We start from the raw sequence: 111,807 nt of genomic DNA, 5'->3' as shown, positions 1-111,807 counted from the left end.
CTCGACCATCAGCGGCATGCCGTAGATCTCGCATTCGCGTTTCAGGCTGTTCACATTGCGCACGCAGGCGCGGTAGACTTCCGGCTGGTCCGGCAGCATCAAGAGATTGACGACGACACAGGCGGCATCCAACGCAACGCCCTGTTCCACCGCCCTGTCGATCATTTCGGAAAACAGCTGAGACGGCAGGGGATTGCCATAGATGTTGGCGATGTCGGTGCGCAGCACCAGCGCCGGACGCTGCTTGCCGGGGATCGCCTGCAGCATGGGTGCGGTTCCCGGCGGCAGCTGAATTGCATCCGGCGCCGCTTGCGCGATCACCTCGATCGCAGTCTTCATGTTCTCGATGCCGGCGAGGAAAGTCCGTTCATTGAACATGCCGTGATCGATAGCAACGTCAAAACAATTTCCAGACACGCCGAAAAGTCGGTTCAATCGCGCGGATTTCATCAAGCTTCCTCCCGATATGGTAACGTTTCCACATTTGGATAAACGCAGCAGGAATGCGAGTCAAGATAATGTGGTAACGTTTCCATGCTGGTTTTTCCGATGCGGACGAGGCGCGCTCGCGCCTCGTCCGGGAAGAACTACCAGCAGGTGAATCCCGCATCGACGTTGACGATCGCCCCGGTCATCAGGCTGGCCGCGCCCGAGGCGAGGAAGAGGACCGCGCTGGCAACCTCTTCCGGCGTTCCCATCCTGCCCATCGGCGTGTCGGCGAGCCAGAGCGGAATACGCTCGCGATTGGCTTCGACGGCCACCACCATCGGTGTCTCGATATAGGTGGGCGCAACGGCATTTACCCTGATACCGTGGTGTGCCCACTCGGCGGCCAACGAGCGCGTGAGGTGATGGACTGCCGCCTTGGAGACGTTATAGGCCGTCTGAGGCTGGGGCCGGTTGCAGATCGTCCCCGACATCGAGCCGAGGTTGACGATGGCGCCGCGTTTCATCGAAATCATCGGACGACCAAAGGCGCGCGAGCACCAGAAGACGCCGTTGAGATTGACGTCCATCATGCGCAGCCAATCGGCGTCGGTGAGATCCTGCGCCGGGATGCCGCTCTGGCCAATTCCGGCATTGTTCACCAGGATGGTCGCCGGCCGCCCGCCGTCGGCGAGTTCAGCCGCGATCGCGTCCATTCGGGCCGCGTCTGTGACGTCGCCGACCCGGACTTCGACGTCGTAGCCTCTGTCGCGCAACGCAAGTGCTTGCACAGCGTCGGCCTCGCTGCGTTCGATGACGACGACGGCGGCGCCCGCCTCCGCCAGCGCCTCGGTGCAGCAGAGACCGATCGCACGCCCTCCGCCTGTGACCACCGCCCGTTCGCCGTCGAGGCGAAATTTCTGCTGGTAGCTCATTTCGCGTCTCCTCAAATGTCAAAGGCGCTTGGAAGCACGACGATATCGCGGATAGTGACGTTGCGCGGACGGGTCAGCATGAAGATGATCGCGTCGGCGACTTCCTTGGGCTCGATCAAGGCTCCGGCCTCCTTGGCCTTGCGAAGGTTTTCCTCCGGCCAGTCCGCAAGCAAAGCGCTGATCACCGGCCCTGGAGAAACCGACCCCACACGAATGCCACTTTTCAGAAGCTGGCGTCGCATCGTCTGGACGAAGCACGTCATCGCCCACTTCGATGACGAATAAACAGGTTCCCATGGAATCGCCGAGTGTCCAGCGACGGAGCTGGTGACGACAATGTCGCCGGTGCCGCGTTCGATCATGTGCGGAATGACGCTTCGAACGTTCTTGATGACGACGTTTACATTGAGATTGAGCATCCGATCGATGGTATCGAGGTCGGTTTCCATCAGGTCGCCGCCGATATAGGTGCCTGCATTGGCATGCAGGATATCGAGCTTGCCGGTCTTCGACAGGATGCCATCGAGCAGTCCCGCACACTCGCCCGGATCCAGCAAGTTGATCTTGAGCGGAATAGCGCGCTCGCCAAGCCGGGCACAAACCGTCTCAAGGGCCTTCTCATCGCGGTCCACCAGCACGACCGTCGCGCCAGCGGCGAGCATTGCCTCCGTCGAAGCGAGTCCAATTCCGGACGCAGCACCCGTGACCGCCGCGATCTTCCCATTCAATTCCGTCATCGATTTTTCCTCCTGTCTTGATCCTGATTGTCAATTCTTCCCGACGCCGCAGGCGGCGTGATAGTCCGAGAGACTCTTCGTCACCCTCCAGATCAAAACCTGTTCCGGATCGAGCGGCGCATCTGCGAATTCCTGTGCGGCCGGCATATGCTGCCAAAACAAGGGCAGCGGTACAATTTGCCCTCGAAGCGCCTCGCACAGGCGCCCGACGGCCTCTTGGGCTTCAGCCGACGCCCAATAATAGCGAATGCGGTCAGACAGCGAGTAATGCCGCAGCCAGCGCATCTCGGCGTTTGTCCCGTGGTAGTGGCGGCTCCAGTTGCCGGGCTGATCGAGCATCAGCGCTTCCATCGCCGCATAGAGCGGACGCTGGCCGTAATCGGGCAAAAGGTGCGACGCGATCGCATCCAGCGCGTAGAGCGCCTCGCGCAGGACGAAGGTCAGTTCGGGACCGACCTTCAGAATGGGAAAGCCATCCTCCACCAGCGCGGCCAAGGGCCGGGTTCCCTGATAATCCGTCGAATGCGCCTCGAAGACAAACTGCGGCTCCTCGGTGAGCACCGATTTCAGCGCGTCTATCTTGCTGCGGTCGTAAAGGATGACATTCTGATTGCCGAACTCGACGCCCGGCTGAACGACCAGCCCGATGGCCCGTTCAAACGCTTGGCCGAGTCCTGCCTCTGCAAAGATCCGGCGGTGGACTTCGATCGTCTTCAGCGCCGCTGCGGCCGCCGTCGGATCGATGGTTGTCAGGGCATGATCGGCCCCGCCTGGCGGCGGCACTTCGGTGCCGATGACATAAACCGGCATTGCGCCGCCTCTCTTCTTCGCCGAGGCCTCGGCGACCGCCGCAAGCCGGGCGGCGCGATGGGCGGTGGTTTCGTCGTCGAGCGCCACCGGCTCGCCCTTGCAGCCCATTGAGGCATCGAGGTGAATCTTGCGAAACCCGGCATCGACATAGGCGGCAACCATCTTCTCCGCCTCGGCCATGGCCTCTTCGGCCGGCCGGTCACGCCAAGGATTGGGGCCGAGATGATCGCCGCCGAGAACGATCAGATTTTCCGGGCACCCTTCCTCGACTGCTATTTTGCGGACGAGGGACGCGAAGTCGCTTGGCGTCATTCCGGTATAGCCGCCGAGGTGATTGACCTGGTTGCAGGTCGCTTCGATCAGGACGGTGCTTGCCTGTTGCCGCCCGTGTCGGAGTGCGGCGCGAAGCACGATGGGATGGGCCGAGCATACGGAGGTCACGCCTCTGGGGTGGCCTTCGATCCTCATCTTGGCCAGTTCGTTGAGATGCACCTGCATCACGGGCGCCTTTCGGTTGAAGCGATGAATGCATCGAGTTCTTGCTGAGTGCCGGCACCTTCCATCGGACCGAGGACCGTCACGTTGCGGGCGCCGGCGGCCGAGGCATAGGTCAGAGCTTGCTGCGGAGACATTCCGAGCCGCCGGCAGGTTAGATAGGCGCCACCAAAGCAGTCGCCGGCGCCGGTGGGGTCGACCTCTTGAACGACAAATGCCGATGCGTCGATGCGGTCTCCTTGCCTGCCGAAATAGGTTGCGCCTTCGGCGCCGCGCTTCAGCACGATCTCCTTGACGCCGATCTCGAACAAGCGGCGGATCGCCTCTGCCTCGCCTTCGACGCCGGCGGCACGCTCAAGCTCCTCTCCGGACGGCAGAAGCAGATCGGCGGCAGCGACAAGCTTGGAAAAGCGGCGCTCGGTATCCTCATTCAGCTTCAATTCCTTGCGAATGTTCGGATCCACTGAGAGGGTTCCGCCCCGCGCCTTGACGATGTCGACCGCCTTGTCGATCACCGCGCGCGCGCTGGGGACCGACAGAGCGGAACCCATCACGTGAAGATGTCCGCTCCGATGGATGAGATCGCCGACCGCTTGAGACCAGCCGAAGCGCGCAGCTGCTGATGTGGCGATGTTATAGACGAAATCCCTGGAGCCATCCTTGCGGTAGCGGACAAAGGCGCTGCCTGTGGGGTAATCCGAATCGATCGAGATCGTCGAAACGTCGACGCCGTCGCGTTTGAGGCGATCGGTATTGACACGACCGAAATCGTCATCGCCGACGGCGCCGACCATTGCGGCCTTGCCGCCCAGGCGCCCGCATTGCGAGATGAAGATCGCCGGCGCTCCGCTCGCGAACGGACCGACGAGCGGCTGGGCTTTGAGAAAACCGTCTCCGACCGTCGTGGCGACGATCTCGACGAGGATCTCCCCTACGCAAACGGTGGGACCAAGCGGGTCCGGAGCCAGTACTGAAGTCATTTGCAATCCTGCTTTCGATCGTTCTTGTCGTCAACTCGTCGCCGACTGGATCGGCGCACCGTCCTCGCCGCCGAACTCCTCGCTCTCCAATGACAGAAAGCGCTGGTGCAACATGCACGCCGCCCCGAAGGCGGAGCCGAACTCCGCATCATCGTCCACGACGATCTCCGGCGTGGGGAAAGGTATACTCTGGCCCTCCGACATGTGGACCGCCACCCGGGCGGCCACCATCGGGTAGAGGGATGCCACAGAGCCACCCAGCACGATCCTGTCGGGGTCGAGCAGCCGACAGGCCTGCAGCAATGCATATGCGAGATGGCGCGACCAGGTTTCGGCGATATTGACCGCGGCCGGGACACGGTCATGAACGTCGCCAAGGAATTCCTGCAGATCGACGTGCTTACGTCCAATAGCCTCGCGATACTGCCTGATCAGCACTTCGCGACCGATCAGTTGCTCAAACTTCTGACCGCCGCTTCCCGGCACCAGGGTGTGACCGATTTCTCCCGCCAGGCCGTGGCCGCCCCGGAACAGCTTGCCATCGATCATGATACCGCCGCCAACGCCGGTTTCCATCAGCAGGAACAGGGTCACGCCTGAGACGCCGTGACGATAGCTGTCGCCGATCGCAAAGGCGTTGGCGTCGTTTTCAACGGCGATCGGGACGGCGGCCGGGAAGGCGGATCGGCCAATCTCCTTCAACGACACCTCCCGCCAGCCGATGATGGGTGCGAGGGTGACAATTCCGTCCGGCCGGATGTGGGCCGGCGCCGATATGCCGAGACCCTTGCAGCGTCCGATCATCCTCTTTTCCATCGCACTGACAATCAGCTCGACGCCCTCGGCCACGGCCTTCTCCACGGTCGAAGACATGGTGTCGAACGCCATTTTCCGACATGCCCGGACGTCGGCGGAGAGATCGATAACTGCGGCCGAAATATGCTCGACACCAATCTCGATCCCGACGAAGAATGCGGCATCGGGGACCAGTTCGAGCATGATACCAGGACGCCCGGCACGGGAATGCTCCAGGCGCTGCTTGCCGCTCTCGTCCGACTCCTGAACGAACCCGCCTTCCGTCAGCTCGGCGACGATCTCTCCCGAGGACGAGCGATTCATCCCGAGCTTCCGGGCGAGATCCGCCCGGCTGAGGCTTCGGTGGGCATAGATCGTCTGCAAGGCGGCGACGATATTGTTCTGTCGGATCCTGCGCGGCGAACTTCCGATGGAGACGGTGTCGTTCATGTTTCAATTCCCTTCAGTCGGCCCAACCCTTACACGACTGGAACAGGCTGTCAGAGGGATAATCAGGGCCGCGCGTTTGTGGCGCGGCGGCGCTTGGCCTCGTCATATTTCAGCTCGATGTAGCGCTTCGCGTGCGCCGCAAGCGGATCATTATCCTCCCAGGTGTCGCGCCAGATCGCACAGGCGAGCGACAGGCCTTCGTCCACGACCGTCGTCGAGAAGCTTTCGAACACGATGTCGCGCTTGTAGTCGATGTCGAGCAGAGCGTCGAAGATCAGATCGAAGTTGATGACACCGTCACCGAGGTAACCGCGATTGCTCTCGCCGATGTGGAAGTAGCCGACCTTGTCGCCGGCCAAGCGGATCGCCGCGGCCGGATTGGCTTCCTCGATGTTCATATGGAATGTGTCGAGGTGGAGACGGACATGCTCCGATCCCGTCTCGGCGACGAACTTCAGCCCCTGCGCTGCCGTATTCAGCAGGTTGGTCTCGAACCGGTTGACAACCTCCAGGACGAGGTCGACGTTCGCTTGTCTGGCGACTTCGGCGGTTGCGGCGATCGCGGCGACGCTATTGTCCCAGCCCTTCTTCGTCGGTTGGCGATTGTACTTGGTGTGCGCGGAATAGAGAATTCCGCCCAGCTTGTTGCCGCCGATGTCACGGACCGCCCGAACGGCGTCGGCCAGCGTCTGCTTGCCGGCGGACACAGCTGAGGTATCCTCGCTCGATACGTCCCTGTCGAGCGGCAGGCCCATCGTCACGCCAATCTCCACGTCAAGCGACTGCGCAAGCTTTGCCAGTCGATCGAGATTGAATTTCTCGGGGCGCAGATAGGCAAATTCGATGGTGCGATATCCGTGTTCGGCCGTCTTGTTGAGGGCCATCTCCAGCCCTTCCTGCGTTTGGCCGCCTGTCCATACAAATGAATGGATACCCAATCGACGCATAGCCTTTTCCTCCAAAAAATGCCTTTGGCTGCGGACAGTGCTATGCCATTTAGTTTGGCAAGACAACAAATAATTTTGGCTTAAAATCTTTTGCTGCTTTGCAAAAATACCTTGCAATGCAACATTTTAAGCTTGCGCCCATTGCATTCAACCCTCCGTCGGAAATTAGTTTCTGCGAAAATCAATAGGATAGATCCTCTATTTGCATGTTTAGACAACAAATGTTGCGCCGGTGGTTTTTTTGGCCTACACAAAGGACCGGCGAAATGATCTCGCTGCACTTTGGGAGGATTGAAAATGAACTATGCTTTGAAGGCTAGCGCGCTTGCGCTGACGCTCAGCCTCGCCGCCACTGCTTCGCCTGCCTGGGCTGATTTCTGGTCCGACGCCGGCGCCAAATTCAAGGGCGTGACACTGCACGGCGTCACCGAAAGCACCCCGCCATCGAACTACATCAGGAATGTGCTTGCTCCGGAATTCGAAAAGAAGACCGGCATCAAGGTCGACATCGAGACGACGTCCTGGGATCAGATGTACGACAAGGCCATCAAGGACATGGAAGCCAAGACTGGTATCTATGACATGGTCTACATCGAGCAGGACATCATCTACTCCTATCTCGCCAGGAATTTCCTCGTCGACATCACCAAGACGCTTAAAGACCAGCCGGATCTGAAGGCGCCGACCTACGACGATGCGAACTTCACCAGCTTTGCCGACTATTTCAAGGACGCGAGCGGCGATCTCTTCGGCGTTCCGATGGAAGCCTTCCTGAAGGCGTATCTCTATCGTAAGGACCTGTTCGAAGATCCGAAGATCAAGGAAGCTTTCAAGAAGGAAACCGGCAAGGACCTGAAGCCGGCGACCACACACGCGGAATACACCGAGATCGCCGAATTCTTCACGAAGTACGGCAAGGACAACGGTATGGAGCTCTGGGGCACCACCGCTCAGGCACATACCGGCCATCCGGCGTCCTGGTATGAATTCTTCGAGTCCATCGCGCCGACCTTCGGCGTCTACAATTGGGGCATCGACGCCAAGAACAATTATGCGGCGACGGTCGAACATGGCGGCGCAATGAACGGCGACAAGGCCAAGGCCGCGTTGAAGTACTGGCTGCACCTGCGCGACATCGCTCCTCCGGAATCGACGCAGTCAACCTGGACGGAAACCGCAACGACCTTCGCCGCGGGCCGCGTCGCCCAGGGCCTGATCTACGGTGAGAACGCCGCGTGGATCGCAAGCGATCCGGCGCAGTCGAAGGTGGTCGGCCAGGTCGGTTTCGCTCTGCCGCCGCTCGAGCCGGGCGTATTGGACGACGCGAAAGCTGGAAAGGGCTATATCGGCTACTACGATGGCGGCGCCTTCGGCGTTCCGGTCACGTCCAAGAACAAGGAAGCATCACTGCTGTTCCTCGAATTCATCGGCCAGAACGAAGTGCAGCCCGATTGGGCGATCGCCGCACCGCGCATCACCAACAAGGCGACGTTCGACGATCCGAAGGTGAAGGAGATGGACGTCAAGCTCGGCGGCTTCTACACGATGCTGAAGGACGACGGCAAGCTCTTCGCCGGCGCTCCCCCCTACCCCTTCCATGCGCAGGTGCGTGAAGCGACCGCTCCTATCTTCTACGACATCCTGACCGGCAAGATCGGGCCCGATGAAGGCCTCGACCAGATGGCGGCCAAGGCCGAAGAAGAGCTCACCTCGCTCGGCTATCGCAAATAAAACATCCTCCCCAACTTGACGGGTCGTTCCGACGACCCGTCATCTTCCGTTCCCAGATGGAGCGGACGTCCACATAACGTTCAATGGGGGATAGGCGATGCATTCGCAGAAGCTCGGGTGGCTGTTGCTGTCACCGACCATAGTGATCCTCGGACTGTTCGGGATCTTTCCTTTCATCTACGTCCTCTGGGTCTCTTTCCATTCATGGAACCCGTTCGCGGCCAATCCGGGCATGATTTTCAACTGGGCTGAGAACTATCGGCGGCTCGTCTTCGACCCGCAGTTCCTGGCATCACTCGGCATCACCCTGACATTCGTCTTCTTCGCGGTCGTGTCGGAGCTGGTCCTTGGCTACATCCTCGCCCAGGCGCTGCTCAAGGACTTTCCCGGAAAAGCGGTGTTTCGCACGATCCATACGCTGCCGCTGATCATGGCGCCGATCATCGTCGGCTCAGTCTGGAAGCTGATGACCACCCCCTCCATCGGCATCATTCCCTATCTTCTGAGGAGCTGGTTCGGCTACGATCTGAATATCGGCCAGAGCGCCGTCGCGGCCTTCACCGTCACTGTCATCATGGACATCTGGCACTGGACGCCGCTCGTCACCCTGTCGCTGATCGCCGCACTCGTCTCACTTCCTTCAGACCCGTTCGAGCAGGCGCAGATCGACGGCGCGGGCAAAAGCCAGATCTTCTGGCACATCACGCTGCCCCTGATCCGTCCGGCCATGCTCGCCACCGTGTTCATCAGGCTGATGGATGCGCTGCGCACCGTTGACGAAGTCCTGATGCTGACCGGCGGCGGTCCGGGTTCATCGACGCGCTACATCGGCGTCCATATCTTCAAGGAAGTCTTTCCCAAGACGAATTACGGCTACGGTTCGGCGATCTCCGTCATCGTCCTCTATCTCACCATCGTCGTCTGCTGGCTGCTCTACGTCGGTTTGATTGCGCCCCGCGTGAAGAGAGGTTGAAGCGATGAAGAAGACCCGTTTTCCCTGGCTTCCGGTCGTCCTGTGGACCTTGATAAGCCTCGCGACCCTTTTCCCGATCTACTGGCTCTTCGTCATATCGGTGAAACAGCCCTTCGACCTGTTCTCGACGCCCGATGTCATTCTCCGGAGCTTCTTCTGGAAGAACTACCAGGACGTGCTGACCAATCCGACCTTGCGCGGATACATGCTCAACTCGATGATCATTTCGTCAGGCAACGCGCTGCTCGTCACCACGCTCGGCTTCCTTGCCTGCTACGCCCTGACGCGCTTCGACCTCGCCGGCAAGGAAAGCATCTTCTTCTGGACGATCACCAACCGCATGGCGCCGCCGGCGGTCTTCCTGCTGCCGCTTTTCCTGCTGCTGACGCAGGTCTACAGGATCGGCGACTTCTCGCTCGCCGATTCCAAGCTGGGCATGATCCTGGTCTATTGCTCCTTCAACCTTCCCTTCGCCATCTGGACGCTGCGTCCGACCGTGGAAGGCATTCCGAAGGAATTGGACGAGGCGGCCTACATGGACGGCGCGAGCCCATGGACCGTCCTCTATGATATCATCTTTCCTTTGGCACGGCCCGGACTTGCGGTGACGCTAATCCTGACCTGGGTGTTTGCGTGGAACGAATACCTGCTGGCAGCGACGCTCACCAATTTCCACGCGCGGACTCTGACCACCGGCTTGTCTGAATATGTGACGACGACGGGAACGGCCTGGGGCATCATGGCCGCGATCTCAATGCTGACATTGGTTCCGGCGCTCATCGTCTTTTCGGTGGTCCAGCGTCACATCGTCGCCGGCCTGACCTTCGGCGCCGTGAAAGGATGAAACTATGACGTCTCAATCAAGAAATAACGAACGCAAGCCGGGATTTCTGCCGATCGAAACGAACTGGTTCGACCGGCTCTTCATCTCGATCGTGATCTGGGTCGCCCTCTCGCTGTTCTGGATGCGGTTCATCGAGCCGTTCGGGCCTTCGGTATGGTTCGCGGCGGCAATCTCGGCGGTCCTTGGCGCCTATGTCGTCTGGAAGGGATGAACCGATGAATTCCGTCAATGACATCAAAACACAAACTGGGCTGCTTTAGGGGGAACGACATTGGCAAACGTACAGGTTAGCGACGTCACCAAGAAGTATGGCTCTCTTCAGGTCATGCATGGCGTGAGCGTCGACATCGAGGACGGGGAATTCGTCGTTCTGGTCGGTCCCTCCGGATGCGGCAAGTCCACCCTGCTCCGGATGATCGCCGGGCTGGAGACGGTCAGCAGCGGAGACATCCGGATCGGCGGCCGTGTCGTCACCGACGCTCCTCCAAAGGAGCGTGACATCGCGATGGTCTTCCAGAGCTACGCGCTCTATCCCCACAAGACGGTCGCCGAGAATATGGGCTTTCCGCTGAAGATGGCCAAACGTCCGAAGGCGGAGATCGACGAGAAGGTCGGCAGGGCGGCCGAGATCCTCGATCTGACGCGTTATCTCGACCGCTATCCGAAGCAACTGTCGGGCGGACAGCGTCAACGCGTGGCGATGGGTCGTGCCATCGTCCGAGACCCGAAGGTCTTCCTATTCGACGAGCCATTGTCGAACCTCGACGCTAAACTCCGCGTCACCATGCGCGTCGAGATCAAGGAGCTTCACCAGCGGCTGAAGACCACCACCGTCTACGTCACGCACGATCAGATCGAGGCGATGACGATGGCCAACAAGATCGTGGTGATGCGTGACGGGAGGGTCGAGCAGATCGGCAAGCCTCTCGATCTCTACGACTTCCCCGTCAACCTCTTCGTCGCCGGCTTCATCGGCAGCCCATCGATGAACTTCCTTGAGGGCCGCATAGCCACCCGCGACGGCAGGAAGATCGTCGTCACCGAACAGGGCATCACCTTGCCCATGGCAGATACAAATGCGGAGGAAGGACGAGCCGTTACCTACGGCATCCGACCGGAGCACATCACGATCGGCGAAGAAGGCGTTCCGGTCGAAGTCTCGGTGTTCGAGCCGACGGGTTCCGAGACGTTGATCTTCGGCCGCACGGGAGGCGTGCCGATCGACGCGCTGATCCGTGAGCGTATCGAGGTCGACCCCGGACGGACGATGTACTTCCACATCGATCCCCGACGTGCGCATATCTTCGATCGGGAAACAGGCCAGAGACTTTAGGAGATCGACCCATGGAGTTCAGAGGAAAGACGGTGATCGTGACCGGCGCCGGCAAAGGTATCGGACGCGAAATTGTAAGGATGCTCGTCGAACGGAGTGCGCAGGTCGTCGCGCTGACGCGTAGTGCTGCCGACGTCGAAGCGTTGCGAGGGGAATTCGGCTGCCGGGCAATCCAGGTCGATCTCGCGGACGCCGATGCAACCAGAGAGGCGGCGATCGCTGCCCTTCCCGCAGATTTCCTTATCAACTGCGCCGGCACGACCGAGCTCCAGCCGTTCCTGGAGACGACCGTCGAAGCGTTCGATCGTCTTGTCGCGGTCAATACGCGCGCTCCGATGATCGTCGCCCAGGAATATGCCCGTTCGCTGATCAAGGAGGGCCGCAAGGGCGCCATCGTCAATGTCTCGTCGGTCGCCTCCTTCGTCGGCATCCCCGACCACGCGGCCTATTGTGCATCGAAGGGTGGATTGGATGGCTTGACGCGGGTCATGGCCAAGGAACTTGCGCCGCACGGCATCCGCGCCAACGGCGTCCATCCAACGGTGACGTTGACGCCAATGGCGGTGAAGGCATGGAGCGATCCCGAGAAAGCCGCGGGGATGATGAAGCGAATTCCCGTCGGTCGCTTCGCCGAGCCGGCAGATATCGCCGAGGTTGTTCTTTTCCTGCTGTCCGATCAGGCTGCCATGGTGAACGGGATATCGATGCCGGTGGACGGTGGTTATATGATTGCTTGAAGTTCAGGACGAACGCGTCGTACGAGGCTGCGATTGCAATCGGGAAAGCGGCGGCGTTGACCGCCGCACCAATCGGCGCAGCTCATCTTGATCGACAAAATGGTCCGTCACTCCGGCCTCTTTATCCGGATGACTGAAGACAAGACCGTCGGAATCCTCAAGCTTGAGAGCTTGCTCGGTATTCATGATCCCCAGTGCCTGGCGCTCGTACTCGGACTCGAGCGCCGCCTCGACGATGGCTTTTCTCTTGCGCATGTCCATATCCTCCGTTCCTCAAAGGGTAACGGACGGCCGGACTCGCGGTTCCGATCGAGGCATCACGATATGAGACCCGTTGAAACGAACGCCCCGCCGATACTCCCCGGTACTGGCGACGCCGCCTAACTCGGCGAGACGTCAGGCCCACCGGCGGCTCTTTGAATTAAGCGGGCAACCACTTCTGTGCGGTTCTGCGCCTGCAACTTGCGCATTATGTGCTGCAAATGCATCTTCACCGTATGCCCCGACAAATTAAGTTTTCCTGCAATGACCTTATTTGAACAGCCGCATTGCAGCTCTGCGAGGACATCCGCTTCCCGGGGAGTGAAATCAGCAATCGCCAAATACTGCGTCCTCTCATCCAAACTCTTTTCGGCCTCATTTCTGACCGGCGTATGATCGTTTGGGACTGCTGTAACAGCTCCCAATAGCTGCGGGAAAAACGTTCCTCCAGCCAGAACGAGACGAAGACCGGCAAGGGCAATGTCAATGGGAAGTGAAGTCGAGAATAAGCCGCGGAGGCCCATCTTGAGTGCCTGACGGGCTATGATGGCGTCATCCGTACCTGAGAGCAACGTGACAGGAGCCTCAGGAAAACGTGCAGCAATCGCCGCGAGATCGTCACGCAGGCTGGTGCTCTCAACACTTCTGCCAGCCAGACCCAATACAATCAAACGCACCTCAGCTCCGAGAGCACTCTCGAGACTCTCGGTCGAGATCAAATCTATAACGTTCCATCCGGCGAGTTCACGCTCAAGAAGCTTCACCACGGTGGTGCGCGCCAATGTAGAATGCTCGATGATGATCACAGTTGGTGCATTGCGCCCGATACGGCGCCTAGTTCCAGTAATGTCGGACACTTGCGTGCTCCCCAAGAATATTTGCAACGCAACAGCTGTTCATATTATTCCTGTTCTCACTACATGTCATGAGAAAAAGTGAGTGTATTTCTGATATTAATAGTCTTACCTCTCATGATGATTCTTATAGTTTATAAAATATCAATGATAGATAACTGGGATTGCAGAGCACATTGAAGAGATTTTTCATGAATGCCTGCTGGTTCGACTTGTCGCTGCAGACTTTCCAGCCTTCGCCGAATTCACGTACGGCAAGCGGGTCAACAAAGCTTTCAAAGGCACTGAAAAGGCAACTGATCTGCTACCGATCCATTTCGGAAAGCGCCATTGGATATAACGAGTTGCCGATCGGCTCGGCTTTGTTTTCATATCTCAATTCAAAGCAGTCGCAGACCCGACAACAAAATGACAAACGCGAAAAGCAACAAAAGCTTGAGATCGCTGACTACCCCTTATGATTAGTGAAACTGTGCTCTAATGACGCATTAATACCAGTTAGCATTGTTCTCCCGCAAACAGCACTGCGCCGGCACCGACCGATAGTGGCCGGAGGTCACGGCCCCAGTCGGCCGAAATCGGCGACAATGCGGATGAGGTCATTGTGGAATGTTCGGGATCTCACTGAGCCCGCCGTTCAGTGCCATATCGGCCCAAGGAGCCGAATGCCGGGTGGAGGAAACAATTCAACACATGGCTTGAAAGATCGCACAAAGAACGGTTTCGTGCAGTTGAGCCTCCGCAATGCAAGTGGGGAGGCTATGCGCTAGCGCAATACCAGCAAAAATGCGTAGAGGTTTTGCGTCCGGAATTGCGTGGAAACAAAGAGATAGAGCATTTCCGTGCTTCGAAGAAAAATGGAAAGGCTCTAGCCATGCATGAAGCTCAGAATGTCGTCTACGAGAGCCGAATGGGCGTCTGTGAGGTTACCGTCTCCGCCGTGGCCCGCGATGCCGGCCAACTGGAGCGCATGTTGATCATAGAGAACATGATCGACCTGTTGGGCGTCCGCCGTCCCACCGGCGGGAACGGCAATGTTGATGGGATGGAAATAGCCGAAATTGACATCGACCATGCTGCCGGTTGACGATCCGACCCCGTCACCGCCACCGCCGAGCGCATGGTTGCCGGTGAAAATCGTGTCTGACGACAGGTTGAAGCCACCGCCATTGCCGCCGATGCCTGCGATCTGCACAGCGCCCTGATCGAAAATCACATTGTTTGTCTGATGGGCCTCCGCCGAGCCGCCCGCGGCGCCAATGGCGATATTGATCGGCGAGAAGATGGCGATACTCACGTCGACCATAGTGCCGACGAAATATCCATCGCCGCCATGACCTGCATAAAAGTCGCCGGTCAATGTGAGCGCAGTTCCCGGGCTCATCGACGAGCCGTGGCTCGCGACGTTATGGTCTCCGCCCGAGCCGCCCATGCCGCCGATCTGGGTTGCGCCCTGCAGGAACAGGGCGTTGTTCGATTGCTCGGCGTGAGCCGTCGCGCCGGGGCCTGCAGCCACGGCAGTATTGACGGGGGCAAACAGTGCGACTTCGGTGCTCACGAGTCCGCCGTAGAAAAGCCCATTGCCCCCCGTGCCGGCATGATTGGCGCCATCGCCGCTGCCGATGGCAACATTGCCGCTGCCGCCATTCCCGCCTATCCCGGCCATTTCGGTGGGATGCTGATTGATGAGCGCATCATTGCCCTGGAAAGCGTCGGCACCCGAATGAGGTCCCGCAATAGCGGCATTGGACGGCATGAAAACGGCCAACGCGTTGCTGCTGATCACGCCTTCGCTTATCCCGTCACCACCGCTGCCGGCTGAATTAGAGCTTGGACCGGAAGCGACATCCAATGGAAGCCAAGTCGGCACCAGCGCCAGATGTCCCGCGGCCAGATTGGAGGCGAGGTGTTGATCGGTGCCCGCCTTGGGCAAGTCTTCCACTAAGGAACGAGTTTCCGCCATTGCCGTCTCCATCCGCGGTCAACCGCACGTCCACCGAGCGTGCGGCGCCATGCAGCCTGAATTGTTCAGGCATTGTGCCTCTGAACGGAAGAAAAGCGGAGCCTGCAATTCGTCTACATCCCGTCGGCTAGGACTGTAGCCATTTGGCTGTCATGACCGCAGCGCCCGTTGTGCGAGTTTGCGAGCACCAATCCGCCCTTGGATCAGAGGTCCTGCATCTTTCTCGCGGCGGAACATAAACGTTTTCAGCCCCGAACAGGATCGTCTTTGCCAAGCGCAAACCTGATGAGAACCCCGGATACAGGCGGTTTTCTTCGGGGGGCGCTGCTTCAAAAAGCGGCGCCGCTTCGACGAGGTCGCAGACATGATCGTGGCCATGCCATCCGACGCCAAAGCACAAAGTACCAATTCAAATAACGCTTCGCCGCCTCGAAGTATACATCCGAATGAATGTCACCGAATATCTAGATGGTTCACAGATTAAATCGCAGGCATTATTTGCCTGCGGTTGTATTGGCTGACGGTGACATGCTTGATACTCACGCCGTAAAAGCAACACTGATGAAACGAAGTAGAAGGAGTGACATCAATGCCTATTCCACAGATATCCGACACGATTCATCTCAACAACCCGGATGCGGGTGACGCGAATGCCGGCAACGGCGGCGATGGCCACAACGATGGGAACATCAACTACAACCCGGTTGCATATGTAGACCCAGTGCAAACGGTCTACGGGGCCGATACCCATCTGCACAACGGCGATCACGTTTGGCAGAAGGCAGGTTGGGACGCCGGCAGTGGCGGAGACGGTGGCTTTGCTCAGGCCAAGAACGGCTTCCTGGCGGCGGTCACGAACAGCGGCGACGGCGGCGCGGGGGGAGATTCCCACTCCAACGGCAGCCAAGGAAACTCGAGCGGCGGCGACACGGCTACCGTGAATGCGGCGACGACCGCGACACAATATACGCAGCTTGTGGCCGATCAGCATGCGACCATCCTCGCAGGCGTCGGCGGCAACGGCGGCAACGGAAACAACGCTCTGGGCGGCGATATCTCGTCAGCTCTGGTTCACACGGATCCCGAAACGACGACGGTGAACAATTCTCTCGATCACTTCATAAACGCCTTCGGCCATATCGACGTCGACCATCTCGGCTCCTGAACTCAGACCTCAAGGGCCGCTGGTTTCGGCCGGCGGCCCTCAAGGTAAGCAGCCTCTTCTTGTCAGTATCAAGTGCAGCGAGATCTGATAATGACAACAATTTCCATAAAGCCACCGCGCCCGCCGACACAGCTTGTTGTTGCGCTCCGGGCTTGTGCCGGAGCCTTCGGGCTGGTCTTCCTCTATAGCTGCGGCTACAATCTGTTTCTTCTCGCGCCTTCGATCTATCTCCTGCAGATCTATGACAGGGTCCTGTCGAGCCGAAGCGCTGACACGCTGCTGATGCTGACGATGATCATCGCCATCGGCGTGATGGTCGGATCCACGCTGGATATCGTGCGCAGAGCAGCTCTTTCGCGCATCGGCAGTTGGCTGGACCACCGGCTGCGGCCCATGGTGCTGACGGCATCGTTCGAATATGCCGCTCGCGCCGATACGGGAGCCGCCACGGAATGCTACAGGGACCTGGCCGCACTACGCCAGTTCCTCGATTCACCGGCTAGCTCGCTCTTTTTTGATGTTCCCTGGGCACCGGTATTCCTGTTCCTGCTCTTTCTTGTTCATCCGTTGCTTGGGACCATCGGTCTTCTGAGCGCGCTTGCACTTCTGCTGTTTGCGTTCCTGACGGAACTGGCGACGAGAGAGCCGCTTGCCTACGCCAATCTTGCCCTTTCGAGGAGCTATATCCGGTTTGCGACCGCCCTCAAAAACATCGAGGTGATCCGGGCAATGGGCATGCAGGATGGCGCAGCGCTGATCGTCTATCGCGATGCGGAAATGGCAAGAAGGGCGCAGGACATCGCGATGCATCGGACGGAGATCATTCTTGGTTTCTCCAAATCGATCCGCACCCTCGCGCAGATCCTGATGATGGGATCCGCCACCTGGCTGGTGCTCGCAAACAATGGCAGTGCCGGGATCATCTTCGTTGCGAGCCTGCTGCTCGGACGCGGGCTTGCACCAATCGAGGGCGCAATAGGTGCATGGCGCTCCTTTACGTTTGCGCGCAATGCCTTCAATCGCTTGAACAGAATGCTGATATCAGTTGCATCTGAACACGATGCTCGAATGGTGCCGTTACCGGAACCCAATGGCCTCGTTCTCGATAATGTCAGCTATATCAAGCCATTCGCCGATCGGCCGATATTGACAGGCATCACCTTGCGCCTCGCGCCCGGCGATTGCATAGCGCTCATCGGTCCTTCGGGATCGGGAAAATCGACACTCGGTCGCGTCATAGCAGGCGTTGTGCAAGCAACGAGCGGATGTGCTCTTCTCGGCGGGGTCGATATCTCAGCTCTGCGCCTTTGCGGGGGGACCCGCCACGTCGGATACCTGCCGCAGGACATCGAACTTTTCGGCGGGGCGATCAAGGATGTGATCGGCCGGCTGGACGGAGGAGATCCCGGCAAGGCGATCGACGCCGCAAAGCTGGTTGGCTTGCACGACGCGATCATGCGGCTGCCCCAGGGCTACGAGACCGATATCGGTGAAGGTGGAAACCTGCTCCTTCGAGCGCAACGCCAACAGTTGGGACTGGCACGGGCGGCCTATGGAAATCCGTCCCTGATCGTTCTCGACGATCCGAATTCGAGCCTGGATTATGACGGCGAACGCATGCTGTTCACGGCAATCGAGCGTATGAAATCCAGGGGGATGACCGTCGTTATCATGACTCACCGGATGGGGATCCTGCCGGTCACCAACAAGATTGCCATCATGCGTAACGGGACGGTGGCAGCCTTCGGCGACAGCGAGCGGATTTATGAAACTTATCTTCAGCCACCGTCTCGAACAGGAACATAGGGAGAAACGCTGCCATGGCCCTTGTTCAACTGGACGCAACGCCGGCGAAATTTTCAAATTCGTCAAGGACGAGTCAGCAGTTGGTTCCACGATCGACAGCGACGGCCAGGCAACAGACGGCCTATTTGCCGGTGATCGAGTCGAAACAGCGCGGACCCGCCCCCCCTTCGCCCATGCCCGGGCTCAGAGGTGTTGTCTGGACGGGGAACCTGTTGATCCTGGTCTTCATCGTCGGATTGGGAATCTGGTCGGTCCTGGCGCCGCTGAAAAGCGCTGCGATCGCATCCGGCGTTGTCGAACCGGAGTCCAGCCGCAAGACCATTCAGCATCTGGAAGGCGGGATTGTCCGACGGATACTCGTTAAAAACGGCGATGCGGTCATGGGCGGGCAAATCGTGATAGAGCTCGACGATACGAAGTCCCGCTCGGAGCGCGACAGCATTCAAGGGCAACTTTGGGACGCCGAAGGAAGCCGCGCCCGCCTGCTTGCGGAGCAGACGGGCGGCGACCATATCGCCTATCCTGAGGATCTCAGGGCAGCAATGGACAAATATCCTTCGGTCAGCACAATTCTGATTGGGCAACAGAAAATCTTCGAAGCCCGTCGCCGGGTCATGCAGGCCGAAATTCAGATCGCCAATGAAAAGATCGCGCAGGTGCGGCAGGAAATCGTCGGACTTGGCGCGCAGAAGGCAGCACTGGCCGACAGAGCGACAATCTCGAGCCAAGAACTGGATCAGGTTACGATCCTCAGCGCCAAAGGTCTGGAAAGAAGAAGCAGACTTCTCAACCTCCAGCGGGAAAAAGCAGACCTTGATGGCCAGCAGGGTCAAGTCGAGGCACAGATCTCTCGCGCCTACCAGGTGATCAGCGGGTCACAGGCCGATCTCGCAAAGCTTGAGAGCGACCGGTTGAGCGAAGTCGCCCAGGGCATGCGCGATACGGAGAGCCGGATCATGCAACTGCGCGAGCGTTTGCGGGCGATCGACGACCAACTCTCAAGGACCGATATCCGTGCTCCCGAAGATGGAACAATCATGAACCTGCGCATCCACACATCAGGTGGGGTGATCGGCGCGGGTGAACCGCTCGTCGATCTTCTGCCGCGCTCAGATCGCCTTGTCGTGTCTGCCCACGTCAGACCGGAAGACATCAATCTCGTCCATGCCGGGCTCGAGGCACAGGTCCACCTCCTTCCATATAATCAGCGGCGCGTTCCACTCCTGAAAGGTCGAGTGGAGTATGTATCAGCGGACCGCCTCACCGATCCGCAGAGCGGCCAGCCCTACTTTGCCGCGACGATCCGTGTAACGGACGAGCGGTTGGCGAAAATGAAAGATGTCGAGCTGGTCGCGGGCATGCCCGCACAGATACTGATCGAAACGGGCAAAAGCAGCGTGGCGCTCTATGCCGTCAGACCACTCCTCGACAGTTTCAACAGAGCATTTCGCGAGGACTGAGGCGGTGATGGGCAAGCGAAAATTCGACGACGACCAGATTACGGGTATTCTGAAGGAGCACCAAGCCGGAGTGACAGTGGCAGATGTTTGCCACAAGCACGGTATCAGCGAGCCGACCTTCTATCGGTGGCAATCCCTGCAGTTCGGGAATGTCGGTCTCCATGCCAAAAGGTTGAGAGCACTGGAGGAAGAGAACCAGAAGCTCAAGAAGCTTTTGGCCGAATCCATGCTCTCGGCGGCAACACTGAGCGAGATGCTGGCGAAGACATTGAAAGGGCGACACTAACCTCTAAAGAGAGGGCTTGTTGGCGCCTTCTGGCCCTGTGTATCAGGCGCGCGGCACCATATTTTTGGACGAGGGAGCCTCCCCAAATGGGGCAAAGGGATACGGCTCTAAAAGCAGCAAGCTCGATCACAACATGGCCGCCTTGGGATGCGTATACATCAAGCCACATCGTCAAGGTCGACGTCCAGCGCGCTGGCGATCGACCTGAGTGCGTCCAGGGAGCCCTCCTTCTTTCCGGTCTCGATTTCGGAAAGGTAGGGCTGGGAGAGGCCGGACTTTTCAGCCAGCTCCTTGATACTCATGCCGCGATGCTTACGGAACACCCGGACAGGATCTTCGCCAGCGATCAGCGCCTTGACGACGTCTTCAGGCCAGGTCTCTTCGCCAGCGTCGATACGCGCCTTTGCGGCACGCGCGTCGCTGACGTCGACAAGGTCCTGATAGTCGTCTTCGGAAAGCAGCACGTACCCCTTGCCGTCGATGGTCAGTTTCTGGATTTCACCCATGGTGGTCTCCTATTCGTTATAGATGTCGCCGCGTGGGCCGGCCTTGAAGACGAGGACCTGTATGGTCTGATCGTCGATGATGACGCGGTCCTGTCCGACACGAATTCGAAAAATTCGCTGCCTTGCAGCGTCTTGAGGTCGACCGGCTCGCCGTTGGCGATGATCGCCGCGGCGCGCTTCGGCTGCATCTTGCGGAGTGCCTTCGTGGCGGCCTTGCTGTAGGCGATCCTTTTCATGAGCAAATATAGCTGATAGCTAACTATTTCGCTGCAATAATATTGCCAGTGGCGATACCTGCTAAATTCTGCAGGTTCTTTCAATCGGATGCCCGCGCGCATCGATAATGCGGATAAAAAAATGCAATGAAAACATCGTGGATTGAGTGGTGCCCAGGACCGGAATCGAACCAGTGACACGCGGATTTTCAATCCGCTGCTCTACCAACTGAGCTACCTGGGCTAACCTGCTTCCGATGGTCCCTTTCAGAAAAAGGAACCGCGGGGCCTTGGTTCACCCCGGAAGCGAGCGGGGTTATAGCATCTTGTTCGGCCATGGCAAGCGTCAAATGACTCTTTTTTGACGGTCTTGCCGGCTTTGCGGATTCATGAGGAAAAATAAGAGCTTCGCGGGCGGAAATCTTTAATTTTCTTCATCCGGATAATCAGCCTTCGTCTCATCGTCGGCAACCGGAATGGCATAGGCGCCGGTCAGCCAGCGGGAGAGATCGGCCTCCCGGCAGCGGTTGGAGCAGAAGGGGTAATGTTCGCGGTGGGAGGGTTTGCCGCATTCGGGGCAAGGGCGCGTCTTGCGCAGCGGTTCGACCTTGGCGGCCGCTTTCTTGTCTTCAGGCATATCAGTCCGTCCTAAAGCATGTCGCGTAAAAGTGTGCAGCGGTTTTGCGACAACGACATGCGAGAAAATAAAGCCTTAAAGCGCGACGCTCGGATCTGAAAGATCGTGGCGCGCTTAAAGCATCGGCCGTCGGGCTCAGCCCTCGGGCCACCGGCTATGCACATCGAAGCCTTCGCCGGTCAAAAGCAGAATGGTTTCATAAAGCGGCAGGCCTACGACATTGGTGTAGGAGCCCACCATCTTCTGCACGAAGGTGCCGGCGAGGCCCTGGATGCCGTAGGCGCCTGCCTTGCCGCGCCACTGGCCGGAGGCCAGGTAGTTCTCGATCTCGAAACCGGAGAGACGCTTGAAGCGGACCTTGGTCTCGACGATCTTCTGACGGATCTTGCGATCCGGCGTCACCAGGCAAACGCCGGTGTAGACCATATGGTTGCGTCCCGAGAGGAGATGCAGCGAACTCAGCGCCTCGTCGGCGAACTCAGCCTTGCCGAGAATGCGCCGGCCAACGGCGACCACCGTATCGGCAGACAGGATATAGCTGCCCTTCCAGGTGATATCGCCCTTGATGGCGGCAAGGGCGGCTTCGGCCTTCTCAGCCGAAAGCCTGCGGGCAAGCGAACGCGGATGCTCCGATTTCTTCGGCGCCTCGTCGATATCCATCGGCATCAGGCGCGAGGGCTCGATGCCGGCCTGGTTGAGCAGGTCAACGCGACGGGGCGAGCCCGAGGCCAGAATGAGCTTGTATTTCAGCGCCATGGAACCTCGACCATCGTCAGACGGGAGCAAAAACCCTTGCAGGACCTTCGGGCAAACTTACTTGAAACGGTAGGTGATACGGCCCTTGGTCAGATCGTAGGGCGTCATTTCCACAAGCACCTTGTCGCCGGCGAGAACGCGGATGCGGTTCTTGCGCATGCGGCCCGCGGTGTGGGCGATGATCTCGTGTTCGTTTTCGAGCTTCACGCGGAACGTCGCATTCGGCAGAAGTTCGGTGACGATTCCCGGGAATTCGAGGACTTCTTCTTTAGGCATATAAGTGTTTTCTTCCTGTGGGTTGAATAGGCAGCGCAGCGCGCGCCTTTAAAATTTGGGCGGAAACTACACAATCAACGCAGGTTTGTGAACCTCGTTGATCAGGCTTTCCTTTATTTGTTTTCATGCCGATTGCGCGGCAATGCCATTTCGTTTGAGTAGTCGGCTTTCGATGAGGCCGGCCAGATGATCGCGGACCTCGCGGTAGCTCTCCAGAATCTGCTCGCGTGTTCCGATTGCAACCGTCGGATCCATCGTCGGCCAGTAGACCACATCGACCGCACTCGACCGGGTCAGCTCGAGTGCTGCATGATGGGCCTGCGGTGACAGCGTGATGATCAGATCGAAATAATCATCCTCGAGTTCTTCCAGCGTCTGCGGCTGGCGGCGCCCGAGGGAAAGCCCGATCTCCTCGAGCACGACGTCCACGAAGGGATCGCGCTCGCCGGCGCGTACGCCGGCAGACCTGATATAGGTATTGGCGGGCAGAATGCTACGGGCGATCGCTTCGGCCATCGGCGAGCGGATGGCATTCATACCGCACATGAAGAGGATGGCGCCCGGCCGCTTTCCCTCCTCGACGTCGACGGCGAGCTCCATTGCCGTCATCCGCGCCAGTAGAGCACGCAGACCAGCGTGAAAAGGCGCCGGGCGGTATCGAAATCGACCTCTATCTTGCCGGCCAGCCTATCCTTCAGCGTCTGCGAGCCTTCATTGTGGATGCCGCGCCGGCCCATGTCGATCGCCTCGATGCGGCTCGGCGTCGACGAACGGATCGCTTCGTAATAGCTCTCGCAGATCATGAAGTAATCCTTGACGATCCGCCGGAAGGGCGTGAGCGACAGGATATGGGTGGCGACCCCGCCGCCTTCTTCGGTGGTGATGGCGAATACCAGCTTCGAATCGACCAGCGAGATGTTCAGCCGGTAAGGACCGCCGGCATGGCCGAGCGGCTCGAACCTGTTTTCCTCGATCAGGTCGAAGATGGCGACGGCGCGCTCATGCTCGACATCGGGCGTCGAACGGCCGATCGTATCGTCAAGGACGACGTCGCAAAGCCGGAATTCGCCCTTCGCCATGCCCTCACCTTTCGAGGTTGAGGCGGATCGCGACCGATCGCGCATGGGCATCGAGGCCTTCGGAAACGGCAAGGGCGATCGCCGCCGGGCCGAGGGTGCGGAGCTGCTGCGGGCCGAGGCGCAGGATCGAGGTGCGCTTGACGAAATCGAGCACCGAAAGGCCGGAGGAGAAACGTGCCGAACGCGCCGTCGGCAGCACGTGGTTCGAACCGCCGACATAATCGCCGATCACCTCGGGCGTATGGGCGCCGATGAAGATCGCGCCGGCATTGCGGATGCCGTCGAGCAGCCGGTCCGGATCGGCGACGGCGAGCTCCAGATGCTCGGCAGCGATACGGTTTGCCAAGGGAATGGCCTGTTTCAGATCGGCAACCAGGATGACCGCGCCGAAATCGCGCCAGCTTGCTGCCGCCGTCTCGGCCCGGTTCAGCGTCTTCAGCTGGCGTTCGACCGCCTGCTCCACCGCCTTGCCGAATGCGGCATCGTCGGTGATCAGGATCGCCTGGGAACTGACGTCGTGCTCGGCCTGGGCCAAGAGATCGGCTGCAATCCAATCCGGATTGTTGTCCTTGTCTGCAATGACAAGCACTTCGGAGGGACCGGCGATCATATCGATGCCGACGGTGCCGAAGACATGACGCTTGGCAGCAGCGACATAGGCATTGCCGGGGCCGGTGATCTTGGCGACCGGGGCGATCGTCTCGGTGCCATAAGCAAGAGCCGCGATCGCCTGGGCGCCGCCGACACGGTAAATCTCGGTGACGCCGACAAGCTTGGCGGCGGCAAGCACCGCCGGATTGACGGCGCCGCCTGTGGCAGGAACAGCGATGACGATGCGATCGACGCCGGCGACCTTGGCCGGCACCGCATTCATCAGCACCGAGCTCGGATAACTCGCGGTGCCGCCCGGAACATAGAGCCCGACCGCTTCGATCGCCGTCCAGCGCGAGCCGAGACTGACGCCCATGTCGTCCTCATAGATATCGTCCTTCGGCAGTTGCCGGCGATGATGGGATTCGATGCGCAGCGCCGCGAGCTTCAGCGCCCCCAGCACTTCCGAAGGCACCGCCTCGACGGCGGCGTCGATCTCTTCAGCTGTGACACGCATCGGGACGGTAGCGTAGTCGATGCTGTCGAATTTCAGCGAATATTCGGCAAGCGCCACATCGCCACGGGCGCGCACGTCATCGATGATGGTGCGAACGACCACGTTCACATCCTCGGAGACTTCACGCTTCGTCGTCAGAAAGGCGGCAAAATGCTGCTCGAAACCTTCCGATGCCTGATCCAGCCAGATTGCCAAGGCCGATATTCCTTCTCAACTTGAAACTGCGATGTTCAAACTTTAGGGCGTCAAACACTCATTGTTTTATGCATGTCGTTATCCCGGAACCGCTGCACACTTCCGGGCGACATGCATTAGCGGTGACGAGGCTTGGAGGAAGCCTCCCAGGCGCCGCCGATATCGGCCAGCTGGACCTCGATGCATTCGACATCGAGCGCAATCGAGGCGGTGCCGGACAGGGACAGCTCGATCGTGCCCTCCGGCCCCTCGCCCTTTTGCTCGAAGCGCAGCGCCAGCAGCGACAGCACCTCGTCGCGTTTGCCGCGATCAATGCCGAGCGAACGGACGGCAAGCACGCGCTTGAAAACCAGGGCAGCACGGCGGCGCTCGAAACCCTTGCGCTTGCGCTCGGCACCTTCCCAGACGAAACGATTGGCGGCAAGCGCGAACTGCGCGTCGCGCGGCGACCAATCGATGTCGCCGACCTTGAAGACACTGTCCTGCATATGCGCGGACATGATCGCAAGATCCTCGTTATCGAGCGCAACAAGTTTCAGGTCGGTCATTCAGCCTCATCCCATTACCGGCCTAGACCGGGCACCGCCGGAATGGCGATGCGTCAGACAAGGGAAATAAGGCGCGGCGACCAATTACGCAACCGGGATGAACGGTGCTTACTCGCTGATGCGCTCGACGATGGCGCCGCAACGGGTCAGCTTCTCCTCGAGCCGCTCGAAACCGCGGTCGAGGTGATAGACGCGGGAGACCGTGGTTTCGCCCTCGGCGGCAAGGCCGGCGATGACCAGCGAGACGGAGGCGCGCAGATCGGTTGCCATAACAGGCGCACCGCGCAGGCGTTGGACACCCTCGATCTTCGCCGTCTGGCCGGACAGCGAGATCCTGGCGCCGAGGCGGGCAAGCTCCTGCACATGCATGAAACGGTTTTCGAAGATGGTCTCGGTGACATGCGAGACGCCGGAAGAACGGGTCATCAGCGCCATGAACTGCGCCTGCAGGTCGGTCGGGAAACCCGGGAAAGGATCGGTGACGATATCGACCGGCCTGATGCCGGCGCCATTGCGCTTGATGCGCATGCCATTGTTGGTCGACGAGATTTCCGCGCCGGCGCGGCGCAACGTTTCCACCGCGGTTTCGAGCAGCGCCACATCGGTATTTTCGAGCACGACGTCGCCACCGGCCATGGCGACCGCCATGGCGTAGGTGCCGGTCTCGATGCGATCCGGCAGGACGCGATGGCGGGCGCCGGAGAGCGAGGTGACGCCTTCGATGGTGATCGTCGCCGTACCCGCGCCCGATATCCTGGCGCCCATGGCGTTCAGGCAGTTGGCGAGGTCGACGACCTCAGGCTCGCGGGCGGCATTGCCGATGACAGTCGTGCCGCGGGCAAGCGTTGCCGCCATCATCATCACATGGGTGGCGCCGACGGAGACCTTCGGGAAGGTGTAGCGTGCGCCGATCAGGCCGCCGGCAGGCGCCTTGGCGTTGATATAACCGGCATCGATTTCCATCGTGGCGCCGAGCGCCGTCAGGCCTTCGATGAAGAGATCGACGGGGCGCGTGCCGATGGCACAGCCGCCCGGCAGCGAAACGCGGCAATGGCCTTCGCGCGCCAGCAACGGGCCGATGACCCAGAAGGAGGCGCGCATCTTCGAGACCAGTTCATAAGATGCGGTCGTATCGACGATGGTGCGGCAGGTGAAATGGATCGTGCGCGAATAGGCGTCTTCCTGGCGCTCGCGGCGGCCGTTAACGGCGACGTCGACGCCGTGATTGCCGAGGATGCGCATCAGCAGCTCGACATCGGCCAGATGCGGCACGTTTTCGAGCGTCAGCGTATCGCTGGTCAGAAGCGAGGCGATCATCAGCGGCAGTGCGGCATTCTTGGCGCCGGAAATCGGAATGATGCCATTCAGCTCATTACCGCCGACGATTCTGATACGATCCATGTGCGCTTACGGGCCGAGCCCGCCTTTCCTGAAAGTTCTGCCTTGGAATAAGGAGTGAGGTGTTTAGGGGATTTCTCGACACGCTTCAATTCGTGTCGGACGGAACATTACGATTCGTCCATTTTTGCGGCGGGCAGCCCATTTGTTTCGTCGGCCTGGCCCGAACGGCGGGCGCGGACCTGCTGTTTGCGTCGCCCCAGATTTTCCCTGAGCTTGTCGGCGGCGCGCTCGCGGCGCAGTTTCGCCTGTGCCTCGATCGCCTGTTTGCGGCTCTGCTGGCCGGTTTCGGTCTTTTCGTTCATGCGACAGGATTAGCTGAATTCGCGCCAATCCAAAAGTCCCTTCATCCCAATCGACGCGAAGTTGGAATTTGCGGCTTGCGCTTGCCGCCAAGCTGTGGCAATAGCCCCCCGTCCTCGCGATTGAGCCACACGGCTCGCACGGGTACTGGTCCTGCTGCCGTAGCTCAGTGGTAGAGCACACCCTTGGTAAGGGTGAGGTCGGTGGTTCAATCCCACTCGGCAGCACCAGTTTTCCGGTAAGAATATGACCTCCATTTGCGCCCCTCGGCAAAGCTAGTGACAGCTGGGAAGCAGCACGCTGTTGTTTGCGCAGTCGGGAATCTCGGTTACCTCGAGATAGTAAGATATAAACGGCGAAAACTGCCACAGTTCAATCAGTTCTCTGGTGACCAGCACTTCGTCCTTAATTGGCGCGTGAAGCCACGAAAAAGCTCCATCGAATATACCTTCGACATACCACCGATCAAAAGTCTTAGACAAAACATAGGCAGCAACATCTATCGCCGTGCCTTCATCCTGGGGCGTGAGGGTCGCCCGCAAATATTCCCGCTGGAGTCGTGGCACGGTTTCGATGGAGAGACGCGTCAGCAGAGCGTCTTCAGCAGACACCTCTGCCCCGCGGGCGAGGACCGGCATTGCCAAGGCCCCACAGAGAAAAGCAGCCTGGATCAGATTTCGACCTAAACCCATGTGGAGCCATCAGCTTCGAGAGCATGGTAGCGATGATGCCGCGCCCACGCCATCGGATTTGGTTGCACCCTCCAAAAATTCCCCTCGCATTGGGGCGTCATGATTACAAATTCCAACGAAATTCCTGGCCCGCGAAAGCCGGTCGCTTGGTGAATCTCATCAAGAGGACATTTCGCCTCATCAGCCGCAATGCATTCCACCATTGCTGACGGCAAAAATCACGCTAGAGTATTAACTATCGCAAAGTCTCCCCGGAGGAACTGGGAGATGCTGCGCTTCGTTTCTGTCGAAAATCGTGGAGGAGCGTCGATGGCAACTGAAAGATGGAACAGCCCGGTCAAGGTCGGTTTCGAAGGTGCCGATGCGCGAACGGTCAATGGGCCGTTCGATGCGCTGAAGTGCCTGGCGGATCTGTGGCCGAGTATGCGCGGGCTTCGTTATATCAAGGCCCGCAGCGCCTGCCGGGCGGCGCTCGACGGACGCAAGAGCGTGGAAGAAGCAAGAGCCGAGTTCCTGGCGGCCGCCGAAGAGGCGAAGCTGAAGCTGCATTAGCACTTCAGCAAGGAATTTCGGGCGATTTTCGCCTTCTGGGCGCGCAAGCGTGCCGGAACGGGACAATGCTTTAATTTTGGGCTTTAATTTTGGGCTTTAATTTTGGTTTAACCCTGCAACAAGTGCGTGCCGGGTTTTGGTGCAAAGGGCGTTGCGCCCGATACAGGTGCATCAATAGAAGATGACTAGCCATCATGATGATGGTTAGAGGCTCGTACCCTCTGCGGAAACGCAGGCGAGCCTCGTCCGAGCAGGACCGCCTTTTTTCAGCAATCCGCGCCGCTCTCATTCTCGATCTCGACATAACCGACACCGATGATGGTGCCATCTGCCGCGCGGATGAAGGAGGGGAGATAGTGAGGCTCTACCGGCTGGCAGGCGACGGTCCCGGTATATTCGTTGAGGGCGATCTGGTCCTTCGGCAAAGCGGAATAATTCGTGCCGGTTTCCAGCGAGGCATGGGCGGAGCCGGCAAAGACACCGCAACCCACGATCAAGGTGGTTGCCCAGAGGCGAGGAAGCAACTGCATGAGAGTCTCCAGCGTTTAGGTCCGGCCTTTCAACACGCGAGAGAGCATTTTGGTTCCCTTCATGCATCGCAAAGAGATGAGCGCGAGCCGGCTAGCGTCGCAGCAAGCGAGCACGCACATAGCCCCGGCCGACGACGCCCTCGGCGATCTCGATCGCCCGCTCGACATCGCCCCGCCGGCGCACGAAACCTTCCAGGATGACATAGGAGCCCGATATGCTGACGGTGATTTCGCCGGCTTCGAAATCGGCGGCCGCATGAAGGGCGCTTTCCACCGAGGCGCGCGTCGCGGCATCGCTGTGGCCCTGGCGGCCGGGCTCGCCATGCCCCGTGAATGCTGGAAAGCCGAGCACCGTGAACGTTTCCTAATGTTGGTTGATGTCTGTTAACGCCGCAGGGACGCATTTCGTTGCGTCCCCCGGAAAAGAAGAGCCTGTTCGACAGTGATACCTGCGCGGTGGCATGGACGACCCTTGGCGAAAGGCGCTGCGGCTTCCATATCTGGCGGCAGTCGAAAGAGGGATGATGACGATGAAAGCGCTTCTGCCCGCCTTGTTTGCCGGGGCAATGCTTGCCGGCTGCTCCTCGGCCGATACGCGGGCGCTGGAACCCATTCCCGGCAGCATTACCTATGGCGGCCAGCCGCGAACGAAGCTTGCCAAGTCGCCGGTCGGCAGCGCCGTCTACAACCAGTTCTACAACGGGACGGGCCAGCGCGTGGAGGAAACCTATATTCTTCAGCCGGACCGTAGCCTGAAGCTGGTGCGGCGCGAGATCGGTCCGGATTTCCCCGACTGAGATGTTGCTCGCGCGCCGCAGCGCTTGACAGAGGCCGCAATCGCGAACATTCAAGGAACATCTAATCTTTCCGCAGTGATTCTGCGGGAGCCCGACCGGACGGCTGGATGTATCTCGAAAAGCTCAATCCGCAGCAGCGCATGGCCGTCGAGCACGGCACGCTCATCGACGGCAGCCATATTGCCGGGCCGCTGCTGGTCATTGCCGGCGCCGGCTCCGGCAAGACGAATACCTTGGCGCATCGGGTCGCCCATCTGATCGTCAAGGGCGCCGATCCCCGCCGCATCCTGCTGATGACCTTCTCGCGCCGGGCAGCCGCCGAGATGGCGCGGCGTGTCGAGCGCATCTGCCGCGATGTGCTTGGTGCGAATGCTGGCGTGATGGCGGATGCGCTTTCCTGGTCCGGCACCTTCCACGGCATCGGCGCGCGGCTGTTGCGCGATTATGCGGAGCAGATCGGTCTCGATCCTGGGTTTACCATCCACGACCGCGAAGACAGTGCCGATCTGATGAACCTGATCCGGCACGACCTCGGCTTCTCGAAGACGGAAAGCCGCTTTCCCACAAAGGGCACCTGCCTTGCCATCTATTCCAGGGCGGTGAATTCGGAAACCGCGCTCGACCTCGTGCTGCGCGACGTCTTTCCCTGGTGCGCGACGTGGGAGAAACAGCTGCGCGAACTTTTCGCCAGTTATGTCGAGGCCAAGCAGAGCCAGAACGTGCTCGATTACGACGATCTGCTGCTCTACTGGGCGCAGATGGTCGGCGAAGCGATGATTGCCGAGGATATCGGCAGCCGCTTCGACCATGTGCTGGTCGACGAATATCAGGATACCAACCGGTTGCAGGCCTCGATCCTGCTCGCATTGAAACCCCAAGGCCAAGGGCTGACCGTCGTCGGCGACGATGCGCAGTCGATCTATTCCTTCCGTGCCGCGACGGTGCGCAACATCCTCGATTTTCCCGCCGCCTTCAGCCCGGCGGCCAATATCGTCACGCTCGACCGCAACTACCGCTCGACGCAGCCGATCCTCGCCGCCGCCAACGCCGTCATCGATCTCGCCTCGGAGCGCTTCACCAAGAACCTCTGGACCGAGCGGCAATCGTCCGAGCGGCCGCGCCTGGTCACTGTGCGCGACGAGGCCGAGCAGGCGCGGTATATCACCGACATGGTGCTCGATAACCGCGAGGAAGGCCTCACGCTCAAGCAGCAGGCCGTGCTCTTTCGCGCCTCGCATCACAGCGGGCCGCTGGAGGTCGAGCTGACCCGGCGCAACATTCCTTTCGTCAAGTTCGGCGGGCTGAAGTTTCTCGACAGCGCGCATGTGAAGGACATGCTGGCCGCCCTTCGCTTCGCGCAGAACCCGCGCGACCGGGTGGCGGGCTTCCGGCTGATGCAGATCCTGCCGGGCGTCGGCCCGTCGACGGCACAGAAGACGCTCGACCTGATGGCCGAGGATGCCAGCCCGATTACTGCTCTTGGCGCCATGCCGGCACCGCCGCGCTCCGGCGAGGACTGGACAATGTTCGTTGCGATGCTGCAGGAGCTGAAGACCGGCAAGGCCGGCTGGCCGGCAGAGATCGGCCTGGCACGGCAATGGTACGCGCCGCATCTGGAACGGCTGCACGAGGACGCAGCAACGCGGCAGGCCGACCTGCTGCAGCTCGAGCAGATCGCTAGCGGTTATGCCTCGCGCGAGCGCTTTCTCACCGAGCTCACCCTCGATCCGCCGGATGCGACCAGCGACCAGGCGGGTGTGCCGCTTCTCGACGAAGACTATCTCATCCTGTCGACCATCCATTCCGCCAAGGGCCAGGAATGGACGAAGGTCTTCATGCTGAACGTCGTCGACGGATGCATACCGAGCGATCTCGCCGTCGGCACAACCGCCGAAATCGAAGAGGAACGCCGGCTGCTCTATGTCGCGATGACGCGCGCCCGGGATGGTCTCGACCTCGTCGTTCCGCAACGCTTCTTCACCTATGGGCAGAACTCGCAGGGCGACCGGCATGTCTATGCCTCACGCAGCCGCTTCATTCCGGCAACGCTGCTGCAGTTCTTCGAGGCCTGCAGCTGGCCGCAGGTGAAATCGGAGGCCGCGCAAGCCCACGCGCGGCAAGTGCGCATCGATGTCGGCGCCCGCATGCGCGGCATGTGGCGATAGCCGGATAGCGTTCAGAGCGAAAGCGGCGGTTCGGCCGGTTTCAGGAAATGCTCGACCCTTGCCACTTCCACAGCCTCGACTGATGCGGGCGACCATTTCGGATTGCGGTCCTTGTCGATGACGGCGGCGCGAATACCCTCGAAGAAATCGGGATTATCAAGCATCCGCAGGCAGGCGCCGAGTTCGCGGCCGAGGCATTCGGCAAGCGAGGCGCTGCTGCGGCCGGCTCTGAGCAGCCGCAAAGCGAGCTTCAGACTGGTCGGTGAACGCGTCAGCAGCACCCGGCGCGTCTCGGCGGCGAATTCGCCTTCCTCCTCGGCAAGCGTTGCCAGGATCTCCTCCACGTTGTCGAAACAAAATGCGCGATCGATCATCGCCGCGTTCTGCCTGAGCCGGCTTTCTCCCTGAGGCTCCGGAAGCGCCTGCAGCACGGCATCGACATCGCCGGATGAGCTGGCGCGCGGCAGGGCGGAGAGAGCATCGATCGCTTCGCCGAGCCGCGACGAGGCGATCTGAAGGTCGGCAAGGCGGGCGTGGATCGCATCGGCAGCCCCGATATCAAGCCCTGTCAGACCGAGCCATGTTCCGGCCTCGCCGGGGCCACGCGGCAGCAGCCAGGTGGCGCCGACATCCGGGACATAGCCGATGCCGGTTTCGGGCATGGCAAGGCGGGTGCGCTCGGTGACGATGCGGTGGCGACCATGCGAGGACAGGCCGACGCCGCCGCCCATGGTGATGCCGTCCATCAGCGCGACATAGGGCTTGGGATAGGAGGCAATCATATGGTTGAGGCGGAACTCCTCGCGCCAGAAGCTTGCCGCCAGGCCATCGCCGGCGCGGGCGCTCTCATGCAGGGCGCGGATATCGCCGCCGGCGCAGAAGCCGCGTTCGCCCTCTCCCGTCGCCACGACGCTCGCCACCTCGGGATCACCGGCAAAGTCGTGAAGGGCCGCGGTGATCGTGCGGATCATCGGCAACGTCAGGCTGTTCAGTGCTCGCGGCCGGTTGAGCCGGATGACGCCTGCGGTACCCCGCCGTTCAATGATGACTTCGCCGTCCTGCATGGTTCACCTCATCTGTTGCGACCATGAATAGACGACCCCGCGGCATCGCTCCAGTCGATTTGCGGCGGATCGAGATCGATCGGTCAGGCAGACAGCGAATTGCGGGCGGAGGCTGCGGCCTCGCACCTGGCGGCGTAGTCGATGGCAAGTTCGAGCGGCAGCGGCCGCGAGAAATGATAGCCCTGCGCCAGACGAACGCCCATCGCCTTCAATCCCTCGGCAATCTCTTCGCTTTCGACGCCTTCGGCGACGGAGGCGATGCCGAGGTTCTGGCAGAGATTGGCGACCGAGCGGGTGATGTTCATGCAGCGGGCGTCTCGATCGAAATTCATCACGAACGACTTGTCGATCTTCAGCTTGTCGAAGCCGAGACGATGAATATGGCTGAGGCTCGAATAGCCGGTGCCGAAATCGTCGAGCGCAATCGAGATGCCGGCAGCGCGCAGCATGGATATCACCTGATCGGCGGTGTCGAAATCGGAGAGCAATGCGGTCTCGGTAATCTCGAATTCGATGCGCTTCGGATCGATGCCGGAACGGGTGATCATGGCGAGCAGCGCCATCGAGGTCTCGTGGTCGCAGATATCGCGCGCCGAGAGATTGAAGGACAGCCTGAGATGCCGTGGAATGATCGCCAGCGCTTCGAGCGCCTTGGCGAAGAGGATGCGGGTTATGCGACCGATGACCGCCGTGCGCTCGGCAGCGGGAATGAAGGCGTCTGGGCTGATACGGCCGAAGCGGGCGCTGTCCCAGCGGGCGAGCGCCTCGTAGGCGACGACGCGGCCGCTCCTCAATTCGACGATCGGCTGATAGTCGAGTTTCAATTCCTTGGCGAAATCGTTTGCCTGCAGTTCGAGTTCGATCAGGTGGCGCTGCGTCAGGATCTTCTCGTGCTCGGCCGAGAAGAATTCGACGCCGCTGCTGCGCTTGCTCTTGACCTGGTAGAGGGCAAAATCGGCTTTCTCGTAAAGATCCTCGGCGGTGTATGTGCCAATATCAGGATAGACGATGCCGCAGGAGCCGAAGACGCGGACCGAGCCGTCGGGGATTTCGAAAGGATCGCGGACGGCAGCACAGAGCGCCTGGCCGAGATCGGCGATCGCCTGGCGCGTCATCAAGGAGGGAAAGATGATACCGAACTCATCGCCGCCGAGACGGGAGACGATGCCCTCTTCGCCGACCAGCGCGACGAAGCGGCGGGCCGTCTCCTTCAGCACGAGATCGCCGGCGGCATGGCCGAAGACGTCGTTGACCGGCTTGAAGCCGTCGAGATCGAGAATGCCGAGGACGGGCGGCGTCGACGAATCCTTCTGCAGCCGTTTTTCCAACGAGAGAAAGAAGCTGCGGCGATTGGCAAGGCCGGTCAGCTGGTCATGCAGCGCATTGCGGCTGTTGACGAGGTTCAGCTCTTCGGCTTCCGCCTGCTTCTGCTTCAGCTCTTCGGTCAGTTGCACGAGACCGACGAAATTCTGGAAATAGCTGTTGATCACCCTGAGGAAGGGCAGGATCAGGAAGAGGCCGCTAATGGCCGTCGCGACGAAAACGGGATTGCCCGAGAACAAGAAGGTCGCGACCATGGCCGAGAAGGTGATGACCGTGGTCAGCGCTGCCGCCATCGGCAGGTGCATCAGGCAAAAGATGCAGGATATCCCGGTCACGACGAGGAAATAGGCGATCTGACCCTGCTGGGAAGCATCGCCATATTGGTAGAGCGCGATCGCCCAGCTGCCGAAAGCGACGGCCAGGATGCCGGCCCCTGATATCGTGAGCTTCATCAGCCTGTAGGCCCGCTCGGCGGTGACGTTTTCCTTGCCGCGGATCTCCCACCAGCAGAGACGGAAGACACAGACGACGCTCAAGGCCACGGGAATGTAGAGCGAGAGCCAAAGGGGGGCGGATTTGAGGTGGGTGATCGCCACCGCAAGGGCGTTGATGACCAGAAGGACATAGAGAATGGGAATCTGCGACGACAGGGCCCGGAACTGCGCCAGCAGAAGCGTCGGATTGTCTTTTTGCAGCTGCAATGAGGCCAGAAAGTTCTTCATCTTCTCTTTTCCGTTGGCCCGAGCCAGCCAGAGAAAGCTTGTTTTTTCCTTATTCACGTGACGGCATGCGCCCCCGCAGGCGCGGGGATGGTAAACGGGTTCCCCGATCAGAAGGAAGCGGCGGCCAATGCCCGGTGGATGCTGTGCAGGTCGTCGACGTTCTTGTTCGACAGGAACAGTTCCCAATCGAGCGAACTCTGGACGATGGTTTCCAGCGAATCGTATCTGGGTTTCCAGTCGAGCACCTGCCTTGCGAGCGAAGCGTCTGCGACGACGCTCGCCGAATCGCCGGCGCGGCGCGGCGCCATGTGGATCTTGAAGGAATGTCCGTGCAGGCGGGTGACCATGTTCAGCACATCGAGCACGGAATAGCCGCTGCCGTAACCGCAATTGGCAACGAGCGAGCCCTTGCTTCTGCGCAGATGCTGCAGCGCCTTCAGATGTGCATCCGTGAGATCGCTGACATGGATGTAGTCGCGCACGCCGGTGCCGTCATGGGTGGGATAGTCGACGCCGTAGACATTGACGCTGTCGCGCCTGCCGAGTGCTGCCTCGCAGGCGACCTTGATCAGGTGTGTGGCGCCTGAGGTCGACTGGCCGGCACGGTGGTGCGGGTCGGCGCCGGCGACGTTGAAGTAACGAAGCGCGACATAGTTGAAATCATAGGCGGCGGCGGCATCGCGCAGCATGAATTCGGTCATCAGCTTCGACTGGCCGTAAGGATTTTCCGGATTGAGCGGAGCCGTCTCCTTCACAGGCAGGTCGGTCTTTTGCTGGCCGTAGACAGCCGCCGTCGAAGAGAAGACGAAGTTGCGGATACCGGCCTTGACCGAAGCACTCAACAGCGCCCGGGTCTTGCCGGAATTGTTGTCGTAATAGGAGAGCGGGTCGGCGACCGAGACCGGGACGACGGCGGAGCCGGCGAAATGGATGATCGCCTCGATGTCGTTTTCGATGAAGACCTTTTTCAATATGTCGGGATCGGCAACGTCGCCGAGATAGAAACGCGCCGCCGGCGCCACGGCCCAGCGAAAGCCTGTGGAGAGGCGGTCGAGCACGACCACATCCTCGCCCGCATCGAGCAGCGCCCAAACCATGTGACTGCCGATATATCCGGCGCCGCCCGTCACCAAAACCGCCATGTCCCGCATCCCTGCTTTCGTTTTTTATAAGCAGGGGCATCAGGCGCCGGTTTTTCTTTCCAATTTTCTTATCGAACGGCGTTTGGAAGGCCTTTGAACGGGTATGTTTGGAGTCGTGGTTAGAGGCCGATTTCGGGCTTTGCTAGAGTTTTATCGATCCGGCGATTTCGGCACAAATCGACGCCTCGGTCGCCACGACGCGTCTTGCGGCCAGTGCTTCTCAGAGCTTGAGGATATAGTCGCAGAGGCGCTCGGCGGCGATCGCCACCTGTGTGGGATCGCGCAGGAAACAGGCGCGCAGGAAGAGTTCGCCGCCCGATCCGAAAGCGGTGCCGGGAGCAAGGCCGACGCCTGTCTTGTCGACGATGTCGAGCGCTGCCGTGCGGCTGTCGGCGACGCCGTCGATCTTCAGGAAAGCATAGATCGCGCCATCCGGTTTCAGTGTCTCGACGCGGTTGGTGGCGACAAGCGCATCGCAGAGAGTATCGCGGGAGCGGGCCGCCTTGGCGATATTGGCAGCGACGAAATCGTCGCCTTGATCAAGGGCTGCGACAGCGCCCTTCTGCATGAACTGCGCCACCCCCGATGTCGAATACTGGATGAGGTTTTCGAGCACCTGGCCCATTTCAGGCGGGGCGACGATCCAGCCGACGCGCCAGCCGGTCATCGACCAGTTCTTCGAAAAGGAATTGACGAAGATGATCTTGTCGTCCGGTTCCATCACATCGAGGAAAGAGGGGGCGCGGCCGCCGGCAAAATAGTAGCGGGCGTAGATTTCGTCCGCCATGATCCAGAGGTCGTGCTTGCGGGCAAGCGCCAGGAGATCGCCAAGGTCCTGTTTCGTTGCCGTCCAGCCTGTCGGGTTCGACGGCGTGTTGATGAAGATGCCCTTGGTCTTCGGGGTGATCGCGGTTTCGATGCGGTCAAGATCGACCGCCCATTTGCCGCCTTCGAACTGCAGCTCGACACTGAGCGAGCGCGCACCTGCTATCTCGAGAGCGGCGGCAATGTTCGGCCAGGAAGGTGACAAGTAAACCAGTTCGTCGCCCGGCGAGGTCAGCGCCTGCACGGCGATCTGGATCGCCTGCATGCCGGAACCGGTGACGTAGAAATGCTCGACCGGAAGCCGGATTCCGAAATGTCTGTCGTAATAATCCGAAAGCGCCTGGCGAAGCTCCGGAATGCCGCGCTGCCATGTGTAGAAGGTCTCGCCGCTAGCAAGCGCGTCCATCGCCGCCCTGCTGATGAAATCAGGCGTCGGCAGGTCGCCCTCACCCACCCAGAGCGGCAGCAGGCCTTCGCGGCCACGGGCATAGTTGACGAGTTCGACGATCCCGCTTTCGGGCGCCGCCAGTGCGCGCGGGCTGAGGCTGCTAACGATCGACATGCAAATCTCCGGTTTCCGCCTTCATAGCGGATTTGCGCCGGCAAATCCCATGACATCCAGTGATGGCATATCGATTTTGGTGATGAATGAGCCCGACCGAAGCGGACGGGCTCCAGCCCGGATCAAGCCGTCGGGCGCGTGGCGAGAAGATCGCGAATTTCCGTCAGCAGCTGAACGTCTGCCGGCGGCGCTGGCAGCTCTTCCGGTGCCACCTTTTCCTGGCGCTCGACTTGGGCACGCAGGGTGTTCACGCCCTTGACCATCAGAAAGATGATCCAGGCGAGAATGAGGAAGTTGATGAGCACGGTGAGGAAACTGCCATAGGCAAACACCGCTCCCTGCTCGCGGGCGGCGGCGAGCGACTGTGCGTTGACGGCCGACGACAGTGGGAGGAAGTAATTCGAAAAATCGAAACCGCCGAAAATGGCGCCGACGATCGGCATAATAAGGTCATCCACCAAAGATTTGACGATGCCACCGAAGGCGCCGCCGATGATGACGCCGACTGCAAGATCCATGACATTGCCGCGGGCGATAAAGGCCTTGAACTCATTGAGCATCGGATCCGTCTCCCTTTGATCCATTTCAAAGATATGCGATTGTTTTTATTAGCTACATCTTCATTGCAATTAATCAATCGGCAATCGCAATTATTCGGCGATACCTCCCGGCGGTCTTTGACTTAAGGCCTAGACGGCCAGGAATTTTCAAAGCGTCTGAAATGACTTAAGCTGACCCATGTTGCGGGAGGTCCCGGCGGGTTTTCCGCCGGCGGAGGGTCAATGCTTCCAGGCTGGGTCATATTCGCGTCTGCCTTCGGCTATCTGCTCCTGCTTTTCGCCGTGGCAAGCTATGGCGACCGCAAGAACCGCAGCCCGGGTACGCTCGACCGCGGCCGGGGCACGCTGGAAGGCGGATGGCCGGTGGTCTATGCGCTGAGCCTTGCGATCTATTGTACCTCCTGGACCTATTTCGGCAGCGTCGGGCTTGCGGCGCAGCGCGGCCTGGAATTTGCCGGCATCTATATCGGCCCTATCCTGGTCTTCACGCTCGGCATGCCGCTGCTTCGCCGCATCATCGAGCTTGCCAAGGCGGAGAAGCTCACCTCGGTTGCCGATTTCGTCGCCGCCCGTTACGGCAAGAACCCGACGGTCGCAACGATCGTCGCCCTGATCTCGCTGATCGGCGCCATTCCCTATATCGCGCTGCAGCTCAAGGCGATCTCGAGCACCGTCAGCGCCATGGTCAATCCGTCCGATTACGGCATCGGCAGCGGCAATCTCTATTTTCTCGACCTGCCGCTCGTCGCAACGCTGGTGCTTGCCTGTTTCGCCATCATGTTCGGCACACGGCATACGGATGCGACAGAGCATCAGGATGGCCTCATCCTCGCCGTCTCGATGGAATCCGTCGTCAAGCTCGTCGCTTTCCTGACGGCCGGCGTCTGCGTCATCTGGTTTCTGTTCGACGGTCCGACCGATCTCTGGCGCAGGACCGTCGACAATGAGCTGGTCATGTCGGCGCTCAACTACCATACGCCGATCAGCCGCTGGATCACCCTGATCATCTTGTCGGCCTTTGCGATCATCCTGCTGCCGCGGCAATTCCACGTGACGGTTGTCGAAAACCGAACCCCGAAACAGCTGAAACTCGCAGGCATCCTGTTTCCCAGCTATCTCATCGCCATCAATCTCTTCGTGCTGCCGGTGGCGATCGGCGGGCTGCTGACCTTCGGCGGCAGCGGCAATGCCGATTTCTACATGCTGTCGCTGCCGCTTGCCGGCCAGATGCCCGTCATTTCGCTGATCATCTTCATCGGCGGGTTCTCCGCCGCGACGGCGATGGTCATCGTCGATTCCGTCGCACTGTCGATCATGGTGTCAAACGACATCATCATGCCGATCTTCCTCAGGCGCAAACTCGCCGGCCGCGCCAGCCTGCGCGACAATTTCGCCAAGACGTTGCTCAACATCCGCCGCAGCGCCATTTTCGCCGTGCTGCTGTTCGGCTATGCCTATTACCGTTCGACCGACAGCACGGCAGGCCTTGCCTCGATCGGCCTTCTTTCCTTTGCCGCGATCGCGCAAATCGCCCCAGCACTGTTCGGCGGGCTGATCTGGCGGCGGGCGAACGCGCGCGGCGCAATCCTCGGGCTTTCCTCCGGCTTCATCATCTGGATCTACCTGCTGTTCCTGCCCTCGCTCGGCGGCCCCGACTATTCCTATGTGGCGAGCGCCGTGCTCGGCTTCATCTTTCCCGGGACGACGTTGTTCACCGCGCCCGACGCCGATCCGCTGGTCAATGCGACGGCAATGAGCCTGCTCGTCAACACCGCTTTCTTCGTCGTCGGGTCGCTCACCCGCAACGCCAAGCCGCTGGAGCGCATCCAGGCCGGTATCTTCGTCAAACGGCATTCGCGCTCGCAATTTGCCACGCGCGGCTGGAAGACCCGCATTAGCGTCGGCGATCTCAAGGCGGCGATCTCGCGCTATCTCGGCGAAGAGCGCATGCAGCGCTCGTTGACGACCTACGAACAAAGCTCCGGCCGCAAGCTGGAAGACGAGCAGCCGGCCGACATGGCGCTCATCCATTTTAGCGAACAGCTGCTCGGCAGCGCCATCGGCTCGTCCTCGGCCAGGCTGGTGCTGTCATTGATCCTGCAGAAGATCGAGGATGCCTCTTCCGATACCGCCTGGCTGCTCGACCAGGCGAGCGAGGCGCTGCAATATAACCAGGACATGCTGCAGACGGCGCTTTCGCAGATGGACCAGGGCATTGCGGTCTTCGACAGTTCCAATCGGCTGACGATCTGGAACCGGCGTTTCCGGCAATTGCTGGATCTTCCGGAAAGTGCCGGCCAGGTCGGTTTTCCCTTGTCTGATATCGTCACCACGCTTATCCAGCGCGGCGATATCGCGCCCGGCGATCTCAGCCAGACGGTGCGGCATTTCCTGACGCTCGACAAGCCCTTTTCGCTGGTGCTCGGCGGCGGCGAGCGGATCATCGAGGTGCGCTCCAACGCCATGCCCGACAAGGGCATCGTTGCCACCTTCACCGACATCACCCAGCGCGTCAGCGCCGACCAGGCACTGAAACAGGCGAATGAAACGCTGGAGCAGCGCGTCGCCGAACGCACGGCCGAGCTTACCCGGGTCAACCGCGAACTCGGCGAGGCGCGCGCCGCCGCCGATGAGGCGAATATCGGCAAGACACGCTTTTTCGCCGCCGCCGGCCACGATATCCTGCAGCCGCTCAATGCCGCCAGGCTCTATTCCTCGGCATTGGTCGAGCGCATGGCGCAATCCGAGAACAGCCTGATCGTGCGCAACATCGATTCCGCGCTGGAATCGGTCGAGACCATTCTCGGGGCGGTGCTCGATATATCCAGGCTCGATACCGGCGCCATGCGGCCGCGGCTCGCCTCCGTCGCGCTCTCCGACCTGCTGGAGCGTATCCAGACCGATTTCGCGCCGATCGCCCGTGAAAAACAGCTGAAGCTGGTGATCATGCCGACCTCATTGCGGGTCCGCTCCGACCCCAACCTGCTGCGCCGGCTGGTGCAGAACCTTGTCTCCAACGCCATCAAATACACGATTTCAGGCAAGGTGCTGGTGGGCGCGCGACGGCGCGGCAACCAGGTGATCATCCAGGTCATCGATTCCGGCATCGGCATTCCGCCGTCGAAATTCCGCACCGTGTTCAAGGAATTCGCGCGGCTGGACGAAGGCGCGAAAACCGCCTCCGGCCTCGGGCTCGGCCTGTCGATCGTTGACCGTATCGCCCGCGTGCTCAACCATCCGGTCGAGCTGCAGTCGACGCATGGCAAGGGCACGGAATTCCGTATCGCCATGCCGCTCGACGTCTCGCGCCCGGCCGCGGCCACGGCGGCAATCACGCCTGCCGACCGTCCCGGCCAGCCGCTGAGCGGGTTGAAGATCCTCTGCATCGACAACGAGCCGAAGATCCTCGAAGGCATGCGGCTCTTGATCAGCGGCTGGGGCTGCGAGGTGGAGGCGCTGGATTGCCTCGCCGACGTCATCGCCCTCGACGGCCAGGAGGGACCACCTGATATCGTCATCGCCGATTATCATCTCGGCGACGGCACCGGCATTGCCGCCATCCTGCATCTGCGCCGGCAGTTCGGCGCCGATATCCCCGCTTTGCTGATCACGGCCGACCGCACGCCGGAGGTGCGCAGCGAGGCCGAGCGAGATGGTATCGCCGTCCAGCACAAGCCGGTGCGGCCGGCGGCGCTACGCGCCTATATCACCCAGATTTCCGGCCTCAAGCGCGCCGCCGCGGAGTAACAGAAAACTCAGAGCATTTCCGTTTTTCTCCGAATCACGGAGATGCTCTATCTCTTTGTTTTCACGCAATTCCGGACGCAAAACCGCTACACACTTTTGCTGGAATTGCTCTTAGTCCGTCGCGCTCATGACACGCGCAACCAGATCGCGCACACGCGCTGTCGCCGGCACATCGCCGAACAGGATGCGGTACATGATCGGCGCCACGACCTGGTCCATGACGCGGTCGACATCCGGAAAGGCCTCGCCGCGAGCCTTGGCCCTCTCGGCGATGACGTCGACCTGTTGGCGGGTAAATTCAGCGCATTTACAGGCATTCGCGCCCGCCTGCGCCGCCAGCACGTCGCGGATCATTTCGCGGCCGGGGCCGGAGGACATTTCCTCGGCATATTGCTCGGCCCAGGTTTCGAGATCGGCCTTGCCGCTGCCGGCATCGATCGGCTGCATATCCGGCCGCAGCCGATCGACGGCGACATCGGCGAGAAGCTCCTGCAGGTCGCCCCAGCGGCGATAGATGGTCGACGGCGTTACCCCCGCCTTGCCGGCAATCAGCGGGATCGTCACCTCGGCGCGGCTCATCTCGGCCATCAGCTCACGGACCGCTTTGTGCACCGATGCCTGAACCCGGGCGCTTCTGCCGCCCGGACGGAAGTTCTCTTTTACTGTCATGCGTGCAACCCGACCTTCGCCCTTTGACACCGTTGGTTCAAAATCTTTGATAGAACTATTAACGCAAATAAATTGCTTTTACGAAGTCCCCGCTCTACTTAGGCTAACGCAACAGTTTAGCTTTAAGGGGCTTATATATGTTCGCCGCAGCCAAATCCACCGAGAATTCGCCGCGTCCCTCGATCGGCTTTCATGCGCTGACGCTCGCCACCTTCTTCGGCGCCTCCGCGGCGCCGACGCCGCTCTACCGGATCTATCAGGAAAGTTTTTCCGTCTCGCCGGTGCTGATCACGGTGATCTTCGCGGTCTACGCCTTCGCGCTGCTGGCGGCGCTGCTGATCGCCGGTTCGATCTCGGATCATCTCGGCCGCAAGCCGGTGATCTTTTTCGCCCTCGTGCTCGAAATCGCCGCGATGGGCCTCTTCGTCGTCGCGAGCGGTCCCGCCTGGCTGATCGCGGCGCGGATCGTGCAGGGGCTGGCAACGGGGATCGCCGGCGCCTCGATCGGAGCGGCGCTCGTCGATGTCGACCGGGCAAAGGGACAGATCGTCAATTCGATCGCGCCGCTTTGCGGCATGGCAGTGGGGGCAGTGGGCACCAGCGCCCTGATCCAATACGGGCCCTTCCCGATGCATCTGGTCTATGCGCTGCTGCTCGTCGCCTTCACGCTGCAGGCGGCTGCCATCTGGCTGACAGGCGAGACCGGCGGCACGCGGCCGGGGGCTCTCGGCTCGCTGATACCGCGGGTCACCATTCCCCAGCAGGTGAAGCGGCCGCTCTCACTGGTGACGCCGATCAACATTGCCAATTGGACGCTTGCCGGCTTCTATCTCTCGCTGGTCCCGTCCTTGGTCGCCAGCACGACCGGCAGCCGGGCGCCGCTGACGGGCGGGGCCGTCGTCACCGCGCTGATGGTGAGCGGAGCAATCGCCGTCTATCTCAGGCGCAGCAAGACGGCATCGGCCAATCTGGTTTTTGGCGTGTCGGCCAAGACGCTCGGCATCCTGACCGTCGTTGCCGGCGTGCATCTTGCCAATGTGCCGCTGCTGCTCGTCGGCACGATTTTCACCGGCGTCGGTTTCGGCACCAATTTCCTCGGTTCGATCGGCACCATCATGCCGCTTGCTAAACCGGACGAGCGGGCCGGGCTGCTATCGGCCTTCTACGTCCAGAGCTACCTCGCCTTCAGCCTGCCGGCGATCCTAGCCGGGTTCCTCGCGAAATCGGCCGGCTACGCATTGACGACGGATATCTATGCGACGGCGATCCTGCTTTTGATGGGCGTCGGAATGGTGAGCATTCGCGCCGACCGGCGCAGGGTGGCGGAGAGCGCGGCCTGAGAAAGCAGTTCACGGCTTGAGATCGAGCAGTGCCCGGCCGCTGCCGTCCATGGCGAAGGGCACCGAGGCGTGCTGGTGGGCAACCAGCCAGCGGCCATCCTGCTTGACGAGACCGAGGGTCTGGCGGAACCAGAGATCGACGGCGGTGCCGTCGGTCTTGGTCCCGCTCATGCGCGTGAGGCCGCTCCAGAAAGCGACATCCTCGCCAACGGTCAGTCTGGCATCGCGCACCTCGCCGCCGATCGGGCCTTCCCAGGTATCGAACCAGGCCTGCAGACCCGCTTCGTCCTGGCCGTGGTAGACGAGCGGCGGCGCCAGCGAAAATTCGACGGAATCCTCGGCCTCATAGGAAAGCGCGTCGCTGGCGTTCTTCTCACCCAGCGCCTTGGCGCGCATCATCAGCATGGCGATGATCGCCTCTTCCTCGATCCTGGCATTCGCTTCGTCTTTCACGGTCGTTCTCCTTCTCCGTTATGGACAGAGGACGAAGGGGAGGACGACGATCCGACATCAGCGATAGAACCACTGCGCACTTTTGGAATTGCGTCAGAGATAACTCGTCACCGCCGGTTCGTTCCACCAGGCATCGTGCCTGCCATCGGCATAACGGACAGGCAGTGCTGCCAGTTCCTCAGGGGTGATATCGTCAAGGCAGGCGATGTTGATCGAGACATAGGCGCCGCCGATTTGTTCGACATAACCGTCGCCATAGGCCGGCACACCGCAGGTGCGGCAGAAGCGGTGATGACCGCTCATGGTGTTGAACTGATAGTCGGACGTTTCCGCCTGGTCGCACATCAGCCGGAAATCCTCCGGCTTGACGTTGGCGCCCCAATAGCGCCGCTTGGCGCAGATCGAACAATTGCAGCGGCCGGTGCCCTCCTCGAGGTCCATGTCCACCTGGTAGTGCACTTTGCCGCAATGGCAGCTTCCTCTGTAGGTTTTCTTCATGGCGCTCTCCTGCTTCGGCGTTGCCTTCAGTCTCCAAATATGACAATGTGTTGTCATTATGAATCAGATACAAAATCGACAACATGTTGTCAAACAAAATCGACCGGAGCGGACGATGGAGGGGGATGCCTTTTCCGCTTTTGCGATCACCGCCCTTCGCCTCGCCGGCCATCTGACGGCGGCGGGCGACCAGTTGGCAAAGCCGGCAGGACAAACCAGCGCGCGCTGGCAAGTGCTGGCGGCGGCACGACGCGGCGGCATGTCGGTGGCGCAGATCGCCCGTGCGCTCGGCGTCGCCCGCCAGGGCGTGCAGCGGCTTGCCGATGTGCTGGAGAATGAAGGGCTGATCGCCTATGCCGACAACCCGCGGCACCAGCGCGCCAAGCTGGTACGATTGACGGAAGAAGGGGCGGCGCGGCTCGGCGTCATCGAGATCGCGCAAGCCGGATGGGCCGACGGGCTGGGCGCTGCTTTCACGTCAGCGGAACTCGATGCGGCACGGGTGGTGATGGCGCGGGTTATGGAGATGCTGGAAGGTGGCGAGGCGTAAGGCGGCTAAGGGGAGATGCCCGGCAGGGCAGAGGGGGGTGTCGCGGACGCAATTCTTGGGAAAGGGCACAACATCAACCGGCCGGAAACGAAAAAAGGCCGGGTGAACCCGACCTTCCCTGCTATCTCAACGAACCGCGCCAGTACATCCGTGGTCACGATCCGGAGATGATATTTAGAGCCTTGAAGGCTCAGGCCGCCTGGAGGCGGTCTGCCGACATCTTGCCGGACTTGTTGTCGCGGACGAGCTCGTAAGACAGCTTCTGGCCATCCTTGAGATCGCGCATGCCAGCGCGTTCAACGGCAGAGATGTGGACGAAAACGTCGGCTGCGCCGTCATCCGGCTGAATGAAGCCGAAGCCCTTGGTTGCGTTGAACCACTTTACGGTACCTGTGCTCATGACGATATCCTTTTCGAATCGTTCATAGAAGAATGCAGCCCGGATAAATGCCGAACGGCGATGAAAACCGATTTTGGAGGAAGTTCGCCAGGAACGACACGAGGCCGTTTCAAAGTTCATCTAGCAAGATCGATGCGCGGATATGTAATCGGAAATTGTGTCCGTGACAAGGCCGCAGCCAGGGAAATCGGTGACGTTTCAGACACCGCGGACAGGTCTTTGCCTGCCGCGCGGCGCGGAAAACCGAGGGCGAGATTTTTTTGCAGAAGCTGAAATACCGCCTATTCGGCCTGCGCCAACCTGGTGATCGCCTTGCCGAGGCGGGCAACCCGGACTTCCGGGGTGGTAGCCTTCAGGAGCGGCAGGACGATTGCATATTGGCCGGTCTTGTCGAGCCGCGCAAAGGCAGCATCGGCGGCAGCGTTCTCAGCGAGCGCCGCCGCCAGATCGTCCGGCAGGCCGGCATCGCGCTGCGGAGCGTAGGCGACAGCCCAGCGTCCGTCGGCTTTGGCGGCAGCGACTTCGGCAAGGCCCGCGGGCCGCATGCGCCCGGTTTCTGCGAGTGCTGCGACCCGATCGACATTGAGCTTCGACCACGAACTTTTGGCGCGGCGGGGCGAATAACGCTGCAGGTAGGAATGCGCGTCAAACCCCTTGCGCTGGCTGTCAATCCAGCCGTAACAGAGCGCCACATCCAGCGCCTCGTCGATGGTGATGAGAGTTCGTTTCGGATTTTTCTTACCGATCTTCAGCCAGGCGCCGGTCGATGCCGCGTGATGCAGGCAGAGCCAGGATTCCCACTCCATCGGATCGGCGAAGGCGAGGATGTCGGTTGACGGTTGCATGGGCGGTCCGATCCGGGTGACAGCGAGGCGCGGGTTGCTTACGGTTCAGATTGCCATCGCCACCTGCCCCATTCAACGTTTGAAACCCGACAAGAGCTGCACGACTCAAAGACGGCCTAAGCCGCCTTCCCCACCTTCGCATAGGGGTCGAACCGACCGTAAAACGTCTCGCCCTTGGCGGCCATGTCCTTCAGCAGCGGCGTCGGCTTGAAGTGTTTTCCGTAAGTACCTGCTAACTTTTCCGCCAATTCCACGAAAGCCTTCGCACCCATCCCGTCGATATAGCTCAGCGCCCCGCCGGTATAGGGCGCGAAGCCAAAGCCCAGGATCGAGCCGACATCCGCCTCGCGCGGATCGGTGACGATGCCTTCCTCGACTGTGCGGGCAGCTTCCAGCGCGATGGTGACGAGGAAACGCTGTTTGAGGACGTTGACATCAACCTCATCTGCCTGCTTCTGCGGATAGAAGGACTTGAGGTCGGGCCAGAGGGACTTCTTCGCCGGTTTCGGCGGGTAGTCGTAGAAGCCCTTGGAATTCTTGCGGCCGAAACGACCCTCCTTTTCCACCATACTGGAGATGAGATCCATATGCCTGGGGTCGATGGCTTTTTCGCCGAGATCGGCGACCGTCGCCTTGAGGATCTTCAGCGAGAGGTCGATGGCGACCTCGTCGTTCAGCGCCAAGGGACCGACCGGCATGCCGGCCATCTTGGCGGCGTTCTCGATCATGACAGGCGGCACGCCCTCGATCAGCATATCGTAGCTTTCCGACATGTAACGCAGCACGCAGCGATTGACGAAGAAGCCGCGGGTGTCGTTGACGACGATCGGCGTCTTCCTGATGGCTGCAACATAATCGAGAGCGACGGCCAGCGCTTTGTCGCCGGTGTCGCTTCCGAGGATGACCTCGGTCAGCATCATCTTCTCGACAGGGGAGAAGAAGTGGATGCCGATGAAATCGGCCGGGCGTTTCGAATTCTTGGCGAGACCTGAGATCGGCAGGGTCGAGGTATTGGAGGCGAAGATCGCGCCTTCCGGCAGCACGGCTTCGACCGCCTCGATGACCGCTTTCTTCACCTCGCGATCCTCGAACACCGCCTCGATGACGAGATCGGCATTGGCGAGGTCGGCATAATCTGCCGAGGGGGTGATGCGGGAGAGCAATGCGGCTGCCTCATCTTGCGTAAGACGCCCCTTACCGATAGAATCCTTGACCAGGCCTTCGGAGACGGTCTTGCCCTTGGTCGCCGCTTCGATGTCGCGGTCGATCAACGTCACCGGAATGCCGGCGGCGGCGGTGACATAAGCGATCGAGGCGCCCATGAAGCCGGCGCCGACGACGCCGACATGTTTCAGCTCGGTCTTCGCATGACCCGCCGGGCGGCGGGCGCCTTTTCCGAGCTCCTGCATGGAGATGAACAGCGAACGGATCATCGAGAAGGCTTCGCGGGTCTGCAGCACCTCGGTGAAATAACGCTGCTCGATCTTCAGGCCGGTGTCGAAAGGCACCTGCAGACCTTCATAGACGCATTTCAAAATGGCGAGTGCCGCCGGATAATTGCCCGATGTTTCCCGGCGCAGGATTGCCGGAGCTGCCGGCCAGAGCTGGGCGGAAGCCGGCGTCCAGATGCCGCCGCCGGGCGCCTTGAAGCCCTTCTCGTCCCAGGGGGCGACCGGCTTCAGGCCATCCTTGATCATCTGCTTGGCGGCGGGGATGAGCTGATCCGGCTCGACCACCTGGTGCACGAGGTTCATCGCCTTGGCGCGGGAGCCGGTCAGCGACTGGCCGGTCGTCATCATCTGCAGCGCATCCTGGGCGTTCGCCAGCCGCGGCACACGCTGCGTGCCGCCGGCGCCGGGGAAGATACCGACCTTCACTTCGGGCAGCGCGATCTTGACGCTCTTGGCATTGGAGGCGACGCGGCCGTGGCAGGCGAGCGACAGTTCGAAAGCGCCGCCCATGCAGGTGCCGTTGATGGCGGACACCCAGGGCTTGCCCGATATTTCGAGCTTGCGGAACAGGCCACTCATGCGGCCGACCAGACCGAAGAGGTTCTGCACCGCCGTCTCGGGGCTCTTTGCCTTCTCCTCCTGATAAGAACTGAACATCGACTTGATCATCGACAGATCGGCGCCGCCGGAGAAGGAGGACTTGCCCGAAGTGAAGACGACACCCTTGACGGCGGCATCGGCGGTCGTAGCGTCGATGATGGCGTCGAGTTCGGCCATCACCTCGGCGGTGAAGACGTTCATCGATTTGCCAGGCATGTCCCAGGTGACGAGAGCGATGCCATCGGCGTCGGTTTCGAGCGTGAAATTGGTGTAGGTCATTGGGTTTCCTCCCCGATCAGGCCGGCAAATGGCTGCGCTGCGCGTCTAAGGTCTTCGTCTTTTCGGTGACGACATCGCCGGTGTGCTTGGTCAGCGACGGCTCGAAAAGCACGATCCAGCATTCCTCCTCAGCAACAGGATTATGCTCGACACCCCTTGGCACGACATGAAAATCGCCACTCTTGAGATGCACATGCGGGCGGTCGCGATATTCGATGGTCAGCGCTCCCTTCCAGATGAGGAAAAGCTCGTCTTCGTCGCGGTGGGAATGCCAGGCGAGCTGGCCCCTAACCTTGGCGAGCTTGACGCTCTGGCCGTTGAGATCGGCGATGACGCGGGGCGACCAGTGCTCGCTGACCTCGGCATATTCGGTTTCGATCGTGCCGGTGTTGAAGCCCATCGTCAGACCCTCTCGATAACCGTTGCCGTGCCCATGCCGGCGCCGATGCAGAGGGTCACCAACGCGGTGTTGAGGTCGCGGCGTTCAAGCTCGTCCAGCACCGTGCCGAGGATCATCGCGCCGGTGGCGCCGAGCGGATGGCCCATGGCGATGGCGCCGCCATTGACGTTGATCCTGTCATGGTCGATGTCGAATGCCTGCATGTAGCGCAGCACCACGGCAGCGAAGGCCTCGTTCAGTTCGAAGAGGTCGATGTCGGAAAGGCTCATGCCTGATCGTTTCAACAGCTTCTCTGTGACGTCGACGGGCCCGGTCAGCATCAGGGCCGGATCGGAGCCGATGTTGGCGAAAGCCTTGATGCGGGCGCGCGGCTTCTTGCCCATGCTCTGACCGCCGGCTTTGGAGCCGAGCAGGACGACACTGGCGCCATCGACGATGCCGGAGGAATTGCCGGCATGGTGGACATAGTTGATGCGCTCGATCTCCGGATGGGCCTGGATGCCGACGGCCTCGAAGCCGCCCATCTCGCCGGGCATCTGGAAGGACGGATTGAGGGAGGCGAGCGCCTGCATATCGGTGCCGGGACGCATATGCTCATCCTTTGCCAGGATCGTCAGGCCGTTCTGGTCCTTGACCGGGATGACCGACTTGTCGAACCAGCCCTTTTCCCAGGCATGGGCGGCACGCTTCTGGCTCTCGACCGCATAAGCGTCGACATCGGTTCTGCTGAAGCCGTATTTGGTGGCGATCAGATCGGCCGAGACACCTTGCGGCATGAAATAGGCCGGAAAATTCACAGAAGGGTCCATGAACCAGGCGCCGCCGGACATGCCGAGGCCGACGCGGGACATGCTTTCGACGCCGCCGGCAATGACAATATCGTCGGCGCCTTGGGCGATCTTGCCGGCGCCGAAATTGACGGCATCGAGGCCGGAGGCGCAGAAGCGGGAGATCTGCATGCCGGGTGCCTTGGTGGAGTAACCGGCTTCGAAGGCGGCGGCCTTGGGGATGACGGCGCCGGCATCCATGACCGGATCGACGCAGCCCATGATGATGTCGTCGACCGTGGCCGTGTCGAGCCCGTTGCGGTCGCGGATCGCTTCCAGCGTCTTTGCCGCGAGGCGAACGGAGGGCACCTCATGCAGGGCGCCGTCCTTCTTGCCGCGGCCGCGCGGCGTACGCACGTGGTCGTAAATGAAAACCTCGGTCATTGTCTCATCTCCCTGACGGCGCGGCGGCGCCGGTGAATTTCGTTCTTCCCTCTTCTCCCCAGCGGGCCACCTCTGCCTGGGTCGAGCCACCGGTCTCGACCCGTCCTTCGGACCCCCGCTGGGGAGAAGAGGGACACAATCAAAACGCTTCGGCGGCCAGTTCCATCATCGTGTCGGCGCCGGCTTCGATGCGGGCCTTGCGAAGCGCGGTTTCCGGCATCAGGCGTTCCATGAAGAAGCGGGCGGTGACCAGCTTGTTCTTCAGGTACTCCTCGCGGGCGGCATCGCCGGATGCAAGGCCGTCCTCGGCGGCCTTGGCCATCTTCGCCCACATATAGCCGAGAATGACGAGGCCGAAGAGGTGCATGTAGTCGGTCGAGCCGGCGCCGGCATTGTCGGGTTTGGCCATGGCATTCTGCATGAACCACATGGTCGCGCCCTGGGCATCGTTCAAGCCCTTCTTCAGATGCTTGGTGAAGAAGGAGAGCTTTTCGTTGCCGCGGTTCTCCTCGCAGAAATCGCCGATCTCCTTGAAGAGGGCCATCGCGGCGCGGCCGCCGTTCAGCGCCAGCTTGCGGCCGACAAGATCGAGCGCCTGAATGCCGTTGGCGCCCTCATAGATCATGGCGATGCGGGCATCGCGCACATACTGGCTCATGCCGTGCTCTTCGATATAGCCGTGGCCGCCGAAGACCTGCTGGGCCATGACGGCATGATCGAAGCCCTTGTCGGTCATCACGCCCTTAAGGATCGGGGTGACGAGGCCGAGAATATCGTCGGCCGTCTGGCGCTCCTTCTCGTCGCTGGCGCGGTGAGCGATATCGGACTTCAGCGCGGTCCAGAGCAGGAAGGCGCGGCCGGCCTCGTTGAAGGCGCGGATGGTCATCAGTGTGCGGCGAATGTCCGGATGGACGATGATTGGATCGGCCTTCTTGTCGGGCGCCTTGGGGCCGGACAGCGAGCGGCCCTGGATGCGGTCGCGGGCGTAGCTGGCGGCGTTCTGATAGGCGATCTCGGAAATGGCGATGCCCTGCAGGCCGACCATCAGGCGGGCCTCGTTCATCATCACGAACATGGCGTTGAGGCCGCGGTTTTCGGCGCCGATCAGGAAGCCGGTCGCCTCGTCGTAATTCATCACGCAGGTGGCGTTGGCGTGGATGCCCATCTTGTGCTCGATGGCGCCGCAGGAGACAGCGTTGCGGGCGCCCGGTGCGCCGTCCTTGCCGACGAGAAATTTCGGAACGATGAAGAGCGAAATGCCCTTGGTGCCCTCGGGCGCACCCTCGATGCGGGCCAGCACCAGATGAATGATATTGCCGGTCAGGTCGTGCTCGCCGGCGGAGATGAAGATCTTCTGGCCGGAGATCTTGTAACTGCCGTCAGCCTGCGGCACCGCCTTGGTGCGCAGCATGCCGAGATCGGTGCCGCAATGCGGCTCGGTGAGGTTCATGGTGCCGGACCACGTGCCGTCCACCATCTTCGGCAGATAGGTGGCCTTCTGCTCGTCGGAGCCGTGGACGAGGAGTGCGGCGATCGCGCCCTGTGTCAGGCCTGGATACATCATCAGCGACATGTTGGCGGCGGAGGTATATTCGCCGACGGCGGTATGCAGCGTATAGGGAAGCCCCTGCCCGCCGAATTCCTCCGGCACCGCAAGGCCGATCCAGCCGCCTTCGCGATAGGCTTTATAAGCCTCTTTGAAGCCCTTCGGCGTCGAGACGCTGGCATCGTCGTGGCGCGTGCAGCCTTCCTGATCGCCGGAATAGTTCAACGGAAAGAGAGCTTCCTCGGCAACCCTTCCGGCCTCACCGAGGATTGCTTCGATCATATCGGGGGTCGCATCGGCAAAACCCGGCAGATTGTTGTAGCGTTCGAGACCCAGCACGTCGTTCAAGACGAAGAGCGTATCGTTCACCGGGGCCTTGTAGACTGGCATCTCTCAAATTCCTCCCATTCGACTGACCGGATCGCGCCGGCCTTGGGCACTGTCTTACAAAATATTGACGTTTGCGTAAACGTCAAAGTCCGCACTTGTGCCGTCTTTTCTTGAAAAAATTCGAGAGCATGAATCCGCGGGCCATAAAGCGCCGAAAGGAGCAAACGCCATCTCATCTTGCTTGTCCATCGCAACGGAGTCACCGCCGGGCAGTAGCGCAAGTCGTTCGGACTTCCTAAGTCTTTCGGACGATTCATCGAGGAAGACATCATGACCGACTTTCCCTATGAGAGTGCGCTGATCGTCGGCGCGGGCTCCGGCATCAGCGCATCGCTTGCCCGGCAATTGTCGGCGCAGGGCGTCAAGGTCGGGCTCGCCGCCCGCAATATCGAGAAACTGCAAGGGCTCATCGAAGAGACCGGCGCCAGCGCCTTTACAACAGATGTCTCGCAACCTGCGAGCGTCGCAGCACTCTTCGAAGAGGCTGCCGCCGCAATCGGCGGGCCTGACGTGGTGATCTTCAATGCCAGCGCTCGTCAGCGCGGCCCGCTCGCAGAACTCGATCCCGCCGATGTCGAGAAGGCGATTGCGACCTCCGCTTTCGGCGGTTTCCTGGTGGTGCAGCAGGCAGCGCGGCGGATGATCCCGCGCGGCCGCGGCGCCATTCTGATCACCGGCGCGTCGGCAAGCGTGAAGGGCTTTGCGCAATCAGCCCCCTTCGCGATGGGCAAGTTCGCGTTGCGCGGCCTTGCCCAGAGTGCAGCCCGCGAACTCGGGCCGATGGGCATCCATGTCGCGCATTTCGTCATCGACGGCGCGGTGCGCTCGCAGATCCGGCCGGACCGGGTGGAGAAGCCGGATGGCACGCTGCTGCCGGAGGCCATCGCCCAGACCTATATCGACGTGCTTCGCCAGCACCGCAGCGCATGGTCGCTGGAGGTGGAAGTCCGGCCCTGGACGGAGAGCTTCTGAGCTCTTGCTATAGACGGATACAGCAACTTTCGCGGCGGCTTCAAACAGGCTAGACTTTGCCGTCAATGCTGGCTGGGAGGACACCAATGCCGCGCCTGGACCACGTCACCATCGAAACCCGTGATGCCCCCGTCATGATCGGTTTTCTGGAAACCTTGCTCGGCGTCAGGGAAGGCTATCGGCCACCCTTCGCCTCGCCCGGCCATTGGCTCTATCTCGACGAGTGCCCGGTCATTCATCTCAGCCTGACATCACGCAGCACCGATTTTCCGCCCGGCATCTTCAACCACGTCGCCTTCAGCCTTTACGAATTCGAGCCGGCGCTGGAACGCATCAAGGCGACCGGCTATCGCTACGAATATTACGATATTCCCGACACCGATCTCGGCCAGGTCTTCGTCTATGGCCCCGAAGGCGTGAAAATCGAGCTGCAATATCCCAGGCCCGCCTGAGCGCAGCGTCGCCATTCGATGTGACGCGTCCGGGGGCAATTGCCGCCAAAAACGGCGTTTTGAACACAAACGTTAAAAAATTCCCATCGACATTAACGGCTTGTTTACCACGTTTCGTGAAAGGTGCGGATTGAGCAGTAGCGATCCGCATTCCTTTTCCCAGTCTCGCGTTCCCTTAGGATGCCGCTACATCGTTCAGCTTGAGGAAAGTCTAATTGACTATCGTCTTATGAATGGTGCGCTCAGGTCCGCGTAAAGCGGGCAGCAGACGAAAAGCCAAAGATCGAGCTCTGACGAGGGGTCGAGCAGTCGAAGCGAGCAAGAAGATGAACGGATCGCGATCAAATCCTTCCCGACAGTCCGACAGGACCTCGCTCGATGCGCTGAACCGCACGATCGAAGGGCTGGAGGCGCGCATCGAAGGGCTGATGGGCAGCGGGCGCGAACAGCGGCCACGCACGGCAGCGGCCGAGCGCGATCCTTATGCCGCTTCCCATGCTCCCCGGCCCGCAAAGGCCCCGCCCGAGCCGCGGCCGGATCCGCTCGCCGAAATCCGTCAACGCCAGCGCGCGCTTGAAGCTAGCCGCGAGCGGCCTTATGCACGCGAACAGGCCCCGCAGCTTCGTGAACCTGCGCCTCGCGCCGCTGCCCCAGTGCCGGCGCCGGCCTTGCGCGCCGGCAACGACACGATGACGGAGATCGCCCAGGCGCTCGTCAACCTGCGGCAGGACCTGAAGCGCGACATTTCCGAGGGCGTCACCCGCGAGATGAACGCGTTGCGCGCCGAGCTGCGCGAAATCAAAACAAATGCCGGAGACGGCCGTTTCGCCGACGACATGCGCGCCGATATGGGCCGCCTTGCCCAGAGCATCACCCAACTGACCGGCCGCTCCGTCGCACCGGAGGCCACCGGCCTTCGCGAGGATTTCGAAGAGCTGCGCTCGCTGATGGACGGGCTGGCGCGCGAGGATTCGCTGCGCCATATGGAAAACCGCTGGGACGGTTTCGAAAACCGGCTTGCGGCGCTCGATACCGAGGGGCTGCAGGAAGAGCTCGTTTCGCTCGCCTATCGGCTCGACGACATCAAGCGCCATATCGGCGGCATGGGCGAGAGCCCGGCCGTTCGGGCGCTGGAAGACAAGCTGATCTCGATCGCCACGGCGATGGAGCATTTCGGCAATATGATCCAGCCGCACGACCGGGTGATGTCCGAACAGTTCGCCGCCATGGATATGCGGCTCGACGAGATCAGCCGGGCAATCGCGGCAAGCGGGCGCACGGCCACCACGAATGATCCGGGCCTGATGCAGCGGCTGGAAAATCGGCTGGAGGCGCTGGCCGATCAGATCGACCTGATGAGCCATGATGCGGCCAGCCGCGTGAACCCGGCCGACGAGCTGGCGATGCGGCTGGAGGCGCTGACGGGACGCGTCGAGGAGATGACGAAGGCGGAAGCGACGTCGCGGCTCGACGAACGGCTGGAACATCTCTCCTATCTGCTGGAGCGCACGCAGGAGACGGCGCCGCAGGCCGACCTCACCGGCACGCTTTCCGACATTTCCCGCAAGATCGACGCGCTTGAGAACGGCGCCGTCAACGACGTGCTGGCGCAGCGGCTCGACCATCTTGCCCGGCGTATCGACGAGATGGCCCATCAGCAGCAGGCGCCGGCGCCTGCTGCTGTAGCCGACGACAGCGCCTTCCTGCGTCTCGAAGGACGGCTGAGCGACATTGCCGCCCGCCTGGAGGAAAGCACATCGGCAGCGCCGACCGATCCGCGGGCGCTGAAGAACCTCGAAGACCAGATCGCCAATCTGTCGGCGCTGATGAGCGCGCCGCGCGAGAGCGCTGTAATACCCCCCGAATTCGACCAGCGCATGGGCGCGATCGAAGACTATATGGCGACGAGCGACGAATATATCATCGAGGCCGCACGCCAGGCGGCAGAGGCCGTGGTCGAAGCCTATTCGCGTCATGGCGGCCCGCAGGGTGTCATGCCGGCCGCCGACATGTCGGCGCTGACGGCGCTGGCCGAGGATCTGCGCCACCTCGAGGATCTCAGCCGCGACAGCGAGGAACGCACGCACAAGACTTTCCAGGCGCTGCACGAGACGCTGGTGCATATCGCCGATCGGCTCGACGGCATGGAAGATCGCGGCCGGCCGCTCGCCCAGATGCCGGTCGCCGACGTCGATTTCGATGTCGATCCCTATGCCCTGATGGTGGCCGAAGCCGAGCTGAACAGGACGCCGGCCACTGCCCAGACAGCGAAGGCTTCTCCTGTTATTCGCACGGCCGAGGTCGCCGCCGAACCTGCCGCCCCGGCGCAAGCCACCGCCATGAGCGGAACGAGCGCGATCGCCATCGAAGCCGCGACCAGGACGACGGAAGTTGCGACAGCCGCACGGGCACAGGCCCCGGCGAAGGCCAGCCTGCTCGCCAGCCTCGGCAAGCGGCTGCTGCCCGGCAAGAAAGCCGAGAGCAGGGCGACCGAGCGTCCGATGATCGACCCCGCGCCGTCGATCGATCCCACCGACGTGGTGCCGACGGATGCGGCAAACGAACTGCTCGAGCCGGGCTCGGGCGCGCCTGACGTGAAGAAGATCCTTGAACGGGTTCGCGCCAGCCAGAGTGCGGCACGCGGCAAGCCTGCCGGCGAAACCGATCGCGCCGATTACATCGCTGCTGCGCGCCGTGCGGCACAGGCGGCTGCGATGGAGGTGGATGCCAATCCGAAGCAGGCAGCCGTTAAGGCCGAGAAAAAGGGCGCGAACGCCGACAAGGCCGGCAAGACTTCCGACAAGACGGGCAAGACCAGCGCCTTTTCGCGCTACCGGCGGCCGATCCTGCTGGCCGTCGGCGCCGTGCTGCTCGCCATCATGGCCTTTCCGCTCGCCCGAACGCTGACGAGCGGCGAGCGCGCGCCGCAGCCGCCAGCCGAAGTCTCGGCGCTGACGGGTGCTGCGGAAAACCCGGCGCCGCCCTTGCCTGAAGCGACACCTGCCCAGCCGGATGCCGCCGCTCTCGGAACGACCGCTCCGGCAGCGGAAGCTGTACCGCCCGCCGCCGAACAGGCTCAGCCGGAAGCAACCCCACCTGACGCCGGCGAGCATCTGACCGACGTGGCGCCGCTTGACGGCGAAGGGGCTGCGACCCTTGCCCCTCCCGGTCCGTCGGGCGCGGCACAGGAGACATCGGGCTTCGTTCCGAACGCCCCGGCTGCGGCGGCACCCGCACCGGCCATCACCATTCCCGACACCGTCCAGCCGAAATCGCTTGCCGATGCGGCGAGCAGCGGCGATACGCTGGCGCTGTTCGAGATCGGCGCGCGTTATTCGGACGGCCGCAACGGCATGACGGTCGATCAGAAGCAGGCGGCGAGCTGGTACCAGCTTGCGGCGGATAAGGGCTTTGCGCCCGCGCAATACCGGCTCGGCAGCATGTACGAGAAGGGCAACGGCGTCGAACGCGACATCACCAAGGCGAAGGGCTTCTACGAACAGGCGGCCAACCAGGGCAATGCCAGCGCCATGCACAATCTCGCCGTGCTCTACGCCTCCGGCGCGCTTGGCCAGCAGGATTATGCGACGGCCGCCGCGTGGTTCACCAAGGCAGCGAACCTCGGCATCACCGACAGCCAGTTCAACCTGGCCATCCTCTGCGCCCGCGGCAACGGGGTCCCGGCGGATCTCGAAGAGTCCTACAAGTGGTTTGCGATCGCCGCCAAGGGCGGCGACAAGGATGCGGCGCAGAAGCGCGACGAAGTGGCCAAAGCCATGAAACCCGACCAGCTCGAACGGGCGCGCGCCAAGGCCGATCTCTGGAAACCGGAGCCGGTCGACCACCGCACGAACGCCATCGACATCCCCGACGAATGGGCCGGCACCGGCGCGAAGACGGCGAGCGTCGACATGAAGAAGGCGGTCCGCAACATCCAGGCGATCCTCAACAATAACGGCTTCGACGCCGGCGTGCCGGACGGCGAAATGGGCGCGAAGACCGTGACCGCGATCAAGAACTTCCAGAAGTCGGTCGGCCAGGAGCCGGACGGCAAGGTGACCGATGCGACCGTGAAGGCGCTGCTCGAACGCAACAAGCAGGCCGGCAAAGCGATCTGAGGCGCGTCGCATCGACGCGGGATCGTCTCGACCCTTTCTTCCGGGCAATGAAAAACGCCTGGCGGCACTATGCCGCAAGGCTTTTTCCAATTTTGCCGTCGCCTGTCACAAAACCTGAAAAAAGCCGGATTATGCCGGACATATCGATCCGCGCATTCGGCGAATCCTCTGCCACCGATCTCTCCGCCAATCTCTATGGCTAATCATGGGGCCGATCGAAAGCCTCTGGCAACGATTTCACAGTATGGTGCGCATTCGAACGGGGACGTGACAAGAAACCGCCCGGCAGGAGCGGTCATCATTCGGGGTCGGCTGTGACAATCTATCTGCCCATCGCAGAATTGTCGGTGAACATTTTCATCATTCTCGGCATGGGGGCGGCCGTCGGATTCCTGTCTGGAATGTTCGGCGTCGGCGGCGGCTTTCTCATCACCCCGCTGTTGATCTTCTACAACATCCCGCCCGTCGTCGCGGTCGCGACCGGCGCCAACCAGGTTGTGGCGTCGTCGATATCGGGCGCGATCACGCATTTCCGGCGCGGCTCGCTCGACGTCAAGCTCGGCACGGTGCTGCTGGTCGGCGGTCTTACCGGTGCGACGGTCGGCATCTGGATCTTCTCGCTGCTGCGCGCCATCGGCCAGCTCGATCTGATCATCTCGCTGATGTATGTCGTCTTCCTCGGCACCGTCGGCGGACTGATGCTGCTCGAAAGCATCAATGCCATGCGGCGGGCAGCGCGCAACGAGCCGCCCGCACCGCGCAAGCCCGGCCACCAGCACTGGGTGCACAAGCTGCCGCTGAAGGTGCGCTTCAAGAAATCGAAGATCTATCTCAGCGTCATTCCGATCGTCGCACTCGGCTTTGCAATCGGCATCCTCACCTCGATCATGGGTGTCGGCGGCGGCTTCATCATGGTGCCGGCGATGATCTACCTGCTGCGTATCCCGACCAACGTCGTCGTCGGCACCTCGCTGTTCCAGATCATTTTCGTGACCGCCTATACGACGATCGTACAGGCAGCGACGAACTTTTCCGTCGACATCGTGCTTGCCTTCATCCTGATGGTGGCGGGTGTCATTGGGGCGCAATACGGCGTGCGGGTCGGCCAGAAGCTGCGCGGCGAGCAGCTGCGCGCCCTGCTCGGCCTGCTGGTGCTTGCCGTCGGCGTGCGTCTTGCGATCGCCCTGGTGGTGACGCCGGCCGACGTCTATTCGGTGGTGATGGGAGCGGGCAATTGATGCGCCTGGCTGCCGCTTTCATCGCGTTGCTTTGCCTGCTGCCGGCCTCTGCCGGAGCGCAGTGGCTGCCGGGGCAGGCAACGGAAGCGGTGCGTGAAGGGCTGGAGATCGGCACGTCGACCAGCGAAATCGCCATCACCTCGGATTTCCACGGCGCGGATCTGACCATCTTCGGAGCGCTCTCGAACACCGACCAACTGCTGCTCGCTGTCGGCCAATATGACGTGGTCGTAGTGCTGGAAGGCCCGCGCGAGGATGCGACGGTGCGCAAGAAGGAACGCGTCTTCGGCATCTGGGTGAACACCCGCTCGATGACCTTCGAAGCGGTGCCGCACTCCTATTCGATGTCGAGTTCGCGCATGATCGACGACATCGTGACGCCGCTTGACCTGACCGATCAGGGGATCGGCATCGACCACATTCCGCTGACGCCGGTCGGCTTCGTCGGCGACGGCAGCAATCTCGGCGAGTTCCGCGAGGCCTTCCGGCGGCTGCAGCAGGGCGGCGGGCTCTATGACCGCAACCCGAGCGGCGTACGGTTCGTTTCCTCCAACCTCTTCAAGGCCAGCCTGCGCCTGCCGGCAAACATTCCGAACGGGGTGCACAGCGTGCGCGCCTATCTGTTCAAGAGCGGCCTTTTCGTGACCGAGAAATCGCTGCCGCTGCGGGTCATCAAGACCGGCATCGAGCAGACGATCACCGATGCGGCGCATGATCAGCCGATCCTCTACGGCTTTGCGGCCGTGCTGCTCGCCGTGATCACCGGCTGGGGTGCCAGCCTGATCTTCCGCAAGGACTGATCCACAGCCAAGGCGCTCAGGATTTCTTCCCGAAACTAGGCTCGGAAAGACGCTGAGCGCGAAGGCCTGCGGCAGCAGCTGCTTGCCCGAATGTTCTGCTTCAAAAAAACCGCTTGCATTCCGCTATCAGTCGACTTAAATTTCAACCAGTTGTTAAACGCAACCAGTTTTAACGGACGGCGATTCAGAAGGAGGATGGAAATGAGAAAGCTTATCGTCTGGAACCTGATGACGCTCGATGGTTATTTCGAAGGCACGAAGCCGTGGGATATCGACTTCCACAATCTCGCCTGGGGGCCTGAATTGCAGCGCTATGCCGAACAGTTCGGTAGGGAAAGCGATCTGCTGGTCTTCGGCCGCAAGACCTATGAGGGCATGGCCTCCTACTGGCCGACCGCCGAGGGCGAAGGTGAGATCAAAACCTATATGAACGGCATCGCAAAGATCGCCGTGTCGCGGACGATGAGCGAGCCCGGCTGGAACAATGCCCGCGTCGTCAGCGATCCGATCCCCGAATTGACCAGGCTGAAGCAGGAGGATGGCAAGACGATCTTGATCTTCGGCAGCGCCGAGCTTGCCGATAGCCTGCTGAAAGCGGGGCTTATCGACGAAGTCAGGGTTTGCCTGGTGCCGGTGATCCTCGGCGGCGGCAATCCGCTTTTCAAACAGGCAGAGGGCCAGCTGCCGCTGAAGCTCATCGAATCCTCGACAACGGAGGGCGGCGCGGTGATCCTGCGCTACGAGCCCGTCAAGGCGTAGGGATTTTGATGCGATGCCGGCCCGGTGGTCAGGCCAGGGTATCCATCCCTGGCCACACAAGGAGGCAGCCGCGGAAGTTCGCATTCGACTAAAAACCGGTTTTTAACATTTACGAGTTAGTAATCTCTCGGAAACGAGAGGTTTTGTCATGCGTACTCGTATCGTTCTGACGGCCGTGGGTCTCGCGCTGCTTGCCGGCTGCGCGACGGCGCCGAAGCAGACGAGGAACATCTGTGCCGTCTTCGACGAGCGCGACGGGCTTTTCTCCAGCTGGCAGAGTGCCGCCGAGCGGACGGAGAAGAAATACGGCGTGCCCGTGCCGATCCTGATGGCGACGATGTATACCGAATCCGGCTTCCAGCCCTATGCGCGGCCACCACGCACCAAGCTGTTCGGCTTCATTCCCTGGACCCGGCCTTCGACCGCCTACGGTTATTCTCAGGCGCTCGACGGGACTTGGGATCACTATCAGTCGCAGACCGGCAACTGGACCGCGCGGCGGGCGAACTTCGCCGACGCGATCGATTTCATCGGCTGGTATCACTACCAGAACAGCGTGGAGACCGGCATTCCGCTGAACGATGCCTATAATCTCTATCTCGCCTATTATTCCGGGCCGACGGGATACAAACGCGGCGACTGGCGCTCGAACGGGCAGTTGCAGCAGACGGCGCAGAAGTTTGCGCGGATGGCAGGGACGTATCAGCGGCAGCTGCAGGAGTGCGATTGAGTTTAGGTGGTGCCGTCCAAATATGGAGGGCACTACCCCCTCAAGTTCCCATATCTGACCGAATAAATCCGATCCCGCCCCAGCAGATGCGCCACCAGCAAAGCCTTGTCGAACAGGCCCTTCATCGCCTGATGGCCGAGATCCAGACCGCCGCTCATGAGGCCGAAGGCCGGCATCAGCAGGCGGGCGCCGTCGGTGGCAAAGCACGGGCGGCGGACGGATTTCTCGCGGCGGCGGACCGTCGCCGACGGGTGCAGGTGGCCGGCGATCTCGCCGCTTTGCAAGCCGTTCTTCGGCTCGTGCCGAAAGGTCAGGCCGGCATAATGCATCTCGTCGGCAGATGTGCCCGGCAGATCGACGATGCCATCCGGATCATGGTTGCCATTGATCCAGATCCATTCGCGGCCGCGGGCCATATTGACGATCAGCGTGCGGAAATTCTCCGGCAGATGCTTGGAACCGATGCGGTCGTGGAAATTGTCGCCGAGCGAGATGACGAGCTTCGGATCATAACGCGAGATGACGGCGGCAAGGACGGTCAGCGTCGCCAGCGTATCGTAAGGCGGCAGCATCATGCCGCGGCGCGCGAAGGCTGCGCCCTTTTCCAGATGCAGGTCGGAGACGACGAGCAGGCCGGCATCCGGCAGATAGAGGGCGCCGAGCGGATCGCAGACGGCGGCAATGCCGTTCACCGATGTCTCGATGCCTGGTATCGCGGCCAGTCCTGAAATGTCGCGCGCGAGCGCCAGGCGGTTCATCACTCTCTTATTCCCAAATACGTCAGTCAGGGCCAATTCTCATCAAGCGAGCGCCTCGGCGATCAGATCGTCCGCCGCTTCGGCGAGCAGTGCATCATGGGCCTCGCCCGGCACCGCCTCGCGTCCGATTTCCAGCATCACCGGCACGGCGAGCGGGGAAATATGGTCGAGGGCGCGGTGGGTGATGTGGCCCCTGATTCGTCTCAGCATATCGCCAAGACGGCCAATATCCAAAAGTCCCGTCGCTGCATCCTGCCGCGTCGCCTGCAGGAGGATGTGATCCGGTTCGTGGCTGCGCAACACGTCGTAGATCAGATCGGCCGAGACGGTGATCTGGCGGCCGCTCTTTTCCTTGCCCGGATGGCGGCGCTCGATCAAGCCTGCAATCACGGCGCAATTGCGGAAGGTGCGCTTCAACAGGAAGGATTCGTCCAGCCAGGCTTCGAGATCGTCGCCGAGCATGTCCTCGTCGAAGAGGTCGGAGAGGTTGAGCCGGCCATTGCGGATCATCAGGCCCATATCCTCGAGGCCCCAGACGGCAAGGGAATAATCGGTGGCGACGAAACCGAGGGGCTTGGCGCCTATCCGCTCCAGCCGGCGGGTGAGCAGCATGCCGAGCGTCTGGTGGGCGAGACGGCCTTCGAAGGGATAGGCGACCATATAGCCGCGGCTGCCGCGCGGGAAGGTTTCGATCAGGAACTCGTCGCGCTTCGGCAGCATCGACTTGTCGTTCTGCAGCGACAGCCAGTCGCGCACCTGATCCGGCAAGCGGCGCCAGCGGTCGGGATCGGCGATCATCGCCCGCACCTGCTCGGCGAGATAGGTCGACAGCGGAAATTTGCCGCCATTATAGGAGGGGATCTTCGGATCGAGCGAAAAGGCCTGCGACGCCAAGCACTCATTTTCGCGAATACCCTCGAAGCGCAGCACCTTGCCGGAGAAGACGAAGGTATCGCCCGGCGACATCTGCTCGAGGAAATATTCCTCGACCTTCCCCAGTGTCGCGCCGCCGCGGCCGATCCTGCCGCCCTCGCCGCGCTTGACCATGCGGATATTCAGCATCGGGCTTTCGACGATGGTGCCGAGGTTGAGGCGATATTGCTGGGCGACTGCAGGGTTGGAGACGCGCCAGCGGCCCTCCGCAGTCTTGCGGATACGGGCGTAGCGCTCATAGGTGCGGAGCGCATAACCGCCGGTCGCGACGAAATCGATGATGCGCTCGAAGGTCTCCCAGCTCAGATCGGCATAGGGCGAGGCGCTGATGATTTCATCGTAGAGTTCCAGCATGTCGAAAGGTTCGGCGCAGGCCATGCCGAGCACATGCTGGGCGAGCACGTCGAGCGCGCCGCGCCCGACCGGCGGGGTGTCCTGTGCGCCGATATAATTGGCGTCGAGGGCTGCCTGACACTCCATGACCTCGAAACGGTTGGCCGGCACGAGGATCGCCTTCGAGGGCTCGTCCATGCGGTGATTGGCGCGGCCAATGCGCTGGGCAAGGCGCGAGGCGCCCTTCGGCGCGCCGACATGGATGACGAGATCGACATCGCCCCAGTCGATGCCGAGATCGAGGGTAGAGGTGGCGACGACGGCGCGCAGCCGGTTTTCGGCCATCGCCGCCTCGACCTTGCGGCGCTGGGCGACATCGAGCGAGCCGTGGTGGAGGGCGATCGGCAGGTTGTCGTCATTGATCGTCCAGAGCGCCTGGAATAGCATTTCCGCCTGGCTGCGGGTGTTGACGAAGAGCAGCGTCGTGCGATGTTCGACGAGCTTGTTGTAGACATCTGGAATGGCATATCGGGCGGAATGGCCGGCCCAGGGGATGCGCTCTTCGGTCGACAGGATCGAGATATCGGGTTTGGCGCCGCCTTCGACGACGACGAGGCCGGCATGATGTTCGCCACCCTCTTCCTGGCCGACCAGCCATTTCTGCAGGTCCATCGGCTCGGCGACGGTGGCCGACAGACCAATGGTCTTGAGCCCGGGGGCAAGGCGGCGGAGACGCGCAAGGCCGAGCGAAAGCATATGGCCGCGCTTGGAGGTGACCAGCGAATGCAGTTCGTCGAGGACGATATATTTCAGGTCCTTGAAGAAGCGCTCGGCCTCCCGGTTTGCCAGAAGCAGGGCGACTTGTTCCGGCGTCGTCAGCAGAATATCCGGCGGGTTGAGCTTCTGGCGCTGGCGCTTGGCGTTCGGCGTGTCGCCGGTGCGGTTTTCGACGGTGACCGGCAGGCCCATCTCCTCGACCGGCTTCATCAGGTTGCGTTCGATATCGATGGCAAGCGCCTTCAGCGGCGAGACATAGAGCGTGTGGATGCCGGTGAAGGCGGAGCCGGGCGGGATTTTGCCGCGGCGGGTGAGATCGGTGAGCGAGGGCAGGAAACCGGCGAGCGTTTTGCCGGCGCCGGTCGGCGCAATCAGCAGCGTGCTTTCGCCGGCCTCGGCGCGGGCAAGCAGTTCCAACTGATGGGCACGCGGGCGCCAGCCCTTTTCCGCAAACCAGCGGGTAAAGGCGGCAGGAAGCAGTGTGCGGGCTTCGGAATCGATCTGGTCCACGCCTGGAAGGTAGTGAAATGCCAGGGAAAAAGAAGAGCCGCGCGCCTTCACATGGCGATATAGCGGTCCTTGCGGTGGTTGATGGCAATCGTCAGGTTGAGAACGATCGCGCCAAGCACGGAGCAGGCGATGATGAAGGGGCTTGCGACGAAGAAGGAGAGCGCCAGGATGGTGCCGTCGAAGCCGAGCTGGACGAAGCCGGCGCGCCAGCCGAGGCGATCCTGGATATAGAGGGCAAGAATGCCGATGCCGCCGAGGCTGGCGCGGTGGCGGAAGAGCGCCAGCATGCCGGCGCCGATGACGAGGCCGCCGAAGAGCGCGCCGGCGATGGGATCGACATGCGCCATGCTGACAAAGCCCGAGATGAATTCCGACAGGACCGAGGTCAGCGCGATGGCCGCGAAGGTCTTGATGGTGAAGGCGAGGCCCAAGCGGCGGAAGGCGAGATAATAGAAGGGCAAGTTCACGACAAAGAAGCAGAGGCCGAAGCTGAAGCCCGTCGCATAATGGGCGAGGAAGGCAAGGCCCGCCGTGCCGCCGGCAAGCAGCCCGGCGCTGGAGAGAAGCGTTACGCCGAGCACGGCGAGCATGCTGCCGGCAACGATGCCCTGGGCGTCGTCGAAGAGCGAATGACGGTCGGCGCTGGAATTCAGAAGGCCTGCAAAAGCGTTGGATGCCATGGTGTTCCCCTGTCTGCGTTTCCGTCTTCTATCCGCGGTCAGGATAAAGGCAAGTGGCAGCAGAGAGGACACCTCTTGACAGCTGACATAATCATGGATATTTTTTATCTACGAATTGAGGAGGCCAGATGCATGAAGATAGGCGATGGGGTCGAGCAGGCCATTCACAGCGTTGCGATGCTTTCCGGCCTCTCCGAAGGCGGCGTGCTTTCGGCGGCCGCGCTGGCGGAATTCCACGGCGTTTCGACGAGTTATCTGCTGAAGCATCTGCAGGCGCTGTCGGGCGCCGGCATCCTCGATACCGTACCGGGGCCGAAGGGCGGATATCGGCTAGCAAAGGCGCCGAAGGAGATTTCGCTGCTCGACATCGTGCTCGCGGTCGAGGGGTCTGCACCGGCGTTCCGCTGCGCCGAAATCCGCCAGCGCGGACCGAACCCGGTCTCCGATCGCTTGTTCGCCCAGCCCTGCACCATCAACGCGGCGATGCTGAAAGCCGAACGGGTCTATCGCGCCGAACTCGCCAAGACGAGCCTGGCGGATATCGGCATCGAACTTGCCGCCGTCGACGACGGATCGATCGCAGCTAGGGGCTGCGCCTTCCTTGAAATCCATGAACGCAAGACGGCTCGTTGAGCCATAACAAAGGAGAAAGAGCATGCAACCACGTTTCAATTTCGCCAAAGCCGCTCCCGATGCCTACAAGGCAGTCGCCGCGCTCGAGCAATATGTCCAGTCCTCCGGGCTGGAGCGCCGCTTCATCCACCTGATCAAGCTGCGCGCCTCGCAGATCAACGGCTGTGCCTATTGCGTCGACATGCATGTGAAAGAAGCCCGCCATGATGGACTCTCCGAACAATGGATCAACCTGATGTGCGTCTGGCGGGAATCGCCTGTCTATGACGCCCGCGAACGGGCGCTGCTCGGCTGGGTGGATTCCGTGACCAATATCGCCAAAACAGGGGCGCCTGATGCCGACTACGAGACGCTGAAGGCGCATTTTTCCGAGGAAGAGATGACAAAGATCACGGTGGCGATCGGCGCGATCAACATCTGGAACCGGCTTGCCGTCGGCTTCCGCTCGCAGCATCCGCTCGATGCGGCAGCGAAGGCCGCCTGAGATATCTGCTGAGAGGAAAACATCCGTGCAACCGACCCGAAATTTCGGGTCGGTCGAATATCGGGTCACTCGCGATCCCTGGTGGCCCGTACGGCAACGGCGTCAAACCGATTGCCCGAGAGGTCGACGCTGTTGAATAGGTCGCGGACGACTTTCGCAATTTCTTCTGCGGAAGCGCCCTTGGCGTATTCTTCCTGCATACGGCGTCTGACAAGTTTTTCCAAATCTGACATAACTCACCTCATCAAATCCGGCGCGAGATGAGTTTCGCGCCAAGACCGATGACAGGCAAGTTACGTTTTATTTAGAATGGCTTACCGATTGGTAATGTTAGAGCATGTCGCGCAAAAGTGTGCGGCGGTTTTGCTACAACGACAGGCGTAAAACTAAAGCGCGATGTAGCGATCAGCGCGGTGATTGATGGCGACGAAGAGGTTGAGGACGACGGCGCCGAGAACCGAATAAAAGACGACAGGCGGCGTGGTGACGAAGAAGGCGGCGGCGAGCACGCACATATCGATGGCGAGCTGGACGAGGCCGGCGCGGATGCCGAACCGCTCCTGCAGGTAGATACCGAGAATGCCGACACCGCCGAGGCTGGCGCGGTGGCGATAGAGCGCCAGCAGGCCGAAGCCGAGCAGCAGGCCGCCGAGAAGGGCCGCCCAGGCTGGATGGATGCTCGAAATGGACAGGAAGCGCGACTGCACGTCGGCAATCACCGAGGTCAGGCCGATGGCGATGAAGGTCTTGATGGTGAAGGCCGTGCCGAGGCGCTTCCAGGAGAGATAGAAGAACGGCAGGTTGAGCAGGAAGAAGGCAAGCCCGAAATTGACGCCGAAGGCATAATGCAGGAGGAAAGCGACGCCGGCCGTGCTGCCAGTGAGAAGGCCGGCGCTGGCGAGCACGTAGAGGCCGAGAGCGGCAACGAGGCTGCCGGAGAATATGCCCTGCACGTCTTCGATCGGCGTGTGGCGCGTCGCAGTCGTATTCCAGAAGCCAAGGGCATTGATGAGCTGTGTCATGTCGCCAGTCTCCACGGCAGACGAGTTCAAGAACGCGCTTGGGAAAACCCGGGCGCGACGGAATTTTGGATCATGAAAGGAGCACGAGCGCCTCGGCGTAATATTGCCGGGCTCTCTGCCGATGCGGTGCAGTATCGGGTTTTTCGGTCTTCCGATCAAGCGAAATAGGTAAGCAATGCTGACCTATTAAAAAATCGCAAGAAATGTTCGCTCACGCCGGCTTCTGCGTAAGGAACAGAATGCCGGAAACCGGTTTTCCGCCATCTTTGCGAATGACCGACTTGACGGTCTTGAGGATTTGGAAGCCGTGACGGGCAAGCAACATCCTGACATAGCTTTCCGAATGGGCGTAGCGCAGAGAGGGAGCGAGGTGAAAGCCGTCGCCCTCACCTGCATCCTCGACGGAAAAGGCGATGTCGGCGCCTGATGCAGCGAGTTCTCCGACGATGGCAAAGACGCTCTCGAGATTGCCGAGATACATCAGCACATCGGCTGCCGTCACCAGGTCGGCGCGATGGCGCGCGGCATCGGCAAAGACGACGGAGAGATCGGGCGCGAGCGAGAGATCGGCCTGGGCGAGACTGTCATAGACATGTTTCTCGGCGGCCTTCGCCAGCATGTTCTGCGAGAGATCGAAGCCTTCGAGGCGGTCGACATTGGCCCGGATCTCCGGGCCGAGCAGGCCGGTGCCGCAGCCGAGATCGACGGCGCGTTCGTAGCGCCTGCCGGTGGAGGCGATAAGCGCGGCCAGTTTCTGCGGGACGCTGTAGTCGAGCTTTTCGACAAGTGCTGATTCGAAACGGTCGGCATAGTCGTCGAAGAGGCGCTCGACATAGCGGCTCGGCGGCCGGTCAGGCACGGCGCCATCACCGAGAAGGGCGAGCTTGAGGGCGGCGCCGAAAATGTCATCGGGACCGAGAGCAAGCGTCCTGCGATAGGCCTCGATCGCGGCTTCACCCCTGCCCGCCTTTTCCAGGTAGGTGGCGAGGCGATACCAGCCGGCGGCCCAGGCAGGCACGAGCTCGAGGGCCTGCTCCATCAGCTCGGCGGCCGCTTCCGGCTCGCCGCCTTCTTCGAGCATCCGGGCATAATCGGCGCGGCGGTCGGCGATGACATCGCCTGAGGAAAGCTGGTGGGGCTGCATCAATGGGCCTGTAGCTCTTTGTTTTATGCATGTCGTTTTCCCGGAACCGCTGCACACTTCCGGGCGACATCCATTGGCCCGCATTTGGCGGCGGTCACAAAAAAACTCAAGTCCTATTTCAGAGGCGAAGCGGCCAATTCCGGAAAGGGCTTGCGGGCGCCGCGCCGCGACCTTATTCCAAGGGCAAACAGGAGATGGCTTATGTCCGATCAGGCGAACAGGTTCCTCGGTGATTCGATCGGCCGCACATTGATAAAGCTTATCGTGGTGTCGCTGATCGTCGGTTTCGTCATGACCGTCTTCGGCCTGACGCCGTGGGGCATCATCTACGGCATACGCGATTTCATCCAGGAGATCTGGTACCGCGGCTTCTCGGCGCTTGGGCGCGTCGGCGACTATCTCCTCCTCGGTGCGACGATCGTCATCCCGCTCTTCATCATCCTTCGTCTTTTCAGCTACCGCCGGTAACATGACATCCATCGATCTTTCCAGGCGCGGCCTGCTGCGCCTTTCCGGACTTGCGCTCGCCGCCGGCATCGCCGGCTGCACCACGACCCCGCGGATGGCCGGCACGCCGTCGGACGGCGAGGACGAGACGGCGAGCGTGCTGCCGCTCGTCAACCAGCTCAGGGCCAAAAACGGCCTGCCGCCACTTACCGTCGATCCGGCGGCGAGTACTGCCGCCTTGTTCCAGGCAAAACGCATGGCGAGTGCGGGCAAAATGGCCCATCTCATGGGTATGACCGACAGTTTCGGCGCGCGCGTCAAGGCAAGCGGCGTGCGGCTGCCGGCGGCTGAGAACATCGCCTCCGGCCAGCAGAGCGTCGATGCTGTGGTGACGGCCTGGATCAACTCGCCGCATCACCTGGAAAACATGCTCGGACGTTATGGCGGCCTTGGCGTCGCCGTCGCCCATAATACATCTTCCAGGAACCTGCCCTATTGGGCCATGGTGCTTTCCAGCTGAGGTGATTCCGCCGGCAGCAGTTCAAGTGATGCAGCGTCGGTTGCGCGTCTGAAACGACGCGTAGTGCCGTCGCGACGAGGCCGGCATGGATACACGCAGCAATCACAACGCGCTTGCATTCGACGTGACGCACCTGATGGTGCTGTCGATCGCCCTTCCGATGACGCTCGGCTTCATGACGACGCCGCTGCTCGGGCTGACGAACACCGCCGTCGTCGGCCGCATGGGCAATGCGGAAGCGCTGGCCGGGCTGGCGATCGGCGCGATGCTCTTCGATCTGATCCTCGGCAGCTTCAACTTCCTGCGCGCTTCGACAACCGGGCTGACGGCGCAGGCCTATGGCCGTCACGACCAGCACGAGCAGCAGGCGGTCTTTTTTCGGGCGATGATTTCGGCGCTCGGCTGCGGACTGGCGCTGCTCTGTCTTTCGCCACTGCTGATGACGGCGGGGTTAAGGCTGATGGGGGCGGAAGGGGCGATCGCCGAGGCAACCAGCACCTATTTTTCGATCCGCATGCTGGCCGCACCCGCGGCACTGGCGAATTATGCCATCCTCGGCTTCGTGCTCGGGCGCGGACAGGGCAAGATCGGACTTCTGCTGCAGGCGATCATCAACGGCATCAACATCCTGCTTTCCATCTATCTCGGCCTGACGCTCGATTGGGGCGTGGCGGGGGTCGCCTGGGGCACCATGGCCGGCGAAAGCGTCGGCGCGCTCGCCGGGCTTTTCATCGTGCTCAACGGCTTCGGCAAGGCAGCCCGGCCGGCATGGGCGGAGATCTTTTCCCGGCACCGGCTGGCCGAGCTTTTCGCGCTTAACCGCGACATCCTGATCCGCACTTTCGTGCTGATCGGAGCCTTCACCATCATGACGCGGATCGGCACCAGCTTCGGCGCGGTGACGCTTGCCGCCAATGCCGTGGTGATGAATTTCTTCCTACTATCAGGCTATTATCTCGACGGGCTTGCCAATGCCGCCGAACAGATCATCGGCCGGGCGATCGGCGCGCATTACCGGCCGGCCTTCGACCGCGGGCTGAAGCTGACGACCTTGTGGTCCTTCGGACTGGCGGCGCTCGGCTCCGCCGTCTTCTTCCTCGCCGGCCCCTGGCTGATCTCGGTGCTGACGACCTCACCCGATGTGCGGCAGGCGGCCGAAACCTATCTGCCCTGGGCGGCGGTCACAGGACTGACCGGCGCGCTCGCCTTCGTGATGGACGGGGTCTTCATCGGCGCCACGTGGTCGGCCGACATGCGCAACCGGATGCTGATCTCTTTTGCCGGTTATCTCATGATGCTCGCGATCTTCGTGCCGCTGTTCGGCAATCATGGCCTGTGGCTGGCGATGAACGCCTTCCTGCTCTTCCGCGGTTTCTTCCTGGCGATGCTGGTGCGGTCGCGGGCCGATCAGACCTTCCGCGCCGCCCAATAATCCAGCCTGACATCACGCAGGTCGCGGATCGAGGCGGCCTTTTCGCGGTCCAGGAGTTTCGACAGGCCGCGGACGATATCGCCGGCCAGACCGGGGCCTTCATAGACCATGCAGGAATAGAGCTGGACGAGATCGGCGCCCGCCCTGATCTTCTCCAGCGCGGTCTCGGCCGAGGAGACGCCACCGACGCCGATGATCGGCAGATCAGGGCCGACGCGCTTGCGCATCCTGGCGAGCACCGCCGTCGACTTTTCGAAAAGCGGCACGCCGGAAAGTCCACCCGCCTCCTTCGCCTGGCGCTGATCCTTGAGGCCGTCGCGCGACAGCGTGGTGTTGGAGACGATCAGCCCGTCGAGCCCATGCGAAAGCGCCTCGGCTGCGATATCGTCCATGCCTTCCTCGGTCAGATCAGGCGCGATCTTCAGAAAGACCGGGATCGTCCGGCCGGATGCCGCTGCCATTTCGTCACGCGCCGCAAGCACGGCTGATAACAGCACCGCAAGGCTTTCGCGCCCCTGCAGGTCGCGCAGGCCGGGGGTGTTCGGCGAGGAGATGTTGGCGGTGAAATAGCGCGCGACGGAATAAAAGCGGCGGATGCCGGCGACATAATCGGCGATGCGGTCCTCGCTATCCTTGTTGGCGCCGATATTGACGCCGATCATGCCCCCGCCCCTCAGCGCGGCGAGGTGCCCGAAGGCGGCATCATGGCCTTCATTGTTGAAGCCGAGGCGGTTGATGACGGCTTCATCCTCGACCAGGCGGAAGATGCGCGGGCGCGGATTGCCGGATTGCGGCTTCGGCGTCACCGTACCGATCTCGGTAAAGCCGAAACCGAGCTTCAGCAGCGCCTCCGGCACCTCGGCATTCTTGTCGTAGCCGGCGGCCATGCCGAGCGGATTTTCGAAGGTAAGGCCGGCAACGGTCTGGCGCAGGCGCGGATCGGGGGTGATCTGGCAGGCGGGCACGAGACCGGATTTCAAGGCGGCGATCGACATGCCGTGCGCCGTTTCCGGATCGAACAGGAAGAGACCCTTGCGGGCGAGACGCTTGAAGGGATCGATCATGGCTGCAGCTCCGGAAAGACATGGGCGCCGGCTTCGTCGAGCGGCAGCGGCGCCTCCCAGAGCACGGCGGCAAGCGGCAGATCGGCGTAGAGGTGCGGGAAGAGATCGCCGCCGCGCGAGGGCTCGAAGACCAGCTTGTCACTGAAGCCGCCACCATCGACGGCAATCAGCAGCAGGCCGGACTGGCCGGCAAAATGCAGGGCGGCGGTCTGCTTTACCTGGTCTGCCGTCGAGAAATGGATGAAGCCGTCCTGGAGATCGATGCCGGCGCCATGAAAAGTGCCGGTTTGTCTGGCTTGCTGCCAGAGCGTTTCCGTCACGATCTTGTAAAGGGTCGGTGTCAGGGTCATCATGGCCTCACGATAGGCTGTTCCTTGGTCACCAGGGCTTTGCCGGAAAGAGGCGGCGATGTCCACGCCCCGGCGCCGAAAAACGGGACCGGCAGAACAGGATTCAGATTTTACGCCGACTCGGAGGATAAGACGATGAAGGCATTCGTTATCACGCTTGGCGTTTTTTTCATGCCGTTGGCGGCCGCGGCGGCCGAAGCCGATGCCGGCCGCTTCCAGCTGGAGAAGAGCGGCGATCATTTCATCCGGCTCGACCGGCAGAGCGGGGCAATGTCGATCTGCCAGGACAAGGACGGCGCCCTCGTCTGCCGGATGGCGGCCGACGAGCGGGCGGCCTATGAGGATGAACTCGACCGGCTGGCAAAGCGGGTGACGGCGCTAGAACAGGGCAATGTCGCCCAGCGCGCGCTGCCGAGCGATGCCGAGGTCGACCGTTCGATCAGCATCATGGAGCGGATGATGAAGAGTTTCATGGGGATGGTGAAGGAGTTCCAGGCCGAGGAAAACACCAATCCCCTTCCGCAGAAGACCTGATCTGATATAGTCGATATGAGCAAGCCGGCATGCAACGCGGAGGGATGGCGTCGCATGCAAGGCATGATCGGGCTCTTGGGAGGGAGTTTTCGATGCACGAACAGACCATCATCATTGCGGACGATCATCCGCTTTTCCGTGACGCACTGCGCCAGGCGGTGATCGGCATGGAAGGCCGGCAATCGATCGTCGAGGCCGGCGATTTCGCTGCCGCGCGCCGGGCCGCCGGCGCCCATGCGGATGCCGATCTGATGCTGCTCGATCTCGCCATGCCCGGCGTCAGCGGCTTTTCCGGCCTGATGGCATTGCGCTCCGAATTTGCCAGCCTGCCGATCGTCATCGTCTCGGCAACCGACGACGCGACGACCATCCGCCGGGCGCTGGAGCTCGGCGCTTCAGGCTTCATTTCGAAATCCTCCGGTATCGACGACATTCGCCGCGGCATCCAGACGGTGCTTGCCGGCGACATCGCCACGCCGGAAAGCTATCGCGACGGGCAGGAGCAGGATCCCGATGTCGCCGACCTGATCCACCGCCTGCATACGCTGACGCCGCAGCAGAGCCGGGTGCTGACCATGCTTGGCGAAGGGCTGCTGAACAAGCAGATCGCCTACGAACTCGGCGTCTCCGAAGCGACGATCAAGGCGCATGTCTCGGCGATCCTGTTGAAACTGGACGTCGACAGCCGGACGCAGGCCGTCATCCAGCTCGGCAAGATCAATATGGCGATGGTCGCCTGAACGATACATTTCCCTTTGGAAACAGGATTTTATTCCTCTTTCATCTTTACTCAGACGGCACGGTCGATTAATATTCGACATGGTTGAAGCGCGGCGTTGAATGCCGCGACGGAATCGCGCGCATGCTGTCACACAACCAGATCTGGGAAGCGCTCGACAGGCTTGCCGAACGGCACGAGCTGACGCCATCCGGACTTGCGCGCCGCGCCGGCCTCGACCCGACCTCCTTCAACAAATCGAAACGGCTTTCCGCCGATGGGCGGCTGCGCTGGCCTTCGACGGAATCGATCGCCAAGGTGCTCGACGCCACAGGGGCGAGCATGGAACAGTTTATGGCTTTCATGCGGCCGGACGCCGGTCTTTCCAAGCAGCCGGCCGGGCAGCAGGAAAACGCGTTTCCGCCGCAAGGCGGCTCCATTCCGCTGCTCGGCTTCGCCCAGGCGGGCGCCGGCGGTTTCTTCGACGATGGCGGCTTTCCGGCCGGCCAGGGCTGGGACGTGGTGGAATTTCCGGCCGCCCCGTCGCAAAAGGCCGGCGTCTATGCGCTGGAGGTGCAGGGCGAGAGCATGATGCCGCTTTATCGCGACGGCGACGTGCTGATCGTCGAGCCGGGGGCGCAGGTGCGCCGCAACGACCGCGTCGTCGTGCGCACAAATGAGGGCGAGGTGATGGCCAAGGTGCTGCTGCGCCAGAGCCCGCGGTCGATCGAGCTGCTGTCTCTCAATCCCGAACATCCCAACCGCACCCTCGAGCTTTCCGACGTCGACTGGATCGCCCGCATCATCTGGGCCAGCCAATAGGAAGATATTCCATGCGCCCTGCCGCCTTCATCACAGGTATCACGGGGATGGTCGTGGTGACCGGCCTGCTGCTGGCAGGCGAAGCAAGGCTTGGCGGCGGCACGGCTGGCGAAGAGACGGCGTCCGCGGAGGAGACGGCAACCGCAGCGGTGGATGCTGCCTCCGACGCCGACGAAGGTGCGGCGATCTCGGACGACCGTGCCGAAATGATCGCTCGCTCAACGGAACCGGCGGCTTCGCCCTCTCCGGCGCCAGGCGACGGGGTGACATCCAAACCGGCCGATCTACCGCAACAAGCCGACACGGCGGCCGGGCAAACAGCGAGTCCGAGCGCGAAAAAGGCGGTGGAGCTGGCGCGGCCGATGGTCGACAATGCCGGCATGCTTTCCTTTGGCGAGCGTCGGCTTCAGCTTGCCGGGATCGTGCCGACGCCGGTCGACAGGATATGCGGGCCGGCGGGCCGGCAATGGCCCTGCGGCATGATGGCGAAGACGGCGCTGCGCCTGTTGTTGCGCAACCGCAGCGTCAGCTGCGATCTCGAGACGGTGGAATGGAAGGACACAGTAACGACTGCCTGCCGGCTCGGCACAGAGGATCTCGGCGCATGGCTCGCCGAAAACGGCTGGGCGGAAGCAGCAGTGGGTTCGCCGCTTACGGCGGCCGCCGAAAAGGCCAGGCAAGCAGGAAAAGGCCTTTACGGCGACGACCCGCGCCGCCATTAAACCGGCAGTCATGACAGCGATCGGACAGTCCCGGATCGGGCCGATCCCTTGTAATGGCTGCCGCCAATTCCTAATCTCGGCTGATCGAAAAAGGAATCAGAGATGAACAAGCCGCTTTCCGCCCATGATGCGCTGATCTACGTGATGGTGATGGCATCCGCCGTCGACAGCACGATGAACGACAGGGAAATGGAAAGGATCGGCCAGTTGATCGGATTCCTGCCAGTTTTCCGGGATTTCGATGACGACAAACTGATTGCGGTGGCGCGCGACTGCGCCTCGCTGCTTGCAGGTCCGGAAGGTCTCGACGTCGTTCTCGAAACCGTGCGCGACACCCTCCCCGCAAAGCTCTACGACACGGCCTATGCGCTGGCCGTCGAGGTGGCATCCGCCGATCTCTCGGTCAAGGCGGAGGAGTTGCGGCTGCTCAGCCTGCTGCGGGACCGGCTCGGCCTCGACAAGCTCACCTGTGCGGCGATCGAGCGCAGCGCGATTGCCCGGTTCCGCAAGGGCTAAAAGCTAAAACGCGTCCCGTGCTTTTAGCGGCTTCAATAAAGCCCGTAGGGAAAGTAGCGCAGATAGATTTCCTGGAGGCGGCCGTTGCGCGACAGCGTGGCGAGTGCGTGGTCGATGGCTGACGTCAGCACGCTGTCCTTCTGCCGCAGCATGATCGTCATGCCCTCGCCGAGGAAATGCTCGGAAAGATAGGGGCCGTCGAACAGCGCGCAGCATTTGGCTGACGCCGGCGAAGAAACCCAGAAGGAAAGCTGCAGCGCATCGGCGAAGGCGGCATCGACCTTGCGGTCTCTGAGCGCCGCCAGCAGGGCGTCCTTTGTGTCGAACGGCTCGGCCTTGAGCGTGGGGAAAAAGGCGGCCAGCATCGCCTCGTGCACCGTCCCCCTGACGACACCGACCGGGTGGCTGGAAAGGGCGGAAGCCGTCTTTCCGTCGAGCGGCACGGCGAGATTGCGCACGAAGCGCGCCGGCAGCATCAGATAGGGTCTGGAGAAGACGAATTGCCGGCGGAGTTCCGGCGTCACAGCAAAACCGGCGATGACGGCATCGCCCTGCGAGGCGGCGAGCGCATCCCTGAGGTCGGCGAAGGGGATCGCCTGGATCTGGCACTTGTCCGATATTTCCAGCTCGCTGCAGATTTCGCGGGCGAGATCGACATTGAAACCGGAGAGCTTGCCGTTCTGATCGGTGAAATTGAAGGGCGGAAAATCGACCGACGTCAGGAAGCGCAATCGCACCAGCGAGGAGAGATCGGGCCTGGCAAGACGTTCGCGCGCATCGAAGAGCAACGGCAGCGAGGGGGACACCTGCTGGGCCGATGCGGCCAAACTTGAGAAAAGCACACCGAAAAACAGGCCGAACGCGAGAAAACCCTTCAGAGTCAGGGATGCCAGCTTGGATTGCATCATCGTGATTGTGATCTCTGGGTTAAGCGCGAAGCATTGTGGCGTTGGCGAGATGTATCAGAGTCATGCTTGGTGGGGAATATGTGTGGGAGTGAGGGAGCGGATGACGGTCACGAACTCATCGGCCTCGTAACAGCGCGCCACCCTCTGACGTCCCTCATCCTGAGGCGCGGAGGCCAAAGGCCGGAGCCTCGAAGGACACGCCGCAACGCTGCTCCTTGCATTATCCGACGCGGAATGCCCGCCTCGACCTTCGAGGCCCCTGCGGGGCACCTCAGGATGAGGCTCTCTTGAATGCCGGCGCTCCGAGGCTTGATCTCGGTGCCCGTCATACGCGCTAGGTGACTGCAACCTCTCAGCCCCAAAAAATCACAGCCATCCCCCGCCTCGTGTTAGCGCGGAATTAAAGAATATCGCCTCTTATTTGTTGCGACGACATCGGACCCCGCCAGCCGATCGCATGATGCAAGCGTCAGCCCAAACGTAATCCCTAAACCGCGATATTGAAGCCGCGTTTTCTGCAACAATTGATTTCAAAAGCACCGGGCGCGACACGCCCCGTCAATCGGGTGACATTTCCATGCTGAAACATCTGAAAATCCGCACAAAAATCATATCGGTCGTGGCGCTCATGGGGCTGATCACGATGGCCGGGCTGATCTATGTCATCTCCGAATTCCGCCGTGCGGATGCGGCCTACAGCGCCTTCATCGATCATGAAGCGCAGGCCTCGATGCTGAGCGCGCGCGCCAGCGCATCGGCGGTGGCCTCGGTGCTGCAGGTCACCCTGATTGCCGACATGAAGCCCGATACGCCGGCATTCCAGACGGCGCTCGCCACACCGAGCAAGCTGCCGCAGGCGCGTGACCGCATGAAGCAGGCGCTGGCGCTGGTGCCCAGCCGCAAGCCGGCGATCGATGAGATTCAGGCCGGCATCGATGAGATCGAAACCCTGGCAAACAAGATCATCGAACAGAGCAAGGCCAAGGACAGCGCCGGCGCGCTTTCGAATGTTGCCCTGATCAATGCCAAGCTCGATGCGCTGACGCCGAAGATGATCGCCAACAATGATGCGATGATGGCAATGCTCAACGATGGCGGCGACGCGCTCTCGGCTTCCGTCAACGGGCGGATCGTCTTCTGTTTCGTGCTGATCGGCATCGCCGTTCTCGCCGCCGTCGGCTTCAGCGTGGTCGTCGCCCAGAAGGGCATCGCCGGCCCGATGACGCAGCTGCGCCTGCGCATGACCCGGCTTGCCGAGGGCGATACGACAAGCGATGTCAGCGGCCTCGACCGCGGCGACGAAGTCGGCCAGATGGCAAAGGCGGTTTCGGTCTTCCGCGACAATGCGATCGAGCGCGCCCGGATCGAGGCGCGCGCCGAAACAGACCGCGACGTCAGCGACAGCGAGCGCCGCGACCGCGAGGCGCAGAAGGCCCGCGAAGCATCGGAACTCGACCGCGCCGTCACCGCACTCGGCGACGGCCTGCGCCGCCTTGCCGCCGGCGATCTCGCCTCGCATATCGCGGAGCCCTTCGTCGCGCATCTCGATGCGCTGCGTGAGGATTTCAACAACTCGGTCGAGAAGCTCAACGAAACCCTGCATACGGTCGGCGCCAATGCCCGGGCGATCGGCGCTGGCGCCAACGAGATTCGTTCCTCCGCGGACCAGCTTTCCCAGCGGACGGAACAGCAGTCAGCCTCCGTCGAAGAGACGGCAGCAGCGCTGGAGGAGATCACCACGACGGTGCGCGACGCCGCCAAGCGGGCCGAGGAAGCAAGCCAACTCGTCGCCCGCGCCCGCCTCGGCGCCGAGAAATCCGGCGAGGTCGTCCGCAAGGCCGTCTCCGCCATGCAGCAGATCGAGAAGTCCTCGGGCGAAATCTCCAACATCATCGGCGTCATCGACGACATCGCCTTCCAGACCAACCTTTTGGCTCTGAACGCCGGCGTCGAAGCCGCCCGCGCCGGCGATGCCGGCAAGGGTTTTGCGGTCGTCGCCCAGGAAGTGCGCGAGCTCGCCCAGCGCTCGGCCAAGGCGGCCAAGGAGATCAAGGCGCTGATCAGCACCTCCGGCTCGCATGTGCAGACCGGCGTCTCGCTGGTCGGCGAAACCGGCAAGGCGCTCGACGCGATCGTCCAAGAGGTGCAGGAGATCAACCAGCACGTCCACGCGATCGCCGAAGCCTCCCGCGAACAATCGATCGGGCTGCAAGAGATCAACACCGCCGTCAACACCATGGACCAGGGCACGCAGCAGAATGCGGCGATGGTCGAAGAATCGACAGCCGCCAGCCATAACTTGGCTACGGAAGCGTCAGCGCTCAACAATCTGCTCGGCCAATTCAGGCTGACCGGCACCGGCGGCTTCACCACGAGTACTCCAATCGCCGCAGCAGCACCTCGCGCTGCCGCCCGCCCGGCAGCCAGGGCAGCCCCGGTCCGCGTCGCTCGCGAAGGCACCGCCCGCCCGGCCGCCTCACCGGCCCGCGCGCTCGGTCAGAAGATCGCCAACGCCTTCGGCGCCGGCAGCACATCGCCGAGCCAGGATCCCGACTGGACGGAATTCTGAGCCGACCTCGGCACGAGGCACTGCTGTCCGGTTCGCGCCGCGGTTGCCCCTCACCCTAACCCTCATATGCGCTAGGTTTAGCCCTGGACATAAGGAATCTGGTTGTGATTCAAGCTTTGGATGAAGATTCGTCCTGAGGTTTTGGATCATTGGCCGGAAGTGCGCGAGCGGCTTCCGGCGGGTTTTGACTTGGAAGCAACGGCGCGGTTGCGCGGTGCTTTTACGCGGGTGCGGGAAATCAAGAATGCCGAGACGCTGTTGCGGCTGGCACTTGCCTATGGCGGCCTTGGCATGTCGCTACGCGAGACCTGTGCATGGGCCGAAGCGGGCGGGATCGCCCGTTTGTCAGACCCATCGCTGCTCGAGCGGCTGTGCAAAGCGGCGCCTTGGCTTGGCGACATCGTGGCCGCGCTGATTGCCGAACAGGCCAAAGTGCCGACGGGGCGCTTTGCGGGATATCGCTTGCGTGTGCTCGATGGAACGTCGATCTGCCATCCGGGCGCTGACCGCACGACATGGCGGTTGCATGTCGGCTACGATCTGGCAACGGCTCAGGTCGATCAGCTTGAGTTGACCGACATCCATGGTGCCGAGAACCTTCAGCGCCTTACCTACGCACCCGGCGATATCGTGCTGGCCGATCGCTACTATGCAAGACCGCGCGACCTGCGGCCGGTGATCGACGCCGGTGCAGACTTCATCGTGCGGACCGGCTGGAACTCGTTGCGCCTGTTGCAGACGAATGGCGAGCCCTTTGATCTGTTTGCCGCACTCGCCGCTCAGCAAGAGCAGGAAGGCGAGGTGCAGGTTCGTGTCCACGAAGGCATGACGGGGACGCCGCCACCACCGCCGCTGGCCCTGCGCCTCATTGTCCGACGCAAGGATCCGCAACAGGCCCAAGCCGAGCAGGAGCGTCTGCTCAAAGCCGCCCGCAAGCACGGCAAAAAACCCGATCCGCGCAGTCTCGAGGCGGCGAAGTACATTCTGCTGCTGACCTCGCTGCCGACCGCCACCTTCCCGCCGGCCGATATCCTCACCCTCTATCGCTTCCGCTGGCAAATCGAGCTGGCGTTCAAACGGTTCAAGAGCCTGGCCGGCCTCGACAGCTTGCCGGCCAAGAAGCCGGAACTGGCCCGGGCATGGCTCTACGCCAGACTGATCGTCGCCATCATTGCCGAACAGATTGCCGGGCAAGTCCCGGACTCTCCCCCCTCTGGATGTGGCAACCCCACTGGCTAGCCCCCCATTGGCAAGCCCATCGCGCTGGCGTCTCATGAAGATCGCCCTGGCCACCATTTGCGCCGCCATCCGCGGACCACTTCTGTGGCAGGCCGTCTGTAATCTCGTCACGCGAAGTCGTCGCCACCTCTGTGAGCCGCCGCGACGACGCCGAAAACAATGCGACGATCTACACGCTCGCTTAACCTAGCGCATATGACCCTAACCCTCTCCCCGTAAACGGGGCGAGGGGACGTGCCCCGCGAGAGGCTGGCGAGGAACGGAGAGGTCGCGGCATATCCCCTTCGCCCCGTTTACGGGGAGAAGGTGGCGGCAGCCGGATGAGGGGCGGACGGCGGCGGCCGCCCTTTCCTTTTGGGTATCGTCTAACCCGGCCGCCAGCCGATCTCGACGAGAATGTTTCCGGGAGCCGTGCAATAAAACAGCCAGCCGCCGCGCATGGCGGCCGGCCGACCGGACAGCGCAGCACCGGCAGCAGCAAGCCCGGCATGGACCGCATCGACATCCGCCCTCTCGGGCAGAATGAAGCCGATGTGATAGGTCTGGCGTCCCATCTCCACCTGATCGGCGGTGCCGAATTTTGCGATTGCGTGGCTGAGGACGATTTCGAGGCCGGTATCGTCTTCGAGGATCGCCAGGCCGTTCTGGCCGCGCATATCCTTAAGCCTCAGACCGAAATGGCGGATGAAGAAATCCGCCGTGGCAGCGATATCGGGAACGTGGAAATCGAGATGGTTCAAGCGCATGACAGTCTCCGTTCGAAAAAATCCCGGGACTGCCTATTTGCCGTCTCCGCACGCCGCCGGGATCCCGCATCTTCATGCGGATCACGTCGCGGGTTCTCGTGCCATGGCACGGAGCAGAGCTTCCGTGAGAGCGCGCTTGACGCTCGAACGGAAGGGACCGGGCTTACCTCAACCGATCCTGCCTTTTTCGACGATGCCGATCTAGCAGACGACACCGGTTTCGGCAATGGAGGGGTCATCGCGCCTGGAGGATCGGGATTTTCACCCTAACATCCATAGGTGGATGTCGTCCCGCCGGCGCTCGATCACGGCGTCCCCGGCGACGCTTCCCGAAGGATTGAAGCGCGGCATGAGCATTCGTGTCGTGAGCCCTATCCGACGAGGTGTAGAGTGATATTATTCAACGCATTGGGAGGGATGGACATGAAACCTGCAATCATCGGCCTCGTCGGCACGCTCGTTCTGGCGGGATGCAACACCGTCAGCTACAGCGGACCGGGCCTCGAACCCATCCCCGGCAGCATCACCTATAGTGGCCAGCCGCGCAGCAAGCTCACCAAATCACCCCCCGGCTCCGCCTTCCCGCATGACTTCATCGACCAGTACGGCCGGGAGGTGGAAGAAACCTACATCATCCAGCCCGACCGGAGCCTGATCATCGCGCATCGGCAATACAAGCCGATCCGCTTTTTCGGGGATTAGGCTTGGTCGGTATGGTTTGCGGGAGATGGAGCGGGTGAAGGGAAATATTCCCTCAATTGCGAACGGAGGCCATGGGTCTGGATCAAGTCTGCGGTGTCTTCGGCAAGCGCGTCGATCGCTGCTTAACGGACTTCGAGTCCGGATTTCAGCCCGAGCCGGATCAACCCGTCAGGGCCAGCCAATCACCGATCGTTTTTTCGTAACGCCGCGTGGAGCGGATGGCCGGAGCCGGCCGCTGTTGGGTTGCCATCGTCCTTCGGATTTCACGCGGGCTCAGCCCGAATTCGTGGATGAAGGCGCGCGTAAAATTGGCGGCGACCTCGAAACCGGCGGCTTCTGCGATTTCTGAAATCGGCCTGTGGTCGGCCGAATTGCTGAGATCCGCATAGGCCTGCAGCAATCGCCGCTTGCGAATATAATTGAGCACGCCTCCGCTCGCCTCAAACAGTTGATAAAGCCGCGTTCGCGAAATCCCCAACGCGCGGCACATCACGTCCGGTGTCAAGTTTTCCGAATGGAGATTGACGTGAATGTAGCGGTGCGCCCGCTCCATCAGTCCCATGTTGGCCTGGTTTTGACCGGTATCAGTCCTTGTGGACGATGCGGCGCCCGCAACGACCATATCGCCGATGGTTTGAATGATCCGGGGCACTTCCTCTATCGTCAGATTCCCGAGGTTCGTTTCGAGGCCCGTGAGATAGCCCGTGAGCAACTCGGCGTGGCTGCCCGAAAGAACCGTGTTGCCGGCGCTCTGGAGAAGGCTCGCATCGCGAGCCAGCATCTCATACGGCAGGAACACGAGCAAAGCTTCGGTATCGGTCGTCCGTCCGCGATAGGGGCTGCCGAGCGACATGAAAAATATCTCGCCGGCACCGGTCTCGGTGACACGACGGTTGACCTCGGTCCAGGCCTGGCCGCTGCGCTGCAGGCCGACGTTCCAATGGTCGATAGGGCTCGATCGAAGCATGGCCTGATCGCGGACATATCTGTGGGCATGCGCGCGCTGCTGGACGATCAGGATATCGCCGAGATGCCAGCCGATCTGCTCCGCGAGGAACCCGTCTTCCGGTGATTTTCCCTCCGGCAGATGAACATCCACGAGCGGCGCCATATGTGCCCGCCAGGCCTGGAATTGTTCTGCCGGTGGTAGGTCCTGCGTCGAGAATCGCAGCGGCACGAGTGCAGGGGAGGCATGGGGCGGGCGTTCCTTGCGCATGGCCGGTTCACGCGGCCAGCGCCGCCGCTCCATATGCGCCGGCCGTTCCTGTTCCGCGGCAGGATCATCGTCGGATTCAGACCCTGTAGCCATCCAATGCCTCCAGCGCATAACCCGACCCGAGCCATGGAAATTGAGAAAAGCAATTGTTTTTGCGGCGGAAATCTCCGCAGAACTCCGTTTGGAAAAACGGAAGTGCCCGAAGAGTCTCCTCCATAAGTTGTTTATCATATTCCTTTTCGCTCTGAAATGTACGGAGCGATAATTTCCAGGACGTGAGGATAACGACAATTGCCTTTCTTAGCTGTATCTAAATAAGCATCGGTTCATTCCAAAAGAAAAACCGGACGAATAAAACATTCGCATGATCGAACGACTTGGTTTCGCGATATGTCGAAGTAAATATCGAATATCCCATAGCAAAATCTGAAAACACGGGAGGTAGTCGTGAACTATCTTGGTAAGATTCGTGCGCGCTCTGTACAAGTTTCTGCTCGTGATGCAAATTGTCCTTCCGGAATACATCGCGCTCCCAAGAGAGTTCTTGTCACCGGCGGTGCAGGTTTCCTCGGATCGCATCTCTGCGAGACGCTTTTGGCCGCCGGACACCAGGTGATCTGCCTCGACAACTTTTCCACCGGCATGCGGCGCAATATCGTCCATCTGAAGCGAGTCGATCGCTTCAATGTCGTCGCCCACGATATCGTCCACCCGCTCGATCTGGAAGTCGACGAGATCTATAACCTCGCCTGCCCGGCATCGCCCCCGCATTATCAGGCCGATCCGATCCATACGACAAAGACCTGCGTGCTGGGCTCCCTCAACCTTCTGGAGCTGGCCGCGCGCACCGGCGCACGTATCCTTCAGGCATCCACCTCCGAAGTCTACGGCGACCCGAACGTCCACCCGCAGGTCGAAAGCTACTGGGGCAACGTCAATTCGTTCGGGCCGCGCTCCTGCTATGACGAGGGCAAGCGCTGCGCCGAGACGCTGTTCTTCGACTTCCACAACACGCACGGCGTCGAGATCAAGATCATCCGCATCTTCAACACCTACGGCCCGCGGATGCGTCCGGACGACGGCCGCGTCGTCTCGAATTTCATCGTCCAGGCCCTGACGGGGCAAGACATCACGATATATGGCGACGGTTCGCAGACCCGCTCGTTCTGTTTCGTCGATGATCTCATCGGCGGCATGGTCCGCATGATGGCCTCACCGTCGTCGCTGACGGGGCCTGTCAATCTCGGCAATCCGGGCGAATTCACGATCCGGGAACTGGCCGAGCAGGTGATCGGATTGACCGGTTCCCGGTCGCAAATCATCCATCGCGCTCTGCCGGTTGACGATCCCCGTCAGCGTCGCCCCGATATTTCGCTTGCCATGCAGGAACTCGACTGGCGGCCGAAGATCGACTTGTCGAGCGGCCTGCGTCAGACGATCGACTATTTCGATGGCGTTCTCACCCGTCCGGCACGCGAGCTGGAGGCGGTCTGATGGATGCGCCCCGGGTCCTGGTCACGGGCGGTGCCGGCTATATCGGCAGCCACACCGCCAAGCTCCTCCGCTCGGAGGGGATTGAGCCTGTCGTCTACGACAATCTCACGACCGGAAACCGTTCGTCCGTGCGCTGGGGGCCTTTCGTCGAAGGTGACGTCCTCGACACGTCATGCCTGATCGAGGTCATCGAGAAATATGCTCCCGATGCCGTCATCCACTTTGCCGCCTCGGCCTACGTCGGCGAGTCCGTGGAAAACCCGGCGAAATATTACAACAACAATGTCTGCGGTGCATTGTCGCTTATCGATGCCTGCCGGCAGACGGGGCTTCAAAACGTCATCTTCTCATCGAGTTGTGCCGTCTACGGCGTCCCGTCCGTGCTGCCGATCGATGAGACGTTGCCGAAGGCTCCGATCAATCCCTACGGCAAGACCAAGCTGATCTTCGAGCATATGCTCGCCGATTATGCGGCGGCCTACGGCCTGCGGTATGTTGCCCTGCGTTATTTCAATGCCTGTGGAGCCGATCCGGACGGCGAGCTTGGCGAATGGCACGTTCCGGAAACCCATCTCATTCCGCGGGCGCTGCTGGCCGCGGCCGGCCGGATTCCGCACCTGGAGATATTCGGCGATGATTACGATACCCCTGACGGGACCTGCATAAGGGACTATATTCACGTCGCAGATCTCGCGCGCGCCCATGTTCAGGCCTTCACCCATCTCGCCAAAGGCGGAGCAAACCTCGCTGTCAACCTCGGCACCGGGCGGGGTTATTCCATCAGGGAAGTCCTGCGCGTGATCCAGGAAACGACCGGCTGCGAAGTCCCGGTCGTCATCCATCCACGCCGTCCGGGCGATCCGCCCAGCCTCTACGCCGACGCCAGCCTGGCCCGCGAGACGCTCTGCTTCCAGCCTCGATATTCCGACCTCGAAACCATCGTGCGGACGGCGGCTCCGTTCTTCGGACTGGAGGTGCGCGCGTGACCGAACTTGCGATTATCCAAGCGACGCACGCTCCGGAACCCTCCCACGAGCCGCTTCTTGTCCCGGTTCTGACCGGACATCGGCGGACCGAATATCTGTTCTCGGCGGCCGTATGGGCCTGCGCCTTCGCCTATTTCTGGATCTGGTGGCTGGAGCCGCGCCATCACGTCGATGCTTTCGGCACAATTACGGTGAGCCTCGTTCTTGCCTGGGTTACCGCGCTGCCGGCCTATTTCATCGTCGTCTTCTATCGGGCGGCAAGACCGAACGGTCCCTTGCGCCTGCCGGCGGGCAGTCGAGTGGCCATGGTCGTGACCAAGGCGCCGGCCGAACCCTTCTCGGTCGTCAGTGAAACCCTGCTGGCAATGCTTGCCCAGGAGGTGGAACACGACACCTGGCTTGCCGACGAAGACCCTTCCCCCGAGACTCTCGACTGGTGCTCCCGTCACGGGGTCCTCGTCTCGACCCGCAAGAGGCGATCCGATTATCATCGGACGTCGTGGCCCCGACGCACGCGGTGCAAGGAAGGCAACCTCGCCTTCTTCTACGACCACTACGGCTACAGCCGCTACGATTTCGTGGCGCAACTCGATGCGGATCATGTTCCCGCGCCCGACTATCTCTTCCACATGCTGCGTCCGTTCGGCGATCCAAAGGTCGGCTATGTCTCGGCCCCCAGCATTTGCGACAAGAACGCTTCCGAAAGCTGGTCGGCACGTGGAAGGCTCTATGCCGAGGCCAGCATGCATGGTTCGCTCCAAGCCGGTTACAATGGCGGCCTGGCGCCGATGTGCATAGGGTCGCATTACGCGGTACGTACCGTCGCCCTCAAACAGATCGGCGGCCTCGGTCCGGAGTTGGCTGAAGACCATTCGACGACATTGATGATGAATGCCGGCGGCTGGCGAGGTGTGCATGCGCTGGATGCCATCGCCCATGGTGACGGCCCCAGAACCTTCAGCGATCTCGTGACGCAGGAATTCCAGTGGTCGCGCAGCCTGGTCATGGTGCTGTTGCGGTACTCGCCGAGCCTCCTCGGCCGGCTGCCGGCCCGGCTCAAGTTCCAGTTCCTCTTTTCGCAACTCTGGTATCCGCTTTTTGCGTTCTTTATGTTGCTCATGTTTGCTTTGCCGATCATCGCGCTCGTGCGCGGCCAGAATTTCGTGACCGTGACCTATCCCGATTTCCTGGCGCATTTCGCACCGCTTTCTATCGCTCTCGTGGTGATGGCTTATCGCTGGCGCGCCAGCAGCTCGTTCCGCCCCTACGACGCCAAGATCCTGAGCTGGGAATGCATGCTCTTTCTCTTCGCCCGCTGGCCCTGGGCGCTCGCCGGCACGCTGGCTGCGGTGCACGATTTTGTGACAGGCTCCTTCGTCGATTTCCGCGTCACGCCGAAAGGCCGGTCCGAAGTCGATCTGCTGCCGGTGCGTGTCCTGGCGCCCTACGCTGTGCTGGCGCTCATGGCGGTATTGCCTGCCCTGGCAATCGCCGATGCCGGCGCCTCCAAGGGCGGTTACTTCTTTACCATCCTGAACGCCGCAATCTACTGCGCGCTGCTGTTGGTCATCGTCGGGCGTCATTCGAAGGAGAATACTGTTGCGGCGGCCCCGCGTTTCTACCGTCCGGCGATGGCGACCGTGCTTCTGGCGCTCGTCGCGTTGCCGGGGGCTGCAACCATCATGCGCGGAAAGGATGCGACCGAGGCACTCGCCTGGGGCAGCGGCCGCCTTCAGCTGTTCGAAGAGCGCTACGCCGCCTCCGGTGCAGGCCGGGGCGGGACCGCCCTGCGCACGATCTTCTTCAAACCACGATGGATTTCCGATCCGGAGGAAATCCAACTGAGAACGGATGCCGCTCACCCGGATGTGCGGCCGAGCGTGGAGGAAGTACACAATGCATAGCCCATCCAAAATAGCCCTGTTGTCGTTAACCGGCCTGTTGCTGTCGGGAGTCGCGGTCCTGCCGACCGCTCTGGGCAGTTCTGCCGAAGGGCAGCCGCTTGCAATGACGACATCGTCCATTGCGCCGCCGACCAAAATGCCGGTCGTCACGAAGGAGTCGATCACGTTCGGCGCCTATGATCCGCACGGAGATTTAGGCGCCTCGCCCGATTCGAAGATCGAACACCTCTTCCTGCCCTGGGAAGATGTCGATCTGCGCACGCTCGCCCTCGCCGACGATTATGCGCAAGCGCGTGGCCGCACCCTGCTGATCTCGGTCGAGCCCTGGACCTGGTCGACCGGTTCGCGCCAAACCTCGCAGGAACTGCTGCACAGCATCCTCAACGGTTCGCGCGATGCGAACATGGCCGCCGTCTGCTCGACTGCTGCCAAGCTGAAAAGTCCGGTCATCATTCGCTGGGGACAGGAAATGGACGAAACCGACAGCCAGTTCTCCTGGTCGCATTGGCAGGGCGACGATTATGCCAAGGCCTATCGCCGGATGGTGGAGGTCTGCAAGGTCCACCTGAAGACGGCCAAATACATGTGGTCACCGAAGGGCAATGAGGGGCTTCAAGCCTTTTATCCCGGCAACGATGTCGTCGATCTCATCGGGCTCTCGGTCTTTGGCCTGGAGCAATACGACAGGGACAAGACTGGCCGCGACCAGACGTTTGCCGAGCACCTTGCGCCCGGATACGCCCGTGTCGCCGGTTACGGCAAGCCCATCATGGTTGCCGAACTCGGATACGAAGGCGGCGATTCCTTCGTGCGAAACTGGGCTGAGAGCGTAACGAAACGCTATCCCCAGTTCCCGGCGCTGAGCGCCGTTGTCTACTTCAACGACCGTGAAGTCTATCCGTGGCCGGACGGCTATGGCCGCCCCGACTGGCGGATCGTCCGCGAAAGCATCAATTGAACAAGAAGGAACCTGAACATGTCCATGCTTCAAAAAATGTTCCTGGCCGTGGTCCTGACCGGCGGTATCGCCACGGCCGCGTCCGCTGCCGGAACCAATGAGCCTGCGGGGATCGAGACCGCAAAACCGATGAGCAGCGCGGAAATCTATCGGCTCTACAACCAGAATTCCTGGATGTGGAAAGCCGGCGCCGGCTACTTCTCCGCAAAGGCGCGTCGCTTTACCGCCTGGTCGCGGGAAAATGGCTCGCCGTCCTTCGGCACGGGCCGCTGGTTCATCACGGAAACGGGTAAACTCTGCTTCAACGCCGACTGGCACGCCAAGACCGGAACGGCGACGGCAATCACCTGCTTCAGCCACCGCAAGAAGGGCGGCCTGATCTATCAGAAACGCGAACCGGACGGTGAATGGTACGTTTTCAAGAGCGCACCGGCACAAGCCACCGACGAATTCGCAAAGCTTCGCCGCGGCGACTACGTGAGGTCTCAATTGGGGGGAATTGAGATGAGCGTCAGTAAGACCAGATAAAGGCGAAGCTAGGGGTTGCGCGCGGCCGAGGCGCCATCTGTGTCCTTGTAGGAGCCGATGCCTGCGCGCAACCCTTTTCATAAAAGATCACGAAGCGCCTTCAAAAGGCGGCGAACGGCCTGAGGGTGAATGGAGCGGGTGAAGGGAATCGAACCCTCGTATTCAGCTTGGGAAGCTGCTGCTCTACCATTGAGCTACACCCGCGATGAAGCGAGATTTCCAACAGATAGGGGCCGCTGTCAAGTCGCGGCCGCCGGGAAGCCTCAGATGCGGAAGTGCTTCGAGAGCTTCAGGCCCTGGGCCTGGTAATTGGAGCCTAGGCCGGAGCCGTAGAGGCTGGCGGGCTTTTCCTGCATGTGTTCGTAGACGAGGCGGCCGACGATCTGGCCGTCTTCGAGGATGAAGGGCACCTCGTGGCTGCGCACTTCGAGCACCGCGCGGCTGCCGCGCCCGCCGGCAGGCGCATGGCCGAAGCCCGGATCGAAGAAGCCGGCATAATGGACGCGGAATTCGCCGACCAGCGGATCGAAGGGGGTCATTTCGGCTGCGTAATCCGGCGGCACGTGCACCGCCTCGCGCGAGACGAGGATATAGAATTCATCGGGATCGAGGATCAGCTCGTTGCGGCCGCGGCTGTGGAGCGGCTCCCAGAAATCGAAGAGGTCGTGCTCGGCCTTCTTGTCGACGTCGACGACGGCGGTGTGATGTTTGCCGCGATAACCGATCAGGCCGTCCTTGTCTCCGGCGAGGTCGATCGACAGGGCGATGCCGCCGCCGGAAACGTTCGGCAGCTTGCTGGCGACCAGCGTCTCGCTCTCATGCAGCTTCAACAGTTCCGGCTCGCCGAGCAGCGCCTGGCCGACGCGGAACCGGATCTGCGACAGCCGCGAGCCGCGGCGCACAACGATCGGGAAGGTGCGCGGGCTGATTTCGAGATAGAGCGGGCCGGAATAGCCTGATGGGATCTTGTCGAATTCCTGGGCGTAGTCGGTAATGACGCGGGTGAAGATATCGAGGCGCCCGGTCGAGCTCTTCGGATTGGCCGAGGCCGACATCTCGGCCGGCAGCGCCAGGCTCTCCATCAGCGGCACGATATAGACGCAGCCCGTTTCGAGCACCGCGCCTTCGGAGAGGTCGATCACGTGCAGGCTCAGCCGGTCAAGCTTGTCGGACACCAGATGCGAGGGGCCTGGCATGAAGCTGGCACGCACCCGAAAAGCCTTGCCGCCCAAGCGCAGGTCGAGGCTTGCCGGCTGGATCTGGTCGCGGTCCAGCTCCCGCTCGGAGATCAGACGCCCCGTTTCGAACAGCGCGGAGATCGCGCGATCCGCCAGAATTCCCGTTTCGCGAGCCATCATGCCTCATCCATCATTTGCCGCCGACAAAACCAAACTCGGGGAATTGACGCAAGCAGCTAACAGCAGTATTGCAGAATTATCCCGTGGTGATTTGGCCGGTCGGCTTGCAGCCACGTTAAACAAGTGGCTAAAAAGACCGGGTTGAAACCGGTCTGCTTTTGCGACCGGTTTTTTTGTTATGTGAAGGTGATGGCATGAGCAAGACCTGGCGCCCGGCAACCCAACTCGTCCACGGTGGCACGCTGCGTTCGCAATATGGCGAGACGTCCGAGGCAATCTATCTCACCCAAGGCTTCGTCTACGAAACGTCCGAGGCGGCCGAAGCCCGCTTCAAGGGCGAGACGGAGGGCTTCATCTACGCCCGCTACGGCAGCCCCACCAACGACATGTTCGAAAAGCGCATGTGCATGCTCGAAGGCGCCGAAGACGCCCGCGCCACCGCTTCCGGCATGGCCGCCGTCACCGCGGCGATCCTCTGCCAGCTGAAATCAGGCGATCATATCGTCGCCGCGCGCGCCCTGTTCGGTTCCTGCCGCTGGGTCGTCGAGACGCTGGCGCCGAAATACGGCATCGACTGCACGCTGATCGACGGCCGGGATCTGGCGAACTGGGAAAAGGCGATCACGCCGAAGACCAAGGTGTTCTTCCTGGAAAGCCCGACCAACCCGACGCTCGAAGTGATCGATATCGCTGGCGTCGCCAAGCTCGCCAACCAGGTCGGCGCCAAGGTCGTCGTCGACAATGTCTTTGCCACGCCACTTTTCCAGAAGCCCCTGGAGCTCGGCGCCCATATCGTCGTTTATTCCGCCACCAAGCATATTGACGGCCAGGGCCGCTGCCTCGGCGGTGTCGTTCTTTCCGACAAGGAATGGATCGACGAGAACCTGCACGACTACTTCCGCCATACTGGGCCGGCCATGTCGCCGTTCAATGCCTGGACACTGTTGAAAGGCATCGAGACGCTGCCGCTGCGCGTGCGCCAGCAGACCGAGAATGCGGCAAAGATCGCCGATTTCCTGGCCGAGCAGGGCAAGGTCGCCAAGGTGATCTATCCCGGCCGCAAGGACCATCCGCAGGCCGATATCATCGCCAAGCAGATGACCGGCGGCTCGACGCTGGTCGCCTTCGAGCTGAAGGGCGGCAAGGATGCGGCCTTTGCGCTGCAGAACGCGCTCGATATCGTCAAGATCTCCAACAATCTCGGCGACAGCAAGAGCCTGATCACCCATCCGGCGACGACGACGCACAAGAACCTGACGGATGAGGCGCGCGCCGAACTCGGCATTTCCCCGGGCACGGTCCGCCTTTCGGCCGGCATCGAGGATACCGACGACCTGATCGAAGATTTCGCCAAGGCGCTTGACAAGGTCTTGGCCTGATCGACAGCCAGAGCGGCCGGACCCCACCCGGGTTCGGCCGGATCTCACTAAAGCGCGTCGCGATCTTTCAGATTCGCTCCTCGCGCTTTAGTTTTTGTTTTTACGCATGTCGTTATCGCAAAACCGCTGCACACTTTTGCGCGACATGCTTGGGGTTCGGCCGTGCCGGACCTCACTGGGTGAGACCGAGGGGGGGGGGAACAAGTTTGCCCGCCGCGGCGTTCCGAAACTGAATTAACACTGACAATTAGGCTTAACGATCGAAAACCCTTCGGATCACAGCCATTTCAGCGATGATAATTGTTCCGTTTCTTGACGGACAGGGCCTCTTATAAGATACGGGTAAGATATCTTGACTAAGGTGCAAGGCATGTATCGCGCCCTCACAAGAGAGATCGAAGTTGTCGTCGAGCCGTTCTATCTGGAGGAGCAATCCGATCCGGACGACGACCGCTATGTCTGGGGTTACCGGATTGTCATCAGCAACAATTCCGGCATAGCCGTTCGACTGGTCAATCGTTACTGGAACATCACCGACCAGAACGGCCAGGTGGACGAGGTGACCGGTCCCGGCGTCGTCGGCGAGCAGCCGCGGCTCAGCCCCGGCGACACCTACGAATATTCCTCCGGCTGTCCGCTCGACACGCCCTCAGGGCTGATGTTCGGCCATTACCAGATGGAAACGGACGACGGCGAGATGTTCGATGTCGACATCCCCGCCTTCTCGCTGGATTCACCTGGGCTGCTGCGCGTGCTTAATTGAGAGCGTAGGTTCGCGGTCGTTTCGTCGGTGCAAGCACGGCGCGTGGATCCGGCCGGCTACAGCCTTCCAGTCAGTACCAGCATGGACGCCGTACCCTCGGTCGTAGATCCTCGGGCTTGCCCAGTCATCAATCTACTAAAGGTCAAAAGGATCCGAGGCCTGGGTGCCTGGCTTTGCTTCGAACGGATCTTTTGATTGTGGCGGCGCCGGATGTTTTGCGACCGCATCGTTTACCGCCTTTTGGCAGGCGAGCAACTCATCCGCTGCACTGGCGGAATCTTTCAAACCGAGAGCCACAATCTGCTTTCCTCCAAAGCTGGCGCGGAAACTCAGTTTACCAGCGAACTCCTCAATCAAGTCGGGATCCTCGAAATCAATCCATAATGATTTGAGGCCATCGAGATCCAGACCTCTCCCATCAGCCGTCCGTTTAGACTGGTCGAACGAGAGTTCGATGGGATAATGCTTACCTTTCTCCAAGGATTTCCAGTTTGGGTTTCCGAGCAGAATGTAAAGAGGGTTGTCCTTTTTGCGGAAATTGAAGCCAAGACGAAAAATGGTGTCGTCATCAAAGGAAGTCAGAACAAAACAGCCATTGTCTAAAGTCGGGTCGACAGCCACGCTCCAGCCCCCGACCTCTTTCCATGGGACTGTCTGGTCATCAGCCAAGCTCACTGGTGGCATCGCAGCTATGAGCGCGAGTACAAAAAACAAAAGTCTCATCAACGCCCCATCCGCTTTCTTAGGCCAGAACCAATGAAACAGAATAGGTGCACAGTGACTACGCGAAGTCGAGTCACCGTGCTGCATCATCGCTAATCTTTTATTGTTCGCTGTGCGTGTCCTTAACCGCGCCTATTCCGCCGGCTGAAGTTCGGCCGGCTCGAAGCGGTAGGTGGTCGAGCAGAATTCGCAGGTCACGGCGATTTCGCCATCTTCCTGGCTGGCCTCGATCTCCTCGGCCGAAAAGCCCTTCAGCACGCCCTTGATCTTGTCGCGCGAGCAGCTGCAGCGGTCGAAAACCGCGCGCGGTTCGTAGACGCGCACGCCGCGCTCGTGGAACAGGCGGAACAGCAGCCGCTCGGTTCCGACCAGCGGATCGGTGAGTTCATCGGCGTCGATGGTCTCGACCAGCGAACGCGCTTCGAGCCAGGCATCGTCCTCGCCGTGCGGGCGGCTGCCGGTGTCGCCGTCGCCGCCGTGGAGATCCGGCTGGCGCATGCGCTCCGGCGCTTCCGGAAGGAACTGGGCGACGAGGCCGCCTGCCCGCCAGCGATGGCGCGGCTTGCCCGCATCGTCACGGTCGAAGAGTTCGGCCGCGGCAAGACGGACGCGCGTCGGGATCTGCTCCGACTGGCGGAAATAGACGCCGGCAATATCTTCCAGCGTGGTGCCGTCGAGCGGAACGATGCCCTGGTAGGGCTGGCTGAACTTGCCCTGGTCAATGGTGAAGGCGAGCACGCCCTTGCCGAGCAGTTGCTCCGGCTCGGTTTCACCTGACTCGATCGCCTTGTTGAGCAGCGCCTGATCGAAACGGGCGTAGGCGCGGACATTTTCCGGCGTCGAGAAATCGGCGACGAGAAGATCGACCGGGCCGTCGCCCTTGGTCTGCACCGTGAACTTGCCGTCGAACTTCAGCGAGGTGCCGAGCAGCACCGTCAGCACGACGACTTCGGCAAGCAGCCGGGCAACGGGTGCGGGATAATGATGACGCTCGAGGATGGCGTCGAGCATCGGGCCGAGCTGGACGGCGCGGCCGCGCACATCCAGCCCTTCCACCTGGAAGGGGACGACATGGTCATCGCCGGCGAAATCAAACTGGCCGAGGGCGGCTGCAGCTTCTGCCATGGCTTTTAACTCCTAGTTTCAGAGCGATGGGCCAGCGTGCCCTTCGCTCACGCGGTCGCGAGTCTGTCTCTCGCGACGTCCGATTATGGTTCAGATCGCGCCCAGGCACCAAGCAAGAATCGACTTCTGCGCATGAAGACGGTTTTCCGCCTCATCGAAGACCACGGATTGCGGACCGTCGATCACTTCGTCCGTCACTTCCTCACCGCGATGAGCGGGCAGGCAATGCATGAACAATGCATCATTGCCGGCTTTCGCCATCAAGGCCGCGTTGACCTGATAAGGCTGGAAGACATTGTGACCCCGGGCCCGATGTTCCTGATTCATGGAGACCCAGGTATCGGTCACCACGCAATCGACGCCGGCGACCGCACGGTCGGCATCATGGCAAAGCATGATTTCGGCGCCCTCATTGCGGGCCCAGTTCAGATAGTGATCCTTGGGCTCCGAGCCAAGGGGCACGGCCATGTTCATGCGGTAGCCGAAGCGGGCGGCACCCTCGACCAGCGAATGCAGCACATTGTTGCCGTCGCCGGTCCAGGCGATGGTCTTGCCCTTGATCGGGCCGCGGTGCTCTTCGAAGGTCATGATATCGGCCATAATCTGGCAGGGATGGGTGTCATCCGTCAGCGCATTGATGACAGGCACGGTCGCATGCTGGGCCAGCTCGACCAGCCGCGAATGCTCGGTGGTGCGGATCATGATCGCATCGACATAACGCGACAGCACCTTGGCGGTGTCGCCGATCGTCTCGGCGCGGCCGAGCTGCATCTCGGTGCCGGACAGGAACAGCGTTTCGCCGCCGAGCTGGCGCATGCCGACGTCGAAGGAGACGCGGGTGCGCGTCGACGGCTTCTCGAAGATCATCGCCAGCATCTTGCCGGCGAGCGGCTTGTCGCCCTGGCCCGCCTTGAAGGCCTGCTTGCGGGCGAGCGCATCGTTCATGATCGTTCTGAGATCGGCTGATGTGACCGCCGAAAGATCGAGGAAGTGTTTAGGGCTCATATCGTCTTCTTACCTGTGCTGCGCCCGAAGGCGGCAATTTCTTCAAGCCGTCTTCTTGACCTTGGAGGCGCGAATGCTCTCGGCGGCGCGCTCGACGCGGGAAAGGCCCTCGCGGGCTTCCTCGGCGGTGACCACGAGCGGCGGAAGAAGGCGGATGACATTGTCGCCGGCAGGCACGCCGAGCAGATGGGCGGCGCGGATCGCCTGCAGCAGTTCGGCTGAGGGAACGGCAGCCTTGATGCCGAGCAAAAGCCCTTCGCCGCGCACGTCCTCGATCACATCGGGATAACGATCCTTCAGCGAGGCGAGGCCCTGGCGGAAGACAAGTGCTACGTCGCGCACCTGCTGGAGGAAGCCATCGGCAAGGATGATGTCGAGCACGGCGCTGCCGACGGCCATGGCAAGCGGATTGCCGCCATAGGTCGAGCCATGCGTACCGGCCTTCATGCCGGAGGCGGCCTCTGATGTGGCAAGGCAGGCGCCGAGCGGGAAACCGCCGCCGATGCCCTTGGCGACAGCCATGATGTCGGGGGTGACGCCCGACCATTCATGGGCGAAGAGCTTGCCGGTGCGGCCGACGCCGGTCTGGACTTCGTCGAGGATCAACAGCAGGCCGTTCTCGTCGCAGAGCTGGCGAAGCGCCTTCATGAACTCAGGCGTGGCAGGACGGACGCCGCCCTCGCCCTGCACCGGCTCGATGAGGATGCCAGCCGTGGCATCGGTGATCGCGGCGCGGACCGCTTCGATGTCGCCGAAAGCCACCTGATCGAAACCCGGCGCCTTGGGGCCGAAACCTTCGAGATATTTTTCCTGGCCACCGGCGGCGATCGTCGCCAGCGTCCGTCCGTGGAAGGCGCCTTCGAAGGTGATGATATGGAAGCGCTCGGGATGGCCCTTGGAAAACTGGTAGCGGCGCGCCGTCTTGATCGCGCATTCGAGCGCCTCGGCGCCCGAATTGGTGAAGAACACCTTGTCGGCGAAGGTAGCGTCCGTCAGCCGTTTTGCCAGACGCTCCTGGCCGGGGATCTCATAGATGTTCGACAGGTGCCAGACCTTGTCTGCCTGCTCCTTCAGTGCGCCGACCACATGCGGATTGCTGTGGCCGACGGAGGTGACGGCGACGCCGGCGCCGAAATCGAGATATCGCTCGCCAGTTTCGGTGATCAGCCATACGCCCTCGCCTCGCTCGAACCGCAGCGGGGCACGAGAATAGGTGTCATAAAGCGGCGCGGCTTCAGCCATGGCGCGATCTCCATCAAAGTTGCCGGGCAATGACTCCGGCTAAGGAAACCAGGCCCGAAAAATCAAAAATGCCGCCTTGCGGCGGCGAGTGGCACTATTTCCTTTTCGCGCTGCAATGTCAACAAAACGGCGCCCTTAGCGTATGCAGCACAGGTGTACAGCGGCATTTTCAGTCTTCAACAGGCATTATTGCAGAAATGCCACGCAGGGACAGCAAGTTGGGGAAAACTACGAATTCGATTCATCCGGATTCATGCGACTCTTGTCACGGAGTCAGGCTCACACTAGGTTAAAGATCAATTACTAGACTGCATGCGGCGGAACTAGTCACCAAAATTGATCAAGCGTTTCTTGTTTCGGAGCTCCCGGGACAACGGTGAGGGATTCTGCCATCACCAACGCAAAAGGTGGAGACAGGGCATGAACTGGACAGACGAGCGGGTCGAGAAACTCAAGAAGCTTTGGGCCGAAGGACTGAGCGCGAGCCAGATCGCGGCACAACTTGGCGGTGTCAGCCGAAACGCGGTCATCGGTAAAGTGCACCGGCTGTGCCTTCCCGGCCGTGCCAAGGCCGGCGGCACCAACACCGCGGCGCGAACGCCGAAGCGCAATACATCGGCGCCGCGCGCGCCGAACTTCGCCTCTCGCATCACCACCCGCACCGTCACCCGCCAGCAGGGCGCGACGATGCTGAAGGAAGAGATCGAGATCGAAACGATCGAGGAAATGGAATACGTGCCGAGAGGCAATGTGGTGGTGCCGATTTCCCGCCGCCTCGGCCTGACGGAACTGACCGAACGCACCTGCAAGTGGCCGGTCGGCGATCCGCTGAAGGATGACTTCCATTTCTGCGGCTGCGAGTCCCCCGACAATTCGCCCTATTGCGGTTATCACCAGAAGCTTGCCTACCAGCCGGTGAATGAACGCCGCCGGGCAGCGGCGCGGGCCAGCTGAACGGGCTGACCATCGTTAGAATGCAGAAAACGGGCCGAGTGGCCCGTTTTTTTATGCGCGGATGGAAGCTCAGGTTTCCCTCCGTCATGCTCGGCCTTGTGCCGAGCATCTGATCACCTCAACTACTTGAGGGAAAAAACTTTATTTTCAAATACTTCATTTGGCGTGCGCAGATCCTCGGCACAAGGCCGAGGATGACGTCGCGGGTTTTGCCAGGGCTCAGCAGGCTCAGATGAAAGCCCTCAGGCTTCCATCGAATAACCGGCGCCGCGGACGGTGCGGATGACGTCCTGCATGTTGGAGAAATTCAGCGCCTTGCGCAGGCGGCCGACATGGACGTCGACGGTGCGCTCGTCGACATAGATATCGTGGCCCCAGACACCATCCAACAGCTGTGAGCGGGAGAAGACCCGGCCCGGCGACGACATCAGGAATTCCAGCAGGCGGAATTCGGTGGGGCCGAGGCGGACTTCGCGGGTCTTGCGATGGACGCGATGGGTCTCACGGTCGAGCTCGATGTCACCGCATTTCAGCACCGTCGACAGCACCTCGGGACGGGCGCGACGCAGCATCGCCTTGACGCGGGCAACGAGTTCGGGGGTCGAAAAGGGCTTGACGACATAATCGTCGGCGCCCGTCGACAATCCGCGGACACGCTCGCTCTCTTCGCCGCGCGCCGTCAGCATGATGATCGGCAGACGCTCGGTCTCCGGCCGCATGCGCAGGCGCCGGCAGAGCTCGATGCCGGAGACGCCGGGCAGCATCCAATCAAGGATGAGAAGATCGGGCGTGCGCTCCTGAAGCCGCATTTCGGCTTCGTCGCCACGAAGGATGGTATCGACCTCGAAGCCTTCCGCTTCGAGATTGTAGCGAAGAAGCACGCTGAGGGCTTCCTCGTCTTCAACAACTGCAACTCTCGGGATCATGCGTGTCGGTCTCCTCGCGCATAATCCTTAAACCAGGGTGATTTAAGCAATGCATCCTGCGCAAATTTAAAAATTGGCTGCGACCTCTTTGCGCGCCCGGACGGGCGCGCACGCAAGCGGCGGGGTGTGGGCAGTTATTCGGTGACCGCGCCGACGGTGTTGGCGCTGTCGTCCTTCGGCCGATCGCCTTCCGGCTGCGCGCCTGTCGTCATGTAATAGATCGTCTCGGCGATGTTGGTGGCGTGGTCGCCGATGCGCTCGATGTTCTTGGCGCAGAAGAGAAGATGCGTGCAGCTGGTGATGTTGCGCGGATCTTCCATCATGTAGGTCAGGAGCTCGCGGAACAGCGAGGTGTACATCGCGTCGATCTCGTTGTCGCGTTCGCGGATCGCATTCGCCTTGTCGGCGGAACGATTGGTGTAGACGTCGAGCACTTCCTTGAGCTGGACGAGCGCCAGCTCGGACAGATGCTCGAGGCCGCGGGCGAGCTTGCGGGGAACGCCGGTGCTTTGGACGGCGATGACGCGCTTGGCAGTGTTCTTGCCGAGGTCGCCGACGCGTTCGAGATCGGCGGCGATGCGGATCGAACCCATGATTTCGCGCAGGTCCGCGGCCATCGGCTGGCGGCGGGCGATGGTGACGATCGCCTTGTCGCCGATTTCGCGTTCGGCGTGATCGAGGATCACATCGTCGGAGATGACCTTCTGCGCCAGCGCGGTATCGCCGTTGACGAGCGCCCGTACGGCTTCGGCGACCATCTGCTCGGCCAGGCCGCCCATTTCGGAAATCCGCCTGGACAGGAACTTCAGATCATCATCATAGGCAGAATAAATATGTGTCGATGCCATGGGGCTTTATCCTCGAATAACGGAAAGGCTTGGTGACGCCAAAATCAGCCGAAGCGACCCATGATATAGTCCTGGGTGCGCGGATCGTCGGGATTGGTGAACATCTTGTCGGTGTCGTTCTCCTCGACGAGATTGCCGAGGTGGAACATGGCGGTGCGCTGCGAAACACGCGCGGCCTGCTGCATGGAATGGGTGACGATGACGATCGTGTAGTTCTCGCGCAGCTCGTGGATCAGCTCCTCGACCTTGGCGGTGGCGATCGGGTCGAGCGCCGAGCAGGGCTCGTCCATCAGGATGACTTCCGGGCTGACGGCGACGGCACGGGCAATGCAGAGGCGCTGCTGCTGACCGCCCGACAGGCCGGTGCCGGATTCGTGCACGCGGTCCTTGACCTCGTTCCAGAGACCGGCGCGCTGCAGGCTGGTCTCGACGATCTGGTCGAGATCGGCCTTCGACTTGGCAAGGCCATGGATGCGCGGGCCATAGGAGACGTTTTCATAGATCGTCTTCGGGAACGGGTTCGGCTTCTGGAAGACCATGCCGACGCGGGCACGAAGTTCGACGACGTCGATATCGGGATCATAGATATCGTCGGTATCCAGCGTGATCTTGCCGGTGACGCGGCAGCCGTCGATCGTGTCGTTCATGCGGTTGAGGCTACGCAGGAAGGTCGACTTGCCGCAGCCGGACGGGCCGATCAGGGCGGTTACGGTGTTTTCGCGGATGTTCAGGTTCACATCGAATAGCGCGCGCTTTTCGCCGTAGTAAACCGAGACATCCTTTCCGATCATCTTATACGGGACGTTGCTCATCTTGTGATCCAGCGCCTTTTCAACTGCAGCTTCCGTCAACATGTTCATGATCTTGTAACTCCGTTTACCAGCGGCGCTCGAAGCGACGACGCAAGAGGATGGCGCCCATGTTCATGACGATCAGGAACAGGAGCAGGACGATGATGGCACCCGAAGTACGCTCAACGAAGGCACGTTCGGCCTCGTTGGCCCACATATAGACCTGTACGGGCAGAGCCGTCGAGGGATCGAGCGGTGTCGTCGGCGCGTTGGCGACGAAGGCGACCATGCCGATCAGAAGCAGCGGCGCGGTTTCGCCGAGCGCATGCGCCAGGCCGATGATCGTGCCGGTGAGGATGCCGGGCATGGCGAGCGGCAGAACATGGTGGAACACCATCTGCATCTTCGAAGCGCCGAGGCCGAGGGCCGCGGCGCGGATCGACGGCGGCACGGCGCGAAGGGCGGCGCGCGTCGCGATGATGATCGTCGGCAGGGTCATCAGCGTCAGCACCAGGCCGCCGACCAGCGAGGCCGAGCGCGGCAGGCCGATGAAGTTGATGAAGACGGAAAGACCGAGCAGACCGTAGACGATCGAGGGGACCGCAGCGAGGTTGTTGATGTTGACCTCGATCAGGTCCGTCAGCTTGTTCTTCGGTGCGAACTCCTCGAGATAGATCGAGGCGGCGACGCCGATCGGCAGAGCAAGCACGAGGACGATCAGCATCAGGTAGAGCGAGCCGATCAGGGCGACGCCCAGGCCCGCGGCCTCCGGACGGCTGGAATTGCCGTTGACGAAGAGGCCGGTATTGAACTGCTTGTGGAGAGCGCCGCTCGCCTTCAACTCGTTCATCCAGCCGACCTGCTTGTCGTTGACCTTGCGGTTCTTCTCATCGACCGACAGATCGATCTGGCCCTTGTTGGCGCTGTCGACATTGGCGTCGGCAAGCACCGTGACATTGACCGTCTTGCCGATGATGGACGGATCGGCGACGACCATGTCGCGCAGCTGGACCGGCGCACCCTTGGAGAGCATGGCGGATGCATCGCGCACATCGGGACGGCTCGCGGCATTGACGTTCAGCTGCTTGACGATCGCGTCGCGCAGGAGAACCGGATAATTGGCGGCGATCAACACCGAAGGGTCGGTCGCACGCTTGTTGTTCGGGTCGATCGTCTTCTCGGAGAATTCGATCGGCAGGGTGATCGCCGTCTGCTGGAAGGCGGTATAGCCCTTGCCGATCACCGTCCACAGCAGGATGAACAGGAAGACGAGACCGAAGGTGATGGCGGCGATGCCATAGGCCTGGAACCGGCGCTCGGCGGCATAGCGGCGCTTGATGCCGATATCGCGGCGCACCGGCGCCTTGGAAACGGTGACGCCTGATGTGGGAGAAACAATATCCGTCATTCGTACTGCTCCCGGTATTTGCGCACGATGTAGAGCGCATAGATATTGAGGCAAAGCGTGATGCAGAACAGGGTGATGCCAAGGGCGAAGGCAACCAGCGTCTGCGGCGAGGTGAACTCAAGGTCGCCGGTCAGCTGGTTGACGATCTTGACGGTCACCGTCGTCATCGGCTCGAAGGGGTTGATCTGGATGCGGGCGGCGACACCGGCGGCCAGCACGACGATCATGGTTTCGCCGATGGCGCGCGAGGCGGTCATCAGCAAGGCGCCGACAATGCCGGGAAGAGCGGCCGGCAAAACCACTTTCTTGATGGTTTCGGAGCGTGTGGCACCAAGACCGAGCGAACCGTCACGCAAGGTCCGCGGCACGGCGGTGATGATGTCGTCCGACAGCGAGGAGACGTAAGGGATCAGCATGATGCCCATGACGATGCCGGCCGTCAGAACGCTCTGCGCCTGGATGAAGTTGCTGTAGTTGCCGGACAGAAGGCCGCTGATCTGGGCAGAGAAATCGCGCAGGAACGGGCCGACGGTGACGAGCGCGAAGAAGCCGTAGACGATCGTCGGAATGCCGGCGAGCACTTCGAGGAGCGGTTTGGCGACGCCGCGCAGCTTCGGCGAGGCGTATTCGGCCATGTAGATGGCGGCAAAGAGGCCGACCGGCACGGCGACCAGCATGGCGACCAGACCGATATAGATCGTGCCGAGCAGCAGCGGGATCAAGCCGAACTGGCCGAAGGACGAGCTGCCGGCGCCGGCAAAGCGTGGATCCCAGACGGTGCCGAAGAAGAAGTCCATGGCGGGAACGGCCGCAAAGAAGCGGGCGGCTTCCGACAGCATGGAGAAGACGATGCCGATCGTCGTCAGGATGGCGATCGAGGAGGCAAGCAGCAGGCCCCAGAGCATGACGCGCTCGACCCGGTTGCGGGCGCGGAAGCGCGGAGCGATGGAACGCAGCGCATAGAAGGCGCCGGCAACGGCGAGAGCGAAGACGATCGCCGTCATGGCGATGCGGCTCGTCATGCTCATCGCGTTGAGCTTTTTGGCGGCGTCGAGCATGTAAGGCAGCGGCTGGCTGGCAAGCGGCACGCCCTTTTCGAGGAGCTTGGCCTGCAGGGCAGCCGGATCGTTGGCGACCGCGGCAGTTTCATCCGAGGTCAGCATCGTCATGCCGCGGGCAACCGTCGCCACCGTCGAATAGCCGAGATCCTGCTCGACTGCGGCTTGCGCTTTGATGTCGTCGGGGAAAGCACCGCGAACCGAGGACTGGATGATGCCGGGGCTGATGGAGAGCCAGAGGCAGAGGACGAGCAGGGCGGGAAGAACTGCCCAGATCGCCGCATAGGCGCCGTAATAGACCGGCCGTGAATGCAATGCGGAGGATCGGCCTCCGGCAAGCGCCGTGGCACGAATGCGCGCGACCAGATAGGCGGCGGCACCGATCACCACAAGGCACAAAAGTATGATGGATGTGCTCATTCGTTACGTCCCCAGGCCCATAGCCCCCAAAAAGCCCGGCAGCTTCATCAGCCTGCCTTCAGCTTCCAATCATGGAGAAGGAATTCCAACCCTGCAGCTCCAGAACCGCTGGCGCGCAGGGACATAAGCAACGCCGGCGCGGGCCAAGAAGGACCGCGCCGGCAAAATGATTACATGGACTTGCCTGCTTCGACGTCCTTGCGGATTGCGTCGCGCTCTGCGTCCGGAGCGGCAACGAGGCCGTATTCGACGAGCGGGCTGTCGGGGCCGATCATCTGGTCGGATACGAAGAAGTTGACGTATTCCTTCAGGCCCGGAACAGCGCCGAGATGTGCCTTCTTGACGTAGAAGAACAGCGGGCGGGAAACCGGGTAGGTGCCGTTGGCGATCGTTTCGGTGGACGGAACGATACCGCTCATGCTCGCAACTTTGAGCTTGTCGGCATTGTTTTCATAGAAGGAAAGGCCGAATACGCCGACGCCGGTCTTATTGGCGGCGATGCGTGCGAGGGTTTCCGGATAGTCGCCGTCGATGTCAACGGCAACGCCGTCCTTGCGGACTGCGACGCAGGCCTTGCCCTGGGCAGCCTTGTCGGCGATTTCCTTGGCGATGACGTCAGTTGCGCCCGAAGCCTTGCAGCCGGCGGCGAGAACGTTCTGTTCGAAAACTTCGCGGGTGCCGTGCTTTTCGCCCGGGATGTAGGCAGCGATATCAACAGCCGGAAGCTTCGGGTTGACTTCCGACCACTTCTTGTAAGGGTTGGCGACGAGCTTGCCGTCGACGACGACCTGGGCTGCGAGGGCCTTGTAGATGTCGGCAGGAACGTAGGCGACGTCAGGGTTGGAAGCGTCGGTTGCGAAGACGATGCCGTCGTAGCCGATCTTGACTTCCTGGATGTCGGTTACGCCGGCAGCCTTGCAGGCTTCGGCTTCGTTCTTGTTGATCGGACGCGAAGCGTTGGCAATGTCGATGGTGTCTTCGCCAACGCCCTTGCAGAATTCCTTCAGACCAGCGCCCGTGCCGCCGGATTCAACGACCGGCGTCTTGAAGTTGGTGAAGGTTTCGCCGAAGGACTCGGCAACGATCTTTGCGTAAGGCAGGACGGTGGACGAACCAGCAACCTGAATCTGGTCGCGGGCGACGGCAGCGCCAGCGAAAGCAGCAGTTGCGGCGAGCGCGGCAACGGTGAGCTTAAAGGTGTTCATGTAAATCTCCCGGCATTTGGGCTTGTGTGAGTGCGGCCTTAGAGAGGCCCTCGCATTGCCTTTTTTCATCGGCGAGACTCTCTTAGCGCTGTAAGCACCGTCCTTTTATGTCAAAGCCGTGAAACATTTGTGACAGGTTACGTTATTGATTTATAATGATTTATTTTAAATAGGCCAAACGATCGTGCCGGGCGGCCGGCAATGTTTGCCGGTCAATCCACCTCGCGTTGTAAAAATGGCTGCAGATAGGCGAGCGGTTGCGGTCACTTCCCGCTTGCGGCCGCCACCTTCTGCCCGCTCGCGGGGCTAAGGGACATGCCGCAGCGTCTCGACTCCCTCTTCTCCCCTCGGGGAGAAGGTGCCCGTAGGGCGGATGAGGGGGCCAGCGAAGCCGGTCTTTCCTATGACCCGGGCAACGGTGCAGGCGTCGTCTCGACCATCGTCAAGGCCCTTGCGCAGGCATCGCGGAATAGGTTTTACGTGAGGTTTTGCCGTGCGGCCCCCTCATCCGCCTGCCGGCACCTTCTCCCCGAGGGGAGAAGAGATTTGCGGCAGCCTCTCCGTTCCTCACGCGACACATACGTCAGAAACGGACGGTAAAATCAGTGCCCTTGCCGACTTCCGACTTGACGATCAGCCGCGCGCGGTGGCGGGTGAGGATGTGCTTGACGATGGCAAGGCCGAGGCCGGTGCCCTTTTTCGAGCGGCTGTCCTCGATGCTGACTCGGTAGAAGCGTTCGGTCAGGCGCGGTACATGCTCGGCCGGAATGCCCGGCCCCTTGTCGACGATGCTGACCTCGACCGGCTGGCCGGTGCCGTTCTTCAGCCAGACATCGACGATCTCGCCCTCCTGGCCGTATTTACAGGCATTTTCCATCAGGTTCTCGAAGACCTGGACAAGTTCGTCGCGGTCGCCCAGCACCTCGACCTTGCCTTCCGGCAAATGCAGGTTGATGTCGACGCCGACATCCTTTGCCAGCGGCACCAGTGAATCCCGGACATGGCCGAGCAGCGGCACCAGATCGATCTTCTCATCAGGCGCGATGTGCGATTTCAGCTCCAGACGGGAGAGCGACAGCAGGTCGTCGACCAGCCTGCTCATGCGCGTCGCCTGATCGAGCATGATATTGAGGAAACGCGTCTGCGCCTTCAGATCGTTCTTCGCCGGCCCCTGGATGGTCTCGATGAAGCCGCGCAGCGAGGCAAGCGGCGTGCGCAGCTCATGGCTGGCATTGGCGACGAAATCCGAGCGCATGCGGTCGATGCGGCGGACCTCCGATATATCGCGGAAGGAGAGGATGAAATAGCGCTCACGTGGACCGTCCTCAGCGGCGAATTCAATGGGGGCGCTGCGCACGATATAAACGCGCTCGGAGGGCAGCCGCTCGGAATGCTCGATCTGGTTCGGCGCGTTGGTGGCGATGGTTTCGCGCACCATGTCGAGCACGCCGGGCGAACGCATACGGGCCGATATATGGGCGCCGAGCGCCACCTCGCCGAAGGCCTTTTCGGCAGCGCGGTTCTGGAAGAGCACCGAGGCGTCTTCCGACAGCAGCATGACGGGGATATCGAGGCCCGAAAGTGTGGCGGAAACTTCCGGCAGGCGGCTTGGCGGCGCCTCCGGCTTGATTTCCACCGGCAGGGCGGGTTCTGCCTCGATGACGGGCGCCTCATTGAACAGCGCGGTGAGGATCATCACAAGCAGCAGGGCGAGCACAACCCACTTGTTCATGCCGGCGGCAAGCGCCGCGAGCGCGCTGAGGATCGCCGCAAGCAGCACCGGCCGTTCGCGCCTTATGCGCGCCAACAGGCTTTTTCTCCATGGAGTTTCGTCTGGCAAGTGCCCTCGCGGCGTCGATTCGTTTTTCGTTATATTGAACTCTGCCTGATAGCGGCAATTCATGACAGAAGTTTTCGGGTTGCCGCGTCCCAAGCGAAAGGCAGCAGCCGAAACCCATGAAAAATGGCCGGCCGGCCGCGAGAGATTTGATTTTCAACGGTAAATATGTTCGCTTGGAGGACGAGAAGCGATCGGGCTGAGGAGGCTGATATGGACGAGGACATCGAAAACAGGGCCGTGGAGCTGGAGATCCGCGGAAAGAAACGCACCTTCGATGTCGACGACCCCGCCCTGCCGAACTGGGTGGACGAGCACGCGCTGGAATCCGGCGACTTCCCTTACAAGAAGAAGCTCAAGGAAGAGGACTATCTGGAGGAGCTGGAGAAGCTGCAGATCGAACTAGTCAAGGTGCAGTTCTGGCTGCAGGCGACCGGCAAGCGGGTGATGGCGCTGTTCGAGGGCCGCGATGCGGCCGGCAAGGGCGGCGCGATCTCGGCCTCCTCGGCGCATATGAACCCACGCCTTGCGCGCGTCGTGGCGCTGACAAAGCCGACCGAGCGCGAACAGGGGCAATGGTATTTTCAGCGTTATGTGGCGCAGTTTCCGACCGCTGGCGAATTCGTGCTGTTCGATCGCTCCTGGTACAACCGCGCCGGCGTCGAGCCGGTCATGGGTTTCTGCACGCCGCAGCAATATGAGGATTTCCTCAAGCAGACGCCGCAGCTCGAAAAGATCATCGCCCATGAGGGCATCTTCTTCTTCAAATTCTATCTCGATATCGGCCGCGAGATGCAGCTCAAACGTTTCCACGACCGTAGGCACGATCCGCTGAAAGTCTGGAAACTGTCGTCGATGGATATCGCGGCGCTGACCAAATGGGGCGACTACAGCGAAAAGCGCGACCGGATGCTGAAGGAAACCCATACGGATTTCGCGCCCTGGACGGTGATCCGCGCCAATGACAAGCGGCGGGCGCGCCTCGAACTCATCCGCCACATGCTGAACAAGATGGATTATGACGGCAAGGACAAAAAGGCGCTCGGCACGGTCGACGAGGAGATCATCGGCTCAGGGCTAGGCTTCCTGAAATAGGGCTTTCCGAACAGGCTGGCCCGCAATCGTCACCGGCTCCGCCGGGACCGGCCTTACTGCCCCGGCAGGATGCGTATGGCGAAGAGGTTGATGCCGCGCGCCTTGCCGTCGAGATCGCTGTTGATCGTCAGCGTGCCCGGCGAATTCGGCGCCAGCGAGCGGTCGAACTTCACCTGCAGCAGCGCATCCGACTTTTCCCGGGTGACGGTAAAGCGGTGACGGGCGCAATTGCCGAGCGTCTGGAAATTGCATTCGACGGTGATCTGCGTCGGCTCGTCGGTGGTGGACTGCAGCGTCAGCGCGATCGTCGAGGATTTTCCGGCCAGCTGCTGCAGCACCGATGGCGGCACGCTGATCGAGACATTGCCATCGGCCGCACCGCTTTCGGAAATCAGCCGTACGGCAGGACCGTCATTCTCGGCGATTTTTTCGGTGCGCGCCCGCGGGCCGCTCTGGATCTTGTCGGCGTCCTCAGGCTTGAACAGCGGGATCCAATCGGCCGAGAAACTGTTCTGCGGATCGATGGTCACCGGCTCATCGGTGTGAGAAGCGGCATTGCCGGCGCTGTCGTCATTGCCGGTAAAATCCTCCGGTTGCGTGCTTGCCGGCGGATTGGCGACGCTGGTGTCGCGCTCGGCCGCCGTCATCAATAGGCCTGACGTATGCGCCCACCAGGCGCCGATGCCGATGAAGGCCAGCAGGACGCACCAGACGAGCAGCCTCGAAAAGAATTTGCGTGGCTTGCGCCGGCCTGCCGCCCGCTCCGGGCGGAAATCCATATTGGTGGCGCGCTGACCACGGGCAAGGCGCTCCTCGCCGACGGGGGCGGCAGCCAGATGATCTGTATTGCCGGCATGCACGTCGTCGAGGCTGGACTCGTCGCCGCGGTGCATAACCTCAGGCGCGCGGGTCTCGCCTGACACCATCGGGCCGTCGAACTCATCGGCTTCGGCCTGGTGAACCGGCGGCGCCGGCATTTCCACGACCGGCGGCACGGGCACTTCAGGCGGTCTCTGGCGGGGATGAAGGCGGTCGCGCTCCTCGCCTTCGATGGCGTGGATGGTGCTTTCCAGGCGGTGGCGGTGATGGGCGACGACCTCGGTGTCGGTGATATCCTGCTTGCGCAGCCCGGCTTCCAGCGCCTGGCGGGCCGACTGATAGATCCTCGCTCGAACCTCTGGATTATCGCGATCGGAATTCTCGAGCGCCGTTCTGATGGCCGTTTCTAATCCGCTCACATTCAGTCCTTCACCTTGAATTCGGCATCGGACTGCAATCCCCGCCGTTCTCCATCAAAATTCGGTAACGGCAAGTGCGGCAAACCGCAAGCCTTGCAGGCCCGGCCGCCATCGATCGGCGGGGATATCGGCAGGTTTCACCGCTTGTGGGCCTTATTCTATTAGCTTTCTCGGACGTATATATTCGGGCTGAAATCGACGAAGGCATGGCAGCCGCTCTTTTATCGCCTTTTCATCTCTGTTATGAGATTGACGTTTTCGTAAACGTCAATGGAAGCGACGAACCATGGCCCTGCCCCCGATCCTCAAGGACAGATTGAGACTGCCGGTCATCGGTTCGCCGCTGTTCATCATTTCGCATCCAGCGCTGACGCTGGCGCAATGCAAGGCCGGCATCGTCGGAGCGTTTCCGGCGCTGAACGTCCGGCCGGAAAGCCAGCTCGACGAATGGCTGGCGGAGATTACCGAGGAGCTCGCCCGCCACGACGCCGCCCATCCGGAGCGGCCGGCCGCCCCCTTTGCCGTCAACCAGATCGTCCACATGTCGAACAAGCGGCTGGAGCACGACCTCTCGCTCTGCGTCAAATACAAGGTGCCGATCGTCATCTCCTCGCTCGGCGCCGTGCCCGAAGTCAACGCCGCCGTGCACTCCTATGGCGGCATCGTGCTGCACGACATTATCAATAACCGCCACGCCCATTCGGCGATCCGCAAGGGTGCGGACGGGCTGATCGCGGTGGCGGCCGGCGCCGGCGGCCATGCCGGGACGTTGTCGCCCTTTGCGCTCGTCCAGGAAATCCGTGAATGGTTCGACGGGCCGCTGCTGCTGGCAGGCGCCATCGCCACCGGCGGCGCTATTCTCGCCGCAGAAGCGATGGGCGCCGACATGGCCTATATCGGCTCGCCCTTCATCGCCACCGAGGAAGCCCGCGCCGCAGCCGCCTACAAGCAGGCGATCGTCGAAGGGGCCGCCAGCGATATCGTCTATTCCAACTATTTCACCGGCGTGCACGGCAACTATCTCAAGCCCTCGATCCTCGCCGCCGGCATGGACCCCGACAACCTGCCGCTTGCCGATGTCTCGAAGATGGATTTCGAGCAGGCTGTCGGCGGCGCCAAGGCCTGGAAGGACATATGGGGCAGCGGCCAGGGCATTAGCGCCGTCAAGGCCGTCGAGCCGGTGGCAAAACTCGTCGACCGGTTGGAGGCCGAATACAGGGCGGCGCGCACCCGGCTGGCGCTCTGAGCGCGCCTTCTTGGTCCCTCCCCTCTTTTTTGCCAAAGCCATGACAGGGTGCTTGAAATCTTCCAACAATGGCTGTATCAGCGCCATGCAAATCGCAGGCCGCATGCTTGGGCCGTGAAATGCCGCTTTAGCTCAGGTGGTAGAGCACATCATTCGTAATGATGGGGTCGCAGGTTCGAGTCCTGCAAGCGGCACCATTTCTTTATAAGCCTCTTTTAAAATCCTTCGTTTACCTTTAGCTGCCTTTGGCCACTCGGCAGCGAAAATTTCAGTAATTAGAGCCTCTTCACTCATAGCGGCTGGGCTGCCCTTCATCTACATATGCGCGACCGATATCGATCGAACGAGAGCAGGTTTGCGATTAGGAGGTTCTATGAGGACATCGCTTTTAAGTATCGCGCTTTTCACATTTAGCTTGTCCGCTGCGCAGGCAGCAGACTTCCCTCTCGCCTCATGTGCTGGATGGAACGGAACGCTTGTCAGCAGGACCGGCACCGATTCAAGCACCGCAATTATGAAAGGAAAGGTCACTCAAGCCGATTTCCGGGAATACTGCGAGCGAGACCCAGGAGGTGAGACAACAGCACATGGCGGCAAACTTACTGTAAAGCAGTGCGTGGCAACGTATACAAAAGCGAATGGGAAAGACACCTATCGCTCCACCGCCAATTGCATCGAAGGCACCCTGTCCTTCGTTCCTCCTCGTGGAGAACCGCTGCGTGTCACTTTCCCATTACCAGAGGACGCAGATGTGTCGTGCGCCTCAGGCATGCCGCCGCTGATCGAGCAGTTCAAGCTCCTCTGCCCTCAGGCGGCGCGGGAGTTTCATTTGATGGATGACGAATGACAGGAGGGCCGTCTCAGCACTCCGGTCAACAAAAAGTTGACTACTCGCGGGAGGGTGTTAATTATAGTTCACGGAAATACACGGTTCTCCAGACAGCCGAATTCCAGAAATGGCTGCGCAAGCTGAAGGATCGGAATGCAAGAGACCGAATTGTCACGCGCATCGTTCGTGCGGAGGCTGGCAATTTGGGCGACCACAAATTCTTCGATGGCATCGGGGAATTGAGGCTCGACTACGGTCCTGGGTATCGTTTGTATTTTGCAATGCAGGGCAGCGTTGTCGTTATTCTCCTGTGCGGGGGCGACAAGGGCAGCCAGGAGCGGGACATCAAGCGAGCAATCGAAATGTCCAAGGAGATATGAGATGGCGCTTGAAATCATCCCTTTTGACGCAACCGAGTTTCTGGACACCGAAGAATCTCAGGCCCATCTCATTGAAGACGCGTTTGAAAGCGGTGATGCAGGTTATATCGCGCACGCATTGGGCGTTGTTGCGAAAGCTCGTGGCATGTCACAAGTCGCCCGGGATGCCGGCGTTACTCGCGAGGCTCTGTACAAATCGCTCAGTGAAAAAGGCGACCCAAAACTCTCGACGCTCATCGGCGTAGCTGCAGCTCTCGGATACAAGCTGACAGCGACGCGTGTGGGTGATTCAGATACGCGCGAGGACGAGCGCCGATCTGCTTAGCAGGCACGATCCAAACAATTCGGACGCTGCGGCCGATTTGGCTTCAAACAAAATTTCGAGCCTCGACAGCCGCTTTCTCTGCCCATCACGGAGATACAGGTCCAGTAGTCGCCCAAGCCGTTATCTGTCCCAATCAAACGACCGTGAAATCCGCAACTACGACAGGAACAATGCCCCCACCAAGCTGGTTTTCTCCCGTGAGACAACAAGCATGGAGAAAATCATGCCCTGCAAGTTCATCGCAATATCGCTGCTTTCGATCGGTCTGGCCGGCCCGGCGCTGGCGCAGACGGCCGGGGGTGCGGATGCCAATGGGCGGCTTTCGGTGGCACCGATTATAGGCGGATCGGGGAGTTCGGGCGCCGGTTCGGCCGGCGCGGGGTCGGCGGGCACTGGTTCTGTCGGCGGCGGTGCAACGGGCACCGGGTCGGTGGGGACTGGGTCTGTCGGAACCGATTCCGGCACCACCGGCAGCACGACTGGCAATGGCGGCGTCAATCTCAACAGCGGCCGCAGCACGATCAATCCCGGCGGGGTCAATCCCAACCTGCAGCAGACGCCGGGTTGCACCAGCGGCAGCGCGGACACCGGCTCGCGGGGCGAGGCATGCCC

111 protein-coding genes, 4 tRNA genes, 2 pseudogenes and 1 riboswitch (2 of these 118 cut by a window edge) are annotated in these 111,807 nt (G+C 61.4%); of the genes and pseudogenes, 53 read left to right on the top strand and 64 right to left on the bottom strand.

Features of this window, described 5'->3' with window-relative positions; translation table 11 throughout:
- From AC2444_RS01435 to AC2444_RS01405, 7 genes are all read right to left on the bottom strand, one after another.
- Positions 1-450 carry the 5' portion of a class I fructose-bisphosphate aldolase gene (locus tag AC2444_RS01435; RefSeq protein WP_128439589.1) on the bottom strand. Its footprint begins 375 nt before the window's first position, so only the first 450 of its 825 coding nucleotides appear in the window; it begins with the start codon at positions 448-450; its stop codon lies beyond the left edge, outside the window.
- 137 nt (positions 451-587) lie between these two features.
- On the bottom strand, positions 588-1,361 hold the full coding sequence (locus AC2444_RS01430; protein WP_012756012.1) for an SDR family NAD(P)-dependent oxidoreductase: 774 nt from the start codon (positions 1,359-1,361) through the stop codon (positions 588-590).
- Between the two features lie 11 nt (positions 1,362-1,372).
- Positions 1,373-2,098 carry an SDR family oxidoreductase gene (locus AC2444_RS01425; RefSeq protein WP_012756011.1) on the bottom strand — a complete coding sequence of 242 codons (726 nt, stop codon included), beginning with the start codon at positions 2,096-2,098 and terminating at the stop codon, positions 1,373-1,375.
- A 30-nt stretch (positions 2,099-2,128) separates the two neighbouring features.
- Positions 2,129-3,406, bottom strand: a complete 1,278-nt coding sequence (locus AC2444_RS01420; RefSeq protein WP_012756010.1) for a D-tagatose-bisphosphate aldolase, class II, non-catalytic subunit — start codon at positions 3,404-3,406, stop codon at positions 2,129-2,131.
- Positions 3,406-4,383, bottom strand: a complete 978-nt coding sequence (locus tag AC2444_RS01415) for a tagatose kinase (RefSeq protein WP_012756009.1) — start codon at positions 4,381-4,383, stop codon at positions 3,406-3,408. The genes AC2444_RS01420 and AC2444_RS01415 overlap by 1 nt, the downstream gene beginning before the upstream one ends.
- A 30-nt stretch (positions 4,384-4,413) precedes the next feature.
- The gene (locus AC2444_RS01410) at positions 4,414-5,628 is read right to left on the bottom strand and encodes an ROK family transcriptional regulator (protein ID WP_012756008.1); all 1,215 of its coding nucleotides are present in this window, start codon (positions 5,626-5,628) and stop codon (positions 4,414-4,416) included.
- A 62-nt stretch (positions 5,629-5,690) separates the two neighbouring features.
- The gene (locus AC2444_RS01405) at positions 5,691-6,575 is read right to left on the bottom strand and encodes a sugar phosphate isomerase/epimerase family protein (protein ID WP_012756007.1); all 885 of its coding nucleotides are present in this window, start codon (positions 6,573-6,575) and stop codon (positions 5,691-5,693) included.
- A 297-nt stretch (positions 6,576-6,872) separates the two neighbouring features.
- Between AC2444_RS01405 and AC2444_RS01400 the strand changes: the two genes are divergently transcribed.
- From AC2444_RS01400 to AC2444_RS01375, 6 genes are all read left to right on the top strand, one after another.
- On the top strand, positions 6,873-8,306 hold the full coding sequence (locus AC2444_RS01400) for an extracellular solute-binding protein (protein WP_012756006.1): 1,434 nt from the start codon (positions 6,873-6,875) through the stop codon (positions 8,304-8,306).
- A gap of 97 nt (positions 8,307-8,403) precedes the next feature.
- Positions 8,404-9,279, top strand: coding sequence for a carbohydrate ABC transporter permease (locus AC2444_RS01395; protein ID WP_012756005.1), 876 nt, complete (start codon positions 8,404-8,406; stop codon positions 9,277-9,279).
- Positions 9,280-9,283: 4 nt separating this feature from the next.
- Positions 9,284-10,123, top strand: coding sequence for a carbohydrate ABC transporter permease (locus AC2444_RS01390; protein ID WP_012756004.1), 840 nt, complete (start codon positions 9,284-9,286; stop codon positions 10,121-10,123).
- A gap of 4 nt (positions 10,124-10,127) precedes the next feature.
- Complete coding sequence (locus tag AC2444_RS01385) at positions 10,128-10,334, top strand: DUF2160 family membrane protein (RefSeq protein ID WP_012756003.1); 207 nt, start codon at positions 10,128-10,130, stop codon at positions 10,332-10,334.
- Positions 10,335-10,394: 60 nt separating this feature from the next.
- A complete protein-coding gene (locus AC2444_RS01380; protein ID WP_012756002.1) occupies positions 10,395-11,456 on the top strand; it encodes an ABC transporter ATP-binding protein in 1,062 nt (353 codons plus the stop codon).
- Positions 11,457-11,467: 11 nt separating this feature from the next.
- Complete coding sequence (locus AC2444_RS01375; protein WP_012756001.1) at positions 11,468-12,193, top strand: SDR family oxidoreductase; 726 nt, start codon at positions 11,468-11,470, stop codon at positions 12,191-12,193.
- Positions 12,194-12,196: 3 nt separating this feature from the next.
- Here AC2444_RS01375 and AC2444_RS01370 read toward each other — a convergent pair whose 3' ends face one another.
- Both AC2444_RS01370 and AC2444_RS01365 read right to left on the bottom strand, forming a co-directional pair.
- Positions 12,197-12,454 carry a hypothetical protein gene (locus AC2444_RS01370; RefSeq protein WP_017992890.1) on the bottom strand — a complete coding sequence of 86 codons (258 nt, stop codon included), beginning with the start codon at positions 12,452-12,454 and terminating at the stop codon, positions 12,197-12,199.
- A 119-nt stretch (positions 12,455-12,573) separates the two neighbouring features.
- A complete protein-coding gene (locus AC2444_RS01365; RefSeq protein ID WP_017992889.1) occupies positions 12,574-13,338 on the bottom strand; it encodes a LuxR family transcriptional regulator in 765 nt (254 codons plus the stop codon).
- A gap of 161 nt (positions 13,339-13,499) precedes the next feature.
- Between AC2444_RS01365 and AC2444_RS01360 the strand changes: the two genes are divergently transcribed.
- Entirely contained in the window at positions 13,500-13,769 is a 270-nt protein-coding gene (locus AC2444_RS01360) for a hypothetical protein (RefSeq protein WP_012755998.1), read from the top strand.
- 407 nt (positions 13,770-14,176) lie between these two features.
- Here the strand turns inward: AC2444_RS01360 and AC2444_RS01355 are convergent, their stop codons facing one another.
- Positions 14,177-15,271, bottom strand: a complete 1,095-nt coding sequence (locus AC2444_RS01355; RefSeq protein WP_012755997.1) for a hypothetical protein — start codon at positions 15,269-15,271, stop codon at positions 14,177-14,179.
- Between the two features lie 589 nt (positions 15,272-15,860).
- On the opposite strand from AC2444_RS01355, the gene AC2444_RS01350 reads away from it, so the two are divergent.
- From AC2444_RS01350 to AC2444_RS01335, 4 genes and pseudogenes are all read left to right on the top strand, one after another.
- On the top strand, positions 15,861-16,436 hold the full coding sequence (locus AC2444_RS01350; RefSeq protein WP_012755996.1) for a hypothetical protein: 576 nt from the start codon (positions 15,861-15,863) through the stop codon (positions 16,434-16,436).
- Positions 16,437-16,526: 90 nt separating this feature from the next.
- Complete coding sequence (locus tag AC2444_RS01345) at positions 16,527-18,242, top strand: type I secretion system permease/ATPase (RefSeq protein WP_012755995.1); 1,716 nt, start codon at positions 16,527-16,529, stop codon at positions 18,240-18,242.
- 14 nt (positions 18,243-18,256) lie between these two features.
- A complete protein-coding gene (locus tag AC2444_RS01340) occupies positions 18,257-19,702 on the top strand; it encodes an HlyD family type I secretion periplasmic adaptor subunit (RefSeq protein ID WP_012755994.1) in 1,446 nt (481 codons plus the stop codon).
- A gap of 7 nt (positions 19,703-19,709) precedes the next feature.
- Positions 19,710-19,973: pseudogene (locus AC2444_RS01335) on the top strand (transposase); the annotation flags it as partial.
- A 173-nt stretch (positions 19,974-20,146) separates the two neighbouring features.
- On the opposite strand, the gene AC2444_RS01330 reads toward AC2444_RS01335, so the two are convergent.
- The 12 genes and pseudogenes from AC2444_RS01330 to AC2444_RS01275 all read right to left on the bottom strand — a co-directional run bounded on the left by AC2444_RS01330 (position 20,147) and on the right by AC2444_RS01275 (position 27,011).
- Positions 20,147-20,494, bottom strand: a complete 348-nt coding sequence (locus tag AC2444_RS01330; RefSeq protein ID WP_003545376.1) for a helix-turn-helix domain-containing protein — start codon at positions 20,492-20,494, stop codon at positions 20,147-20,149.
- 9 nt (positions 20,495-20,503) lie between these two features.
- Positions 20,504-20,730: pseudogene (locus AC2444_RS01325) on the bottom strand (type II toxin-antitoxin system RelE family toxin).
- A 147-nt stretch (positions 20,731-20,877) separates the two neighbouring features.
- Positions 20,878-20,953: transfer RNA gene (locus AC2444_RS01320), tRNA-Phe, on the bottom strand.
- Positions 20,954-21,133: 180 nt separating this feature from the next.
- A complete protein-coding gene (gene yacG / locus AC2444_RS01315; RefSeq protein ID WP_012755993.1) occupies positions 21,134-21,346 on the bottom strand; it encodes a DNA gyrase inhibitor YacG in 213 nt (70 codons plus the stop codon).
- A gap of 135 nt (positions 21,347-21,481) precedes the next feature.
- Positions 21,482-22,102: a Maf-like protein gene (locus AC2444_RS01310; protein ID WP_012755992.1), complete on the bottom strand. Its 621-nt coding sequence runs from the start codon at positions 22,100-22,102 to the stop codon at positions 21,482-21,484.
- A 57-nt stretch (positions 22,103-22,159) separates the two neighbouring features.
- A complete protein-coding gene (gene infA / locus AC2444_RS01305; protein WP_003545338.1) occupies positions 22,160-22,378 on the bottom strand; it encodes a translation initiation factor IF-1 in 219 nt (72 codons plus the stop codon).
- 123 nt (positions 22,379-22,501) lie between these two features.
- Complete coding sequence (locus AC2444_RS01300) at positions 22,502-22,987, bottom strand: arsenate-mycothiol transferase ArsC (protein WP_017990234.1); 486 nt, start codon at positions 22,985-22,987, stop codon at positions 22,502-22,504.
- Complete coding sequence (locus tag AC2444_RS01295; RefSeq protein WP_011650397.1) at positions 22,984-23,457, bottom strand: UPF0262 family protein; 474 nt, start codon at positions 23,455-23,457, stop codon at positions 22,984-22,986. The genes AC2444_RS01300 and AC2444_RS01295 overlap by 4 nt, the downstream gene beginning before the upstream one ends.
- Before the next feature lie 4 nt (positions 23,458-23,461).
- Entirely contained in the window at positions 23,462-24,760 is a 1,299-nt protein-coding gene (gene hisD, locus AC2444_RS01290; RefSeq protein ID WP_012755990.1) for a histidinol dehydrogenase, read from the bottom strand.
- 116 nt (positions 24,761-24,876) lie between these two features.
- Positions 24,877-25,308 carry a DUF2948 family protein gene (locus tag AC2444_RS01285; protein WP_012755989.1) on the bottom strand — a complete coding sequence of 144 codons (432 nt, stop codon included), beginning with the start codon at positions 25,306-25,308 and terminating at the stop codon, positions 24,877-24,879.
- A gap of 108 nt (positions 25,309-25,416) precedes the next feature.
- Positions 25,417-26,709 carry a UDP-N-acetylglucosamine 1-carboxyvinyltransferase gene (murA, locus tag AC2444_RS01280; RefSeq protein WP_012755988.1) on the bottom strand — a complete coding sequence of 431 codons (1,293 nt, stop codon included), beginning with the start codon at positions 26,707-26,709 and terminating at the stop codon, positions 25,417-25,419.
- Positions 26,710-26,816: 107 nt separating this feature from the next.
- On the bottom strand, positions 26,817-27,011 hold the full coding sequence (locus AC2444_RS01275) for a hypothetical protein (protein WP_012755987.1): 195 nt from the start codon (positions 27,009-27,011) through the stop codon (positions 26,817-26,819).
- Between the two features lie 153 nt (positions 27,012-27,164).
- On the opposite strand from AC2444_RS01275, the gene AC2444_RS01270 reads away from it, so the two are divergent.
- Positions 27,165-27,239 (top strand) — tRNA-Thr (locus AC2444_RS01270).
- Positions 27,240-27,284: 45 nt separating this feature from the next.
- On the opposite strand, the gene AC2444_RS01265 is transcribed toward AC2444_RS01270, so the two are convergent.
- Positions 27,285-27,701 (bottom strand): hypothetical protein, encoded by a 417-nt coding sequence (locus AC2444_RS01265; protein ID WP_041935459.1) that lies wholly within the window; start codon positions 27,699-27,701, stop codon positions 27,285-27,287.
- Between the two features lie 309 nt (positions 27,702-28,010).
- On the opposite strand from AC2444_RS01265, the gene AC2444_RS01260 reads away from it, so the two are divergent.
- Complete coding sequence (locus AC2444_RS01260) at positions 28,011-28,253, top strand: DUF982 domain-containing protein (RefSeq protein ID WP_011650393.1); 243 nt, start codon at positions 28,011-28,013, stop codon at positions 28,251-28,253.
- A gap of 266 nt (positions 28,254-28,519) precedes the next feature.
- Here AC2444_RS01260 and AC2444_RS01255 read toward each other — a convergent pair whose 3' ends face one another.
- Both AC2444_RS01255 and AC2444_RS01250 read right to left on the bottom strand, forming a co-directional pair.
- Positions 28,520-28,783, bottom strand: coding sequence for a hypothetical protein (locus tag AC2444_RS01255; protein WP_012755985.1), 264 nt, complete (start codon positions 28,781-28,783; stop codon positions 28,520-28,522).
- Positions 28,784-28,874: 91 nt separating this feature from the next.
- Positions 28,875-29,135, bottom strand: a complete 261-nt coding sequence (locus AC2444_RS01250; RefSeq protein WP_012755984.1) for a BON domain-containing protein — start codon at positions 29,133-29,135, stop codon at positions 28,875-28,877.
- Positions 29,136-29,313: 178 nt separating this feature from the next.
- On the opposite strand from AC2444_RS01250, the gene AC2444_RS01245 reads away from it, so the two are divergent.
- Together AC2444_RS01245 and AC2444_RS01240 are read left to right on the top strand one after the other, a co-directional pair.
- Positions 29,314-29,580, top strand: a complete 267-nt coding sequence (locus AC2444_RS01245) for a hypothetical protein (RefSeq protein WP_012755983.1) — start codon at positions 29,314-29,316, stop codon at positions 29,578-29,580.
- 107 nt (positions 29,581-29,687) lie between these two features.
- A complete protein-coding gene (locus AC2444_RS01240; protein ID WP_012755982.1) occupies positions 29,688-31,745 on the top strand; it encodes an ATP-dependent helicase in 2,058 nt (685 codons plus the stop codon).
- 11 nt (positions 31,746-31,756) lie between these two features.
- Here the strand turns inward: AC2444_RS01240 and AC2444_RS01235 are convergent, their stop codons facing one another.
- The 5 genes from AC2444_RS01235 to mscL form a co-directional block, all read right to left on the bottom strand.
- Positions 31,757-32,809 (bottom strand): enoyl-CoA hydratase/isomerase family protein, encoded by a 1,053-nt coding sequence (locus tag AC2444_RS01235; RefSeq protein WP_012755981.1) that lies wholly within the window; start codon positions 32,807-32,809, stop codon positions 31,757-31,759.
- An 83-nt stretch (positions 32,810-32,892) separates the two neighbouring features.
- Entirely contained in the window at positions 32,893-34,854 is a 1,962-nt protein-coding gene (locus AC2444_RS01230; RefSeq protein ID WP_012755980.1) for a putative bifunctional diguanylate cyclase/phosphodiesterase, read from the bottom strand.
- 107 nt (positions 34,855-34,961) lie between these two features.
- Positions 34,962-35,996, bottom strand: a complete 1,035-nt coding sequence (galE, locus tag AC2444_RS01225) for a UDP-glucose 4-epimerase GalE (RefSeq protein WP_012755979.1) — start codon at positions 35,994-35,996, stop codon at positions 34,962-34,964.
- A 220-nt stretch (positions 35,997-36,216) separates the two neighbouring features.
- On the bottom strand, positions 36,217-37,383 hold the full coding sequence (locus AC2444_RS01220; protein WP_012755978.1) for a pyridoxal phosphate-dependent aminotransferase: 1,167 nt from the start codon (positions 37,381-37,383) through the stop codon (positions 36,217-36,219).
- A 122-nt stretch (positions 37,384-37,505) separates the two neighbouring features.
- Complete coding sequence (gene mscL, locus AC2444_RS01215) at positions 37,506-37,943, bottom strand: large conductance mechanosensitive channel protein MscL (RefSeq protein WP_012755977.1); 438 nt, start codon at positions 37,941-37,943, stop codon at positions 37,506-37,508.
- Between the two features lie 222 nt (positions 37,944-38,165).
- Here mscL and AC2444_RS01210 point away from each other — a divergent pair, with 222 nt between their 5' ends.
- Positions 38,166-41,690: a PAS domain-containing hybrid sensor histidine kinase/response regulator gene (locus AC2444_RS01210; protein WP_012755976.1), complete on the top strand. Its 3,525-nt coding sequence runs from the start codon at positions 38,166-38,168 to the stop codon at positions 41,688-41,690.
- Between the two features lie 111 nt (positions 41,691-41,801).
- Here AC2444_RS01210 and AC2444_RS01205 read toward each other — a convergent pair whose 3' ends face one another.
- Positions 41,802-42,359, bottom strand: coding sequence for a TetR/AcrR family transcriptional regulator (locus AC2444_RS01205; RefSeq protein WP_128449660.1), 558 nt, complete (start codon positions 42,357-42,359; stop codon positions 41,802-41,804).
- Between the two features lie 137 nt (positions 42,360-42,496).
- On the opposite strand from AC2444_RS01205, the gene AC2444_RS01200 reads away from it, so the two are divergent.
- Positions 42,497-43,699: an MFS transporter gene (locus AC2444_RS01200; RefSeq protein WP_012755974.1), complete on the top strand. Its 1,203-nt coding sequence runs from the start codon at positions 42,497-42,499 to the stop codon at positions 43,697-43,699.
- A gap of 9 nt (positions 43,700-43,708) precedes the next feature.
- Here AC2444_RS01200 and AC2444_RS01195 read toward each other — a convergent pair whose 3' ends face one another.
- A complete protein-coding gene (locus AC2444_RS01195; protein ID WP_012755973.1) occupies positions 43,709-44,152 on the bottom strand; it encodes a YybH family protein in 444 nt (147 codons plus the stop codon).
- A 93-nt stretch (positions 44,153-44,245) separates the two neighbouring features.
- Positions 44,246-44,650 (bottom strand): GFA family protein, encoded by a 405-nt coding sequence (locus tag AC2444_RS01190; RefSeq protein WP_012755972.1) that lies wholly within the window; start codon positions 44,648-44,650, stop codon positions 44,246-44,248.
- Positions 44,651-44,708: 58 nt separating this feature from the next.
- Here AC2444_RS01190 and AC2444_RS01185 point away from each other — a divergent pair, with 58 nt between their 5' ends.
- Positions 44,709-45,200 (top strand): MarR family winged helix-turn-helix transcriptional regulator, encoded by a 492-nt coding sequence (locus tag AC2444_RS01185; RefSeq protein WP_128449659.1) that lies wholly within the window; start codon positions 44,709-44,711, stop codon positions 45,198-45,200.
- 190 nt (positions 45,201-45,390) lie between these two features.
- On the opposite strand, the gene AC2444_RS01180 is transcribed toward AC2444_RS01185, so the two are convergent.
- The 6 genes from AC2444_RS01180 to AC2444_RS01155 form a co-directional block, all read right to left on the bottom strand.
- Complete coding sequence (locus tag AC2444_RS01180; RefSeq protein WP_003545273.1) at positions 45,391-45,600, bottom strand: cold-shock protein; 210 nt, start codon at positions 45,598-45,600, stop codon at positions 45,391-45,393.
- A gap of 281 nt (positions 45,601-45,881) precedes the next feature.
- The gene (locus tag AC2444_RS01175; protein ID WP_012755970.1) at positions 45,882-46,445 is read right to left on the bottom strand and encodes a YdeI/OmpD-associated family protein; all 564 of its coding nucleotides are present in this window, start codon (positions 46,443-46,445) and stop codon (positions 45,882-45,884) included.
- A gap of 116 nt (positions 46,446-46,561) precedes the next feature.
- Positions 46,562-48,775, bottom strand: coding sequence for a 3-hydroxyacyl-CoA dehydrogenase NAD-binding domain-containing protein (locus AC2444_RS01170; RefSeq protein ID WP_012755969.1), 2,214 nt, complete (start codon positions 48,773-48,775; stop codon positions 46,562-46,564).
- Positions 48,776-48,791: 16 nt separating this feature from the next.
- Positions 48,792-49,175 carry a cupin domain-containing protein gene (locus AC2444_RS01165; protein ID WP_012755968.1) on the bottom strand — a complete coding sequence of 128 codons (384 nt, stop codon included), beginning with the start codon at positions 49,173-49,175 and terminating at the stop codon, positions 48,792-48,794.
- Between the two features lie 2 nt (positions 49,176-49,177).
- Positions 49,178-50,386 carry an acetyl-CoA C-acetyltransferase gene (locus AC2444_RS01160; RefSeq protein ID WP_012755967.1) on the bottom strand — a complete coding sequence of 403 codons (1,209 nt, stop codon included), beginning with the start codon at positions 50,384-50,386 and terminating at the stop codon, positions 49,178-49,180.
- A gap of 139 nt (positions 50,387-50,525) precedes the next feature.
- Positions 50,526-52,322: an acyl-CoA dehydrogenase C-terminal domain-containing protein gene (locus AC2444_RS01155; RefSeq protein ID WP_012755966.1), complete on the bottom strand. Its 1,797-nt coding sequence runs from the start codon at positions 52,320-52,322 to the stop codon at positions 50,526-50,528.
- 270 nt (positions 52,323-52,592) lie between these two features.
- Here AC2444_RS01155 and AC2444_RS01150 point away from each other — a divergent pair, with 270 nt between their 5' ends.
- The 7 genes from AC2444_RS01150 to AC2444_RS01120 all read left to right on the top strand — a co-directional run bounded on the left by AC2444_RS01150 (position 52,593) and on the right by AC2444_RS01120 (position 61,391).
- The gene (locus tag AC2444_RS01150; RefSeq protein WP_012755965.1) at positions 52,593-53,294 is read left to right on the top strand and encodes an SDR family NAD(P)-dependent oxidoreductase; all 702 of its coding nucleotides are present in this window, start codon (positions 52,593-52,595) and stop codon (positions 53,292-53,294) included.
- A gap of 86 nt (positions 53,295-53,380) precedes the next feature.
- Entirely contained in the window at positions 53,381-53,746 is a 366-nt protein-coding gene (locus AC2444_RS01145; RefSeq protein WP_012755964.1) for a VOC family protein, read from the top strand.
- A gap of 326 nt (positions 53,747-54,072) precedes the next feature.
- Complete coding sequence (locus AC2444_RS01140; RefSeq protein ID WP_012755963.1) at positions 54,073-57,864, top strand: peptidoglycan-binding protein; 3,792 nt, start codon at positions 54,073-54,075, stop codon at positions 57,862-57,864.
- A 314-nt stretch (positions 57,865-58,178) separates the two neighbouring features.
- On the top strand, positions 58,179-59,102 hold the full coding sequence (locus AC2444_RS01135; RefSeq protein WP_003556284.1) for a sulfite exporter TauE/SafE family protein: 924 nt from the start codon (positions 58,179-58,181) through the stop codon (positions 59,100-59,102).
- Positions 59,102-59,902 carry a TIGR02186 family protein gene (locus tag AC2444_RS01130; protein ID WP_012755962.1) on the top strand — a complete coding sequence of 267 codons (801 nt, stop codon included), beginning with the start codon at positions 59,102-59,104 and terminating at the stop codon, positions 59,900-59,902. The genes AC2444_RS01135 and AC2444_RS01130 overlap by 1 nt, the downstream gene beginning before the upstream one ends.
- 201 nt (positions 59,903-60,103) lie before the next feature.
- On the top strand, positions 60,104-60,661 hold the full coding sequence (locus tag AC2444_RS01125) for a dihydrofolate reductase family protein (RefSeq protein WP_012755961.1): 558 nt from the start codon (positions 60,104-60,106) through the stop codon (positions 60,659-60,661).
- Between the two features lie 148 nt (positions 60,662-60,809).
- Complete coding sequence (locus AC2444_RS01120) at positions 60,810-61,391, top strand: transglycosylase SLT domain-containing protein (RefSeq protein WP_003545252.1); 582 nt, start codon at positions 60,810-60,812, stop codon at positions 61,389-61,391.
- 32 nt (positions 61,392-61,423) lie between these two features.
- Here the strand turns inward: AC2444_RS01120 and pdeM are convergent, their stop codons facing one another.
- Genes pdeM through AC2444_RS01105 form a run of 3 tightly spaced genes read right to left on the bottom strand, consistent with a single transcriptional unit; the run spans position 61,424 to position 65,382 of the window.
- On the bottom strand, positions 61,424-62,149 hold the full coding sequence (pdeM, locus tag AC2444_RS01115; protein ID WP_012755960.1) for a ligase-associated DNA damage response endonuclease PdeM: 726 nt from the start codon (positions 62,147-62,149) through the stop codon (positions 61,424-61,426).
- A gap of 42 nt (positions 62,150-62,191) precedes the next feature.
- Positions 62,192-64,702 carry a ligase-associated DNA damage response DEXH box helicase gene (locus tag AC2444_RS01110; RefSeq protein WP_041935623.1) on the bottom strand — a complete coding sequence of 837 codons (2,511 nt, stop codon included), beginning with the start codon at positions 64,700-64,702 and terminating at the stop codon, positions 62,192-62,194.
- 47 nt (positions 64,703-64,749) lie between these two features.
- A complete protein-coding gene (locus AC2444_RS01105) occupies positions 64,750-65,382 on the bottom strand; it encodes a YitT family protein (RefSeq protein WP_012755958.1) in 633 nt (210 codons plus the stop codon).
- A 132-nt stretch (positions 65,383-65,514) separates the two neighbouring features.
- Between AC2444_RS01105 and AC2444_RS01100 the strand changes: the two genes are divergently transcribed.
- Entirely contained in the window at positions 65,515-66,015 is a 501-nt protein-coding gene (locus AC2444_RS01100; RefSeq protein WP_012755957.1) for an RrF2 family transcriptional regulator, read from the top strand.
- Positions 66,016-66,037: 22 nt separating this feature from the next.
- Positions 66,038-66,499, top strand: coding sequence for a carboxymuconolactone decarboxylase family protein (locus AC2444_RS01095; RefSeq protein ID WP_012755956.1), 462 nt, complete (start codon positions 66,038-66,040; stop codon positions 66,497-66,499).
- 65 nt (positions 66,500-66,564) lie between these two features.
- Here AC2444_RS01095 and AC2444_RS01090 read toward each other — a convergent pair whose 3' ends face one another.
- From AC2444_RS01090 to AC2444_RS01080, 3 genes are all read right to left on the bottom strand, one after another.
- Positions 66,565-66,732 (bottom strand): hypothetical protein, encoded by a 168-nt coding sequence (locus tag AC2444_RS01090; protein ID WP_012755955.1) that lies wholly within the window; start codon positions 66,730-66,732, stop codon positions 66,565-66,567.
- A gap of 153 nt (positions 66,733-66,885) precedes the next feature.
- Complete coding sequence (locus AC2444_RS01085) at positions 66,886-67,521, bottom strand: YitT family protein (protein ID WP_128449658.1); 636 nt, start codon at positions 67,519-67,521, stop codon at positions 66,886-66,888.
- Positions 67,522-67,732: 211 nt separating this feature from the next.
- Positions 67,733-68,665 carry a class I SAM-dependent DNA methyltransferase gene (locus tag AC2444_RS01080; RefSeq protein WP_128449657.1) on the bottom strand — a complete coding sequence of 311 codons (933 nt, stop codon included), beginning with the start codon at positions 68,663-68,665 and terminating at the stop codon, positions 67,733-67,735.
- Between the two features lie 201 nt (positions 68,666-68,866).
- Here AC2444_RS01080 and AC2444_RS01075 point away from each other — a divergent pair, with 201 nt between their 5' ends.
- The 3 genes from AC2444_RS01075 (at position 68,867) to AC2444_RS01065 (ending at position 71,064) form a co-directional block, all read left to right on the top strand.
- Entirely contained in the window at positions 68,867-69,133 is a 267-nt protein-coding gene (locus AC2444_RS01075; protein ID WP_012755952.1) for a DUF6460 domain-containing protein, read from the top strand.
- A 1-nt stretch (position 69,134) separates the two neighbouring features.
- A complete protein-coding gene (locus AC2444_RS01070) occupies positions 69,135-69,632 on the top strand; it encodes a CAP domain-containing protein (protein WP_012755951.1) in 498 nt (165 codons plus the stop codon).
- An 85-nt stretch (positions 69,633-69,717) separates the two neighbouring features.
- Positions 69,718-71,064: an MATE family efflux transporter gene (locus tag AC2444_RS01065; RefSeq protein ID WP_012755950.1), complete on the top strand. Its 1,347-nt coding sequence runs from the start codon at positions 69,718-69,720 to the stop codon at positions 71,062-71,064.
- Here the strand turns inward: AC2444_RS01065 and AC2444_RS01060 are convergent.
- Both AC2444_RS01060 and AC2444_RS01055 read right to left on the bottom strand, forming a co-directional pair.
- Complete coding sequence (locus tag AC2444_RS01060) at positions 71,040-72,128, bottom strand: quinone-dependent dihydroorotate dehydrogenase (protein ID WP_012755949.1); 1,089 nt, start codon at positions 72,126-72,128, stop codon at positions 71,040-71,042. The genes AC2444_RS01065 and AC2444_RS01060 overlap by 25 nt on opposite strands.
- Entirely contained in the window at positions 72,125-72,478 is a 354-nt protein-coding gene (locus AC2444_RS01055; protein ID WP_012755948.1) for a DUF952 domain-containing protein, read from the bottom strand. The genes AC2444_RS01060 and AC2444_RS01055 overlap by 4 nt, the downstream gene beginning before the upstream one ends.
- 135 nt (positions 72,479-72,613) lie before the next feature.
- Between AC2444_RS01055 and AC2444_RS01050 the strand changes: the two genes are divergently transcribed.
- The 5 genes from AC2444_RS01050 (at position 72,614) to AC2444_RS01030 (ending at position 75,790) form a co-directional block, all read left to right on the top strand.
- Positions 72,614-73,012 carry a hypothetical protein gene (locus tag AC2444_RS01050; RefSeq protein ID WP_012755947.1) on the top strand — a complete coding sequence of 133 codons (399 nt, stop codon included), beginning with the start codon at positions 72,614-72,616 and terminating at the stop codon, positions 73,010-73,012.
- A 92-nt stretch (positions 73,013-73,104) separates the two neighbouring features.
- Complete coding sequence (locus AC2444_RS01045; protein ID WP_012755946.1) at positions 73,105-73,752, top strand: response regulator; 648 nt, start codon at positions 73,105-73,107, stop codon at positions 73,750-73,752.
- A 122-nt stretch (positions 73,753-73,874) separates the two neighbouring features.
- Positions 73,875-74,552 (top strand): S24 family peptidase, encoded by a 678-nt coding sequence (locus AC2444_RS01040; RefSeq protein WP_012755945.1) that lies wholly within the window; start codon positions 73,875-73,877, stop codon positions 74,550-74,552.
- 11 nt (positions 74,553-74,563) lie between these two features.
- A complete protein-coding gene (locus tag AC2444_RS01035) occupies positions 74,564-75,274 on the top strand; it encodes a thermonuclease family protein (RefSeq protein WP_012755944.1) in 711 nt (236 codons plus the stop codon).
- Positions 75,275-75,376: 102 nt separating this feature from the next.
- Positions 75,377-75,790: a tellurite resistance TerB family protein gene (locus AC2444_RS01030; protein ID WP_012755943.1), complete on the top strand. Its 414-nt coding sequence runs from the start codon at positions 75,377-75,379 to the stop codon at positions 75,788-75,790.
- A gap of 32 nt (positions 75,791-75,822) precedes the next feature.
- On the opposite strand, the gene AC2444_RS01025 is transcribed toward AC2444_RS01030, so the two are convergent.
- Entirely contained in the window at positions 75,823-76,698 is an 876-nt protein-coding gene (locus AC2444_RS01025) for a transporter substrate-binding domain-containing protein (RefSeq protein ID WP_012755942.1), read from the bottom strand.
- 577 nt (positions 76,699-77,275) lie between these two features.
- On the opposite strand from AC2444_RS01025, the gene AC2444_RS01020 reads away from it, so the two are divergent.
- Together AC2444_RS01020 and AC2444_RS01015 are read left to right on the top strand one after the other, a co-directional pair.
- Entirely contained in the window at positions 77,276-79,267 is a 1,992-nt protein-coding gene (locus tag AC2444_RS01020; protein WP_012755941.1) for a methyl-accepting chemotaxis protein, read from the top strand.
- Between the two features lie 120 nt (positions 79,268-79,387).
- Positions 79,388-80,506 carry an IS4 family transposase gene (locus AC2444_RS01015; protein ID WP_487762900.1) on the top strand — a complete coding sequence of 373 codons (1,119 nt, stop codon included), beginning with the start codon at positions 79,388-79,390 and terminating at the stop codon, positions 80,504-80,506.
- A gap of 365 nt (positions 80,507-80,871) precedes the next feature.
- On the opposite strand, the gene AC2444_RS01010 is transcribed toward AC2444_RS01015, so the two are convergent.
- Positions 80,872-81,252 (bottom strand): VOC family protein, encoded by a 381-nt coding sequence (locus AC2444_RS01010; protein ID WP_012755939.1) that lies wholly within the window; start codon positions 81,250-81,252, stop codon positions 80,872-80,874.
- A gap of 423 nt (positions 81,253-81,675) precedes the next feature.
- Between AC2444_RS01010 and AC2444_RS01005 the strand changes: the two genes are divergently transcribed.
- The gene (locus tag AC2444_RS01005; RefSeq protein ID WP_012755938.1) at positions 81,676-81,954 is read left to right on the top strand and encodes a hypothetical protein; all 279 of its coding nucleotides are present in this window, start codon (positions 81,676-81,678) and stop codon (positions 81,952-81,954) included.
- A 160-nt stretch (positions 81,955-82,114) separates the two neighbouring features.
- On the opposite strand, the gene AC2444_RS01000 is transcribed toward AC2444_RS01005, so the two are convergent.
- The gene (locus tag AC2444_RS01000) at positions 82,115-83,263 is read right to left on the bottom strand and encodes a helix-turn-helix domain-containing protein (RefSeq protein ID WP_012755937.1); all 1,149 of its coding nucleotides are present in this window, start codon (positions 83,261-83,263) and stop codon (positions 82,115-82,117) included.
- A 354-nt stretch (positions 83,264-83,617) separates the two neighbouring features.
- Here AC2444_RS01000 and AC2444_RS00995 point away from each other — a divergent pair, with 354 nt between their 5' ends.
- The 5 genes from AC2444_RS00995 to AC2444_RS00975 are packed head-to-tail and all read left to right on the top strand — an operon-like array spanning position 83,618 to position 89,040.
- Positions 83,618-84,664 (top strand): UDP-glucuronic acid decarboxylase family protein, encoded by a 1,047-nt coding sequence (locus tag AC2444_RS00995; protein WP_012755936.1) that lies wholly within the window; start codon positions 83,618-83,620, stop codon positions 84,662-84,664.
- Positions 84,664-85,650, top strand: a complete 987-nt coding sequence (gene galE / locus AC2444_RS00990) for a UDP-glucose 4-epimerase GalE (protein WP_012755935.1) — start codon at positions 84,664-84,666, stop codon at positions 85,648-85,650. The genes AC2444_RS00995 and galE (AC2444_RS00990) overlap by 1 nt, the downstream gene beginning before the upstream one ends.
- On the top strand, positions 85,647-87,554 hold the full coding sequence (locus AC2444_RS00985; protein ID WP_128450394.1) for a glycosyltransferase family 2 protein: 1,908 nt from the start codon (positions 85,647-85,649) through the stop codon (positions 87,552-87,554). The genes galE (AC2444_RS00990) and AC2444_RS00985 overlap by 4 nt, the downstream gene beginning before the upstream one ends.
- A gap of 19 nt (positions 87,555-87,573) precedes the next feature.
- On the top strand, positions 87,574-88,512 hold the full coding sequence (locus tag AC2444_RS00980; protein ID WP_041935457.1) for a glycoside hydrolase family 26 protein: 939 nt from the start codon (positions 87,574-87,576) through the stop codon (positions 88,510-88,512).
- A gap of 18 nt (positions 88,513-88,530) precedes the next feature.
- Positions 88,531-89,040: a DUF995 domain-containing protein gene (locus tag AC2444_RS00975; RefSeq protein ID WP_012755932.1), complete on the top strand. Its 510-nt coding sequence runs from the start codon at positions 88,531-88,533 to the stop codon at positions 89,038-89,040.
- Positions 89,041-89,170: 130 nt separating this feature from the next.
- On the opposite strand, the gene AC2444_RS00970 is transcribed toward AC2444_RS00975, so the two are convergent.
- A tRNA-Gly gene (locus tag AC2444_RS00970) sits at positions 89,171-89,244 on the bottom strand.
- Positions 89,245-89,303: 59 nt separating this feature from the next.
- Positions 89,304-90,398: a 2'-deoxycytidine 5'-triphosphate deaminase gene (locus AC2444_RS00965; RefSeq protein WP_012755918.1), complete on the bottom strand. Its 1,095-nt coding sequence runs from the start codon at positions 90,396-90,398 to the stop codon at positions 89,304-89,306.
- 73 nt (positions 90,399-90,471) lie between these two features.
- A riboswitch (SAM riboswitch) is annotated at positions 90,472-90,550 on the top strand.
- A gap of 42 nt (positions 90,551-90,592) precedes the next feature.
- Here AC2444_RS00965 and AC2444_RS00960 point away from each other — a divergent pair.
- Both AC2444_RS00960 and apaG read left to right on the top strand, forming a co-directional pair.
- The gene (locus AC2444_RS00960) at positions 90,593-91,777 is read left to right on the top strand and encodes an O-succinylhomoserine sulfhydrylase (RefSeq protein WP_012755917.1); all 1,185 of its coding nucleotides are present in this window, start codon (positions 90,593-90,595) and stop codon (positions 91,775-91,777) included.
- A gap of 370 nt (positions 91,778-92,147) precedes the next feature.
- A complete protein-coding gene (gene apaG / locus AC2444_RS00955) occupies positions 92,148-92,540 on the top strand; it encodes a Co2+/Mg2+ efflux protein ApaG (RefSeq protein ID WP_012755916.1) in 393 nt (130 codons plus the stop codon).
- Positions 92,541-92,675: 135 nt separating this feature from the next.
- On the opposite strand, the gene AC2444_RS00950 is transcribed toward apaG, so the two are convergent.
- The 4 genes from AC2444_RS00950 to AC2444_RS00935 all read right to left on the bottom strand — a co-directional run bounded on the left by AC2444_RS00950 (position 92,676) and on the right by AC2444_RS00935 (position 96,635).
- Complete coding sequence (locus AC2444_RS00950; protein ID WP_012755915.1) at positions 92,676-93,263, bottom strand: hypothetical protein; 588 nt, start codon at positions 93,261-93,263, stop codon at positions 92,676-92,678.
- Between the two features lie 132 nt (positions 93,264-93,395).
- Positions 93,396-94,388 carry an Hsp33 family molecular chaperone gene (locus tag AC2444_RS00945; RefSeq protein ID WP_012755914.1) on the bottom strand — a complete coding sequence of 331 codons (993 nt, stop codon included), beginning with the start codon at positions 94,386-94,388 and terminating at the stop codon, positions 93,396-93,398.
- Between the two features lie 90 nt (positions 94,389-94,478).
- Entirely contained in the window at positions 94,479-95,393 is a 915-nt protein-coding gene (gene argF, locus AC2444_RS00940) for an ornithine carbamoyltransferase (RefSeq protein WP_012755913.1), read from the bottom strand.
- Between the two features lie 42 nt (positions 95,394-95,435).
- Positions 95,436-96,635 carry an aspartate aminotransferase family protein gene (locus AC2444_RS00935; protein ID WP_012755912.1) on the bottom strand — a complete coding sequence of 400 codons (1,200 nt, stop codon included), beginning with the start codon at positions 96,633-96,635 and terminating at the stop codon, positions 95,436-95,438.
- A gap of 420 nt (positions 96,636-97,055) precedes the next feature.
- Between AC2444_RS00935 and AC2444_RS00930 the strand changes: the two genes are divergently transcribed.
- The gene (locus AC2444_RS00930) at positions 97,056-97,589 is read left to right on the top strand and encodes a GcrA family cell cycle regulator (RefSeq protein WP_012755911.1); all 534 of its coding nucleotides are present in this window, start codon (positions 97,056-97,058) and stop codon (positions 97,587-97,589) included.
- Between the two features lie 242 nt (positions 97,590-97,831).
- On the opposite strand, the gene phoB is transcribed toward AC2444_RS00930, so the two are convergent.
- The 7 genes from phoB to phoR form a co-directional block, all read right to left on the bottom strand.
- Positions 97,832-98,515, bottom strand: coding sequence for a phosphate regulon transcriptional regulator PhoB (gene phoB / locus AC2444_RS00925; RefSeq protein ID WP_003545181.1), 684 nt, complete (start codon positions 98,513-98,515; stop codon positions 97,832-97,834).
- Between the two features lie 134 nt (positions 98,516-98,649).
- Complete coding sequence (gene phoU / locus AC2444_RS00920) at positions 98,650-99,363, bottom strand: phosphate signaling complex protein PhoU (protein WP_012755910.1); 714 nt, start codon at positions 99,361-99,363, stop codon at positions 98,650-98,652.
- Positions 99,364-99,407: 44 nt separating this feature from the next.
- Entirely contained in the window at positions 99,408-100,223 is an 816-nt protein-coding gene (gene pstB / locus AC2444_RS00915) for a phosphate ABC transporter ATP-binding protein PstB (protein WP_003556197.1), read from the bottom strand.
- A 16-nt stretch (positions 100,224-100,239) separates the two neighbouring features.
- A complete protein-coding gene (gene pstA, locus AC2444_RS00910; RefSeq protein WP_003556196.1) occupies positions 100,240-101,562 on the bottom strand; it encodes a phosphate ABC transporter permease PstA in 1,323 nt (440 codons plus the stop codon).
- Entirely contained in the window at positions 101,559-103,040 is a 1,482-nt protein-coding gene (pstC, locus tag AC2444_RS00905; protein WP_012755909.1) for a phosphate ABC transporter permease subunit PstC, read from the bottom strand. Before pstC ends, pstA begins: the two co-directional genes overlap by 4 nt.
- A 170-nt stretch (positions 103,041-103,210) precedes the next feature.
- Positions 103,211-104,245: a substrate-binding domain-containing protein gene (locus AC2444_RS00900; protein ID WP_003556194.1), complete on the bottom strand. Its 1,035-nt coding sequence runs from the start codon at positions 104,243-104,245 to the stop codon at positions 103,211-103,213.
- Positions 104,246-104,828: 583 nt separating this feature from the next.
- A complete protein-coding gene (gene phoR, locus AC2444_RS00895) occupies positions 104,829-106,052 on the bottom strand; it encodes a phosphate regulon sensor histidine kinase PhoR (protein WP_012755908.1) in 1,224 nt (407 codons plus the stop codon).
- A gap of 243 nt (positions 106,053-106,295) precedes the next feature.
- Between phoR and ppk2 the strand changes: the two genes are divergently transcribed.
- On the top strand, positions 106,296-107,177 hold the full coding sequence (gene ppk2 / locus AC2444_RS00890; protein ID WP_012755907.1) for a polyphosphate kinase 2: 882 nt from the start codon (positions 106,296-106,298) through the stop codon (positions 107,175-107,177).
- Positions 107,178-107,230: 53 nt separating this feature from the next.
- Here ppk2 and AC2444_RS00885 read toward each other — a convergent pair whose 3' ends face one another.
- Entirely contained in the window at positions 107,231-108,415 is a 1,185-nt protein-coding gene (locus tag AC2444_RS00885; RefSeq protein ID WP_012755906.1) for a hypothetical protein, read from the bottom strand.
- A gap of 286 nt (positions 108,416-108,701) precedes the next feature.
- Here AC2444_RS00885 and AC2444_RS00880 point away from each other — a divergent pair, with 286 nt between their 5' ends.
- From AC2444_RS00880 to AC2444_RS00855, 6 genes are all read left to right on the top strand, one after another.
- Positions 108,702-109,661 carry an NAD(P)H-dependent flavin oxidoreductase gene (locus AC2444_RS00880; RefSeq protein WP_012755905.1) on the top strand — a complete coding sequence of 320 codons (960 nt, stop codon included), beginning with the start codon at positions 108,702-108,704 and terminating at the stop codon, positions 109,659-109,661.
- A 121-nt stretch (positions 109,662-109,782) separates the two neighbouring features.
- Positions 109,783-109,858: transfer RNA gene (locus AC2444_RS00875), tRNA-Thr, on the top strand.
- A gap of 176 nt (positions 109,859-110,034) precedes the next feature.
- Positions 110,035-110,508, top strand: a complete 474-nt coding sequence (locus AC2444_RS00870; protein WP_012755904.1) for a hypothetical protein — start codon at positions 110,035-110,037, stop codon at positions 110,506-110,508.
- Positions 110,505-110,870, top strand: a complete 366-nt coding sequence (locus AC2444_RS00865) for a type II toxin-antitoxin system RelE/ParE family toxin (RefSeq protein WP_012755903.1) — start codon at positions 110,505-110,507, stop codon at positions 110,868-110,870. Before AC2444_RS00870 ends, AC2444_RS00865 begins: the two co-directional genes overlap by 4 nt.
- A gap of 1 nt (position 110,871) precedes the next feature.
- Positions 110,872-111,195, top strand: a complete 324-nt coding sequence (locus AC2444_RS00860; RefSeq protein ID WP_012755902.1) for an addiction module antidote protein — start codon at positions 110,872-110,874, stop codon at positions 111,193-111,195.
- Between the two features lie 223 nt (positions 111,196-111,418).
- On the top strand, positions 111,419-111,807 hold the 5' portion of the coding sequence (locus AC2444_RS00855; RefSeq protein ID WP_012755901.1) for a hypothetical protein. Its footprint extends 7 nt past the window's final position; 389 of the gene's 396 nt are visible here — the first part of the coding sequence; its start codon is at positions 111,419-111,421; the stop codon falls past the right edge of the window.

The sequence above is a fragment of the Rhizobium sp. WSM1328 genome (assembly GCF_057653715.1).
Note: the sequence above shows the minus strand (reverse complement) of the source record. Positions and strands in the feature narration are given on the sequence as shown.

What these genes read in the sequence shown, in the direction of transcription:
- AC2444_RS01020 (WP_012755941.1), top strand. Translation starts at nt 77,276, where the DNA reads ATGCTGAAACATCTGAAAATCCGCACAAAAATCATATCGGTCGTGGCG.
- AC2444_RS01265 (WP_041935459.1), bottom strand. Translation starts at nt 27,701, where the DNA reads ATGGGTTTAGGTCGAAATCTGATCCAGGCTGCTTTTCTCTGTGGGGCC.
- AC2444_RS01035 (WP_012755944.1), top strand. Translation starts at nt 74,564, where the DNA reads ATGCGCCCTGCCGCCTTCATCACAGGTATCACGGGGATGGTCGTGGTG.
- AC2444_RS01065 (WP_012755950.1), top strand. Translation starts at nt 69,718, where the DNA reads ATGGATACACGCAGCAATCACAACGCGCTTGCATTCGACGTGACGCAC.
- AC2444_RS00880 (WP_012755905.1), top strand. Translation starts at nt 108,702, where the DNA reads ATGGCCCTGCCCCCGATCCTCAAGGACAGATTGAGACTGCCGGTCATC.
- AC2444_RS01355 (WP_012755997.1), bottom strand. Translation starts at nt 15,271, where the DNA reads ATGGCGGAAACTCGTTCCTTAGTGGAAGACTTGCCCAAGGCGGGCACC.
- AC2444_RS00870 (WP_012755904.1), top strand. Translation starts at nt 110,035, where the DNA reads ATGAGGACATCGCTTTTAAGTATCGCGCTTTTCACATTTAGCTTGTCC.
- AC2444_RS01410 (WP_012756008.1), bottom strand. Translation starts at nt 5,628, where the DNA reads ATGAACGACACCGTCTCCATCGGAAGTTCGCCGCGCAGGATCCGACAG.
- AC2444_RS01220 (WP_012755978.1), bottom strand. Translation starts at nt 37,383, where the DNA reads ATGTCGATCGTTAGCAGCCTCAGCCCGCGCGCACTGGCGGCGCCCGAA.
- AC2444_RS01205 (WP_128449660.1), bottom strand. Translation starts at nt 42,359, where the DNA reads ATGACAGTAAAAGAGAACTTCCGTCCGGGCGGCAGAAGCGCCCGGGTT.
- mscL (WP_012755977.1), bottom strand. Translation starts at nt 37,943, where the DNA reads ATGCTCAATGAGTTCAAGGCCTTTATCGCCCGCGGCAATGTCATGGAT.
- AC2444_RS01230 (WP_012755980.1), bottom strand. Translation starts at nt 34,854, where the DNA reads ATGAAGAACTTTCTGGCCTCATTGCAGCTGCAAAAAGACAATCCGACG.
- pstB (WP_003556197.1), bottom strand. Translation starts at nt 100,223, where the DNA reads ATGAACATGTTGACGGAAGCTGCAGTTGAAAAGGCGCTGGATCACAAG.
- AC2444_RS01415 (WP_012756009.1), bottom strand. Translation starts at nt 4,383, where the DNA reads ATGACTTCAGTACTGGCTCCGGACCCGCTTGGTCCCACCGTTTGCGTA.
- AC2444_RS01375 (WP_012756001.1), top strand. Translation starts at nt 11,468, where the DNA reads ATGGAGTTCAGAGGAAAGACGGTGATCGTGACCGGCGCCGGCAAAGGT.
- AC2444_RS01145 (WP_012755964.1), top strand. Translation starts at nt 53,381, where the DNA reads ATGCCGCGCCTGGACCACGTCACCATCGAAACCCGTGATGCCCCCGTC.
- AC2444_RS00975 (WP_012755932.1), top strand. Translation starts at nt 88,531, where the DNA reads ATGTCCATGCTTCAAAAAATGTTCCTGGCCGTGGTCCTGACCGGCGGT.
- AC2444_RS01390 (WP_012756004.1), top strand. Translation starts at nt 9,284, where the DNA reads ATGAAGAAGACCCGTTTTCCCTGGCTTCCGGTCGTCCTGTGGACCTTG.
- AC2444_RS01425 (WP_012756011.1), bottom strand. Translation starts at nt 2,098, where the DNA reads ATGACGGAATTGAATGGGAAGATCGCGGCGGTCACGGGTGCTGCGTCC.
- AC2444_RS01010 (WP_012755939.1), bottom strand. Translation starts at nt 81,252, where the DNA reads ATGCGCTTGAACCATCTCGATTTCCACGTTCCCGATATCGCTGCCACG.
- AC2444_RS01180 (WP_003545273.1), bottom strand. Translation starts at nt 45,600, where the DNA reads ATGAGCACAGGTACCGTAAAGTGGTTCAACGCAACCAAGGGCTTCGGC.
- AC2444_RS01005 (WP_012755938.1), top strand. Translation starts at nt 81,676, where the DNA reads ATGAAACCTGCAATCATCGGCCTCGTCGGCACGCTCGTTCTGGCGGGA.
- AC2444_RS01045 (WP_012755946.1), top strand. Translation starts at nt 73,105, where the DNA reads ATGCACGAACAGACCATCATCATTGCGGACGATCATCCGCTTTTCCGT.
- AC2444_RS01050 (WP_012755947.1), top strand. Translation starts at nt 72,614, where the DNA reads ATGAAGGCATTCGTTATCACGCTTGGCGTTTTTTTCATGCCGTTGGCG.
- AC2444_RS01075 (WP_012755952.1), top strand. Translation starts at nt 68,867, where the DNA reads ATGTCCGATCAGGCGAACAGGTTCCTCGGTGATTCGATCGGCCGCACA.
- AC2444_RS01300 (WP_017990234.1), bottom strand. Translation starts at nt 22,987, where the DNA reads ATGACGGCAATGGAGCTCGCCGTCGACGTCGAGGAGGGAAAGCGGCCG.
- AC2444_RS01430 (WP_012756012.1), bottom strand. Translation starts at nt 1,361, where the DNA reads ATGAGCTACCAGCAGAAATTTCGCCTCGACGGCGAACGGGCGGTGGTC.
- pstC (WP_012755909.1), bottom strand. Translation starts at nt 103,040, where the DNA reads ATGAGCACATCCATCATACTTTTGTGCCTTGTGGTGATCGGTGCCGCC.
- AC2444_RS01190 (WP_012755972.1), bottom strand. Translation starts at nt 44,650, where the DNA reads ATGAAGAAAACCTACAGAGGAAGCTGCCATTGCGGCAAAGTGCACTAC.
- AC2444_RS01025 (WP_012755942.1), bottom strand. Translation starts at nt 76,698, where the DNA reads ATGATGCAATCCAAGCTGGCATCCCTGACTCTGAAGGGTTTTCTCGCG.
- AC2444_RS01030 (WP_012755943.1), top strand. Translation starts at nt 75,377, where the DNA reads ATGAACAAGCCGCTTTCCGCCCATGATGCGCTGATCTACGTGATGGTG.
- yacG (WP_012755993.1), bottom strand. Translation starts at nt 21,346, where the DNA reads ATGCCTGAAGACAAGAAAGCGGCCGCCAAGGTCGAACCGCTGCGCAAG.
- AC2444_RS01015 (WP_487762900.1), top strand. Translation starts at nt 79,388, where the DNA reads ATGAAGATTCGTCCTGAGGTTTTGGATCATTGGCCGGAAGTGCGCGAG.
- AC2444_RS00865 (WP_012755903.1), top strand. Translation starts at nt 110,505, where the DNA reads ATGACAGGAGGGCCGTCTCAGCACTCCGGTCAACAAAAAGTTGACTAC.
- AC2444_RS00950 (WP_012755915.1), bottom strand. Translation starts at nt 93,263, where the DNA reads ATGAGACTTTTGTTTTTTGTACTCGCGCTCATAGCTGCGATGCCACCA.
- argF (WP_012755913.1), bottom strand. Translation starts at nt 95,393, where the DNA reads ATGAGCCCTAAACACTTCCTCGATCTTTCGGCGGTCACATCAGCCGAT.
- AC2444_RS01080 (WP_128449657.1), bottom strand. Translation starts at nt 68,665, where the DNA reads ATGCAGCCCCACCAGCTTTCCTCAGGCGATGTCATCGCCGACCGCCGC.
- AC2444_RS01100 (WP_012755957.1), top strand. Translation starts at nt 65,515, where the DNA reads ATGAAGATAGGCGATGGGGTCGAGCAGGCCATTCACAGCGTTGCGATG.
- AC2444_RS01275 (WP_012755987.1), bottom strand. Translation starts at nt 27,011, where the DNA reads ATGAACGAAAAGACCGAAACCGGCCAGCAGAGCCGCAAACAGGCGATC.
- AC2444_RS01405 (WP_012756007.1), bottom strand. Translation starts at nt 6,575, where the DNA reads ATGCGTCGATTGGGTATCCATTCATTTGTATGGACAGGCGGCCAAACG.
- AC2444_RS01255 (WP_012755985.1), bottom strand. Translation starts at nt 28,783, where the DNA reads ATGCAGTTGCTTCCTCGCCTCTGGGCAACCACCTTGATCGTGGGTTGC.
- galE (WP_012755979.1), bottom strand. Translation starts at nt 35,996, where the DNA reads ATGGCGGTTTTGGTGACGGGCGGCGCCGGATATATCGGCAGTCACATG.
- AC2444_RS01105 (WP_012755958.1), bottom strand. Translation starts at nt 65,382, where the DNA reads ATGGCATCCAACGCTTTTGCAGGCCTTCTGAATTCCAGCGCCGACCGT.
- AC2444_RS01400 (WP_012756006.1), top strand. Translation starts at nt 6,873, where the DNA reads ATGAACTATGCTTTGAAGGCTAGCGCGCTTGCGCTGACGCTCAGCCTC.
- AC2444_RS00900 (WP_003556194.1), bottom strand. Translation starts at nt 104,245, where the DNA reads ATGAACACCTTTAAGCTCACCGTTGCCGCGCTCGCCGCAACTGCTGCT.
- AC2444_RS00945 (WP_012755914.1), bottom strand. Translation starts at nt 94,388, where the DNA reads ATGGCAGAAGCTGCAGCCGCCCTCGGCCAGTTTGATTTCGCCGGCGAT.
- AC2444_RS01330 (WP_003545376.1), bottom strand. Translation starts at nt 20,494, where the DNA reads ATGGGTGAAATCCAGAAACTGACCATCGACGGCAAGGGGTACGTGCTG.
- AC2444_RS01210 (WP_012755976.1), top strand. Translation starts at nt 38,166, where the DNA reads ATGCTTCCAGGCTGGGTCATATTCGCGTCTGCCTTCGGCTATCTGCTC.
- AC2444_RS01360 (WP_012755998.1), top strand. Translation starts at nt 13,500, where the DNA reads ATGAATGCCTGCTGGTTCGACTTGTCGCTGCAGACTTTCCAGCCTTCG.
- AC2444_RS01240 (WP_012755982.1), top strand. Translation starts at nt 29,688, where the DNA reads ATGTATCTCGAAAAGCTCAATCCGCAGCAGCGCATGGCCGTCGAGCAC.
- ppk2 (WP_012755907.1), top strand. Translation starts at nt 106,296, where the DNA reads ATGGACGAGGACATCGAAAACAGGGCCGTGGAGCTGGAGATCCGCGGA.
- AC2444_RS01350 (WP_012755996.1), top strand. Translation starts at nt 15,861, where the DNA reads ATGCCTATTCCACAGATATCCGACACGATTCATCTCAACAACCCGGAT.
- phoU (WP_012755910.1), bottom strand. Translation starts at nt 99,363, where the DNA reads ATGGCATCGACACATATTTATTCTGCCTATGATGATGATCTGAAGTTC.
- galE (WP_012755935.1), top strand. Translation starts at nt 84,664, where the DNA reads ATGGATGCGCCCCGGGTCCTGGTCACGGGCGGTGCCGGCTATATCGGC.
- AC2444_RS01000 (WP_012755937.1), bottom strand. Translation starts at nt 83,263, where the DNA reads ATGGCTACAGGGTCTGAATCCGACGATGATCCTGCCGCGGAACAGGAA.
- AC2444_RS01165 (WP_012755968.1), bottom strand. Translation starts at nt 49,175, where the DNA reads ATGGGCTTCAACACCGGCACGATCGAAACCGAATATGCCGAGGTCAGC.
- AC2444_RS01120 (WP_003545252.1), top strand. Translation starts at nt 60,810, where the DNA reads ATGCGTACTCGTATCGTTCTGACGGCCGTGGGTCTCGCGCTGCTTGCC.
- AC2444_RS00930 (WP_012755911.1), top strand. Translation starts at nt 97,056, where the DNA reads ATGAACTGGACAGACGAGCGGGTCGAGAAACTCAAGAAGCTTTGGGCC.
- AC2444_RS01295 (WP_011650397.1), bottom strand. Translation starts at nt 23,457, where the DNA reads ATGGCGAAGGGCGAATTCCGGCTTTGCGACGTCGTCCTTGACGATACG.
- AC2444_RS01070 (WP_012755951.1), top strand. Translation starts at nt 69,135, where the DNA reads ATGACATCCATCGATCTTTCCAGGCGCGGCCTGCTGCGCCTTTCCGGA.
- AC2444_RS01285 (WP_012755989.1), bottom strand. Translation starts at nt 25,308, where the DNA reads ATGACCGACCTGAAACTTGTTGCGCTCGATAACGAGGATCTTGCGATC.
- AC2444_RS01185 (WP_128449659.1), top strand. Translation starts at nt 44,709, where the DNA reads ATGAATCAGATACAAAATCGACAACATGTTGTCAAACAAAATCGACCG.
- AC2444_RS01370 (WP_017992890.1), bottom strand. Translation starts at nt 12,454, where the DNA reads ATGGACATGCGCAAGAGAAAAGCCATCGTCGAGGCGGCGCTCGAGTCC.
- AC2444_RS01085 (WP_128449658.1), bottom strand. Translation starts at nt 67,521, where the DNA reads ATGACACAGCTCATCAATGCCCTTGGCTTCTGGAATACGACTGCGACG.
- pstA (WP_003556196.1), bottom strand. Translation starts at nt 101,562, where the DNA reads ATGACGGATATTGTTTCTCCCACATCAGGCGTCACCGTTTCCAAGGCG.
- AC2444_RS01160 (WP_012755967.1), bottom strand. Translation starts at nt 50,386, where the DNA reads ATGACCGAGGTTTTCATTTACGACCACGTGCGTACGCCGCGCGGCCGC.
- AC2444_RS01340 (WP_012755994.1), top strand. Translation starts at nt 18,257, where the DNA reads ATGGCCCTTGTTCAACTGGACGCAACGCCGGCGAAATTTTCAAATTCG.
- AC2444_RS01245 (WP_012755983.1), top strand. Translation starts at nt 29,314, where the DNA reads ATGAAAGCGCTTCTGCCCGCCTTGTTTGCCGGGGCAATGCTTGCCGGC.
- AC2444_RS01235 (WP_012755981.1), bottom strand. Translation starts at nt 32,809, where the DNA reads ATGCAGGACGGCGAAGTCATCATTGAACGGCGGGGTACCGCAGGCGTC.
- AC2444_RS01090 (WP_012755955.1), bottom strand. Translation starts at nt 66,732, where the DNA reads ATGTCAGATTTGGAAAAACTTGTCAGACGCCGTATGCAGGAAGAATAC.
- AC2444_RS01260 (WP_011650393.1), top strand. Translation starts at nt 28,011, where the DNA reads ATGGCAACTGAAAGATGGAACAGCCCGGTCAAGGTCGGTTTCGAAGGT.
- apaG (WP_012755916.1), top strand. Translation starts at nt 92,148, where the DNA reads ATGTATCGCGCCCTCACAAGAGAGATCGAAGTTGTCGTCGAGCCGTTC.
- AC2444_RS01175 (WP_012755970.1), bottom strand. Translation starts at nt 46,445, where the DNA reads ATGCAACCGTCAACCGACATCCTCGCCTTCGCCGATCCGATGGAGTGG.
- AC2444_RS01095 (WP_012755956.1), top strand. Translation starts at nt 66,038, where the DNA reads ATGCAACCACGTTTCAATTTCGCCAAAGCCGCTCCCGATGCCTACAAG.
- phoB (WP_003545181.1), bottom strand. Translation starts at nt 98,515, where the DNA reads ATGATCCCGAGAGTTGCAGTTGTTGAAGACGAGGAAGCCCTCAGCGTG.
- AC2444_RS01125 (WP_012755961.1), top strand. Translation starts at nt 60,104, where the DNA reads ATGAGAAAGCTTATCGTCTGGAACCTGATGACGCTCGATGGTTATTTC.
- AC2444_RS01200 (WP_012755974.1), top strand. Translation starts at nt 42,497, where the DNA reads ATGTTCGCCGCAGCCAAATCCACCGAGAATTCGCCGCGTCCCTCGATC.
- AC2444_RS01060 (WP_012755949.1), bottom strand. Translation starts at nt 72,128, where the DNA reads ATGATCGATCCCTTCAAGCGTCTCGCCCGCAAGGGTCTCTTCCTGTTC.
- AC2444_RS01140 (WP_012755963.1), top strand. Translation starts at nt 54,073, where the DNA reads ATGAACGGATCGCGATCAAATCCTTCCCGACAGTCCGACAGGACCTCG.
- AC2444_RS00935 (WP_012755912.1), bottom strand. Translation starts at nt 96,635, where the DNA reads ATGGCTGAAGCCGCGCCGCTTTATGACACCTATTCTCGTGCCCCGCTG.
- AC2444_RS01055 (WP_012755948.1), bottom strand. Translation starts at nt 72,478, where the DNA reads ATGACCCTGACACCGACCCTTTACAAGATCGTGACGGAAACGCTCTGG.
- murA (WP_012755988.1), bottom strand. Translation starts at nt 26,709, where the DNA reads ATGGATCGTATCAGAATCGTCGGCGGTAATGAGCTGAATGGCATCATT.
- AC2444_RS01310 (WP_012755992.1), bottom strand. Translation starts at nt 22,102, where the DNA reads ATGGCGCTGAAATACAAGCTCATTCTGGCCTCGGGCTCGCCCCGTCGC.
- AC2444_RS01155 (WP_012755966.1), bottom strand. Translation starts at nt 52,322, where the DNA reads ATGCCAGTCTACAAGGCCCCGGTGAACGATACGCTCTTCGTCTTGAAC.
- AC2444_RS00860 (WP_012755902.1), top strand. Translation starts at nt 110,872, where the DNA reads ATGGCGCTTGAAATCATCCCTTTTGACGCAACCGAGTTTCTGGACACC.
- AC2444_RS01345 (WP_012755995.1), top strand. Translation starts at nt 16,527, where the DNA reads ATGACAACAATTTCCATAAAGCCACCGCGCCCGCCGACACAGCTTGTT.
- AC2444_RS00965 (WP_012755918.1), bottom strand. Translation starts at nt 90,398, where the DNA reads ATGATGGCTCGCGAAACGGGAATTCTGGCGGATCGCGCGATCTCCGCG.
- AC2444_RS01385 (WP_012756003.1), top strand. Translation starts at nt 10,128, where the DNA reads ATGACGTCTCAATCAAGAAATAACGAACGCAAGCCGGGATTTCTGCCG.
- pdeM (WP_012755960.1), bottom strand. Translation starts at nt 62,149, where the DNA reads ATGAACCGCCTGGCGCTCGCGCGCGACATTTCAGGACTGGCCGCGATA.
- AC2444_RS01130 (WP_012755962.1), top strand. Translation starts at nt 59,102, where the DNA reads ATGCGCCTGGCTGCCGCTTTCATCGCGTTGCTTTGCCTGCTGCCGGCC.
- infA (WP_003545338.1), bottom strand. Translation starts at nt 22,378, where the DNA reads ATGCCTAAAGAAGAAGTCCTCGAATTCCCGGGAATCGTCACCGAACTT.
- AC2444_RS01040 (WP_012755945.1), top strand. Translation starts at nt 73,875, where the DNA reads ATGCTGTCACACAACCAGATCTGGGAAGCGCTCGACAGGCTTGCCGAA.
- AC2444_RS00960 (WP_012755917.1), top strand. Translation starts at nt 90,593, where the DNA reads ATGAGCAAGACCTGGCGCCCGGCAACCCAACTCGTCCACGGTGGCACG.
- AC2444_RS01150 (WP_012755965.1), top strand. Translation starts at nt 52,593, where the DNA reads ATGACCGACTTTCCCTATGAGAGTGCGCTGATCGTCGGCGCGGGCTCC.
- AC2444_RS01170 (WP_012755969.1), bottom strand. Translation starts at nt 48,775, where the DNA reads ATGACCTACACCAATTTCACGCTCGAAACCGACGCCGATGGCATCGCT.
- AC2444_RS01395 (WP_012756005.1), top strand. Translation starts at nt 8,404, where the DNA reads ATGCATTCGCAGAAGCTCGGGTGGCTGTTGCTGTCACCGACCATAGTG.
- AC2444_RS01420 (WP_012756010.1), bottom strand. Translation starts at nt 3,406, where the DNA reads ATGCAGGTGCATCTCAACGAACTGGCCAAGATGAGGATCGAAGGCCAC.